At 47.4% G+C, this 115,343-nt stretch carries 111 protein-coding genes, 1 tRNA gene and 1 pseudogene (1 of these 113 only partly in view); 76 read left to right on the top strand and 37 right to left on the bottom strand.

All coding sequences use genetic code 11. From position 1 onward, the window contains the following. The 7 genes from QZZ54_RS03975 to QZZ54_RS04005 all read left to right on the top strand — a co-directional run. Positions 1-451: the 3' portion of an RNA polymerase sigma factor gene (locus QZZ54_RS03975; RefSeq protein ID WP_290699172.1), read on the top strand. It extends 230 nt beyond the left edge of the window; the window shows 451 of its 681 coding nt (coding positions 231-681); its start codon lies beyond the left edge, outside the window; it ends in the stop codon at positions 449-451. A gap of 652 nt (positions 452-1,103) precedes the next feature. Then, positions 1,104-1,418, top strand: coding sequence for a hypothetical protein (locus tag QZZ54_RS03980; protein WP_290699174.1), 315 nt, complete (start codon positions 1,104-1,106; stop codon positions 1,416-1,418). A gap of 94 nt (positions 1,419-1,512) precedes the next feature. Continuing rightward, positions 1,513-1,989 (top strand): hypothetical protein, encoded by a 477-nt coding sequence (locus QZZ54_RS03985; RefSeq protein ID WP_290699176.1) that lies wholly within the window; start codon positions 1,513-1,515, stop codon positions 1,987-1,989. A 433-nt stretch (positions 1,990-2,422) separates the two neighbouring features. Further along, on the top strand, positions 2,423-2,929 hold the full coding sequence (locus QZZ54_RS03990) for a DUF3859 domain-containing protein (protein ID WP_290699178.1): 507 nt from the start codon (positions 2,423-2,425) through the stop codon (positions 2,927-2,929). 94 nt (positions 2,930-3,023) lie between these two features. Further along, entirely contained in the window at positions 3,024-3,737 is a 714-nt protein-coding gene (locus tag QZZ54_RS03995; protein ID WP_290699180.1) for a hypothetical protein, read from the top strand. Positions 3,738-3,819: 82 nt separating this feature from the next. Continuing rightward, a complete protein-coding gene (locus QZZ54_RS04000) occupies positions 3,820-4,215 on the top strand; it encodes a GIY-YIG nuclease family protein (RefSeq protein ID WP_290699182.1) in 396 nt (131 codons plus the stop codon). 115 nt (positions 4,216-4,330) lie between these two features. Continuing rightward, positions 4,331-4,783 carry a PaaI family thioesterase gene (locus QZZ54_RS04005; protein WP_290699184.1) on the top strand — a complete coding sequence of 151 codons (453 nt, stop codon included), beginning with the start codon at positions 4,331-4,333 and terminating at the stop codon, positions 4,781-4,783. 441 nt (positions 4,784-5,224) lie between these two features. On the opposite strand, the gene QZZ54_RS04010 is transcribed toward QZZ54_RS04005, so the two are convergent. Both QZZ54_RS04010 and QZZ54_RS04015 read right to left on the bottom strand, forming a co-directional pair. Further along, entirely contained in the window at positions 5,225-5,833 is a 609-nt protein-coding gene (locus QZZ54_RS04010; RefSeq protein WP_290699186.1) for a response regulator, read from the bottom strand. 12 nt (positions 5,834-5,845) lie between these two features. Then, on the bottom strand, positions 5,846-7,360 hold the full coding sequence (locus tag QZZ54_RS04015; RefSeq protein WP_290699188.1) for an ATP-binding protein: 1,515 nt from the start codon (positions 7,358-7,360) through the stop codon (positions 5,846-5,848). Positions 7,361-7,876: 516 nt separating this feature from the next. Here QZZ54_RS04015 and QZZ54_RS04020 point away from each other — a divergent pair. Further along, positions 7,877-9,505 carry an acyl-CoA synthetase gene (locus QZZ54_RS04020; RefSeq protein WP_290699190.1) on the top strand — a complete coding sequence of 543 codons (1,629 nt, stop codon included), beginning with the start codon at positions 7,877-7,879 and terminating at the stop codon, positions 9,503-9,505. A gap of 203 nt (positions 9,506-9,708) precedes the next feature. Further along, positions 9,709-11,193 carry an alkaline phosphatase D family protein gene (locus QZZ54_RS04025; protein ID WP_290699193.1) on the top strand — a complete coding sequence of 495 codons (1,485 nt, stop codon included), beginning with the start codon at positions 9,709-9,711 and terminating at the stop codon, positions 11,191-11,193. 59 nt (positions 11,194-11,252) lie between these two features. Here QZZ54_RS04025 and QZZ54_RS04030 read toward each other — a convergent pair whose 3' ends face one another. Then, positions 11,253-12,683, bottom strand: a complete 1,431-nt coding sequence (locus QZZ54_RS04030) for a M48 family metalloprotease (RefSeq protein ID WP_290699195.1) — start codon at positions 12,681-12,683, stop codon at positions 11,253-11,255. Between the two features lie 120 nt (positions 12,684-12,803). Here QZZ54_RS04030 and QZZ54_RS04035 point away from each other — a divergent pair, with 120 nt between their 5' ends. Together QZZ54_RS04035 and QZZ54_RS04040 are read left to right on the top strand one after the other, a co-directional pair. Beyond that, on the top strand, positions 12,804-13,040 hold the full coding sequence (locus QZZ54_RS04035) for a sulfurtransferase TusA family protein (RefSeq protein WP_290699197.1): 237 nt from the start codon (positions 12,804-12,806) through the stop codon (positions 13,038-13,040). A gap of 14 nt (positions 13,041-13,054) precedes the next feature. Further along, on the top strand, positions 13,055-14,134 hold the full coding sequence (locus tag QZZ54_RS04040) for an AI-2E family transporter (RefSeq protein WP_290699199.1): 1,080 nt from the start codon (positions 13,055-13,057) through the stop codon (positions 14,132-14,134). Between the two features lie 71 nt (positions 14,135-14,205). On the opposite strand, the gene QZZ54_RS04045 is transcribed toward QZZ54_RS04040, so the two are convergent. Continuing rightward, a complete protein-coding gene (locus tag QZZ54_RS04045) occupies positions 14,206-14,673 on the bottom strand; it encodes a peroxiredoxin (RefSeq protein WP_290699201.1) in 468 nt (155 codons plus the stop codon). A 226-nt stretch (positions 14,674-14,899) separates the two neighbouring features. Here QZZ54_RS04045 and dapA point away from each other — a divergent pair, with 226 nt between their 5' ends. The 3 genes from dapA (at position 14,900) to QZZ54_RS04060 (ending at position 18,356) form a co-directional block, all read left to right on the top strand. Next, a complete protein-coding gene (gene dapA, locus QZZ54_RS04050; RefSeq protein ID WP_290699203.1) occupies positions 14,900-15,775 on the top strand; it encodes a 4-hydroxy-tetrahydrodipicolinate synthase in 876 nt (291 codons plus the stop codon). An 18-nt stretch (positions 15,776-15,793) separates the two neighbouring features. Beyond that, positions 15,794-17,194 (top strand): outer membrane protein assembly factor BamC, encoded by a 1,401-nt coding sequence (gene bamC, locus QZZ54_RS04055; RefSeq protein ID WP_290699205.1) that lies wholly within the window; start codon positions 15,794-15,796, stop codon positions 17,192-17,194. Positions 17,195-17,402: 208 nt separating this feature from the next. Continuing rightward, entirely contained in the window at positions 17,403-18,356 is a 954-nt protein-coding gene (locus tag QZZ54_RS04060) for a 2-hydroxyacid dehydrogenase (RefSeq protein ID WP_290699207.1), read from the top strand. Between the two features lie 33 nt (positions 18,357-18,389). Here QZZ54_RS04060 and QZZ54_RS04065 read toward each other — a convergent pair whose 3' ends face one another. Together QZZ54_RS04065 and rlmD are read right to left on the bottom strand one after the other, a co-directional pair. Further along, positions 18,390-19,028, bottom strand: coding sequence for an RluA family pseudouridine synthase (locus QZZ54_RS04065; RefSeq protein ID WP_290699209.1), 639 nt, complete (start codon positions 19,026-19,028; stop codon positions 18,390-18,392). Position 19,029: 1 nt separating this feature from the next. Further along, complete coding sequence (rlmD, locus tag QZZ54_RS04070; protein ID WP_290699211.1) at positions 19,030-20,424, bottom strand: 23S rRNA (uracil(1939)-C(5))-methyltransferase RlmD; 1,395 nt, start codon at positions 20,422-20,424, stop codon at positions 19,030-19,032. Between the two features lie 230 nt (positions 20,425-20,654). On the opposite strand from rlmD, the gene QZZ54_RS04075 reads away from it, so the two are divergent. Next, positions 20,655-21,638: a glycosyl transferase family protein gene (locus tag QZZ54_RS04075; protein ID WP_290699213.1), complete on the top strand. Its 984-nt coding sequence runs from the start codon at positions 20,655-20,657 to the stop codon at positions 21,636-21,638. Positions 21,639-21,852: 214 nt separating this feature from the next. Here QZZ54_RS04075 and QZZ54_RS04080 read toward each other — a convergent pair whose 3' ends face one another. After that, positions 21,853-23,022, bottom strand: coding sequence for a cation:proton antiporter (locus tag QZZ54_RS04080; RefSeq protein ID WP_290699216.1), 1,170 nt, complete (start codon positions 23,020-23,022; stop codon positions 21,853-21,855). A 384-nt stretch (positions 23,023-23,406) separates the two neighbouring features. Here QZZ54_RS04080 and nfuA point away from each other — a divergent pair, with 384 nt between their 5' ends. The 7 genes from nfuA (at position 23,407) to QZZ54_RS04115 (ending at position 30,682) form a co-directional block, all read left to right on the top strand. Further along, complete coding sequence (gene nfuA / locus QZZ54_RS04085; RefSeq protein ID WP_290699218.1) at positions 23,407-24,000, top strand: Fe-S biogenesis protein NfuA; 594 nt, start codon at positions 23,407-23,409, stop codon at positions 23,998-24,000. Positions 24,001-24,358: 358 nt separating this feature from the next. Beyond that, the gene (gene lon, locus QZZ54_RS04090; protein WP_290699220.1) at positions 24,359-26,788 is read left to right on the top strand and encodes an endopeptidase La; all 2,430 of its coding nucleotides are present in this window, start codon (positions 24,359-24,361) and stop codon (positions 26,786-26,788) included. A 130-nt stretch (positions 26,789-26,918) separates the two neighbouring features. Next, positions 26,919-27,194 (top strand): HU family DNA-binding protein, encoded by a 276-nt coding sequence (locus QZZ54_RS04095; protein WP_290699222.1) that lies wholly within the window; start codon positions 26,919-26,921, stop codon positions 27,192-27,194. A gap of 39 nt (positions 27,195-27,233) precedes the next feature. Continuing rightward, positions 27,234-27,310: transfer RNA gene (locus QZZ54_RS04100), tRNA-Asp, on the top strand. A gap of 153 nt (positions 27,311-27,463) precedes the next feature. Continuing rightward, positions 27,464-29,344, top strand: coding sequence for a SurA N-terminal domain-containing protein (locus QZZ54_RS04105; RefSeq protein ID WP_290699223.1), 1,881 nt, complete (start codon positions 27,464-27,466; stop codon positions 29,342-29,344). Positions 29,345-29,570: 226 nt separating this feature from the next. After that, positions 29,571-30,095: an OsmC family protein gene (locus QZZ54_RS04110; RefSeq protein WP_290699225.1), complete on the top strand. Its 525-nt coding sequence runs from the start codon at positions 29,571-29,573 to the stop codon at positions 30,093-30,095. Positions 30,096-30,304: 209 nt separating this feature from the next. Beyond that, positions 30,305-30,682 (top strand): hypothetical protein, encoded by a 378-nt coding sequence (locus tag QZZ54_RS04115; protein WP_290699227.1) that lies wholly within the window; start codon positions 30,305-30,307, stop codon positions 30,680-30,682. A gap of 142 nt (positions 30,683-30,824) precedes the next feature. Here QZZ54_RS04115 and QZZ54_RS04120 read toward each other — a convergent pair whose 3' ends face one another. From QZZ54_RS04120 to gloB, 7 genes are all read right to left on the bottom strand, one after another. After that, the gene (locus QZZ54_RS04120; RefSeq protein ID WP_290699229.1) at positions 30,825-32,423 is read right to left on the bottom strand and encodes an ABC transporter ATP-binding protein; all 1,599 of its coding nucleotides are present in this window, start codon (positions 32,421-32,423) and stop codon (positions 30,825-30,827) included. Continuing rightward, positions 32,416-33,468, bottom strand: a complete 1,053-nt coding sequence (locus tag QZZ54_RS04125) for an ABC transporter permease (protein ID WP_290699231.1) — start codon at positions 33,466-33,468, stop codon at positions 32,416-32,418. Before QZZ54_RS04125 ends, QZZ54_RS04120 begins: the two co-directional genes overlap by 8 nt. A 5-nt stretch (positions 33,469-33,473) precedes the next feature. Continuing rightward, entirely contained in the window at positions 33,474-34,574 is a 1,101-nt protein-coding gene (locus tag QZZ54_RS04130) for a microcin C ABC transporter permease YejB (protein WP_290699233.1), read from the bottom strand. Positions 34,575-34,579: 5 nt separating this feature from the next. Beyond that, entirely contained in the window at positions 34,580-36,400 is a 1,821-nt protein-coding gene (locus QZZ54_RS04135; RefSeq protein WP_290699235.1) for an extracellular solute-binding protein, read from the bottom strand. 78 nt (positions 36,401-36,478) lie between these two features. After that, complete coding sequence (locus QZZ54_RS04140) at positions 36,479-36,727, bottom strand: hypothetical protein (protein WP_290699237.1); 249 nt, start codon at positions 36,725-36,727, stop codon at positions 36,479-36,481. 25 nt (positions 36,728-36,752) lie between these two features. Beyond that, positions 36,753-38,336 carry a LysM peptidoglycan-binding domain-containing protein gene (locus QZZ54_RS04145; protein ID WP_290699239.1) on the bottom strand — a complete coding sequence of 528 codons (1,584 nt, stop codon included), beginning with the start codon at positions 38,334-38,336 and terminating at the stop codon, positions 36,753-36,755. Between the two features lie 109 nt (positions 38,337-38,445). Further along, positions 38,446-39,219, bottom strand: a complete 774-nt coding sequence (gloB, locus tag QZZ54_RS04150; protein ID WP_290699241.1) for a hydroxyacylglutathione hydrolase — start codon at positions 39,217-39,219, stop codon at positions 38,446-38,448. Between the two features lie 99 nt (positions 39,220-39,318). Between gloB and QZZ54_RS04155 the strand changes: the two genes are divergently transcribed. Genes QZZ54_RS04155 through dnaQ form a run of 3 tightly spaced genes read left to right on the top strand, consistent with a single transcriptional unit; the run spans position 39,319 to position 41,268 of the window. Continuing rightward, the gene (locus tag QZZ54_RS04155) at positions 39,319-40,104 is read left to right on the top strand and encodes a class I SAM-dependent methyltransferase (protein ID WP_290699243.1); all 786 of its coding nucleotides are present in this window, start codon (positions 39,319-39,321) and stop codon (positions 40,102-40,104) included. Then, positions 40,088-40,534, top strand: a complete 447-nt coding sequence (gene rnhA / locus QZZ54_RS04160; protein WP_290699245.1) for a ribonuclease HI — start codon at positions 40,088-40,090, stop codon at positions 40,532-40,534. Before QZZ54_RS04155 ends, rnhA begins: the two co-directional genes overlap by 17 nt. A gap of 14 nt (positions 40,535-40,548) precedes the next feature. Beyond that, positions 40,549-41,268 carry a DNA polymerase III subunit epsilon gene (dnaQ, locus tag QZZ54_RS04165; RefSeq protein ID WP_290699247.1) on the top strand — a complete coding sequence of 240 codons (720 nt, stop codon included), beginning with the start codon at positions 40,549-40,551 and terminating at the stop codon, positions 41,266-41,268. A 74-nt stretch (positions 41,269-41,342) separates the two neighbouring features. On the opposite strand, the gene nhaB is transcribed toward dnaQ, so the two are convergent. Then, entirely contained in the window at positions 41,343-42,842 is a 1,500-nt protein-coding gene (gene nhaB / locus QZZ54_RS04170) for a sodium/proton antiporter NhaB (RefSeq protein ID WP_290699250.1), read from the bottom strand. A gap of 286 nt (positions 42,843-43,128) precedes the next feature. Between nhaB and nudC the strand changes: the two genes are divergently transcribed. Next, positions 43,129-43,899 (top strand): NAD(+) diphosphatase, encoded by a 771-nt coding sequence (nudC, locus tag QZZ54_RS04175; protein ID WP_290699253.1) that lies wholly within the window; start codon positions 43,129-43,131, stop codon positions 43,897-43,899. Here nudC and QZZ54_RS04180 read toward each other — a convergent pair. Further along, a complete protein-coding gene (locus tag QZZ54_RS04180) occupies positions 43,896-44,231 on the bottom strand; it encodes an SCP2 sterol-binding domain-containing protein (protein ID WP_290699256.1) in 336 nt (111 codons plus the stop codon). The two genes, nudC and QZZ54_RS04180, sit on opposite strands and share 4 nt — an antisense overlap. Positions 44,232-44,365: 134 nt before the next feature. Between QZZ54_RS04180 and sohB the strand changes: the two genes are divergently transcribed. The 6 genes from sohB (at position 44,366) to QZZ54_RS04210 (ending at position 49,359) form a co-directional block, all read left to right on the top strand. Continuing rightward, positions 44,366-45,442 carry a protease SohB gene (gene sohB, locus QZZ54_RS04185; RefSeq protein WP_290699259.1) on the top strand — a complete coding sequence of 359 codons (1,077 nt, stop codon included), beginning with the start codon at positions 44,366-44,368 and terminating at the stop codon, positions 45,440-45,442. A 123-nt stretch (positions 45,443-45,565) separates the two neighbouring features. After that, entirely contained in the window at positions 45,566-46,225 is a 660-nt protein-coding gene (locus QZZ54_RS04190) for a TetR/AcrR family transcriptional regulator (protein WP_290699262.1), read from the top strand. Positions 46,226-46,244: 19 nt separating this feature from the next. Continuing rightward, on the top strand, positions 46,245-46,721 hold the full coding sequence (locus tag QZZ54_RS04195) for a L,D-transpeptidase (protein WP_290699265.1): 477 nt from the start codon (positions 46,245-46,247) through the stop codon (positions 46,719-46,721). A gap of 8 nt (positions 46,722-46,729) precedes the next feature. Continuing rightward, on the top strand, positions 46,730-47,749 hold the full coding sequence (gene nagZ / locus QZZ54_RS04200; RefSeq protein WP_290699270.1) for a beta-N-acetylhexosaminidase: 1,020 nt from the start codon (positions 46,730-46,732) through the stop codon (positions 47,747-47,749). 43 nt (positions 47,750-47,792) lie between these two features. Further along, on the top strand, positions 47,793-48,896 hold the full coding sequence (locus QZZ54_RS04205) for a mechanosensitive ion channel family protein (protein ID WP_290699273.1): 1,104 nt from the start codon (positions 47,793-47,795) through the stop codon (positions 48,894-48,896). 58 nt (positions 48,897-48,954) lie between these two features. After that, the gene (locus QZZ54_RS04210; protein ID WP_290699276.1) at positions 48,955-49,359 is read left to right on the top strand and encodes a DUF2750 domain-containing protein; all 405 of its coding nucleotides are present in this window, start codon (positions 48,955-48,957) and stop codon (positions 49,357-49,359) included. Positions 49,360-49,434: 75 nt separating this feature from the next. Here the strand turns inward: QZZ54_RS04210 and QZZ54_RS04215 are convergent, their stop codons facing one another. Together QZZ54_RS04215 and mfd are read right to left on the bottom strand one after the other, a co-directional pair. Then, complete coding sequence (locus QZZ54_RS04215; protein ID WP_290699279.1) at positions 49,435-50,184, bottom strand: CsiV family protein; 750 nt, start codon at positions 50,182-50,184, stop codon at positions 49,435-49,437. After that, positions 50,184-53,633, bottom strand: coding sequence for a transcription-repair coupling factor (mfd, locus tag QZZ54_RS04220; protein ID WP_290699282.1), 3,450 nt, complete (start codon positions 53,631-53,633; stop codon positions 50,184-50,186). Before mfd ends, QZZ54_RS04215 begins: the two co-directional genes overlap by 1 nt. 276 nt (positions 53,634-53,909) lie before the next feature. On the opposite strand from mfd, the gene QZZ54_RS04225 reads away from it, so the two are divergent. The 10 genes from QZZ54_RS04225 to sthA all read left to right on the top strand — a co-directional run bounded on the left by QZZ54_RS04225 (position 53,910) and on the right by sthA (position 64,350). Continuing rightward, positions 53,910-55,346 carry a glyceraldehyde-3-phosphate dehydrogenase gene (locus tag QZZ54_RS04225; RefSeq protein ID WP_290699284.1) on the top strand — a complete coding sequence of 479 codons (1,437 nt, stop codon included), beginning with the start codon at positions 53,910-53,912 and terminating at the stop codon, positions 55,344-55,346. 329 nt (positions 55,347-55,675) lie between these two features. Further along, positions 55,676-57,013: a Na(+)-translocating NADH-quinone reductase subunit A gene (locus tag QZZ54_RS04230; RefSeq protein ID WP_290699287.1), complete on the top strand. Its 1,338-nt coding sequence runs from the start codon at positions 55,676-55,678 to the stop codon at positions 57,011-57,013. Between the two features lie 2 nt (positions 57,014-57,015). After that, positions 57,016-58,227: an NADH:ubiquinone reductase (Na(+)-transporting) subunit B gene (locus QZZ54_RS04235; protein WP_290699290.1), complete on the top strand. Its 1,212-nt coding sequence runs from the start codon at positions 57,016-57,018 to the stop codon at positions 58,225-58,227. Then, positions 58,214-59,002 (top strand): Na(+)-translocating NADH-quinone reductase subunit C, encoded by a 789-nt coding sequence (locus tag QZZ54_RS04240; protein ID WP_290699292.1) that lies wholly within the window; start codon positions 58,214-58,216, stop codon positions 59,000-59,002. Before QZZ54_RS04235 ends, QZZ54_RS04240 begins: the two co-directional genes overlap by 14 nt. Before the next feature lie 3 nt (positions 59,003-59,005). Next, entirely contained in the window at positions 59,006-59,665 is a 660-nt protein-coding gene (locus QZZ54_RS04245; RefSeq protein WP_290699295.1) for an NADH:ubiquinone reductase (Na(+)-transporting) subunit D, read from the top strand. Further along, a complete protein-coding gene (gene nqrE / locus QZZ54_RS04250; RefSeq protein ID WP_290699298.1) occupies positions 59,665-60,273 on the top strand; it encodes an NADH:ubiquinone reductase (Na(+)-transporting) subunit E in 609 nt (202 codons plus the stop codon). The genes QZZ54_RS04245 and nqrE overlap by 1 nt, the downstream gene beginning before the upstream one ends. Positions 60,274-60,311: 38 nt before the next feature. Beyond that, positions 60,312-61,538 carry an NADH:ubiquinone reductase (Na(+)-transporting) subunit F gene (gene nqrF / locus QZZ54_RS04255; RefSeq protein WP_290699301.1) on the top strand — a complete coding sequence of 409 codons (1,227 nt, stop codon included), beginning with the start codon at positions 60,312-60,314 and terminating at the stop codon, positions 61,536-61,538. Between the two features lie 7 nt (positions 61,539-61,545). Next, positions 61,546-62,583 carry an FAD:protein FMN transferase gene (locus QZZ54_RS04260; RefSeq protein WP_290699304.1) on the top strand — a complete coding sequence of 346 codons (1,038 nt, stop codon included), beginning with the start codon at positions 61,546-61,548 and terminating at the stop codon, positions 62,581-62,583. Between the two features lie 10 nt (positions 62,584-62,593). Continuing rightward, complete coding sequence (nqrM, locus tag QZZ54_RS04265) at positions 62,594-62,824, top strand: (Na+)-NQR maturation NqrM (RefSeq protein ID WP_290699307.1); 231 nt, start codon at positions 62,594-62,596, stop codon at positions 62,822-62,824. 125 nt (positions 62,825-62,949) lie between these two features. Next, the gene (sthA, locus tag QZZ54_RS04270; protein ID WP_290699310.1) at positions 62,950-64,350 is read left to right on the top strand and encodes a Si-specific NAD(P)(+) transhydrogenase; all 1,401 of its coding nucleotides are present in this window, start codon (positions 62,950-62,952) and stop codon (positions 64,348-64,350) included. A 56-nt stretch (positions 64,351-64,406) separates the two neighbouring features. Here the strand turns inward: sthA and QZZ54_RS04275 are convergent, their stop codons facing one another. Genes QZZ54_RS04275 through QZZ54_RS04285 form a run of 3 tightly spaced genes read right to left on the bottom strand, consistent with a single transcriptional unit; the run spans position 64,407 to position 66,125 of the window. Continuing rightward, complete coding sequence (locus QZZ54_RS04275; RefSeq protein ID WP_290699312.1) at positions 64,407-64,712, bottom strand: hypothetical protein; 306 nt, start codon at positions 64,710-64,712, stop codon at positions 64,407-64,409. 8 nt (positions 64,713-64,720) lie between these two features. Further along, positions 64,721-65,572, bottom strand: coding sequence for a DNA replication terminus site-binding protein (locus QZZ54_RS04280; RefSeq protein WP_290699315.1), 852 nt, complete (start codon positions 65,570-65,572; stop codon positions 64,721-64,723). Next, a complete protein-coding gene (locus QZZ54_RS04285) occupies positions 65,556-66,125 on the bottom strand; it encodes a PilZ domain-containing protein (RefSeq protein WP_290699318.1) in 570 nt (189 codons plus the stop codon). The genes QZZ54_RS04280 and QZZ54_RS04285 overlap by 17 nt, the downstream gene beginning before the upstream one ends. Before the next feature lie 98 nt (positions 66,126-66,223). On the opposite strand from QZZ54_RS04285, the gene QZZ54_RS04290 reads away from it, so the two are divergent. Both QZZ54_RS04290 and lolD read left to right on the top strand, forming a co-directional pair. Continuing rightward, a complete protein-coding gene (locus QZZ54_RS04290; RefSeq protein ID WP_290699321.1) occupies positions 66,224-67,468 on the top strand; it encodes a lipoprotein-releasing ABC transporter permease subunit in 1,245 nt (414 codons plus the stop codon). After that, positions 67,461-68,147 (top strand): lipoprotein-releasing ABC transporter ATP-binding protein LolD, encoded by a 687-nt coding sequence (gene lolD / locus QZZ54_RS04295; protein ID WP_290699324.1) that lies wholly within the window; start codon positions 67,461-67,463, stop codon positions 68,145-68,147. The genes QZZ54_RS04290 and lolD overlap by 8 nt, the downstream gene beginning before the upstream one ends. A gap of 42 nt (positions 68,148-68,189) precedes the next feature. Here lolD and QZZ54_RS04300 read toward each other — a convergent pair whose 3' ends face one another. Further along, a complete protein-coding gene (locus tag QZZ54_RS04300; protein WP_290699327.1) occupies positions 68,190-68,777 on the bottom strand; it encodes a DUF2062 domain-containing protein in 588 nt (195 codons plus the stop codon). Between the two features lie 77 nt (positions 68,778-68,854). On the opposite strand from QZZ54_RS04300, the gene QZZ54_RS04305 reads away from it, so the two are divergent. The 8 genes from QZZ54_RS04305 (at position 68,855) to QZZ54_RS04340 (ending at position 76,636) form a co-directional block, all read left to right on the top strand. After that, a complete protein-coding gene (locus QZZ54_RS04305) occupies positions 68,855-71,146 on the top strand; it encodes a DNA internalization-related competence protein ComEC/Rec2 (RefSeq protein ID WP_290699330.1) in 2,292 nt (763 codons plus the stop codon). A 60-nt stretch (positions 71,147-71,206) separates the two neighbouring features. Beyond that, positions 71,207-71,827: a MotA/TolQ/ExbB proton channel family protein gene (locus QZZ54_RS04310; protein ID WP_290699334.1), complete on the top strand. Its 621-nt coding sequence runs from the start codon at positions 71,207-71,209 to the stop codon at positions 71,825-71,827. A gap of 12 nt (positions 71,828-71,839) precedes the next feature. Beyond that, positions 71,840-72,259, top strand: a complete 420-nt coding sequence (locus tag QZZ54_RS04315) for a biopolymer transporter ExbD (RefSeq protein WP_290699337.1) — start codon at positions 71,840-71,842, stop codon at positions 72,257-72,259. 2 nt (positions 72,260-72,261) lie between these two features. Then, complete coding sequence (lpxK, locus tag QZZ54_RS04320) at positions 72,262-73,284, top strand: tetraacyldisaccharide 4'-kinase (protein WP_290699340.1); 1,023 nt, start codon at positions 72,262-72,264, stop codon at positions 73,282-73,284. 33 nt (positions 73,285-73,317) lie between these two features. Continuing rightward, a complete protein-coding gene (locus QZZ54_RS04325; RefSeq protein WP_290699343.1) occupies positions 73,318-73,503 on the top strand; it encodes a Trm112 family protein in 186 nt (61 codons plus the stop codon). Between the two features lie 8 nt (positions 73,504-73,511). Continuing rightward, positions 73,512-74,276: a 3-deoxy-manno-octulosonate cytidylyltransferase gene (gene kdsB / locus QZZ54_RS04330; protein WP_290699346.1), complete on the top strand. Its 765-nt coding sequence runs from the start codon at positions 73,512-73,514 to the stop codon at positions 74,274-74,276. Positions 74,277-74,515: 239 nt separating this feature from the next. Further along, positions 74,516-74,890: a VOC family protein gene (locus tag QZZ54_RS04335; protein ID WP_290699349.1), complete on the top strand. Its 375-nt coding sequence runs from the start codon at positions 74,516-74,518 to the stop codon at positions 74,888-74,890. Positions 74,891-75,298: 408 nt separating this feature from the next. Further along, positions 75,299-76,636, top strand: coding sequence for an outer membrane beta-barrel protein (locus QZZ54_RS04340; protein ID WP_290699352.1), 1,338 nt, complete (start codon positions 75,299-75,301; stop codon positions 76,634-76,636). 93 nt (positions 76,637-76,729) lie between these two features. On the opposite strand, the gene QZZ54_RS04345 is transcribed toward QZZ54_RS04340, so the two are convergent. Continuing rightward, a complete protein-coding gene (locus QZZ54_RS04345) occupies positions 76,730-77,512 on the bottom strand; it encodes an IclR family transcriptional regulator (protein ID WP_290699355.1) in 783 nt (260 codons plus the stop codon). A gap of 127 nt (positions 77,513-77,639) precedes the next feature. Here QZZ54_RS04345 and QZZ54_RS04350 point away from each other — a divergent pair, with 127 nt between their 5' ends. The 17 genes and pseudogenes from QZZ54_RS04350 (at position 77,640) to QZZ54_RS04430 (ending at position 92,253) form a co-directional block, all read left to right on the top strand. Beyond that, positions 77,640-78,140, top strand: a complete 501-nt coding sequence (locus tag QZZ54_RS04350; RefSeq protein WP_290699358.1) for a hypothetical protein — start codon at positions 77,640-77,642, stop codon at positions 78,138-78,140. Positions 78,141-78,186: 46 nt separating this feature from the next. Next, a complete protein-coding gene (locus QZZ54_RS04355; protein ID WP_290699361.1) occupies positions 78,187-79,164 on the top strand; it encodes a hypothetical protein in 978 nt (325 codons plus the stop codon). Positions 79,165-79,180: 16 nt separating this feature from the next. Continuing rightward, the gene (locus tag QZZ54_RS04360) at positions 79,181-80,650 is read left to right on the top strand and encodes an aldehyde dehydrogenase family protein (protein ID WP_290699364.1); all 1,470 of its coding nucleotides are present in this window, start codon (positions 79,181-79,183) and stop codon (positions 80,648-80,650) included. Positions 80,651-80,689: 39 nt separating this feature from the next. Next, positions 80,690-81,544: a CoA transferase subunit A gene (locus QZZ54_RS04365; protein ID WP_290699367.1), complete on the top strand. Its 855-nt coding sequence runs from the start codon at positions 80,690-80,692 to the stop codon at positions 81,542-81,544. Continuing rightward, the gene (locus QZZ54_RS04370; protein WP_290699370.1) at positions 81,541-82,317 is read left to right on the top strand and encodes a CoA-transferase subunit beta; all 777 of its coding nucleotides are present in this window, start codon (positions 81,541-81,543) and stop codon (positions 82,315-82,317) included. Before QZZ54_RS04365 ends, QZZ54_RS04370 begins: the two co-directional genes overlap by 4 nt. After that, complete coding sequence (locus tag QZZ54_RS04375) at positions 82,317-83,387, top strand: maleylacetate reductase (protein ID WP_290699373.1); 1,071 nt, start codon at positions 82,317-82,319, stop codon at positions 83,385-83,387. Before QZZ54_RS04370 ends, QZZ54_RS04375 begins: the two co-directional genes overlap by 1 nt. Before the next feature lie 20 nt (positions 83,388-83,407). Next, a complete protein-coding gene (locus tag QZZ54_RS04380) occupies positions 83,408-84,718 on the top strand; it encodes an ABC transporter substrate-binding protein (protein ID WP_290699377.1) in 1,311 nt (436 codons plus the stop codon). A gap of 120 nt (positions 84,719-84,838) precedes the next feature. Continuing rightward, complete coding sequence (locus tag QZZ54_RS04385) at positions 84,839-85,567, top strand: ABC transporter ATP-binding protein (protein WP_290699381.1); 729 nt, start codon at positions 84,839-84,841, stop codon at positions 85,565-85,567. Further along, a complete protein-coding gene (locus QZZ54_RS04390) occupies positions 85,564-86,262 on the top strand; it encodes an ABC transporter ATP-binding protein (RefSeq protein ID WP_290699384.1) in 699 nt (232 codons plus the stop codon). Before QZZ54_RS04385 ends, QZZ54_RS04390 begins: the two co-directional genes overlap by 4 nt. Before the next feature lie 3 nt (positions 86,263-86,265). Continuing rightward, positions 86,266-87,132, top strand: coding sequence for a branched-chain amino acid ABC transporter permease (locus tag QZZ54_RS04395; RefSeq protein ID WP_290699387.1), 867 nt, complete (start codon positions 86,266-86,268; stop codon positions 87,130-87,132). Further along, a complete protein-coding gene (locus QZZ54_RS04400; protein WP_290699389.1) occupies positions 87,132-88,166 on the top strand; it encodes a branched-chain amino acid ABC transporter permease in 1,035 nt (344 codons plus the stop codon). The genes QZZ54_RS04395 and QZZ54_RS04400 overlap by 1 nt, the downstream gene beginning before the upstream one ends. Positions 88,167-88,172: 6 nt before the next feature. Next, positions 88,173-89,381 (top strand): annotated as a pseudogene (gene pcaF / locus QZZ54_RS04405) (3-oxoadipyl-CoA thiolase). Positions 89,382-89,404: 23 nt separating this feature from the next. After that, entirely contained in the window at positions 89,405-90,262 is an 858-nt protein-coding gene (locus QZZ54_RS04410) for an intradiol ring-cleavage dioxygenase (protein ID WP_290699393.1), read from the top strand. Positions 90,263-90,266: 4 nt separating this feature from the next. Further along, positions 90,267-90,563, top strand: a complete 297-nt coding sequence (locus QZZ54_RS04415; protein WP_290699396.1) for a YciI family protein — start codon at positions 90,267-90,269, stop codon at positions 90,561-90,563. A 3-nt stretch (positions 90,564-90,566) separates the two neighbouring features. Continuing rightward, the gene (locus QZZ54_RS04420) at positions 90,567-90,944 is read left to right on the top strand and encodes a Rieske 2Fe-2S domain-containing protein (protein ID WP_290699399.1); all 378 of its coding nucleotides are present in this window, start codon (positions 90,567-90,569) and stop codon (positions 90,942-90,944) included. A 153-nt stretch (positions 90,945-91,097) separates the two neighbouring features. After that, the gene (locus QZZ54_RS04425) at positions 91,098-91,523 is read left to right on the top strand and encodes a PaaI family thioesterase (protein WP_290699403.1); all 426 of its coding nucleotides are present in this window, start codon (positions 91,098-91,100) and stop codon (positions 91,521-91,523) included. Continuing rightward, the gene (locus tag QZZ54_RS04430) at positions 91,516-92,253 is read left to right on the top strand and encodes a sulfite exporter TauE/SafE family protein (protein ID WP_290699406.1); all 738 of its coding nucleotides are present in this window, start codon (positions 91,516-91,518) and stop codon (positions 92,251-92,253) included. Before QZZ54_RS04425 ends, QZZ54_RS04430 begins: the two co-directional genes overlap by 8 nt. 103 nt (positions 92,254-92,356) lie before the next feature. Here QZZ54_RS04430 and wrbA read toward each other — a convergent pair whose 3' ends face one another. The 3 genes from wrbA to QZZ54_RS04445 form a co-directional block, all read right to left on the bottom strand. Next, positions 92,357-92,956 (bottom strand): NAD(P)H:quinone oxidoreductase, encoded by a 600-nt coding sequence (gene wrbA, locus QZZ54_RS04435; RefSeq protein WP_290699409.1) that lies wholly within the window; start codon positions 92,954-92,956, stop codon positions 92,357-92,359. Positions 92,957-93,075: 119 nt separating this feature from the next. Then, positions 93,076-93,762, bottom strand: coding sequence for a pirin family protein (locus QZZ54_RS04440; RefSeq protein ID WP_290699412.1), 687 nt, complete (start codon positions 93,760-93,762; stop codon positions 93,076-93,078). 43 nt (positions 93,763-93,805) lie between these two features. After that, a complete protein-coding gene (locus QZZ54_RS04445; RefSeq protein WP_290699415.1) occupies positions 93,806-94,252 on the bottom strand; it encodes a DoxX family protein in 447 nt (148 codons plus the stop codon). 110 nt (positions 94,253-94,362) lie between these two features. Between QZZ54_RS04445 and QZZ54_RS04450 the strand changes: the two genes are divergently transcribed. Beyond that, positions 94,363-95,280 (top strand): LysR family transcriptional regulator, encoded by a 918-nt coding sequence (locus QZZ54_RS04450; protein ID WP_290699418.1) that lies wholly within the window; start codon positions 94,363-94,365, stop codon positions 95,278-95,280. Between the two features lie 67 nt (positions 95,281-95,347). On the opposite strand, the gene QZZ54_RS04455 is transcribed toward QZZ54_RS04450, so the two are convergent. Further along, positions 95,348-96,184 carry a 3-keto-5-aminohexanoate cleavage protein gene (locus tag QZZ54_RS04455; RefSeq protein WP_290699421.1) on the bottom strand — a complete coding sequence of 279 codons (837 nt, stop codon included), beginning with the start codon at positions 96,182-96,184 and terminating at the stop codon, positions 95,348-95,350. Between the two features lie 518 nt (positions 96,185-96,702). Between QZZ54_RS04455 and QZZ54_RS04460 the strand changes: the two genes are divergently transcribed. The 3 genes from QZZ54_RS04460 (at position 96,703) to QZZ54_RS04470 (ending at position 101,330) form a co-directional block, all read left to right on the top strand. Next, a complete protein-coding gene (locus QZZ54_RS04460; protein ID WP_290699424.1) occupies positions 96,703-97,647 on the top strand; it encodes a LysR family transcriptional regulator in 945 nt (314 codons plus the stop codon). 335 nt (positions 97,648-97,982) lie between these two features. Continuing rightward, positions 97,983-99,830 (top strand): aspartate ammonia-lyase, encoded by a 1,848-nt coding sequence (aspA, locus tag QZZ54_RS04465; RefSeq protein WP_366645059.1) that lies wholly within the window; start codon positions 97,983-97,985, stop codon positions 99,828-99,830. Positions 99,831-99,845: 15 nt separating this feature from the next. Then, positions 99,846-101,330 carry an aldehyde dehydrogenase gene (locus tag QZZ54_RS04470; protein ID WP_290699427.1) on the top strand — a complete coding sequence of 495 codons (1,485 nt, stop codon included), beginning with the start codon at positions 99,846-99,848 and terminating at the stop codon, positions 101,328-101,330. Between the two features lie 51 nt (positions 101,331-101,381). On the opposite strand, the gene QZZ54_RS04475 is transcribed toward QZZ54_RS04470, so the two are convergent. Next, positions 101,382-102,332, bottom strand: a complete 951-nt coding sequence (locus QZZ54_RS04475; protein ID WP_290699429.1) for a DMT family transporter — start codon at positions 102,330-102,332, stop codon at positions 101,382-101,384. 109 nt (positions 102,333-102,441) lie between these two features. On the opposite strand from QZZ54_RS04475, the gene QZZ54_RS04480 reads away from it, so the two are divergent. Both QZZ54_RS04480 and hisD read left to right on the top strand, forming a co-directional pair. Then, a complete protein-coding gene (locus QZZ54_RS04480; RefSeq protein WP_290699432.1) occupies positions 102,442-103,356 on the top strand; it encodes a LysR family transcriptional regulator in 915 nt (304 codons plus the stop codon). A 25-nt stretch (positions 103,357-103,381) separates the two neighbouring features. Continuing rightward, positions 103,382-104,704: a histidinol dehydrogenase gene (gene hisD / locus QZZ54_RS04485; RefSeq protein WP_290699436.1), complete on the top strand. Its 1,323-nt coding sequence runs from the start codon at positions 103,382-103,384 to the stop codon at positions 104,702-104,704. A 71-nt stretch (positions 104,705-104,775) separates the two neighbouring features. On the opposite strand, the gene QZZ54_RS04490 is transcribed toward hisD, so the two are convergent. From QZZ54_RS04490 to QZZ54_RS04520, 7 genes are all read right to left on the bottom strand, one after another. Continuing rightward, positions 104,776-105,453 (bottom strand): TorF family putative porin, encoded by a 678-nt coding sequence (locus QZZ54_RS04490; RefSeq protein WP_290699439.1) that lies wholly within the window; start codon positions 105,451-105,453, stop codon positions 104,776-104,778. Positions 105,454-105,889: 436 nt separating this feature from the next. Further along, a complete protein-coding gene (locus QZZ54_RS04495) occupies positions 105,890-107,284 on the bottom strand; it encodes an aminotransferase (RefSeq protein WP_290699443.1) in 1,395 nt (464 codons plus the stop codon). A gap of 345 nt (positions 107,285-107,629) precedes the next feature. Then, the gene (locus QZZ54_RS04500; RefSeq protein WP_290699446.1) at positions 107,630-109,054 is read right to left on the bottom strand and encodes an APC family permease; all 1,425 of its coding nucleotides are present in this window, start codon (positions 109,052-109,054) and stop codon (positions 107,630-107,632) included. Between the two features lie 110 nt (positions 109,055-109,164). Beyond that, on the bottom strand, positions 109,165-110,322 hold the full coding sequence (argE, locus tag QZZ54_RS04505; protein WP_290699449.1) for an acetylornithine deacetylase: 1,158 nt from the start codon (positions 110,320-110,322) through the stop codon (positions 109,165-109,167). 312 nt (positions 110,323-110,634) lie between these two features. Beyond that, positions 110,635-111,306 carry a DUF1028 domain-containing protein gene (locus QZZ54_RS04510; RefSeq protein ID WP_290699452.1) on the bottom strand — a complete coding sequence of 224 codons (672 nt, stop codon included), beginning with the start codon at positions 111,304-111,306 and terminating at the stop codon, positions 110,635-110,637. 3 nt (positions 111,307-111,309) lie between these two features. Then, a complete protein-coding gene (locus tag QZZ54_RS04515) occupies positions 111,310-111,729 on the bottom strand; it encodes a RidA family protein (RefSeq protein WP_290699455.1) in 420 nt (139 codons plus the stop codon). A gap of 86 nt (positions 111,730-111,815) precedes the next feature. Then, entirely contained in the window at positions 111,816-113,084 is a 1,269-nt protein-coding gene (locus QZZ54_RS04520) for an NAD(P)/FAD-dependent oxidoreductase (protein ID WP_290699458.1), read from the bottom strand. A gap of 658 nt (positions 113,085-113,742) precedes the next feature. Here QZZ54_RS04520 and QZZ54_RS04525 point away from each other — a divergent pair. Beyond that, the gene (locus tag QZZ54_RS04525) at positions 113,743-114,495 is read left to right on the top strand and encodes a DUF2189 domain-containing protein (protein ID WP_290699461.1); all 753 of its coding nucleotides are present in this window, start codon (positions 113,743-113,745) and stop codon (positions 114,493-114,495) included. 198 nt (positions 114,496-114,693) lie between these two features. On the opposite strand, the gene QZZ54_RS04530 is transcribed toward QZZ54_RS04525, so the two are convergent. Both QZZ54_RS04530 and QZZ54_RS04535 read right to left on the bottom strand, forming a co-directional pair. Further along, on the bottom strand, positions 114,694-114,861 hold the full coding sequence (locus QZZ54_RS04530; RefSeq protein WP_290699464.1) for a hypothetical protein: 168 nt from the start codon (positions 114,859-114,861) through the stop codon (positions 114,694-114,696). 50 nt (positions 114,862-114,911) lie between these two features. After that, positions 114,912-115,307, bottom strand: a complete 396-nt coding sequence (locus tag QZZ54_RS04535; protein ID WP_290699467.1) for a hypothetical protein — start codon at positions 115,305-115,307, stop codon at positions 114,912-114,914. Between the last annotated feature and the right edge of the window lie 36 nt (positions 115,308-115,343).

The following is a 115,343-nucleotide window of genomic DNA, read 5'->3' on the forward strand; positions in this document are numbered from 1 at the left end:
AGCGCAGTTTTCCGGACCCGATGGGTTTGTGGGTTGGTTATCTCGTATCGTACGCAACGAGGCGCTTATGCGAATACGTAGAAATAAGCTTGTTGATATTTGTTCCATTGAGGGGCATGAGCCGCTTGAATTATATAAAGAGAATCCGTCTGAGGTGTTGGCACAAGGCCAACTAACGAAAATAATTGAGCAAGCAATTGATCAGTTACCTGAAGGTTATGCCAGTGTGTTTGTGATGCGGGGTGTACAGCAATTAACAACGCAGGAAACCGCAATCTCGCTTGATCTGGAAATTGATGTTGTTAAAAAACGATATTCCAGAGCTAAAATGAAGCTTCGCCAACACTTGGACCAACATATCCAGGCAGCAGGCCTTGATGTGTTTGAATTTGCTGGGGAGCATTGTGATGCGGTTGTCAGCAATGTATTGGCGCGAATCAATCAAAGGTAATTAAAGGGGTAGAGTGGCTTCTTTGATTGTTGGAGCGTTAGCCACTGTTGCTGCACGACTTCCTTGTGGGAGCTGCTTTAGCATGCCCTCTGGGTACTAGCAGCGATGATTTACTTAGGTTGTTTAATCTTTGTCGCAGTACTTCTTTACTTTTGTTTCCGCCTTGCCGGGCGCTTCTTGTATAAAAAAGGCTGACCTTTTAACAGCTAAAGGCCTTAACAATCTAAAGCCGCGCCCACTGTCTATCCTCAGACCGGCGCGGCGCGACTAGTTCGACGTTGCTTCGCAACTTGTTCGTAGCTCGAATGCTGCTGCGCAGCTTGCTCGAAAGAGCCGCAGACCCTTTCCTTGTTAATCTATCAATACGGTTTTATCGGGTGTGAATTTATGTAAGTATTGGGTTTCTAAGGATTTAGTGCCGACCGGTTTAAGGATGATGAATGCAAATGACAATTGTTAAAACTTATTTTGTCGCTTTTCTACAGATATACGACAGACTGTCGTCTTTCTTCAGGTTCACAACCTTCAACTTAAAACATACTCGTTACTTCAGTGGGTTAGATCATCATGTTCAATTATTACTTAAGCGTGATAGTCGACAGGATGTCGTATTTCCCCAAGTGCTTTGTCGTATATTTAGCTGTTATAAGTCATGAAGCTGATGAAGTTTACTTTCGTAATAAGCGTTGTAGTTGTACTTTGTGTAGGTGCTTTTCTTTGGAGTTCTTCAAAAGATGAAGAGCTAGAAGGTGTCTATTGCGGCATGTTTAGTGTTTATACGGAGGGAGTTCTTTATTCACTTAAAAGCTCAGATATCGAATCTGCGCCTGAAACCAAATCTCGCCTTGTTTCGGAACTTCGTACAACAGTTGGTGAACTGGAACGTTGTCACAAAATGGAACTTGAGAATCACCAAATCATTATGAAAAGCAGGAAGCTAGCAAATGAATATCTACAAAACTTATAACAAGGCCATCAAAACTCGCCCTTCGGGCTGGACGTCGCATGCGCTCCGCCCTTTATGGCGGCGTTAGCCGTACAACCTATCTATGGAGTTATGGATGAATCCTCCTGATTACACGAAGTATTCAATTCCAGAGCTATTCCAAGCCTTGGAAGGTATCGACAAAGAGCAGTACAAAGATCGTGTTGTAATAATCGAGAATGAAATTAATTATCGAAAAGAAGCTGGTTATGTCATTTCAGCTGAGACGTCGGCTTTGTTTAACGAGTCTTCAGTATCTTTTGATGCCATTGCTATGCCTGTTTGGTGGAGTGCATTCTGGAGAACAACAGTAGCCGAGTGCTTACTTGCTGTTGTGTTCTGGGTGCTACTTGTAGTGAATAGTTTTATCGGAATACCTTCACTTTTTTTGTTTATTTTGTTTGCTCTGGTTCAGCTGGTCAGTATTCCGTATATCGGAGCTTACTGTATGAGGCAAGCTCTAGTTACCAGGTATAACAATTTCCAAATTTCAATAGTGCCTAATACGGCTAACAAATCATTTCAGCTGACCGCTGAAGCGGCGACTGAATGAGGCGTTAGGTCGCATCATGGAAGAAACTGATATGAAGAAAAAATACTCAGCCTTGCGTGCAAGATTCATTGCTATAAGCGGAGTCCTCTTTGCTCTGATATGTGTTTGGATTTACGTCAGTAGCTCTGGGCAAGCGGGCTTCATGGGTATTCCAACTGGTGCATGGCTGTTATCTTTGGTCTTAGCCCTTGTAGTGTATGGCATTTTCTTTTTCCGTTTTTATCGTTGCCCTGGTTGCCTTACACGCTTGCCAAGAGGTTGGAGAATTAAAAAGTGCCAAAATTGTGGTTGTCATTTAAGTGAGTAGCAGATCTATGCAACCTAACAAAAACATCAAAAATCGCCCTTCGGGCTTGGACCGTCGCTGCGCTCCGGCCCTTTATGTTGGGCGTTAAATGTATGTACCTCGTACAAACAATAGGGATGTTGAATTATGAAATTAGTCTTATCGTTTTTAGTTTTCCTTATTTCGTTTTCCTGCTTTGCTACGTCAAAATCTGCTGTAACCCCACAAGGAAATGTAACTGAATATGGAATCTTCGCTTACACAAGGAATGGTGGTACTTCATGGGTAAATCCTATATCCACAACACCAATTATCCATGAAGGCACAAAGTCTTTTCTTATTAAGAAATCAAATCAAATCCCTGTAATTAAATCTTTATATTTTGCATTCTCTTATAAGCTAAGTGGATTACCTGATGGAGAGGTTCTTTTAGACTGGAGAGTAATACATCCAGAAATGCAGAAGCCTGATGGCACTACATCAACAGGGTATAGCTATAAGCGGCCGGTCACTGTAAAGAATGGTGTTACTTCCGGTACATCTGGTTACACTTTTGATGAACCTTATGAAATGGTAAGTGGCGAGTGGCAGTTCATATACAGCTATAAAGGCCAGCAGCTTGTATCCCAAAAATTTTTTACAGTTGAGTCATGATTGAAACATTTAACAATAACATTAAAAATCGCCTTTCGGGCTTGGACCGTCGCTACGCTCCGGCCCTTTATGTTGGGCGTTAGGCATATGAAATATGATCTCTGATCGAATAGATAAATTAATTTTTATCAATGAGGGAGTAATAAGCGACTACTTTATTGTTGATCAAAATTGGCAAATTCTAGCGCCACTGCTAAAGGATGAAAATATTTACTCAAGATGGGATCATTCATATGGAGTAGATGGCGTAAATGTTATCCGCATAGCTTTATACACCAGAATAATTAGTGAGTTGCATTCCATATTATTTGATAACGATAAAAAATCTGGAAGTATCAAGAATGTAATTGTTGGCCTTCAGGATAAAGGTGTCATCAAAGAGTTGCGGAAAAGGTTCTGTTCTCCAAGTGGAGTGAATGTTGTCGGAGAATACTCTGAAAGTGAAACTCAAAGAATAATTGAGAATATTCAGCTCGAAGATATAAAGAGAAAAGAAGAGGCATTTGATCGAATTCTCCCGGAAGTTATTACTAGCTACGAAAATCTAGAAACATCTGAGTTAGCTGTACGTATCAAGACCGCAAGGGATAAAATCTATGCTCACAAAGAGATACGAACGATTGATGGTGAAAGGAAGTACTATGATGCATCTGATCTTGGGTTACAGTATGACGATGCAGAACAACTAATTGGTGAAGCAAAAAAGCTTATTTTTAACGCAAATATTTTGCTAACAAACTCTTCTTATTCACTAGATAGCTTTTTAAATCATCACAAGAAAGTAGCGAATGAGTACTGGGCGAGATAATGCTTAACAAGGTGCTTCATCGGAAAAACTACTCGCTCGCGCTCGCATTTTTCCGCTGAGCAAGGCGTTATAAGTCATAGCTATGATCACCAAACTCACAGATATTGGATTTAAGAAAGTTGGTCGCTGGTTTCTGGATAACGAAGCGCCAGAATTAGAGCTATTTGCTGAGGCTGAATCGGCAAATATACTCTACTGCTTTGTCGTCGATGGCGTACCTAAATACATTGGAAAGACCACTCAGCGGCTTAAAAAAAGAATGTATGGCTATCGCAAACCGGCAGCAACGCAGAGCACGAACATACGAAACAATAAGTCTTTAAAATTAGCGCTATCCCAGGGATTGAAAGTTGATCTTTATGCTCTACCTGACCATGGTTTGCTTCACTTCGGCACATTTCATCTCAACCTCGCAGCTGGCCTTGAAGACAGCATCGTTTCAAGCCTACAACCAGAATGGAACGCGGTGGGTAAATGACTTATAACAAATCAATTAACTGCCGCCAGCAAGCTGGTTCGGAACTCCAAACTGCTGCGCAGTTTTCCGTCCCGTTATTGCAGCGTTAGACCTCAACCGTCAAAGGTAGTCATAGATGATCGATAAAGGCAGAATTCCCAAAGAGCTTCTAGCGATATTAGAAGAAAACATTAAAGGACGAATCGACGACATTATTTTTCCTCCTCCTGTATTTGATGCGATGAAAGGAGAGGTGATTAGTTATGACGCCGAGAATAAAGTATTGGTCAATAGATTCCCCATATTAAACGAACACTTGAATCCATACGGGGGCATGCAGGGAGGTATCGTCTCTGCGGCCGTCGATAATACAATTGGCCCATTGAGTATGCTGGTTTCACCTCCTAATTTTACGCGCTACATGGAAATGAAATATGCAAAAGTTGTTACTCCGGATCTTGGCTATATCTATGTGACAGCAAGGTTTATTGAGAAAAAGAAACGACAACTGTTTTTTGAAGCGACTGTCGAAGATAAAGATGGCAATAAGCTAGCTTCTGCAAAATCTACACATTGGGTTATTGATTGAATAAATGGGAATAGGTTTATTTACTGTGATAAACGGGAGCAGTGGAACCAAAGAGGGGTAGAGTAAATTTCTCCTACCTTTAATTGTTGGGTTTTACAGGATGGAGTTGTTTCTTTGGATAATTGCAAATAGCTCTATACAAGAGGTTGGCACGGACCATATTCCCCTCTGTGTAGCTGAGCATTGCAGCTTAGAAACGGATTAAGCGAGGACTGTCTGAGTCCGTTTTTTGGACGAGTTCCACAGCGCCGTTTCTAAGCGAAACGCGCAGGGAAGTCGGCGTAGCCGGCCAAACAGCGGGTGCGGTTTTAGATTGTTAAGACTTTTGGGCGCCCAAAAGTCTTAACCCGCCCAGCAAGGCGGAACGTTAAGGTTAAAAGTACTGCATCAAAGATTAATGGATAAAAGGGTCGGTTAGATTTTATCTAGCTCTAACACTACTCAGCTTTCCAGCTGAGCAGCCTGATTTACCAATTCTGGCAGGCTTTCTGCCCGCATTTTGCTCATCACTCTGGAACGATGAACTTCAACGGTTTTTGGACTGATGCCTAGTTCTTCAGCGATCTCACGGTTGGCTTTGCCGGATACAACTAGCGCCATCACTTCACGCTCGCGACGGCTTAAGCTGCCGTAGAGTTTTACGATCTGTTCCTGCTGTTGCTGGTCGGCAAACATGGTGTCCGCTTTTTTCAGAGCGTTCTGCACCAATGGAATCAACACTTCATCGTCAAAGGGTTTTTCCAGGAAGTCGATTGCGCCGTTCTTCATCGCAGTGACGGCCATGGGAATATCGCCGTGGCCGCTAAGTACGATGATGGGCAGGTTAATTTCCCGCTCCAGCATGATCTGTTGCAGCGCGAGACCGTTTATTTCAGGCATCCGTACATCAAGCAACATACAGCCTTTGTCGCCTTTATAGTTGCTTAGGAAATCCCGAGCCGAAGAGAAACTCTCAACGGGCAGGTCATCACTTTCCAGTAGCCATTGCATGGAATCACGAAAATCATCATCGTCATCAACTATAAAAACGGTACCGTTATATCTGCTCATTTCTGTTCGGTCCTATCCTTTCGCAGGAATTTTTATATAAAACTGGGTGCCTGTTTTGCCGTCACTTTCCGCCCATAACTGGCCACCGTGTGCCTCGATAATGGTACGGGAGATTGATAATCCCATTCCAAGGCCGGTAGATTTGGAGGTAAAGAAGGGCTCAAACAGTTTTTCTAATACCTCAGTGCTGATGCCGTTGGCATGGTCAGCCACTGATATATAGACATAATCTTTTGCTTTGCGGGTGCTAATAATAACGGGTCGATGGCTTTTTTCACAGCCGTTATAGGCTTCGATTGCGTTACGGATCAGATTAACCAGTACCTGCTCGATCTGAATCTTATCGGCGACGATAAGCAGTGAGCCACTTTCTAAGCCAAATTCAAAGGTGGTGTTGTGGTCCAGGGCTTCCTGTTTCAGAAACTCTGCAATCTCCTGGCAGCTTTCGTTAAGGGAAAACTCCATCCGCTGATACTCAGTTTTTTTGACGAAACTACGCATCCTTTTGACTATTTCGGCCGCCCGTTTAGCTTGTCGGGTAATCAGCTCCATCGATCTGCCGATCTCTTCGACAGAGGTGATACGGCCCTCTTCAATGCGTCGCATTGAGCCACGGCAGTAGTTGAGAATGGCCGCCAGCGGTTGGTTGATCTCATGGGCCAGGCCAGATGCCATTTCGCCTACAGAGAGCAGTCGTGCGATATGCGCCATCTCTAGCTGGTTTCGCTTCATCTCATCTTCAGCTTTACGCCGCAGGGTAATATCCCGGCCGATAATTGAGTAGTACTCAACCTGCATATCATCGTTCAGGTTACGGTGGGCTATGACTTCTCGTATCTCAGCAGTCCGGTCTCTGCCGGAGGGGAGCTGCATCTTAATGCTGCCATACCAGGTGCCATGGGTGGAGGCATGGCTCAGCGCATCTTGCACCAGAGACGCGAAAATTTTGGGTTCAAACATCTGTTCCAGATAGAACACCACCGGGTTTTCTTTTTCGGTACCCAGGGTGATGTAGGTGGCCTCATTCATATAGGTCAGCTGCATCGTTTTATGATTACAGAACATGATCATATCGGAAGATGATTCGACAACTCTGGCCAAACGACGGGTTGCCTGCTGAGCCAAAGTTTGTTCGGTAACGTCACGGGATACGCAAACCACTTCTATCGGTTTGCCCTCGGCATCCCTTAATGTGCGGCTGGTGGTTTCGAGCCAGATATAGTGGCCGTTTTTGTGCTTGTAGCGGTAAACGTTGGTGTACATCCCTTTACGATAACGAACTGAATCAGAGCGTTTGATCAGGTTATCGGCATCTTCAGGATGAAACAGGTCGTAACCGGCTGTGCCTATCATCTCTTCAACGGTATAGCCGAGCATCCGTTCAACTGCCGGGCTGACATCCAGGAATGTCCACTCGGTTGTGGGGGTATGACGGGAGATCATGTCGGTGGACTGCTCTACGAGAAAGCGGGAGCGCTCTCCCTCGTCCATATCACTGATCGCTTTCAGATCTTGTTCTATACTCATTGAGTCTGGGTAAACCCCTTAATAATCTCTGGCAGGGATGGCCCCCCGAGAGCGTTTGACTTAAGACTTACTTATTTAATCAGGGTAATTACGTATTATAGTTGATGCAATAAGTGTAAACCCTTATCTGGGTGTTAGGTTGAGTTATTTTGTAAGATAGGCTCAAGGAAGGAGCGAATAAGTCTAATGTGTTCTCTGCGGACATTAGAACGATCATATGCGCGAAAGACAGCGCTGCGAATGTCTGGACCTTTTCAAGCAGTCTGACAAAGCATATGATCGTTCTAGTGCTCGCCCTTCGGGGTTTTCAGAGAAGCCGGAGCTCAGTGTTAACAATTTTCGACGTACAACCGGTACGCCTGTAATTGTTGCCTTGATCTCCAGTTTCTCTGAAATCCAGAGGCGCATGGGACTTGTTCGTTCCTTCCCTAATATACGACTAATGAAAACGCTTAATAATAACAATGCTATGGTTTCAGGTTAAACCGGACCTGGCGATTTTCAGGGCAACCAACTATGTCAACACACGCTAATCCCTATCAGTTCGGGCTGGAAAAAAACGCGGCGAACTTCTCTGCACTGAGCCCCCTAACTTTTCTTGAACGTTCCGCGTCTGTTTTCCCGAATCATACGGCGGTCATTCATCAGCAAACGAGTCGTAGTTGGTCGCAAACCTATACCCGTTGTCGCCGGTTAGCCAGTGCCCTGAATGAGAAAGGAATTGGCGAGGGAGATACGGTCGCGGTGATGGCGCCTAATCTGCCGGAACTTTTTGAAGCGCATTTCGGCGTGCCCATGTGTGGCGCTGTGCTGAACGCACTGAATGTGCGTCTGGATGCTGAAGCGATCGCGTTTATATTGCAGCATGCTGAAGCAAAAGTGGTGATCGTTGATCGTGAATTTTCTGAGGTTATCGCTAAAGCGTTAAAAATGATTCCCCACCAGCCACTGGTGATTGATATTGATGACCCTTACTACGAAGGTGGTGAGTTGATTGGCTGTTGTGACTATGAAGAGTTTATTGGCTCGGGTGACCCGCAGTACAGCTGGCAGATGCCGGATGATGAGTGGAAAGCGATCAGCCTGAACTACACCTCAGGCACCACCGGTAATCCTAAAGGGGTGGTTTATCATCACCGTGGGGCTTACCTCAATGCTATGAGTAATATCGTCTCCTGGAATATGGGCCAGCATCCTGTGTATTTATGGACCCTGCCGATGTTCCATTGTAACGGTTGGTGCTTCCCCTGGAGCCTGGCAGCATGTGCCGGCGTCAGCGTGTGTTTGCGCCATGTTCGGGCCGATGATATCTATGCGGCCATTAAGCAGGAGAAGGTAAATCACTTCTGTGGCGCGCCTATTGTTTTGAATATGTTGAATAATGCGCCGGATGAGATGAAAGCCGGTATTAATCATTCCGTGAAAGTCATGACTGCAGGCGCGGCACCACCCGCAGCTGTTATTCAGGGGATGGAAGGAATGGGCTTCAGCGTAACTCATGTATACGGTTTGACTGAGACCTACGGCCCGTCTGTTGTCTGTGAGTGGCATGAGGAGTGGAACGATCGCTCCGATGAAGAAATAGCCCGGCTTAAATCCCGACAGGGTGTGCGTGCGCCTATGCTAGATGGACTGATGGTTGCCGATCCGGTGACGATGGTGCCAGTGCCTCAGGATGGTGTGACCATGGGGGAAATCTTCATGCGCGGTAATCTGGTGATGAAGGGGTATCTGAAAAACCCGACCACCACCGAGGAAAGCTTTGCCGGTGGCTGGTTCCATTCAGGCGACCTGGCGGTATGGCACTCGGATGGTTACATCGATATAAAAGATCGCTCAAAGGATATTATTATCTCCGGCGGTGAGAATATTTCCTCTATTGAAGTGGAAGATGTGCTCTATCGAAACCGGAGTGTTATGGAGGCTGCGGTGGTCGCCTGTGACGATGAAAAGTGGGGCGAAGTTCCCTGTGCTTTCGTCAGTCTGAAAGAGGGTGCCGAAGTCACCGAGCAAGAGATTATCGACTTCTGTAGGGAAAATATGGCTAAATTTAAAGCGCCTAAAAAGGTCGTCTTTGGTGCATTGCCTAAGACCTCTACCGGTAAAATTCAAAAGTTTGTTTTACGGGATAAAGCGAATTCATAAGCACTGAAGCTCGATCTTTGCCTCGGTTGAGTGGAAACCTTGGCTTCTAATTTTAAAAAAGAGACCTTAGGGTCTCTTTTTTTGTCTTTGCTGTTCAGAATAATCTATTCTGAACTCTCTATGCAGAACTTAAACGTAAGTTTGAATAGAGTTAGTGATCAATTATGTTTAGAACGTAAATACCGGGACAGGGAGATCTCACTATGAAAAAACTGAAGCTAGGGCCTGTGTTAGGGGTAGAGTCAGACACCCGTTATACCGTTTGTTTCTCTACTGACCCTGATGTGGACTGGGTTAACGTTGTTTTTGATGGAGAGACTATGGCTTGTCACTTCATTAGCGAAACGCCGTCTTCTAAAGTGTGGCGAGTCAGTGTTGATGTTCCGGTGACAGATAGTGGCAGATCGCTTACTTATAAAATTATGATTGCTGACGAGGCGGTCTGTTGTCGAAACGGTCGTGATAGTTGGCAGCTGTATTCTCCCGGACAGCAGCAAGAGCCGAAAGTTGTTTATACCTCCTGTAACGGTTTTTCTTCCCTTGATCTGATGCATAAAACACAAAAGCCGTTTCGGTTGTGGAAGAAGATGGCTAAAGGTCACCAGTCGGAGCCAGTTTCGTTAATGCTGATGGGCGGTGATCAGTTATATGCCGACAGTATCTGGACTGAGGTCGTCGAACTCAGAAAGTGGAATTGCTTATCCCACAAAAAGAAAATCGCTCGCAAGGTTTCAAAAACGCTTGAGGGGCAGGTCGACCGCTTTTATGACCGGCTCTATCAGGATCGCTGGAGCAGCGAACATATGAGTCTGATGTTAGCGTCTGTTCCGTCGGTGATGATGTGGGATGACCACGATATTTTTGATGGCTGGGGAAGTTTCCCAGATGATCTGCTTACCTGTGATGTTTTTCAGATGATATTCAGAACGGCGAAAAAATACTTTGAGCTATTTCAGGTTCGTTCCAGAGCGAATGCTTCGTTATTAAATCAAGACGCGGATCATTATGCGTCGGCGTTCAAATTCCGTAACTACCATGTTCTGGCATTAGATAATCGCACCGAGCGTTCGCTGAAACAGGTGATGAGTAACGAGAGTCAGTGGCCGTTGTTGAATGAGTATCTAACGAACCTGGATGAAGAAGGGCATCTTTTGGTGCTCTCAGCTGTGCCGGTGGTGTATCGCGATTTCGGCTTTACTGAAGGTGTGCTTGATGCCACTCCATGGGAGGAAGAGCTCACCGATGACCTTAAAGATCACTGGCGATCCAAGGAGCATCAGGGAGAGCGGGCGCGGTTAGTGCACCGGTTGTTGGAAAATGCTAAACGCCGCACCGATGTTAATTCGAAGAGCAAGACCGTTATCTTATCCGGAGATGTGCACCTGGGCTGTATAGGTGTGATTAACGATAAAGCCAAAGATTGTAAAATTCATCAGGTGGTGTCTTCCGGTATTGTCCATCCGGCCCCCAGTAAGCTGCAGTGGATCGGCATTATGGCGGTTACCAATGACCGGGATGAGTATCTGGATGAGAATAGAGACATCCAGATATCGATGCTGACACCCTTCGCGTCGGATAAATATATTCGTTGCCGTAACTACGTCACGCTGGAGGTTGGCACAGATCACAAGCTATGGGTGAACTGGATGAGTGAAGGTAAAGATAATCCCTATTATCCAATTCAGTGAGCCGTTTGTGTATGAAGGTGAGGCAGGCTTGGCCTGCTGTATATACAGGTATTTAGCGTTTAAAAAGCATTCTTAATCTCATCGCGAATACTTTCTGCTTCTCTTCTGCGATCTTCAAGCCTGGCGATATCACTGCTGCTGAGATTTTTTTCGCGCAAGGCAAACTCAATCTGTCTTAGTGCTTTAGCGGTATTGCCGGTGAGGAGAAAATACTCGGTGCGCGCCTCGTGCACACCCAGCGTATCGCCTGCCTGTCCGCGGGTTTCAGACAGCTCGTACCAGATATAACTATTTGCAGGGTACTGCTGACTCAGCTTCGTGAGAATCTGTGCTGATTTCTTAAATTGGTTATCTGCCCTCAAGGCTTTAGCGTAAAGCTGGTCGACAGGGTAGCTGTCCGGGTATAGCTTGCTCAGGCCATCCAGTTGTTGCACCGCTTGTTTAGTCTCTCCAGAGGCCAGTGCTAGTTCAGCTTCCGTCAGGCGAACATAGAGGTGCTGGCGAAGATTTGAGGGCAGGTCGTTCAGCGCGGTGCTGGCTTGCTGATATTTACCCGTTTTAATCAGTGCGATTACCAAACCGTAACCGCTTAGTGGGTCATCTGTGGCACTCTCCTGATAGCCTTTGATTAGCTGTTTAAGGTTGTTGGCATAGAAAACTTCAATGCGCTTTTTTATTAGCTGAAAATCAAATTTCTGAGGTTTGTACACTGGGCTGGGTAATTGGCGGGCACGGTTTTCAGCATCGGCAATGCGAGACTCGCTAACCGGGTGGGTAAGCAAAAATTCAGGGGGCTTCTGGCCGAGAAAACGGCTTGAGCGCTGGATTCTGGAAAACATACGCGGCATAGCAAAAGGGTCGAAGCCAGAGCTGACCAAATTGAGCATGCCGATACGATCGGCTTCCTGCTCATTACGGCGGCTGAAGTTGAGACCTGCTTGCTGTCCTGCAGCCATCGTCGAGCTGATGCCTGCTATGCCGGCTTGTGTATCGACACTGCTCAAGAGAATGCTAGCGAGAATACCCGCAAGTACTAACGGGGTATTGCGACGGCTCTCTTCAAGCTGCTGCGCGTAATGGCGCTGGGACAAGTGAGCAAGCTCGTGGGCGATAACAGAGGCGAGTTCCGGTTCATCTTTTGCACCCAGCAATAGGCCTGAATTGATGCCGACAACACCTCCAGGTACGGCAAAGGCGTTAAGGTTTGGGTTATCTAATACGATAAGATCCAGTCGATGATCCTGAAGTTGGCTACTCGCAGCCAGTTGCCAGAGTAATCCATTTAGATAATTAACAACTAGTGGATCGCCATACTCGGGAGCCTGACCACGTAACATTCTTGCCCATATGCGGCCCAGCTGAAATTCTTGTTCCAGGGAAATGGTCGCAGAACTATTGGCGATAATCGGTAGCTCATTGGCCTCGATGATGGTGATCGGGCTGATTGAGAGTAAACCCGCTAGCAAATAGCGTAAAAGTCCAGTGCGCAAGTTGATGATCCTTATGCTCATTTTCTCTGGTTATAACGGCGGGTTAATATAATTGTGCATTATATTAACCCCGCTTTTGGTATATATTGCTGGCCTCGTATCCATATCAGGAAAAACTTCATGACTGAGACCCATTGGGATGAACAACTCGACACCTGTGGACTGAGCTGCCCGCTGCCGCTTCTAAAGGCAAAGCAGGCGCTGCATAAACTGGCACCGGGTAAAGTCCTTAAAGTGGTTGCCACCGATGCGGGGTCTCAGCGGGATTTCAAGGCTTTTGTCGACCAATCAGACCATAATATGCTGGAATCGTTCAGCAATGATGGTCAGTATACCTATATTATTCAGCGCGGCTAACAAGGGAGCAGAGCGTGAGAAAGATTTTCAGTAAATGGATCGATAATTACTTCTCGAATGAAGAGGTGATGCTGTTACTGGTACTGCTGGCAGCCGCGCTGAGTGTGATTCTTTATCTGGGCCAGACGCTGACACCGGTATTCACCAGTATCATTTTAGCGTTCCTTATGCAGGGTATGATTATCTGGTTGAAAGACCGTAATGTTCCCCATTTCACCTCAGTTTTGATGGTGTTTACCCTGTTTGTTGGCATCTTGCTTTCATTAATGCTGTTTATTATGCCGCTGGTCTGGAAACAATCAGTCAATCTGTTTAATGAACTTCCGCGAATGGTTGCGCAGGCAAAGTCTGTCTTATTACTATTACCCCAGCAATACCCGGATGTTTTTTCTGAACAGCTGATTACGCAGATTATTGACTTGGCTACCGCTGAGTTGAGCCAGCTGGGGCAGTTAGTAGTGACCTATTCGTTGAACTCTATTGCAGGTTTAGTCGCTCTACTAATTTATGTAGTCCTAGTGCCTATTCTGGTGTTTTTCTTCCTGAAAGACGGTAGTAGTCTGGTGAATTGGTGGGTTTCTTTCTTACCCCAGAAAAAAGAGATGTTGAGCCAGGTCTGGGCTGAAATGGATCAGCAGATCGCGAACTATGTACGCGGTAAGGTGATTGAGATTGTCATCGTTGGATCGACAACCTACCTGGCGTTTGTATTACTGGGCATTAACTATGCAGCCTTGCTGGGTATTATTGTGGGGTTGTCTGTATTAATCCCCTATATCGGCGCTGCGCTGGTAACTCTGCCCGTTGCCCTGATCGGTTTCTTTCAGTGGGGCTGGACCAACGAGTTTTGGTATCTGATGCTTGCCTACGGCATTATTCAGGCGCTGGATGGTAACGTGCTGGTGCCACTGTTGTTTTCAGAGGCGGTTAACCTTCACCCGGTTTCGATTATTATCGCAGTGCTGATATTCGGTAGTGTCTGGGGATTCTGGGGCGTGTTCTTTGCCATTCCACTGGCGACGTTGATTAAAGCTATTCTGAACGCCTGGCCGAAAAGTCACTCGATTATTAAAGCCGAGGCTGAAAGTAGTTAACGAAGGTTTTTACCTTCCAATAAAAAAGCCGGCATAAGCCGGCTTTTTTATTTCAGATACAAAAGACTGCTTTAAAGCGCCTGAACCGCTGCTAATACCTCTGCAACATGTTCTTTAACTTTTACTTTGCGCCACTCTTTACGCAGCACGCCTTCTGCATCGATCAGGAAAGTACTGCGCTCAATTCCCATATGTTCTTTTCCATAGAGTTTTTTCAGCTTTATAACATCGAACAGTTTACACAATGTTTCATCCGGATCGCTGATCAGCTCAAAGGGAAATGACTGTTTGGCTTTGAAGTTTTCATGGGCGCGCATGCTATCGCGGGATACTCCAAAAATAACCGTTTTTGCATCCTGGAATTCTTTATACAGATCACGAAAGTCCTGTCCTTCTGTGGTGCAACCAGGCGTACTGTCCTTTGGGTAGAAGTAGATCACAATGTTAGAACCTTTTAGTTCTGACAGGGTCACAGAGGTCTCGCTGGTGGCTGGTGCGGTGAAGTCGGTTACCGCTTGATCAATAATTGGCTGGCTCATGCTATATCCTTAAAAAATCTGTCTTAAATACTACGCTTATCTGACTGAGATCAGTTAGAATGATACGCTTTTTATACGATAACAGATTAAACAGTTTTGGCGGCTCTTTAGCGTACGGTTTTTTTTATATTCCGACCACGCTAACTTATTGAGCTGAAATGGGTTGAGCCAGTAAACGCTGGCAAGTACCATAGGCCATTCTGTACACCTCTTGATGGAGACCAAGATGATTACTGGCAGCATTGTTGCTCTTGTTACCCCGATGAAATCTAACGGCGATGTTGATTGGGACGCGCTGGATAAAGTTGTAGATTTCCATCTGGAAAAGGGCACCGATTCAATCGTCGCCGTCGGCACTACCGGCGAATCTGCAACACTAAACTGTGATGAGCACTGCCAGGTTATCAAACGGGTCGTGGATCGTGTAAGTGGTGCTATCCCTGTGATTGCAGGTACCGGTGCAAATTCCACCCGTGAGGCTATTGAGCTGACGGCCGCTGCTAAAGATGCGGGCGTAGATGCTTGTCTGCTGGTGACTCCATACTACAACAAGCCAACTCAGGAAGGCTTGTATCAGCACTTTAAAGCTATTGCTGAAGCGGTTGATATCCCACAGATTCTTTACAACGTTCCAGGGCGTACTGCGTGCGATATGCTGCCTGAAACTGTGCTGCGGCTGACTAGTGTGCCAAATATTGTTGGCATCAAGGAAGCAACCGGCGATCTGGTTCGTGCTAAAGAGTTGATTGAAGCTGCGCCGAAAGAGTTCGCTATTTATTCGGGCGATGACGGAACGGCTGTAGAACTGATGCTGCTTGGCGGCGACGGTAATATCTCGGTGACGGCGAATGTTGCTCCCGCTCAGATGGGTGAGTTATGTCGTCTGGCAATTGCAGGAGAAGCTGATGCAGCGCGAGCTATTCAGGCCTCTTTGCTAAACCTGCACAACGCTATGTTTGTTGAGGCCAATCCTATTCCGGTGAAGTGGGCGATGGCGGAGATGGGCATGATGGGGCAGGGCATTCGTTTGCCGCTCACAGTTCTGGCAGAAGAGTACCGCTCTCAAGTGCGTGATGCACTGAAAGCCTGCGAAATTATCTGAAACTAACGGACGAGAATAATGAGAATAATCACCTTGCTGCCTTTGGCAGCAGCAGTGTTGAGTGTTGCCGGATGTGGTTCATATTCAAATCCGATTTACGGTGAGAATGGACTTATCAACGATCGTAGTCAGAACTATGAGCGGGCTGAGGCGACTAAACGACTGGAACTTCCGCCTTCAATTCGGGCTCGTTCTAAGCTGATGCAGGATCGCCTGGATGTTCCTAATGCAGGGCAGACTGCTTCTCAGCGTAGTAGTGATTTTATTATTCCTCGCCCTGAGTTTTTCTATACTGATTCTGGCAGTGATTCAGTTAACCTGAAGAGTGAGGGTGGCAATAAGGTTCTGGTTGTTGACGAGCCTATCGCGGATGTCTGGATACAGCTGCAGGATTTCTGGCGTTTCAATGATGTGGGTCTGGCGAAGTCTGCTCCTAAGGAAGGGGTGATGGAGACAACCTGGATCGATACCGAAGGTCAAAATCTTGGCTTTGTCGATAGTTTGATCAAACGCTTAACCTTCCAGGATATTGAGGGTGAGGTTAGCGATAAGCTCAGAGTATCTCTGCGTCCAGTTGCCAATGACTTCAATCGCACTACCATTGCGATGCAACATATTCGTGTAGCTCGTGATGAGAAGGATCAGGCTATTAATTGGTCTGATGACGCTGAAGATGTAGGTTATAAAACCGATATGATGTTTGAGATGCTTCGTTATCTGAGCAAATCAACCTCTGACGAAAGCAGTCATAGCTTATTGGCCATGAAGCGTGCGAATAAGAACAAGCCGCAAATGGGGCGTGATTCTAAGGGCTCTCCTGCGTTGAAGATTACTGTGCCGGTGGATCAGGCCTGGAATGAAATTAATACGGCGATCGACAAGACTACCTTTGATATAGGTACCCGTGATCAGCAGATGGGCGTCATCTATATGACGTACACTACATCGACTCCATATGAAGATACTGAAAAAATGGGTTTCTTCGCTTGGTTGCATTCCGATCGTAAATCGCTAACGTTGAGCTCTGGCTCTCTGGGTAAGGCATTGGGCTTTGGTGACGATAAAGCGGCTGAAGGGCCGGTATACAGTTCTAAAGAGATTGTGGCCGAAGTAGTCGACGGTGATGCTGAAGCTGCTGGTGATACTGAGTTCCAATACAGTATTGATGAGCAGGCTAAAGCAGCTGAGACTGAAGGTTTCAAAATCTGGCTTGCTGGTGAAGTTATCTATGTCTTTGGCGACGGCCAGGATGGCGTCTATAATGAGTCATCTGACAAGTACGAGCATACAGGCCAGTATCAATTGCATATGAATCGAACCTCTAATGGAGTTTTCCTAACGGTGAAAACACCCGAAGGGTTATCTGCTCCGGTTGTGGTTGCTGATGAGCTTCTCTGGGGAATTAAAGAGCAGCTTTGAAGTTGTTTGATTTCTGAGCGGGCTTTTGAGGCGACCTCGTATCTTTAAGAGTTAGTTTCATCAAGTTTAGTGATAAGTACGGGAAAAGAGGCCTTCTGGATAGTCGGCCTCTTTTTTTATGGTTAAATTTTAGTGAGCTGGTTTAATTAGCCGCTTTGTGAGCTTTTTTATAAAGCCCAGTTCATAGCCTTTATAGTGGGAGATAGTTATGAAAGCTGTATTTCTTGATCTTAATAGTCTTGATTGTGATGATCTCAATCTAACAGCCTTTGAAGCTCTGTTTAGTCGCTTTACTGGCTATCCGGCTACTGCACCTTCTGAAGTGTCTGAGAGAATAAATACTGCCGAAGTCGTTATCGTCAATAAGGTAGTGCTCGACCGGGCAGCATTGGCTGGTGCCAGTCAGTTGAAACATATCTGTATCGCAGCAACCGGCACGAACAATGTTGATCTGGCGGCCGCTGCTGAGCTGGGGGTCAGCGTTTCCAACTGCCAGGCATACGGTACTGATTCGGTGGCTCAGCATGTTATGACGCTGATGTTGGCGTTGCATACTAATCTTCTCCAATATAACCAGGCTGCCCGTGATGGCCAGTGGGCTCGTGCAGATCAATTCTGCCTATTGAGCTATCCGATTCAGGAGTTGCGGGGTAAGACTCTGGGAATTGTGGGGTATGGCAACCTGGGGTCGGGTGTCGCGCAACTGGCAGGCGCTTTTGGTATGGATGTTGTGATCGCTCAACGGGCTGGAGGTGAAACCGTGGGAGGGCGATTAGCGATGGCAGAATTGCTACCCCAGGTGGATGTATTGAGTTTGCACTGTCCGTTGACAGAACATACCAAAGATTTGATCGATGCTACAGCTATAGCGCAGATGAAAACCGGTGCCTTTATCATCAATGCGGCTCGGGGTGGTGTGGTAAACGAATCTGATCTGGCTGATGCGTTACGTAGTGGCAAACTGGCAGGGGCTGCCACCGATGTATTGACAGAAGAACCACCGGTCAATGGCAACCCACTACTTGCCGATGATATTCCTAATCTAATTATTACGCCGCACAGTGCCTGGGGGAGTGTTCAGGCTCGCCAGCGAATAGTCGATCAGATCGTTGAAACCATTGAAGGCTTAGCAAAGGGTGAGCAGATAAGGTGGGTCAATTAAGCTGGGGCTAGAATAATCTCGGGCTAGAAAGGCTTAAAAAGGGGTTGCTACCGTAAAGTTCAGCATCTCTTCGCTAACCGGATGGCTGAAGCTCAGGTCTTGTGCATGAAGTAGCATTCGTGAAGACCGGGCTACTTGCTCCGGTGAGGCATAAAAGCGGTCGCCCAATATAGGGTGTCCCAGATATTGCATATGCACCCGCAGTTGATGGGAGCGCCCGGTTATGGGCTTTAGCTCTATTCGCGTGGCATCATCTAACTGTTCAAGAACCTGCCAGTGTGTCTGTGCTGACTTCCCTTGCTGGTGGTCTATCATCTGCCTGGGGCGGTTGTCCCAGTCGCAGCGCAGCGGTTGATCTACCATACCTGATTGAGTTTCCAGCCGACCTGCAACGACTGCCTGATAAACCTTATGTGTCTGCCGTTCCTGGAACTGGATGCTGATATGTCGATGGCTCTCGGCTGTTAGCGCCAGTACCATCACCCCGGATGTAGGGTAGTCGAGACGGTGGACGGTCTTGGCGGTGGGAAAACGTTGCTGAACCCTGCGCCAGATACAATCCTGTTTCTCCTCTCCGATGCCAGGCACTGACAACAGGTCAGCGGCTTTGTTGACAACAACTATCTCGGCGTCGGCGAAGAGAATATCCACGTCGTTGATACTGGGTATCATCTCAGCGACTGATTCCCTTACCGGAAAATAGTTTCTTTTTCTGGGATTTCTTTTTTCCCCTGACAAACAGCGCCATCGATTCTATGTGATGAGTTTGCGGGAACATATCCATAACGAGAAAATCTTGTAGTTTGTAGCCTTCTTCCTTAAGCAGCTTGCTGTCACGGGCCAGTGAACCGGGATTACAAGAGATGTAGAGAACAAGTTCAGGGCGTTTTTTGGTGATCTGTGGGATCAGCGCGGCAGCACCAGAACGAGGTGGATCAAGAAGGACTTTGTTATAGCTACCTTTAAACCACTGCAAGCCGGTCAGTTTCTCTGCCAGGTTGGCGCAATAGAAACGGCAGTTTTCCAGACCGTTATTTCGGGCGTTTAACTCAGCCTGTTGAACCATGGTCAGGTTGCCTTCGATGCCGGTAACGCTGGCGCCGGATTGTGCCAGGGGTAACGAGAAGTTACCTAGTCCACAGAACAGTTCGAGAACGTTGTCTTCTGGTTTTAGCTCTAACAGTTGGCAGGCCTTATCGACCATCTGCTGGTTAATCTCAGCGTTTACCTGAATAAAGTCATCGGGACGAAACTGGAGTTCCTGCTGGTTTAATGTGTAGCTGGCGAGCTGAGCTGGAGTGGCGTAGTGGTCTGTGCCGATTAGCTGCAATTGCAGGCTTAAACCGTAATGCTTAGCAAGGTGGTTAAAGATTTCCAGATGCTCATCGTTGAGTTCTTTTTTTAGCCGTAGCGAGAGGTAACCGCCCTCGTCACCAAGATCAACGTCGAGTTGGGTGATATGTTTAATGTCACCGGTATCTGTTAGCGCGTATCTTACTTTGCTGAAAATATCACTAACCCGCTTGTCCATCACTGCGCAGCTATCGATCTGTGTCAGCAGGTGGCTGCCCCGGCGGCGAAAGCCAATAATAGGTTCGTCATTCGATAACTGATTGATACCGATACGGGCGCTACGGCGGTAGTTCCAGCTGTTTGCTGCCAGAGGCGCGATGATGTTCGCAGGTTTACTTTGACCGAGGCGTTCAAGCTGATCTAGTACCTGAGCCTGCTTTAGTTCTAGCTGGCGTTCATTGTCCAGGTGTTGCAGGTCACAGCCGCCGCACTGCTGGTAATGAGGGCAGGCGGGCTCAATTCGATGACTGTCAGCTGTGAGTATAGTGTCGGTATGACCGCTATAAAATTTAGTTTTCTCTTCTGTCAGCCGGGCGAGAACCTGCTCTCCCGGAAGGGCGTTGGCGATAAATGCTGCTTTACCCTGATAGTGCGCTACACCCTGGCCGTCAAAGCTAAGGGATTCTATGTTTAACTCGACCGGTTCTACAGGCAATGGCTGCTCTGAGATTCGGACTGGGAGCTGAACTCGGTAATGGGAATGCTTCTGTTTCATTGGCTTCTCCTGACGAAGCGCGGATTCTACCAGTGACTTAGTATGAAAGCATCCAAGACTGGGGCTAGCATTAATATATAGTCGATATATTAACGATTGTTGCTCGTGAATCGAGTCAAATAGGGAAGTTGATAGGAAAATTGACCGGTTATCCGGTGAAAAGACTTCATGGGATCCTTGCTCCGGGTATAAAATCCCTTCTACGTAAATTAAATTATCAGAGTAGCTTTATGTCACAGGAACATCCGTTTGCCCCCTTTGTTCGAATTCTAGGTAAAGGAAAGCAGGGCTCCCGCTCCCTGAGTCAGGTTGAGGCCCGTGAGGCGATGGAAATGATTCTTGATGGGCAGGTAGAGCCGGAGCAGCTGGGGGCGTTTCTGATGCTCTTGCGGGTAAAAGAGGAATCTCCAGAGGAACTGGCGGGTTTTATAGAAGCGGTGCGCGGCCGTTGTGGAGCGCCTGAGCAATTGCAGGTTGATCTGGACTGGTCAACCTATGCGGGTAAAAAGCGGCAGCTGCCCTGGTTTATTCTGACCGCGCTGTTGTTGGCTGAAAATGGTATTCGGGTATTTATGCACGGTGCCCGGGGTCATACGCCTGAGCGTATCTACACTGAAGACTGTTTGAGTCTGTTTGGTATCAATGCCTGCGCGAGTTGGGATCAGGTAGCTGAATCGATCGACTCATCGCAGTTTGCTTTTTTGTCAATCGATACGCTAAGTCCCGAGATGAGTCGCATCATTAATCTGCGGCCGGTGTTAGGGCTGCGCTCTCCGGTGCATACCTTGTGCCGCCTGATTAATCCTCTGCATGCAAAACATACTGTGGATGGTGTCTTTCATCCGGCTTACGGGCCGATGCATCAAAAAACTGCACAACTTCTTGGGGTTGAAAACGGTCTGACCATCAAAGGTGATGGCGGTGAAGCAGAAGTTAAACCTGATACCGAATGTGATCTGCAGTGGACTCGGGGAAGTGAATATAGCGTTTCCCAATGGGATCGTTACTACCCCCGTCGACTGGTCAAGCAAGATCTGGATACTGCGGACTTACTATCCCTCTGGCGTGGTCAAATGACCCATGAGTATGGTGAGGGTGCTGTTATCTCAACCTTGGCGTTGATACTAAAGCTGCTCAACAAAGCCGGCGATGATGCGGCGTGTTATGAGCAGGCACTTCAGATGTGGCAGGGAAGGGATAAAGATCGGTATTAATCAGCAGCTCGCAGCTCCAGCGTCACAAAAAGCTATAAGAGCCGTTGTTCGTAGCTCGAACGTCACAGAAAGCGTGACTAGCTCGTTGCTCGCTAAAAGCCTCTTTTATTAGGTATGGAAGTGGTTGTGAGTTAAGCGCTTTGTAAGAAAGTTGTTGAGTTGTGGTTGGGCAGGGGCAGTCCATTCCGAGCAACGAGCAACGAGCCATGCAGCTTTAATCCCTCCTTAGCTTATCCGATACCGCTATCGGGCTTGGATAGTTGAATATCACGATATAGGTTGAGAGGAGGAAGGTGAGGATTGCGGTGGCCTGAATGACGTGTGAGGCTTCTTCACCGATCATCGATGCCCCGGTGGCCATGTAGGCTATCAGAAGGGAGAACTCACTGATCTGTCCCAGTCGAAAGCCTACTTCCCAGGCAAGTGAATTGCTTTCGCTAATGCTTTGCAGCAGGAAGCGGAACACTATCGGCTTGAGAACCAGTACGAGAAAAGCTAATAAAATAGCGGGAATTATTATCTGTCCGAGTAAGCCCAGGTTGAAACTGGCGCCGACTGAGAAGAAGAACAGAATCAGAAAAAAGTCTCTCAGAGGTTTCAGGCTAGTGGCTATGTATTGAGCGATTGGGCTGGTAGCCAGGCTGACGCCAGCAATAAAAGCGCCTATTTCGGCAGAGAGTCCCACTGCATGGGCCAGTTCGGCCAATCCAAGGCACCAACCAATGGCAACCAGAAAAATGTACTCGTGAAAGCGATCAAATTTTTGGATCAGTGGTAGCAATATATACCGGACAAAAAGTAGTGCGCCGCCGATAATGAGGGGTAGAGCAACGGCTGTTTTCAGAAAGGCGGTTACTTGATCGGCGCCATTATCGCCGCTGTTAAGAAACAGTAGAACCAGAATGGCAATCACGTCTTGCAGTAGCAGTAGGCCGACAACCAGTTCGCCGGTATGTTTATGGTGCAGAACGGTTGTGGGCAGCAGTTTGATGCCAATAATGGTGCTGGAAAACATGAGTGCGACGCCGATAATAATCGCTTCTGTGCGGGTGTAGCCGAAGGCGATGCCGACGATATAGCCAATCGCCATAAATATTATGGCGCTGAAAATGGCGACTAAGGTTGCTTTTTTAAGCATATGCACCAAGTGGCTGGGTTGCATATCCAGGCCTAGCAGGAACAATAGAAATATGATGCCAACATGGGAGATATCAGAAAGTAGGGCGGTATCTTGAATCATACTGTAGCCATAAGGGCCTAAAGCGGCCCCCAGTACTACATAAGCAACCAGAAGTGGTTGACGGGTATAGAGCGCCACAGTGGCTAGAACGGCGGCCCCGGTGAAGATTAGAAAAAAAGAGAAAACCAGGCTTTGTTGTAACATAAATGTTTGAAAGTCCTGTAAATTCAGCTTGGTCCTTCAGTCTACAGAATCTATATGCGGATATGAACCCGGGATATAAAGAGAATAAATAATCGACAGGTTATAGTCTTTGGGATATGGGTAATAGTAGCTAACTATAAATTTCTAACCGGTTGGTTGAATGTGTCTAGAGAAACTATTTATTTTTATTCTCTACCAAATTCAATATTTTATAGGTTTTTATTAAAGTGTATTATTGATAATTATTTGCCTGGCAGCGTAGCTTTCTTACTTGCTGGGCCTTCAGTAGATTGAAGGGTTAAATAATAACTGAGCAATTTACTAGGGATTGGAATAAGTGTATCCTGAACTGCATAATGAGATAGTGATTTAACAGGAATTTTGATGAATATTACCATTACCGAAACAGCAGACAGCTACCTGGCCGAGTTGCTTGAAAAGCAAGATGTAGAGGGTATCGCTGTTCGGATGTTCGTAACCCAGCCGGGAACAGCTTACGCTGAGACCTGCCTGGCTTACTGTCGACCTGACGAAGTGGTTGAAGACGATGCTGTGATGCAGAAAGAAAAGGTGAAATTCTATTTTGAAAAAAATAGCTTACCTTATCTGGAAGAAGCGACGGTTGATTATGCAACTGATCGCATGGGTGGACAGCTGACCATTAAAGCGCCTAATGCAAAGGTGCCAAAGGTGTCAGATGACAGCCCGATGGACGAGCAAATCAATTACATTCTCTATTCTGATATTAACCCGGGATTGTCTTCTCATGGTGGTGAGGTCAAGTTGATTGAGCTGCTTGAAGAGGAGATAGGTCATATTGCTATATTACAGTTTGGCGGTGGTTGCCAGGGGTGTAGTGCTGTAGATATGACACTCAAAGACGGCGTTGAGAAAACGCTGGTAGAACGTGTCCAGGGCTTGGTGGGTGTTCGTGATGTCACCGACCATTCAGTGACGGATAACGCATACTACAAATAGTAGTTTTACTTGGGAAGGCGTGAATAATTCCCATCATAAGCCCGGCTCTGTCCGGGCTTTTCTGACTCTAAATATTGGTTTGTTTACATAATATTAACTGCAACCCTAAATCCACCATTTTAGTACGTTGTTCCATGGCGGATGAACTGATATAAGGTTAATAACGTAGTGCTACCAAGTATGACTATGTCAGCTGATTCCTGAGCTGAGTGTTTTTGTTACTTTTTTATGTAACTTTTATGCTGATGTGGTTGTTTTTTTTAAGTGCCAGCCCCATCTATCAGTAAAAGCGACATACCGCACAAGTCTGTAACTGCTGTATTCTGCAGTTTCTTCCGAATAAGGAGTTAGGTCCGTTATGGCACCACTCGAGAATGAAAAAGAGATCACTACCAGCACATTGCCGGTTCTACCACTGCGTGATGTGGTTATATATCCACATATGGTGATCCCGCTTTTCGTCGGCCGCGAAAAGTCTATTCAGGCCCTGGAAGCAGCAATGCTTCAGGATAAAGAGATTCTACTCATCGCTCAGAAAAACGCCTCCGATGATGAGCCGGTAGGCAGTGATCTGTTTTCTATCGGTACCGTTGCAAGTATTTTGCAGATGCTGAAATTACCTGACGGTACGGTAAAAGTACTGGTTGAGGGTGATTATCGTGCGCATATCGATACGCTTCATGAGACTGAAGAGTTCTTTACTGCAGATATCTCTGTTTTAGCCATTGATGAGGTGAGTGAGGGTGAAGCAGAAATCTACAAGCGCACTGCACTGGACCAGTTTGAGCGCTTTGTACAGGTAAACAAAAAGATTCCTGCTGAGGTACTGACCTCGCTGGGTTCTATCGATGAGATTGGCCGGCTGGCTGATACTATCGCTGCGCATATGTCTCTTAAGCTTGACGAGAAACAGAAAATTCTGGAAATGCTGGATGATAAGCAGCGTCTGGAACATCTGATGGCGTTGATGGAATCTGAAATAGACCTGGTTGAAGTTGAAAAACGGATTCGCGGCCGGGTTAAGAAGCAGATGGAGAAAAGCCAGCGCGAGTATTATCTGAATGAGCAGATGAAAGCGATTCAGAAAGAGCTGGGTGATCTGGATGAAAACGGCACGACTGATATCGAAGAGCTGAAAAAGCGCATTGATGAAGCCGGAATGCCGCAGGAAGCATTAGATAAAACGCTGAGCGAATATAACAAGCTGAAGATGATGTCACCGATGTCTGCAGAGGCTGCTGTTGTGCGGGGTTATATCGATTGGATGCTGCAGGTTCCATGGTCTAAACGTTCTAAATTACGCCATGATATGAATCGTGCTGAAGAGATTCTCAACGAAGATCACTACGGTCTGGAAGAGGTTAAGGATCGCATTCTTGAGTATTTAGCTGTACAGAAACGGGTACGCAAGCTGAAAGGTCCTATTCTCTGTCTGGTTGGCCCGCCGGGTGTGGGTAAAACCTCACTGGGTCAGTCCATCGCACGGGCGACTAACCGTAAGTACGTACGTATGGCGCTTGGTGGTGTCAGAGATGAGGCGGAGATCCGTGGTCATCGTCGTACCTATATCGGTTCTATGCCGGGCAAACTGATTCAGAAGATGTCTAAGGTCGGGGTTAAAAACCCACTGTTCCTGTTGGATGAGATCGACAAAATGGGTATGGATCAGCGCGGTGATCCGGCGTCTGCTCTTTTGGAAGTACTTGATCCCGAGCAAAACGGAACCTTCAATGATCACTACCTGGAGGTCGATTTCGATCTGTCAGATGTGATGTTTGTTTGTACCTCTAACTCTATGGATATCCCCGGGCCGTTACTGGACCGGATGGAGATCATTCGCATCCCGGGTTATACCGAAGATGAAAAACTTAACATCGCTCGTAAATATTTGATTCCTAAGCAGCTTAAGACCAACGGTCTGAAAAAGAATGAGCTGACGATTGACGATGAAGCGGTAACGGATCTGATTCGCTATTACACTCGTGAAGCGGGCGTGCGTGGACTGGAACGTGAGATTGCAAAAATCTGTCGTAAAGTGATTAAAGAAGTTGCTTTGAGTGGCGATAAAAACGCGTCTATTATTGCCAACAGTGAGAACCTTGAGCACTATTCCGGAGTACATAAGTGTAGCTTTGGTATGGCTGAAGAGCAGGATCGTATTGGTCATGTTACTGGCCTGGCCTGGACCTCGGTTGGCGGAGATATTCTGACGATAGAATCAGCTGTTGTTCCAGGTAAAGGACGACAGATTCGCACCGGTTGTCTGGGTGATGTGATGCAGGAATCGATTCAGGCTGCGTTGACTGTTGTACGAAGCCGTTCTGAATCTCTGGGTATCAATCCTGACTTTCATGAAGAAAACGACATTCATATCCATGTACCAGAAGGCGCTACGCCGAAAGATGGCCCAAGTGCTGGTATTGGTATGTGTACTGCATTAGTATCTGTGCTGACCAATATTCCAGTCCGTTCTGAAGTGGCAATGACCGGTGAAATTACCCTACGGGGACAAGTTCTACCGATCGGAGGGCTAAAAGAGAAGCTTCTGGCAGCTCATCGGGGTGGGATCAAAACGGTCATTATTCCAGATGAAAATAAGCGTGATCTGAAAGAAATCCCAGACAATATCAAAGCAGATCTGGATATTCGTCCGGTTAAATGGATTGATGAGGTCTTGCAAATCGCGCTGAAATATAGTCCGGAACCGCTAACCGAAGAGCAAAAAGCTAGCTTTTCTGAGAAGAAAAAGCTTGCAAAAGGTGAGCGGGGGCAAATAAAACCGCATTAACACAGAATAGTGACAAATCAGGCTGAAAGCCGCTTGACAGCTGATTTGCAGGCTTGGTATAAATTGTCCCGAGAACTTGCTGGGCATGGGCACAGAATATATAAAAAATGATTCATATAAGGGGAACAATGTGAATAAATCTGAACTGATCGACGCAATCGCAGCTTCTGCGGACATTCCAAAGGCTGCTGCAGGCCGCGCACTTGACGCTACGCTGGAGTCAATTTCTGGCGCTCTGCAAGGTGGTGATTCTGTTGCACTGGTAGGTTTTGGTACTTTTGGTGTTAAAGAACGTGCTGCGCGTACTGGTCGTAACCCTCAGACAGGTCAGCCAATCCAGATCGCTGCGGCGACTCTGCCTACTTTCAAGCCTGGTAAGGCTCTGAAAGACTCTGTAAATAAGTAAGACACGCTAGCGCCTGATCCGTAAGGATCGCTGGTACCTGGAGCGGTAGTTCAGTTGGTTAGAATACCTGCCTGTCACGCAGGGGGTCGCGGGTTCGAGTCCCGTCCGTTCCGCCAAATGTGAGATCAGCTAAAGATTGGTTAGCTGACACTCAGGGAAACGATTAGTGCTTATGCCGCGTCGTATTGCCAAACATATAAAAGGCGCATCCTGACTGGGGTGCGCTTTTTTTTTCTATTTGCACAATAGCTTAGAGGCCCAGAGGCAATATGCTTCAGAATATCCGAGATAACTCCAAAGGGATTGTTGCGAAGGTCATTGTAGGCCTGATCGCAGTTACCTTTGCCCTGTTCGGGGTTGAATCCCTGGTCAGCCTGACTGCAGGTTCCAACGCACCGGCGATCGTAAATGGCGTCGAAATAAGTGAACGAGATCTGCTTCAGGGTGCTGACCTGCAACGTAGACAGCTATTAGCTCAGATGGGTGAAAATGCTGATCCAACTTTGCTCGATGATAATCTGATTCGTAAAGCGACTCTGGATAACCTAATTCAGCAGGAAGTTTTGGTGCAGTCTGCGATCAGTCAGGATATGGCGATTGCTGATCAGGCACTGGATCAGATGATTATTAATACTCAGGACTTTCAGGCAGAGGGTGTGTTTAATCGCGATCAGTATACTGCTGTTTTGCGAAATGCCGGTCTATCACCTTTGATGTATAAAGAATTGCTGCGCAAAGAAAGCCTGATAGGTTACGAGCGTTCCGGTTACCTGCTGTCTGGCTTCTCGCTGGAGCAAGAGGCCGAACGTATTATCGCCCTTGATCGTGAAACACGCGATGTCGCCTATCTTCAAGTGGCACTGGATGATTACAAACAGGGAGTATCCCTGACCGCTGAAGATAAGCGTGCTTATTATGATGCTCATCTGCAAGAGTTTATGACCGAAGAGCAGGTAGCAATCGAGTACCTGCTGATCAATAAAATAGACCTATTGAATCAAGTTGTAGTGGATGACGTAGAACTACAGTCACAGTTCGAACAGATGCAGGCTGTATTTGACTCTGAGGAACAGCGTACCGTCTCTCATATCATGATTGAGGTTTCTGATCAGGTTGATGATGCTGCGGCACTGGCGAAGGCTCAGGAGCTTGCTGGGCGTCTGGTAGCGGGTGAAGAATTTGCTACGCTGGCAGAAACTGAATCCGATGATCCTGGCTCAGCGCCTATGGGTGGTGATCTGGGTGTTTATCAGCAAGGCTTGCTGGATGGGCCCTTTGAGTCAGCGGTCTACGCGCTTAATGTTGGTGAAGTGTCAGAGCCTGTTCGTACCTCGTTCGGTTATCACCTGATTAAACTGACAGAGCTATCTGCATCTGAAGCGCCTGTATTTGAAGAGGTGAAGGACCAGCTGATTGCTGAGCAGATGGAGAATAAAGTTGAACAGCTTTATGTTGAGAAAGTGGGTCAATTGACTGATCTGGCATTCTCTGCTGGTGATCTGATTGAGCCTGCTGACGAGTTAAAGCTGAATATCATTGAGGCTGAACCGTTCAGCGCGGCCGGTGGCAATGAAGAAGTGACTTCTAATGTCCGTGTAATCCGCGCAGCATTTAATGCAGAGTTGATTCGTGACGGTTTGAATAGTGACCCGATTGAACTGGATTCAGGTCGTACACTGGTACTGCGGGTAAAAGAGCACATCCTTCCACGTCAACTCAGTGAAGAAGAAGTTAGCGATCAGATTACTGAAGTGCTGATCGTAGAGAAGGCTGGTGAAGCGCTACAGGCATCGCTGGAAACTGAGCTTGATAAGCTGCAACAGGGCGGTGAGCGCGTTTCTATAAACGGTGCTGAGTGGACTGTTGCTGAGGCGGTATCCCGTGCTGACCGTAGTCAGTCATTTGAAGTAATGACCACAGCATTTAAAATACCTAAGCCAGAGAGTGGAGCGTCTTATGCGCTGATCACTTTGCAGAATGGTGCAAAAGCGATTGTAGCGGTTACTGCGGTTAACACTCCTGACCTTAGTGCTGTGACAGCAGATGAGCGCAAAGGCATGCGTGCAGTGCTGGGACAGCGCGCAGGCCAGTTCGATTATCAGGCGATGACAGAAGCGCGTAAAAGTGCTGCCGTGATTGAGAAACTCTGATTGTGAACCGGTAAATGATTATAAAAAGGCTGCTTATGCAGCCTTTTTTATTGTCTGGATTTATGCCCATAGTGAGTTTTCTGACTACACTAATAAATCAGTGTGAGCCTGTACTTAACAGTGGTTAATCCAAGATTACCGAATTACCCAGTCAAAGCTTTAACATAATCATGAAGCGGTAAAGCTCTGTTCGCTTTGTTAGGTCGTACATCAAAGGAGGTGGGCTATGTTACCAAGTGTATGCGAAGCACAGAAACCCCTTAAAGAGCAGTATAAACAAAAACCAGATCTGGCTATGGTTATCGACCATGCTAAGACATCAGGCGAATCTGCCTCGGATCCTTTTCATTCCAGGGTCGAGCCGATGGAAGGCTGTGGTGTCTTAGTACCAGTCGGTGTTCATGCCGCCGTTGGGGGGAAGCATGATGCCCCAACGCCAGGCGACCTATTATGCGCCGCGCTTGCCGCTTGCCAGGATTCAGCTATCCGTATGGTTGCAAATTTGATGGACATAGAGCTTCTTGAGTTAGAGGTTCGAGTCACGGCGACAGCAGATGTCAGGGGCGCGTTGGCGATGGATCGTGCGGTCCCCGTTGGATTCCAGGCCATGAGCTGCGATGTGAAGATGAAAGTGAGTGATGATACGACGCGAGAAAAATTAGAGCGGCTTCAGGTTGCTGCCAAGGCGTGCTGTGTTGTGCAGCAAACGTTAAAATCACCACCGCCAGTTAAGACCCGCTTCATATCCTAAGATGGTGATGTGTGTAACCTGCTCGTGCCGTTAGGCCATTTAATCGAACAGTTGGGACTTCTAAATTCCGTCTGGAAACTTCAAACTGCCGTTTTAATACTATACTCATATAAATCTATATAGTGCGCTGGCTCATAGAGACAGCGCTCTATCGCTTAATTTGACCAATGATTGAGAACGCAAATCACCTATTACCCTAGGAGGTCATCATGAAAACCAGGTCAGTATCTTTAGCCTTACTCTTACCTGCGGCTATTTTTGTAAGCGGTTGCCAGCATCATCAAACTCGAACGAGCGGGAATAGCTTCGTCATCATAGGTGAGTCGATGGCTACGGGGGCTGAAGCGGCTCAGGAGCTGCAGTTGGCAATTAACCGTACACAAACCGTTGGTTGCACTGCGGTGTCTGTTGGTGGCTATGGAGCGGCGGGTGAGGGTATGATTCTGGGCCTTGCTGCACTGATTAAGTGTCCCGGTGGTATACATATCATACCGACAGGTTTTCCCTACGACGCGAATACGGGTGTGAAGATACCGGTTGATCCCGCAGCGGTGCTTCCACCGCCACTATCACCACCTGTTCCATAAAGTCTGAGGGCATAGCTGTAAGAGATCTTAAGAGGTTTTTAAAGTGGCCATTACAAATGGGAGCTGAGTAAAGTATCAACTTAAGTTTTGCTCAGCTCTCGTCTTGAGTTACCTGTCTCTTTAAGAGGTGATCCCTCTCTGGTCAATTATCGGCAAAGGCCGCCCGTAGTAATCGTTGAGTATATTCCTGAGCGGGGTTGCTGAATATCTGAGCGGCATCACCCTGTTCGATTATATCGCCATGCTGCATCACCACCAGGTCGTGGCTCAGGGCTTTGACTACAGCAAGATCATGGCTGATAAAGATATAGGTTAGCTTGTAGCGCTGCTGTAACTCTCGTAACAGATCGATAATTTGCGCCTGTACGGTCCGGTCTAATGCTGAGGTGGGTTCATCAAGGATGATTAGTTCCGGTTTTAAGATGACGGCCCGGGCGATAGCGATACGCTGGCGCTGCCCACCGGAGAATTCATGGGGGTAACGGTGTCTGTCGTCGGGGTCCAGTCCGACTTCCTTGAGAACGTCGATGATCATCTGTTCCCGTTCGACCGGTTGGCCTATGTTATGAATATCCAGCCCTTCGCTTATACATTCAGCCACCGACATTCGGGGGCTGAGACTGCCGTATGGATCTTGAAAAACGATCTGCATTTTGCGTCGCAAGGGTTTGATCTCTTGCTGATTCAGCTGATCTATATTCTTTCCAGAAAATTTGATACCGCCTTCTGAATTGATCAGACGCAGAATGGCCAGTCCCAGGGTGGTTTTTCCGGAGCCACTTTCGCCCACCACGCCCAGTGTTCGTCCTGGGTTGAGGCGAATATTAGCGGGATTAACTGCTTTGATATGGTCAACGGTACGTTTTAGAAAGCCTTTTTTAATCGGAAACCAGACTTTTAACTCGCGAGTTTCAAGTAGTGGTGCATGACTCAATGGAACTGGCTGAGGCTGGCCTGAGGGCTCAGCGTTCAGTAGCTTGAGGGTGTAGGGGTGTTGTGGGTCGGCAAACAACTGAGCGGTGTTGTTCCGTTCTACGATAGCGCCCTGATACATGACACAGACATCGTCGCTGTAGCGACGCACAATATTCAGATCGTGGGTGATCAATAGCACGGCCATGCCCATTTTCTGCTGCAGTGACTGGAGCAACTCAAGAATCTGTTCCTGAATGGTTACATCCAGTGCGGTAGTCGGTTCATCTGCAATCAGTAGCTCTGGATCATTCGCCAGCGCCATGGCGATCATTACCCGCTGACGTTGCCCGCCTGAAAGTTCGTGAGGGTGGCTCTTAAGGCGTTTCTCGGGATCTTTGATGCCAACAAGATCGAGCAGTTCAATGGTTCTCTTAAGGGCCTGCTGACCGGTCAGGCCTTTATGGAGCAGCAGCGTCTCGCCAATCTGTTTAGCGATATTATGTAATGGATTCAGAGAGGTCATTGGCTCCTGAAAAATAACGCTTATTCGATCACCACGCAGTGAGCGCATCTGCGCTTCAGTGTTCTGTAGCAGGTCTTTACCCTTATAGAGTATTGAGCCTTCGGGGTGGCTGGCCTTAGGGTAGGGGAGTAGTTTAAGAATGGACATCGCCGTCACAGACTTACCGGAGCCGGACTCGCCGACCAGAGCCATAATTTTACCTCGGTGTATATCAAAGCTGACCTGCTTTACTGCATCCACAGCCTGGCTGTTCTGGCCAAAGCGTACCGAGAGATTACGAACAGAAAGAAGGGCTTCAGTCATTCATTACTTTCCTTGGATCAAATGCATCCCGAACCGCTTCGCCAATGAATATCAGCAGCGTCAGCATAATCGAAAGAGCGGCAAAAGCGGTCAGGCCCAGCCAGGGGGCGTGCAGGTTCGCTTTGCCTTGAGCCACCAGTTCTCCCAGTGATGCAGAGCCGGGTGGCAGGCCGAAACCGAGAAAATCCAGGGCGGTAAGAGTAACCAGTGAGCCGTTAAAGATGAAGGGCATAAAAGTCAGGGTGGCGACCATCGCATTGGGTAGGATATGACGGGACATGATCAGCCGGTTGCTCAGGCCTAAGGCTCTTGCTGCACGGACATACTCAAGGTTACGTCCCCGCAGAAACTCTGCACGTACTACATCAACCAACTGCATCCAGGAGAACAGCAGCATGATGCCTAATAACCACCAGAAGTTAGGCTGGACGATACTGGCGAGAATAATCAGCAGGAAGAGCACCGGCATACCGGACCAAATCTCTATGAAGCGCTGAAAAATTAGATCGACTTTACCGCCGTAATACCCCTGCACTGCACCTGCCGCGACGCCGATCACCGAGCTTATCAGGGTCAATGTGATGGCAAACAGCACTGAAACCCTGAAACCATAAATCACCCGCGCCAGTACATCCCGGCCCTGATCGTCGGTGCCTAGCAAATTGTCACTGCTGGGCGGAGAGGGAGCGGGTACTGGTAAGTCCTGATTGATGGTGCGATAGCTGAAACGGATAGGGGTCCAGAGTATCCAGCCCTGTTTGTCGGTTATCAGCTCTTGAATATAGGGGTCTTTATAGTCAGCAAACGTATCAAACTCGCCACCGAAGGCGAGCTCTGAATAATCGACGACAACCGGATAGTAGAAGCTATTTTCGTAGCGAACTAACAGCGGTTTGTCATTGGCGATAAACTCAGCGAACAGACTGAACAGAAAGAGCGCGAGAAATAGCCATAGTGCCCAATAACCACGGCGGTTGTTGCGAAAATTCTGCAACCTACGCTGGTTGATAGGGCTCATCTTTTTTGGGTTGAACTGCTTTAACATACTGCTCAGTTCTCCCTACTTTCAAAATCAATTCGGGGGTCAACGGCGACATAGGTCAAGTCGCTTATCAGTTTCAGTAGCAGACCGATCAGGGTGAATATATAGAGGGTGCCGAAGATCACCGGGTAGTCTCGTTTAATCACCGCTTCGTAACCCAATAGGCCAAGACCATCCAAAGAAAAGATAACTTCGATTAGCATTGAGCCGGTAAAGAAAATACCGATTAGGGCGGCAGGCATGCCCGCAATAATCAGCAACATAGCATTACGGAATACGTGGCCATAGAGCACCTGACTTTCGGTCAGTCCTTTAGCGCGGGCGGTTACTACGTACTGTTTGTTAATCTCATCGAGAAAGGAGTTTTTGGTCAGCATGGAGAGCGTCGCAAAGCTACCGATCACAGATACTAGTACCGGTAGGGTGATATGCCAGAAATAGTCTTTGATCTGGCCCCAGGTGCTAAGCTCATCGAAATTTGGCGAGGTAAGCCCCCGCAACGGGAACCAATCGAAGTAGGTGCCGCCGGCGAATACAACTATTAGGAGTATGGCAAACAGGAAATTGGGTATGGCATAACCGATGATGATAATTGTACTGGTCCAGACATCGAAAGGGGTGCCATCCCGGACTGCTTTCTTTATGCCAAGGGGTACGGCAATCAGGTAAGTAATCAGGGTTGTCCAAAGTCCAAGGGAGATTGACACCGGTATCTTTTCGATAATCAGATCGGTGACTTTCTTACCGCTGAAAAGGCTTTCGCCAAAATCGAAGACCAGATAATTTTTTAACATCTGGATGAAGCGTTCGTGGGCTGGCTTATCAAAACCGTATTGTTTTTCAATCTGCTTTACCAGCTGCGGGTCAAGCCCGCGACCGCCACGATAGCCGCTGCTATTGCTGTTACTGCTCTCAGCGGCGCTGCTCAGATCTGACTGCGATGAGCCGTCAAACCGGGCAGTGGCGCTGGTATTCAGTCCCTGCAGGTTTGCAATGGTCTGTTCTACCGGGCCACCGGGGGCGGCCTGAATAATCAGGAAGTTGATTGTCAGTATACCCAGCAGAGTAGGAATGATCAGCAGCAGTCGCCGCAGGATATAAGCTGCCATTTAGGTCACTGCCCCGGCTGTTCTGATTTAACCCACCAGGTATCGAAACCCAGAGAGTGGGTAGGCCGGATTTTCGGAAAGTCTAACTTATTCCAGTAGGCTACCCGGTAACTGCTAGTATGAAATTGTGGAATAACATAGTGATTCCACTGCAATACGCGGTCAAGTGCACGGGTACGCAGGACCAGTTGTTCTCGGTCTGGCGCTTGAATAATCTGCTCTATCAGGTAGTCGATAGCAGGGTTTTTGATTCCAATCATATTGCGACTGCCGGGCTGTTCAGCGGTGGATGAGTGCCAGTATTCCCGTTGCTCATTACCCGGTGAGCTGGACTGGCCAAACCCGCTGACAATGATGTCAAAATCGAAACTTCGGATGCGGTTGATGTACTGAGAGGCGTCGATAACCCGCATGGAGGGCTTGATGCCCATGCGCTCAAGGTTGCGGCTGAAAGGCGCAACTACCCGCTCAAATGCAGGTGAAACTAGAAGGATTTCAAAGGTCATTTGATTGCCATCTTTATCCAGTAACAGGCCATTTTTTAGTTCCCAGCCTGCGCTTTTCAGCAGCCGCAGAGCGGTACGAAGCTGGCTACGGGTTTTGCCGTCTCCATTGGTGGTAGGCGCTCTGTAGACTTTGGTGAATACCTCCGGTGGAATCTGGTCTTTAATCGGCTCAAGAATGGCAAGCTCAGCTTCAGTCGGCAACTGGCTAGCTGCCATCTCTGAGTTGGAAAAAAAACTGTGGGTGCGGGTGTAAGCGCCAAAGAAAATATTCTTGTTGGTCCATTCAAAATCAAAGGCGTAGGCCAAAGCAGCGCGCACACGGCTGTCAGAGAAGTAGGACTTACGGGTGTTGAGAATGAAAGCCTGCATCCCGGTGGGATTCTCATGGGCTAAATTTTTGGTGAGAATTTTCCCATCATCGAATACGGCACCGGTATAGCCCGTCGCCCAGCGCTTGGATGAATTCTCTTCGCGGAAGTCATATTCCCCCCCCTTAAAAGCTTCGAGCGCTACCGTGCCATCTTTGTAGTAGTCATAGCTGATGGTGTCGAAATTATAGCGTCCTTTGGTGACTGGAAGCTCTGCGGCCCAGTAGTCAGGGTTGCGGCGATAGCTGATGGTGCGCCCTGCATCGAAACTATCGATCAAATAGGGGCCTGAGCCTATTGGGACCTCTAAACCGGGTTTAGTGAAATCATGATTTTCCCAATAGTGTTTAGGCAGAATACTAACTTCGCCAACGATCAGGGCCAACTCACGGTTTTCAGTCGAACCGAAGCTGAATTTAACTTTAGTCGCTGATAGCGCTTCTATCTTTTTGATCTCGCGATAATAAGCCTTATAGAAAGGTGAGCCTTGTTCGCGCAGAAGCTTAAAGCTGTATACCACGTCTTCAGCGGTTACCGGCTGATTATCACTGAAACGGGCTTCAGGGTTGAGATTGAATATTATCCAGCTACGATCGTCGGCTACTTCCAGTGATTCAGCGAGCAGTCCATAGAGCGAAAAAGCTTCATCCTGGGCACGGGTCAATAAAGAGTCATAGATCAGGCCTATTCCATCTGCCGCAGCGCCTTTAATGATAAAAGGGTTAAAGCTATCGAATGTACCTATGGCCGCCTGAGTCACAGTGCCGCCTTTAGGGGCTTCAGGGTTTACATATTCGAAATGCTCAAATCCAGACGGATACTTAAGGTCGCCATGCATAGAGATACCGTGTAGCGGTGAAGCGGCGTGTGCAAGGGAAGTGAATGTGCAGATCAGAGTTGCAGATAACAGGCAGAGCGTTGATGCCTGCTTAGATAACTGTTTGAAATTCATCCGTAATTATCCAGCCAGATTAATAACTGTTAATTTATAACAGGGGGATTCGCTTATAGCTAGTTATATGAGTACGTATTAGCGTTTTTGTTCAAACTCTGTTGCCAGTTCAGTCAGCTGTTGATGTTGTAGTTTGCGTTGCACTTTATCCGCTTTCATTTGAGTCAGTTGCTCGCTCAAATAATGATGCTTCTCCTGGTTCCCCTCTGCCAGCCCTTTGATCAGGTCCTGGTCCATCCAATTGGTTATTTTTCGATACAAAATGAACTTGAATAGTAGGGCGGTGACGGTTGCGAATGCGATGATTCCAATGCTGAGTGCGTCCATGAAAGTGCTCCGGTATAAAACTGACTTAATCTGCCTGGGTTATATCAACATAGAGGGTGAGTTTCTGTCCAGGCTGCAGGTATTTACTATTTTCAAGTTTGTTCCAGCGCTTAATATCTTTTACCGATACGCTGAAGCGCCCTGCGATGGTGTAGAGTGAGTCGCCATTGCGCACCGAGTAGCCGATTCGGCGAATTAGCTGTTCATCGCTGCGATTCAAACCCTGATTGGTCTGGGACTTCCAGATAGTGAGAGTGTGGCCTGCGCGAAGAGGGTCACCGGGGGCCATCTGATTCCATGAAGCCAGTTGTCGAACGCTGATGTCGTATTGCTTAGCAATCTTCCAAAAGCTGTCTCCTGATTTTACTTTATAGCTGGTTTTATTTCGGTTGCTTTGGGCCAGTTGATTCTGTTTTCGGTTAAAGCGCTGGCTCTGACTCAATACATAATCACTGGATTGATGTTTGGCGCTGGGTATTAGCAGATAACGACCGGCGCGAATATTATTACCTTTTAGCTTATTGGCGTTACGAATCACTGCACTGGTGGTTTTGTATTGTCTGGCAATAGTACTGACAGTGTCGCCGCTACGGATTTTGTAGCGTGTCCAGTTAACCCGTTGCTCAGCAGGCAGTTCTGCCAGACGTGCGCGGAATTGATCTGCACTTGCCACTGGGATTAACAGATGGTGAGGGCCATCAGGGTCGGTTGCCCAACGGTTAAATCCCGGGTTGAACTGATAGAGTTCCTGGGTGGTGATGTTTCCCAATTCAGCCGCTTGAGCAAGGTCGATCTGGCTATCTAATTTAACCAGTTCAAATGCTGGGGTGTTAGCGATAGGCGCAAGGGGGATGCTGAGCTGGTCTGCATCCCGAATCAGGCGAGAAACGGCCAGTAGTTTGGGTACATAAGCGCGAGTCTCTTTCGGTAAGTCCAGCGACCAGAAGTCTGTTGGTAGACCTTTCTTTTTGTTTTTTCGGATCGCTTTAGATACATTGCCGCCGCCGCAATTATAAGCGGCTAAGGCCAGTTCCCAATCACCAAAACGTTTGTGAAGCTGTTGTAAGTAAGTCAGGGCTGCGTCGGTGGAGGCAACGATGTCTCGACGGCCATCGTACCACCAGCTGGATTTAAGACCGAAGTGCTTTGCCGTACCCGGAATAAACTGCCATGCACCCGCAGCACGTCCATGGGAGTATGCAAAGGGGTCGTAGGCGCTCTCTACTATAGGTAACAGCGCAATTTCAGCGGGCATGTCACGCTTTATAACCTCACTGAGAATATAGTAGTAGTAACGACTAGCCCGAGTGGTAACTCGTTGTATATGTTCAGGGTGCTTGGTATACCATTTGAATTGTGACTGCAGGCGTGGTTTTTCATTGTCCAGATTTAGCTGCATATGCTCGCGGGTGAGCTGCCACAAGTCAGTAGAAACAGGTTTGAGATCGGAGCTCTTTGAGCTTTCGTTAGCCACCGAAATATTCTTAGCAGTATCGATTGACTGGCTGGCTGGGCCCAGGGTCTGCTGGCTGATTAGCGGATTGTTCTGACAGCCGGCGAGGATCAGACCGGCAGTGGTGAGTACAACTATTTTTCTGACCAACTGCATTTAATGAGACGCCCGATAGAATATTTAAAAGTCAGCATTCTATGGGGCGGTTCAGAGGGGGTCAACTGTATATAAACTTTAATCGCTTTGAGGCTGATCTAGCTTAAAATTAGAATGAATTTTTCCACTCTCGAATGGCGCCGAAAACAGACACTTCGGATGGCAGGCCGGTGTTAGCAAATTGTTCTGCTGACTGTTTTACTGAGGTTTCACCGTAGCGAAGAAATGGATTGATCTTTTTCTCAGTGGCAATATCTGTTGGCAGGGTAGGTTTGCCCGATTCCCTTAGCTGATTGCACTGGATGATCGCTTCTTTAACTGCCGGGTTTGCAGGTTCTACCGCGGCGGCAAAGGCCAGGTTGGCCAGCGAGTACTCATGGGTACAGTAAATCTCAGTTGCGTCAGGGAGGCTGCGAAAGTATTCCATCGCCTGGTGCATCTGCTCGGCGCTGCCTTCAAATAGCCGTCCACAACCTGCGAGAAACAGAGTGTCACCGCAAAACAGCTGTGGCTGATCGCCGTCGAGATAATAGCTGATGTGATCCAGGGTATGGCCTGGGACTTCACGAACCTGCAGGTTTTGGCCGAATAGTTCGACTTGATCACCCTCTTTCAGCTTGTTTTCAATTTTATCGAAGGGGGAGTTTTGCGGGCCATAGACGGTTGCAGAGTGTTCTGCGCTGAGCTGTTCAACACCGCCGGTGTGGTCATTATGGTGGTGAGTGATCAGAATAGCGCTTAGCTGTAATCCTTTTTCTTTAAGGTATCGGTTTACCTTGTCCGCATCGCCAGGATCGATCACAGCAATCTCATTGCTTTCCGGTGTAGTCAGTGCCCATATGTAGTTGTCATTAAAAGCAGAAATCGGCGTGATATTGAACATTTTAAGCCTCGGCTGAATCGGATTTGTCAGATACTGTAGTACACTATGTTTCTACCAAGGTTAACTTATTCATGGCATAGCGTTAAGAGCTTATACAGTATGGTATTTCAGCAACAGCCTCAACTCGGCGATTGGTTGCCCGAACTTCGGGACTGGTTTGATACGGAGTTGGGACAGCAGTTACTTTTATCAGAGCGACAACTGATGGATCGTCTGCTGCCGACTATGTTTGGCTATCATCTGGTGCAGATTAGTTTTGATAATCGGCTGGATTTAGCACGGGAAAGTTCGGTCAGGCATCAGATACAGGTTAATCCAATGGCTGAACTGGGGCTACCAGATACGGCGGTAATTGCGCGTAATGAAGAGCTGCCTTTTGAACATAATAGTATCGATGTCGTAGTGCTTCACCATGCGCTTGATTTTGCTCAAAGCCCCCATCAGGTATTGCGGGAAGCAGCACGCGTGCTGCGCCCCGGTGGTTATTTGTTAAATGTAGGCTTTAACCCGATGAGTTGGTGGGGCGTTTATCGCAAACTAAAATTTAATAAAGACACCGTGCCCTGGCAGGGGCATTTTATAAGCCCTCAGCGGATGCATGACTGGTTGGCCTTGCTGGAGCTGACGGAAGTAAAAGTTTTATCCGATTATTATCGTTTACCCTTTGAGAAAGAGTCGTGGCGTCAGCGTGGTCGTTTGGTTGAATCGATGACCCGTCGCTGCTCTAACCACTGTGGTGCGTTTATGTTACAGGTGGCGCGTAAAGATGTAGGCAGCATTACGCCGATTCATCCTATTCGCAGAAGCCGAAAATTGATTAATCTGCCATTAGTTGAGCCTACAACCCGTGGTGTTCGAGGAAGAGTGAGTGAAGAAAAGAATTAATATCTATACCGACGGTGCATGTAAAGGTAACCCGGGGCCTGGTGGCTGGGGGGCGGTGCTTGAATATGGTGAGCACGCTAAAGAATTATTCGGTGGCGAAATGGAAACGACGAATAACCGAATGGAGTTGATGGCGGCGATTGAAGCGCTGACAATTTTAAAAGAAACTTGCGATATTGTTCTGACCACCGATTCTCAGTATGTGCGCAAAGGTATTACTGAGTGGCTGGCCGGTTGGAAGCGTAATGGCTGGAAAACCTCGGCTAAAAAACCGGTAAAGAATGCTGATCTATGGAAACGGCTCGATGAGCAAAATGCCCGCCATTCGATAGAGTGGAAATGGGTTAAAGGCCACAGCGGTCATCCAGGAAACGAGTTAGCTGATCAGCTGGCGAATAAGGGGGTCGAGCTGGCCCTTCAACAGGCATAAGTGATTATTACGCGATGAGACAGATTGTACTGGATACCGAAACCACCGGTCTAGACCCTAAGCAGGGGCATAGAATTATCGAGATTGGCTGCGTTGAGATGGTAAACCGACGCCTCACGGGGCGTACTTATCATCAATATATAAACCCTGATCGTATTGTTGAAGAGGAAGCTATTCAGGTACACGGTATAACCAATGAATACCTGGAAGATAAGCCTCGCTTTGCCGAGATTCAGCATGAGTTTCTGGACTTTATCCGTGGTGCAGATCTTGTTATTCATAACGCGCCGTTTGATGTTGGCTTTATGGATCATGAGTTTAAACTCTCCGGGCATCCAGAGCGCACCCATAAAATCTGTCAGGTGACCGATACCCTGGCTCTTTCCAGAAAGAAGCATCCGGGCCAGAAAAATAACCTTGATGCTCTTTGTCGCCGATACGGCATAGATAACAGTCATCGTGACCTTCACGGAGCTCTGCTGGACTCAGAGATCCTTGCTGATGTTTATCTGATGCTGACGGGTGGCCAGAAAAATTTGCTGCTGGCGGGCGAAGAGGAAGGGCATGATGGCGTAGATCAGATTCATCGTCTTGATACCAGCGAGCTGAATCTAAATGTCCGACGGGCTAAAGCAACAGAGCTGGAAGAGCATGATGCTTATATTGCCAGGCTTGATGGAAAAGCAGGTAGTATCTGGAGTCAGATAGATGCTGAGGCGAAAGAAGTGCAGTAACAGCGATTTTTGAATACAAAAAAAGCAGGCTCAGGGCCTGCTTTTTTTATGTCTGTAAGTTACCCAGAGAGGTATTACAGGAACAGTGTTACCGCGGTGTAGCCGGTAACGCTCATAACGATTGTATAAGGCAGTGCCATCCAGACCATCTTGCCGTAAGACAGGCGGATAAGCGGAGCCAGTGCAGAGGTTAATAGGAACAGGAATGCTGCCTGACCATTAGGGGTCGCCACGCTGGGAATGTTGGTTCCGGTGTTAATGGCAATGGCCAGCAGGTCGAACTGTTCACGTGAAATGGTTCCGGCTTCCAGAGCTGCGACTACTTCATTGATATAAACGGTTGCTACGAATACATTATCTGAAATGGCAGACAAGAAGCCGTTGGCGATAAAGAATATACCGGGCTGGACGGCAGCATCCATCTCCAATACCGCTGCGATAATCGGCTGAAACAGATGCTGTTCATGAATAACCGATACCACAGCAAAGAATACTACCAATAGCGCAGTGAAGGGCAGTGCCTCTTCAAAAGCTTTACCGATTTGATGTTCCTCAACGATTCCATTGAACGCAGTCAATAGAATAATGATAGTAAGTCCAATAAGACCGACTGACGCCAAATGGAATGCCAGTGCAAGGATCAGGAATATTGCGACTAGAACCTGTACAAGCAGTTTCATTTTGTCGGTGTGAGTCAGTTTTTTATCCTGCTCGATATCAAAGTCTTCTAGAATCGTACGTACTGAGTCAGGGATCTCTGCACCGTAATCAAACCATTTTAGTTTTTCCAGCAGCATACAGGTTGCCAGTCCCGCTACCAGTACGGGCATAGTTACCGGGGCCATGAGTACGAAGAACTGGACAAAATCCCAACCGGCTTTCTGTGCGATCAGTAGGTTCTGAGGTTCACCCACCAGAGTACATACACCACCCAATGCGGTACCAACAGCACCATGCATTAACAGACTGCGAAGGAATGCACGGAATTGTGCCAGGGTTTCGTGATGATCTTCATGGACACCGTCATCATCACCGTGGTCGTGACCTGCGTGATGGGATTGCTTACCCGAAGCGACTTTGTGATATACCGCGTAGAAACCAACACCGACACTAATCAGTACTGCGGTGACTGTAAGGGCATCCAAAAAGGCAGAAAGTACTGCTGAGAAGAGTGAAAATAATAAAGACAGCATGACCTTGGAGCGCACTTTAAGCAGTAGCTTTGTGAACACCATGAGCAGCATATCTTTCATAAAGTAGATGCCGGCAACCATAAACATCAGTAGCAGTATTACTTCTAAGTTAGCTTCAACTTCATGGTAGACGGTATGCGGGCTGGCTAAACCGATAATTATTGCTTCTATCGCTAGTAGTCCACCGGGCTGTAGCGGGTAGCATTTTAGTGCAAGGGCCAGGGTAAAGATAAATTCAAAAATCAGAATCCAGCCGGTAACGACAGGGCCTACGGTATAAAGAAGGATTGGATTGAGTACCAAAAACAGAATAATGGCCTGTTTGTACCAGATAGGGGAGTTGCCAAGAAAGTTCTTGATAAGAGCCTGCGTAGTGGTCATCGATGCATGGTCCTGTGCCAATTCGGGGCTTGCAGAAAGTCAATATCAACCCTCTAAAGAGTGATGATAAGCTTCCACGGAATAAGTAAATTCGTTAAAGTTATTATGCTTACGTCTAGGTTAGCAGGACTGTATGTAAATCAAAAGCCTGCGTAACCTGTTTTGAGACACCTCCCGAGTTTACCTTGCTGGTACGAATACAGAAAGGCTCGGAGGAGGTAATTGCCTGTTTTTTATAGTAATGAATGGAAAATCTATTTGTCCTTGTTTTAAGTCAGGAAATATTATGGATATAGAATATATTTATGCGGCAGGGGATAGAATCTGTTCAGATGTAAAGGGGCAATGGTTGTTTTCTGCTCCTTGTTGCGATCATGGTGCCGTGTTGGAAGAGTATGACCTGACGTTGGTGCCCGATCATCAGGTGAGGCTGGTTATTTTGCCAGAGAGTCAATCCGGTGGCTTATCTTCAGGAAGAGGTTTGAGGCAGTTGCTTTCTGAGTCTGAAGAGCAGCAGTTCCCTTTATTGTCCAGAGCCGCACAGGTAGTGACCTGGAGTCGTGACCACAGTTATTGCCCGCGCTGTGGAGGCGGGTTAGTGCATCATCAGCAGGATCTGGCAAAAGAGTGTGAAGCTTGTGGCTTGATTCAGTATCCACGGATTTCCCCCTGTATTATCACCTTGGTCATCCGGGGGGAGTACTGTTTGCTTGCGCAGGGAATACGTTTTACCGAACCTCGCTTTAGTACCTTGGCGGGCTTTATCGAAGCCGGGGAGAGTGCGGAGGATGCTTTGGCTCGTGAGGTGCGAGAAGAGGTGGGTGTAGAGGTAACCAATATTCGCTACCACTGCAGTCAGTCCTGGCCTTTCCCTCATTCGTTTATGCTGGGGTTCTTTGCCGACTATCTGTCGGGTGAAATTGTGCCTGAGCCTGGTGAGATAGTAGATGCTCGCTGGTTTCATTATAGCGAGCTCAAGGATACTCCGATTCCGCCGGGCTTCACCATCTCCCGGCATCTTATTGATACTTTTTTGGAGGCGTGTGAGGCGGATTAACTTTGCTTTTCCTTACTGAAAAACTTGCTCAGTTTAGTGGCCAGCATAACATTGCCTTCGGCTCTGAGCTGGCCTTTCAGAAAGGCGCTCATGCCGTCCTGCTCGCCTGTTACTACTCTAACAAAGGTATCACTATCAAGAATTAGGGTGATGTCCGGATCTGGGTGGTTGCCGGTTTCCACGGCGAGAGACTGGTCCGCGATAGTGAAGTAGAAGTCTTCTGCATCGTGGAGGATAAATTGATAGGTCGAGTTAATATCGACGCTGTTTTTCGCTATAAACCGGCTGGAAAGTTTCTCGATTACCCGGTTAACGGTGATTGCTTCGGACATGATTAATATAGCTTCTCAAATTTACATATCAGTGATATTGCCTTAGGGGGTTCTATGTTACATTACCGAGCTATAAATCAATATCTTGAATTCGTTTAAATGCCGATTAGAGGCATAGTTATCTGGAGTGTGTAGTGGTCGATTTTCTGGCAAGTTACGGGTTGTTTCTAGCTAAATCACTGACGGTAGTTGGTGCGATTATTATGGTTATCGTTGTTGTTGGGGTTGTTGCATCCCGCAATAAGAAAGATAACAGAGAAGGTTACCTTAGTATTGATAGCCTGAATGAGACACTTGAAGACATGGAGCACGCGCTGAAAGAGGTTGTGCTGGATGCCGATGTCTATAAGCAGCAGCTGAAAGATGAAGCAAAGCAGGAAAAGGCTGAGGCTAAGGCGCGTAAAAAAGCGCTGAAAAAAGGTAAGGTAATTCAGCCTGATGAGCCTGAACGGAAGCGGATTTTTGTACTCGATTTTGATGGTGATATAAAAGCTTCTGAACTTGAGCCGATGCGTGAAGAGATTACCGCGGTGCTGACGATGGCAACAGAAAAAGATGAGGTAGTGATTCGACTTGAGAGCCCAGGAGGTATGGTGCACAGCTATGGTTTAGCTTCGTCGCAGCTAGAGCGAATTAAGCGTCATGGCGTACCATTGACTGTTTGTGTTGATAAAGTAGCTGCCAGTGGCGGTTATATGATGGCCTGTCTGGCAGATAAAATTATTGCAGCGCCTTTTTCGGTTCTTGGTTCTATCGGTGTTGTAGCGCAGTTGCCTAATTTTCATCGGCTGCTGAAAAAATATGATATTGACTATGAAATACTGACTGCGGGCGAGTATAAGCGAACTATGACGGTTCTCGGTGAAAATACTGAGAAGGGTCGCGAGAAATTTATTGAGGATCTTGAAGATACCCATAGCTTGTTTAAAGAGTTTGTTACTGAGTTCCGTCCCCAGGTGGATATGGAGACAGTTGCTACCGGTGAAGTATGGTTTGGTCGTCGGGCGTTGGCGGTTAATCTGGTAGATGAAATTTCTACCAGCGATGAATACCTGATAGCTGCCTGTGAAACTGCTGATGTTTACTCAGTGCGCTATGAGTATAAGAAAACACTTCAGGATCGTATTTCTGAAATGTCGATTAAAACGACTGACTCGTTATTTACAAAGTGGGCCGGGCGCATTATGAATGCCCGGTTATTGGCTAAGTAACCATATTGGTAAGGGAAAAGGCTGCATTTCTTGCATTGTCGCTTATAATTTGATTGTTTATGTTTAAAACGTAAACAGTCAAATTTTAAGACCTGATTCATCTGGTCCGACATAGGAGCGTCGATGCGACAGTCTGCAACCGCGAAGAAAATCATGTTAGCTGCCGAAGCCTTGTTTGCTGAACAGGGCTTTGCAGAGACAACGATGCGGGAAATTACTAGTGCTGCCAAGGTGAATTTGGCGGCGGTAAATTATCATTTTGGTTCGAAAAAAGGGCTTATCTCTGCTGTAGCTGAGAAATACCTTAACCCTCTAGTTACTACGCTTCATGATGCTGTTAGTGAGCGAAAACAAGTTCAGCCTCATGGAACGATATCTGCTGAAGAACTGTTGGAGATACTGATGCGTTCGCTGTTGCAAGTGGGCAAGTCGAAGCAGTTTGCGCTGCCAGTCTTCATGCGTTTGCTGGAATTGATCTATATGAAGAACCAGGAAGAGCTTCGCACTGCGATGGTTGCTCGATACGGTGGTTCTTTTTCTGAGTATGTAGCGTTGTTGCGGATTGATTCTGCGGTGATGAGCGATGAAGAGTTTTTTTGGCGATTGCACTTCCTGTTGGGATCTATCGTTTTCACGTTGTCTAACTTTCAGACGCTGGTGGCTATCGAAATGCGTGAGTATGAACGTGCCGCCGAAGTCGAGCGGACTTTGCATCGTATGATTCCTGTTTTGGTGGCAGGTCTTCAGGCCCGAGCAGAGCATACCCCCTTTACCCGTATCTGACGGGCTGTCTGGCTGGCTTATGCAAATTCGGATATCAATAAGTCGTCAACGTCTAGAGCTTTGGCGCAATGCGGTCTGTGTTTCCTCTTTCTCCGTTTCAACCGCGCTAAATGGGCCGGGAGAAGCAAAAAACAGTGGTTGTACCCCGTGTGGTGAGCATCTTGTGCGAGCGAAAATCGGAGCAGGTATGCCACTGTGTACCGTTTTTATCGCCCGACGAGCCACTGGTGAGATCTATTCTTCTGATCTGGCATGCCAATACCCTGGTCGTGACTGGATTCTATCCAGGATTCTCTGGCTATCCGGTTGTGAAATAGGTCGCAATCGTCTGGGGAGCGTTGATACAATGCAACGCTATATATATATTCACGGTACGCCGGACGCAGAGCCGATGGGGCAGCCCTTGTCCCATGGTTGTATCAGGATGCGCAACACAGATGTTGCGGATCTGTTTGAGCGCGTGGATGTTGGAACCCGGGTCATTATAGAAGAGTAAAAAGCCAAATGTCTGGAGCATTAATGCTGGACGTAGCCGGCCTGAGTCTGACAGCAGAGGATAAAACTCTGCTGCAGAATCCTCAGGTAGGTGGTCTCATCCTGTTTAGTCGTAATTATGAATCACCGCAGCAGCTTAGCGATCTCATTCGTGAAATTCGTGTTTGCTCGCCTGATATTCTGATCGCTGTTGATCAGGAAGGAGGGAGGGTTCAGCGTTTTCGTGAAGGTTTTACACGGTTGCCGCCTATGGCTGCGCTTCGCGAACTGCACCAAAGAAACTCTGTTAATGGATGTGCTGTTGCTACTGAGCTGGGTTGGCTAATGGCCGCTGAGCTGATCTGTTGCGGCGTGGATATAAGTTTTGCGCCCGTGCTTGATCTAGATTTTGGCGTCAGTGAGGTCATCGGAGACCGGGCTTTTTCCTCTTCGCCTAAAGATGTGACAGAGCTTGCGGGTGCTTTTATTGCAGGAATGCGCGAAGCGGGTATGGCTTCGACCGGCAAGCACTTTCCTGGTCATGGCTGGGTTGTTGCTGACTCCCATCACGAGATACCGGTGGATGATCGTAGTCTGGAAGATATTGAATCCCAGGACTTGATTCCCTTTATCCGTTTGATGGCACAGGGTTTGGATGCGGTTATGCCTGCTCACGTTATCTACCAGCAAGTGGATGATCGGCCTGCTGGCTTTTCTCCTTATTGGATTCAACAGCGGTTGCGGTCTGAGATCGGCTTCGATGGTGTTGTTTTTAGCGATGACCTGACCATGGAAGGTGCCAGCGTTGCCGGTGGTTTTGAGTCCCGGTCAGAGCAAGCGCTAGAGGCGGGTTGTGATATGTTGCTGGTGTGTAATAACCGTGCTGCGGCGCTTCAGGTGCTTAGCTATCTAGAGCGGGTCGGTCATCAGGGCTCTGCGCGTATTGGCAGAATGAGTGCTAAGGATTCCTATAATATTGCTGATATTCAGAGTTCGCTTCGTTGGCAGCAGGCCGTTGAGCTGGCGAAGCAATTAATACCCTTAAAATAGAGCTTTTCATTGAGCTTGTAACTGAAAGTACGGAGCAATAAAAATGCGGGAGCAGCTGACAGAGATCTTTACCCAGCTGGGGCTAACTGGCTATGAGGATGCCTGGATCTTTCAGGTATTTCTGGTCGTATTTGTGACGATGCTGGTTAACTTCTTTTCAAACCGGGTGTTTCGTCGTCTTGAGATGCAGTTAGCTAAAACCCGCAATGTTTGGGATGATATATTACTGCATGCGGCTCGGCGCCCAGTGGCATTGCTTATCTGGGTGTTAGGGCTTAGCTTGTCGCTGGAGTTGATGAAACTCGAATCGGATTCTTTGTTGTTAACCGCAGTGAGCCCTGTTCGTAAAGTGTTGGTGATTGTGATGATCGCCTGGTTCCTGATTCGCTTTATCCGCCAGGCGGAAGGTGCGCTGGTTTCTAAAGATAAAGTTAAGAAACCGATGGATCAAACTACCGTAGGGGCGATCGGTAAGCTGTTACGGTTATCTATCATCATTACCTCAACGCTGGTGGTGCTGCAGAGTCTGGGTTATAGCATCTCCGGCGTGTTGGCGTTCGGTGGTATCGGTGGGATTGCGGTAGGTTTTGCGGCTAAGGATCTGTTAGCAAACTTCTTCGGTGGTTTGATGATCTATCTGGATCGTCCTTTTAAAGTAGGGGACTGGATTCGTTCTCCTGATCAGGAGATAGAAGGCACAGTGGAGGCAATTGGCTGGCGTCAGAGCTGTATACGTACCTTTGATAAGCGGCCTTTGTATGTACCCAATGCAACCTTTGCTAATATCTCAGTAGAAAATCCATCGCGTATGACTAATCGACGGATTTACGAAACGATTGGTCTGCGTTATGAAGATTCGGCTCGTATTGACGGTGTGGTGAATGCTGTCAGAGAGATGCTGGAAAGTCATCCTGATATCGATACGAAACAGACTCTGATTGTTAACCTGAATAGTTTTGGTCCTTCGTCACTGGATTTCTTTATCTATACCTTTACTAAAACTACCAACTGGGTTGCGTTTCATGGGATTAAGCAGGATGTCATGGGGCGAATTATTAATATCGTACATGAGCATGAAGCTGACTTTGCCTTCCCGACTCAGACAATACACCTGGAAACAGATAAACCGCAGCCTGAGCCTGCATAACTATTTATAGGAAGTGCTGTAGGCGCTTCTTTCTGATTTGACTAACTGGAGATGTATAGTGTCGCTTGAGCAAAACGAGCTGGATCTGATAGCCGGGTATGATGCTGAAAAGCGTTTCGATTACCTGATAAGTCGTGTTGTTGAAACGGGCGAGTTATGGATTCTGACGGATCAGCAGGGCAGTGTCATGCTCAATACTGATGATGAAGACTGTGTGCCGGTATGGCCGGAGCTTGAGTTTGCTGAGCAGTGGGCAACGGGGGAGTGGTCTGATTGCGAGGCTATGCCAATTACGTTGAAGCAGTGGAATCACCGCTGGACGCCCGGTCTGGAAGAGGATGGCTTTGCTGTTATTGTCTTTCCGTTGCCAGGAGAGGGCGATGACGAGAACGGTCTTGTGGTTTGGCCCGAGGAGCTGGATATGATGCTAACTAAGGAAGTTAAACGCTCGCGCAAAAAATAATATTGAATCGATACTTCTGAAGTTAGATTTTGATTCTACAGAAAACGGAGCCTTTCAGGCTCCGTTTTTTTTTGATTACTTAATTGGCGTTATTCGAACTAGCGCGCCAAAAAGTGGATGGTCGAGGTAATGTAGCTCCGCTCTGCGCATCCGGCGGGCTGACTTCATCTCTACAGTCAGAAAGTCAGGGATAGCGGTCTGGTTCAGATAACGGTTGCCGTTAGTGCTTTCGCTTGCTTGTTCTGAGGTAGCAGGGGCTGTTTCTTCCGTTATTTCAGGTTGTTGGTTCAGTTCTGCATTGATAGCTTGCTCTACCGATGTTTTCAGTAGTGTAGTGTTTTCTACCGAGCTTAGGCTGCGGCTGTGAAACAGGTCGCTGCGAAAGTGAAGGTACCGGGCTTTGTCGACTGAGATGTGCCCATCAAGCTCATACAGACCGTTGTCTAGAACGTCTCCGCCGTTTATGCGGATTACATACTTGTCTTTTTGGCTGCCGATAGGTTGAATCCAAGCCTCGTGAAAAAGTACACGGTACAGCGAGCTGCGTTTAATGCTGGCCTGCTTAGCGCTCAGGCTCAGTGAGGATTTAGGTAAGCGGGTAAAATAGCCGTTTTGCTGTCCCTTCTGATAATACTTAAGAGCGCGGCTGCGACGTGACGGGAGTGTGTCGATCGTTGGCCAGATCTCATCGTCCAGAGAATCGGATGACAGGTGGCTGAATACAAGTAGCTCTACTTTGTAGTCTGATGTTGCTGCTTGTACCGAAGCGCTGTTAAACAGTGCCAGAGACAGAGCCAGTAAAAACCCTGAATAGAGTTTGATCATTATTTATTCCCAGTCAATTGGAGCAACAGTTGTTCTACTGCGTTGAAACGTTGCTCTATTTTAGCCATATTCAATGTGAACTTCAGCTGACTGGCGCCGCCAAACTGAAATTTTAGTGGTTGTTGTTGAACCAGTTGAACCAATTTAAATGGATCAACTGTTGTATCGGCCTCAAAGTCGATTCGGCCACTATTTTCGCCGGCATCTATTTTGCTGATGCCAAGCGGTTCTGCCTGAAGTTTCAGCAGGGTTTGTCGGAACAGGTTTTTTGTCTGTTCTGGCAGGATGCCGAAGCGATCGATCATCTCAATTTGTAGTTCTTTTAATTCGATATCATTTTTCGCGTTGGCGATTCGCTTATACATGATGAGACGGTTGTGAACATCGGGCAGGTAATCATCCGGTATCAGCGCGGGTATGCGCAGGTTGATCTCTACGCCGTGTCTCAGCGGGGTATCTAAGTTGGGGGTTTTGCCTTCGCGGATAGACTCAACCGCTTGCTCCAGCATCTCCATGTAGAGTGAAAAGCCGATATTCTGGATCTGACCGCTCTGGTCATCGCCTAGCAGTTCACCGGTACCGCGAATCTCCATGTCATGGGTTGCCAGTGTGAAGCCGGCACCAAGCTCATCGGCACTGGCGATCGCTTCGAGTCGCTTGATTGCATCTTTAGACATCGCTTTCTCATGGGGCGTCATAAGGTAGGCGTATGCCTGATGGTGGGAACGACCGACTCGGCCTCGCAGCTGGTGAAGTTGGGCCAGACCAAACTTGTCAGCCCGGTCGATGATGATGGTGTTGGCGTTAGGTACATCAATACCGGTTTCTATAATGGTGGTGCAGACCAGAACATTGAAGCGTTTGTGATAAAAATCTGTCATCACCTGCTCAAGCTCTCGCTCCCGCATCTGGCCATGGCCAATGGCGACCCGGGCTTCAGGTATCAACTCGCTGATTTCAGCGGCGGTTTGTTCAATAGTTTTAACTTCATTATGCAGGTAATACACCTGTCCACCCCGTAGCAGCTCCCGCAGAATGGCTTCTTTTTTAAGCGGAGTGTCAGTCTGGCGTACAAAGGTTTTGACCGATAATCGGCGAGCGGGCGGTGTGGCAATAATTGACAGATCCCGGATACCTGACATCGCCATATTTAATGTCCGCGGAATCGGGGTGGCAGTCAGTGTGAGAATGTCCACTTCGGAACGAAGCGATTTTAACTGCTCTTTCTGCTGCACGCCGAAGCGGTGCTCTTCGTCGATAATAAGGAGGCCCAGATCACTGAATTTAATATCGCCCTTAATTAGTTTGTGAGTGCCGATTACGATATCGGTTTTACCTTGTTTTAAGGAGTCGATTACAGCGTCAGTCTGTTTGCCGGAGCGAAAACGGGAAATCAATTCAACATTAACCGGCCAGTCGGCAAAGCGGTCTTTAAAGTTATCGTAATGCTGCTGTGCTAGTAGGGTGGTAGGTACCAATATGGCGACCTGCTTACTACTTTGTACAGCAATAAAACAAGCCCGCATCGCCACTTCGGTTTTGCCGAAGCCGACATCACCACAGACCAGTCGGTCCATCGGTTGTTCCGATTGCATGTCTTTGACCACCGCCTGTATTGCATTAGCCTGATCGACGGTTTCTTCAAACGGGAAGGCGGCACTAAAGCTAGCGTAGTGTTCGTCTGGCTTATCAAATTGGTGGCCCCGACGAGCGGCGCGGCGGGCGTATATATCCAGTAGTTCTGCTGCGGTGTCGCGGACTTTCTCTGCGGCTTTGCGGCGGGCCTTGCTCCACTGTTCGGTGCCTAAGCGGTGCAGTGGTGCATGTTCGTCACCCGCGCCGGAATAGCGACTGATAAGGTGGAGTGAAGAGACTGGTACATAAAGATTGGCATCGTTGGCGTATTCAAGCTTAAGAAACTCAGAGGTTTGAGAGTCTAGTTCCAGTGTTACAAGTCCCAGGTAGCGTCCGACACCGTGATCGATGTGAACAACCGGGGCGCCGATGTGGAGTTCGGTGAGGTTTTTAATTACCTGCTCGGATTGCTCCTGCTCCTTGGAGCGGCGTCGGCGCTGAAATACCTGATGGCCGAATAGTTGTGTTTCAGTTATCAGGTGATATTTACCTGATACGCTTAGCCCTTGTTCCAGTGGAAAGATGCAGATATTAATCGGGAAACCGTCATCAAAAAACTGCGGCAGGTTGTCGACCTGATGCGGTTTGATGTCGATCCGCCCCAGTAGCTCCATCAAGGCTTCGCGTCGGCCGGCAGATTCGGCACAAAAGAGGACCTTGTCCTGCGTTTTACTGAGGAACTTGTCTATAGCTGCCAGTGGTTTTGCGGCCTGCGCATTGATTGTCAGCTCAGGAGGTTCAGACAGTGAAAGGTTGTAGCGGCCCGCTTCGGCTTTTGCCCGTGTCTTGCCTTGCTGCAACTGAACCCGTTGCATCGGCTTCAGTGTTTTGAATAGCTCATCGGCGGGAATAAAGAGTTTTTCCGGGGCCAGCAGGGGGCGCTCAATATCATGACGACGATCTTCGTAGCGTTCCTGAACATCATGCCAAAACTGCTTACAGTGATCTTCAAGGTCGGTTTCGGTGAGGATTAAAGCGTTGCCAGGCAGGTAATCGAACAGTGTTGCGCTGGTATCAAAGAAAAGTGGTTGGTAGTACTCAATTCCTGGAGGGCTTAATCCGTTGGATACGTCCTGATAGGTCGGGCAGCGTTTGTAGTCGACATCGAAGGTTTCACGCCAGCGCTGTTTGAAGTGCTTAATTGCGGGCTCATCGAAGGGGAATTCTTTAGCTGGCAGAACACGGATGTTATCTACCTGATCGATTGATCGCTGACTTTCCGGATCGAAGGTGCGCAGAGTATCTACTTCATCATCAAATAGCTCGATGCGAAACGGTGTGTTGCTGCCCATTGGGAAGATATCGATGATCGATCCGCGGATGGCAAACTCACCATGTTCATAAACGGTTTCTGTGAGGTGGTAACCCGCATCGATGAGTTTGCTACGGGTGTTGTCCAGATCGAGTTGTTGTCCCTGATCTAAAATAAGCGTGTTGCCATCCAGAAATTGTGGCGGAACCACTCTGTGCATCAGAGTGCTGGCGGGAATAATTAATATTCCACGTTGTAGTTGGGGTAATCTGAACAGGGTGTTGAGGCGTTCAGAGATTATATCCTGATGCGGTGAAAAGCTGTCGTAGGGTAGTGTTTCCCAATCCGAGAACAGTAGGTACTCTATGCTGTTGTTACTAAAAAAACTAATTTCAGATTTAAGACGGGTAGCGCTATCGCTGTCGTTAGTGATGCAGAGTATCAATCCCGGGTGTTGGTTGGCTATGTCGGTAGTCAGCATGCCGCGGCCAGAACCAGGCAGATTGCCTATGCGTCTGATATCACCGTCTGATTTGGGTAGTTGATACTCTTCTTTAAACACTTAAGGCTAGCTCCGCGTACATGCAGGTCAGTTTTTTGACCTGTAATATTAATTCGGCCGCTTATGTTACGGCGCGTGAGAGAAAAGTACAGTTTAATATACCTATGTCCGCTACCAGCATCGAATTGTCCTTATCGGTCATATTTTGGTAATAAAGGTGAAAATTAACCCTAAAGTGTAGTATTTCACATTTGCTCGCAGGTGCGGAAAAGGGGATAATGCCGGCCAGCAAAAAATTAGATTGTAATTTTGATTACTACCATTTTGGAGTGTGCCGTGAGCCAAGAGAAAGTGTTAGCTGACTGGAAAGGTCGCGAAGCTTTAGCTGAAGAATTGATCCCAGTTGTGGGTCGTCTTTATCGTGATAAAAACGTCGAGACTTCTGTATATGGTCGTCTCATTATCAAACGTTCCGTTGTTGATGTGCTGAAAGCTCACCGCTTTGTTCGTCAGGTTGAAGAGCAGGAGTTGTCTGTTAGAGATACTTTTCCTGTTTTAACGGCATTGGATAAAATTGACGTTAAGAATGCTCATGTCGACGTGGGTAAGTTGGCGGTTAAATTCCGTGATGAGGCAAATGGTGCTTCATTGGAAGAGTTCCTCCAGGCTGAGCTTGCACCTGCTATAGGTGGTGAAGCTGCTGAACCTACAGACGTTGTTCTGTATGGTTTTGGTCGTATCGGTCGCTTGTTGGCGCGTCTGCTTATCGAGCGGACTGGTGGTGGCCAGGCGCTGCGTCTGCGTGCAATCGTTGTGCGCAAAGGTAACGCGGCTAATGATCTTGAGAAGCGTGCCAGTCTACTGCGTCGCGATTCAGTGCATGGTTCTTTCAAGGGTACGATTCAGGTTGATGAAGAGAATCAGGCGATTATCGCTAATGGTAATCTGATCAACGTGATCTATTCTGATGGGCCTGATCAGGTGGATTACACCGCTTACGACATCAATAATGCGCTGGTTCTGGATAATACAGGTATCTGGCGTGATGAAGCAGGCCTCTCTCTGCACCTGAAATCAAAAGGTGTTGCGAAAGTTGCTCTGACAGCTCCAGGTAAAGGCATTAAGAATATCGTAATGGGCGTTAACCATGCCGATATTTCTGATGACGATAAGATTCTGTCAGCCGCGTCTTGTACAACTAATGCTATCTCTCCTGTATTAAAAGCGCTGGATACTAAGTACGGCGTAACCAATGGTCACGTTGAAACGGTTCATGCTTACACTAACGATCAGAACCTGATTGATAACTATCATAAAGGTGATCGTCGCGGCCGTGCTGCGGGTCTGAATATGGTAATCACGGAAACAGGTGCTGCTAAAGCGGTATCTAAAGCACTGCCGCAGCTGGAAGGTAAGCTGACTGGTAATGCGATCCGTGTACCTACGCCAAACGTGTCTATGGCTATTCTGAATCTGAATTTGGATAACCCTACCGATAAAGAAGAGATGAATGCGTACCTGCGTGATCAGTCGCTTCACTCGCCGCTGCAAAAGCAGATCGCCTTCAGTAATTCTCCTGAAGCTGTGTCGTCTGACTTTGTTGGGTCACGTGCTGCCGGTGTTGTTGATGCGCTTGCGACTATTGCTGAAGGCAATCGTTGTGTGCTGTATGTTTGGTACGATAATGAGTTCGGTTATAGCTGCCAGGTAATCCGTTTGGCTCAGCGTATGGCTCAATGTACTCTGCCTGCATTCCCTAAAGCTGTTCGTTAATTCGACTTTAGGTTAAGGCTAAGCCGCCCTAAGGGGCGGTTTTTTATTGGTTTTTTTGTTATATTACTAATAGATCTAAGCTTAGATCTCAAAGTTCTTAATAAGGTTGGTTAATAACGGCCTAAAAGTTACCTTTGCTGTCCACTCTGGTGGAAAAATTAGCTCCCGATCTTTATACTTAACCGGTTTTTGGGTTGGGGTAGTCCTGTCCGTTTGTAGGGTATTTTGCTTTGATTTGTGACATCAGGGGACAATGTTGCAGAGTCTGGAGCATCGCGCTTTGCGGGGTAGGGCCCTAAAAAAATTATAATAGTGATTGGGTGAGGCGGATGATCAAGATCAAACAGGGTCTGGATCTACCTATAACGGGCGTACCAGAGCAGACTGTATCGGCAGCTGTTGAGGTTAAGTCTGTTGCCGTGATCGGCTTCGATTATGCAGGCATGAAGCCAACGATGCGGGTCAAGGTGGGAGATCGAGTAAAACTCGGTCAAGTGATCTTTTCCGATAAGAAAACTGAAGGTGTGGATTTTACAGCACCTGCTGCGGGGGTAATCAAAGAGATTAACCGTGGCGAACGTCGCGTTCTGCAATCTGTTGTTATCGAGATTGATGGTGATGAAGCGGAACAATTTACGAAGTACGAAGCATCTAAGTTGTCTTCGCTGACAGCTGAACAAGTTCAGGAAAATCTGGTTAAATCCGGTGCCTGGGCTGCTCTGCGTACTCGTCCTTTCAGCGCAATTCCACAGCCGGGCAGCACGCCTGCGTCAATCTTTGTGACAGCGATAGATACTAATCCTCTGGCAGCGAATCCTGAAGTGGTGGTTGCTGAACAGAGTGAAGCATTCGTTAATGGTCTGGCACTTTTGACTCGTCTGACTGAAGGCAAGGTCTTCCTGTGTAAAGCTGAAGGTGCAACTATTCCGTCAACTGATGGAGTGACCGTCGAAGAGTTTGCTGGTAAACACCCAGCAGGTAACGCTGGTACGCACATCCACTTCCTGGATGCAGTATCTGCTACTAAGACAGTCTGGACTATTGGTTATCAGGATGTGATCGCATTCGGTCAATTGTTTACTACAGGTGAGCTATATACTGATCGCGTAGTTGCGGTTGGCGGACCTATGGTGACTAAACCTACTTTATTACGTACACGTCTGGGCGCTAATCTGACTGAATTGCTTGCTGGTCAGACTACCGGTTCAAATAACCGTGTAATTAGTGGTTCTGTATGGAATGGTCGTAACGCTGAGGGCCCTATGGGTTACCTGGGGCGTTACGCTAACCAGGTATCTGTATTGGAAGAAGGTAATCAGCGAGAACTGATGGGCTGGCTTGTGCCGGGTACCAACAAGTTTTCTGTTCTGAATGTCTTCGCTTCTTTTCTGAATTCGTCTAAAAAGTTTGACTTTACTACGACGACCAACGGTTCTGAACGGGCTATGGTTCCGGTGGGTCAGTTTGAAGAACTGATGCCAATGGATATTCTTCCTACGCAACTGCTGCGTGCTCTGGTAACTGGCGATATCGTTCATGCGATGGAGCTGGGTTGTCTTGAGCTGGACGAAGAAGACCTCGCGCTGTGCACATTTGCCTGTCCGGGCAAGTATGAGTACGGCCCAATCCTTCGCGACAATCTGGCGCGTATCGAGAAAGAGGCCTGATCATGAGCTTAAGAAATATTCTTGATAAAATGGAGCCGCATTTCCATAAAGGCGGCAGGTATGAAAACTGGTATGCGCTGTATGAAGCAGCCGATACTATTTTCTACACTCCGGGTCATGTGACTAAGACAGCTGCACACGTACGTGACGCAGTTGACCTTAAGCGAATGATGATCCTGGTTTGGGCCTGTACTTTCCCGGCTGTTTTCTTTGGTTTGTACAACGTAGGTCTGCAGGCAAACACTGCAATGGCAACGTTGGGCTTAACTGAACCAACAACCTGGCAGGGTGGTCTTGCCGCAGTATTTACCGGTTTTAATCCGGATAGTCTGTGGGATAACATCATTCATGGTGCGATGTACTGGCTTCCTATCTACATGACTACCTTTATAGTCGGTGGTTTCTGGGAAGTGCTGTTCGCGATGAAGCGTGGCCACGAAATTAACGAAGGTTTCTTCGTTACTTCTATACTGTTTGCTCTGATCTTGCCGCCATCAATTCCATTGTGGCAGGTTGCTCTGGGCATCAGCTTCGGTATTGTTATCGGTAAAGAAGTTTTCGGTGGAACGGGTAAAAACTTCCTTAACCCAGCGCTGACCGGACGTGCATTCTTGTTCTTCGCATATCCTGCGCAGATGTCAGGTGATGCAATCTGGACTGCGGTTGACGGTTTCTCTGGAGCTACGCCATTAAGTCTGGCTGCTGCAGGCGGTGTTGATGCTATTCTTGCTCAGAATATAACCTGGTTTGATGCCTTTATCGGTACCATTCAGGGTTCTGTTGGTGAGGTCTCTACCTTTGCAATTGCATTGGGTGGTGCGGTACTACTGATCGCTAAAGTGGCTGCCTGGCGGATTGTTGCCGGTGTGTTCCTGGGTATGACTGTCATGGCTACCCTGTTTAACATCATGGGATCTGATACCAACGCAATGTTTGCTTTGCCTTTCTACTGGCATATGGTGTTGGGTGGTTTCGCCTTCGGTATGTTCTTTATGGCAACCGATCCGATTTCAGCTTCAATGACAAATACTGGTAAGTGGGTCTTCGGAGCGCTGATCGGTGTGATGGTAGTTCTTATTCGGGTAGTTAACCCTGCATTCCCTGAGGGAATGATGTTGGCGATTCTATTCGGTAACCTGTTTGCGCCACTGATCGATAACTTTGTCGTTCAGGCGAACATCAAGCGGAGGGCTCTACGCAATGTCAGCAAGTAAAGATTCCATCGGGAGAACAATTACCGTTGCTGTTTTGCTTTGTGTGGTCTGCTCCGTTGTTGTATCAGCGTCAGCAGTACTGCTTAGACCATTACAGATAGCTAACAAGAACCTTGACCGTCAGACCAACATTCTTGCTGCAGCTGGCATCGCCACTGCAGGTCAGGATGTTCCGGCTCTATTCGCTCAGGTTATCGAAAAGCGTTTTGTTGATCTACGCTCCGGTAAGTACACTGAAGTGGCTGACCCGGCGCGTTACGATGCCAAAAAAGCAGCTAAAGAGAGCGACACTGGTGTGGCTCTTGAGCGCGGTTTAGACATCGCTTCAATCAAGTATCAGGCGAAAGTGATGCCGGTATACCTGGTTAAGAAGCAGAGCGGCGAAGGCTTTGAAAAAATGATCCTTCCTGTGCATGGTTATGGCCTTTGGTCAACTTTGTACGGATTCCTGGCGTTAGAAGCTGACCTCAATACTGTTGTAGGTTTTGGTTTCTATTCTCATGCCGAGACTCCGGGACTGGGTGGTGAAGTTGATAATCCAAACTGGAAAGCTCAGTGGCCTGGTAAGCAGGTATATCCTGCGGGTTCTATGGAACCAGCATTGGGTCTGATCAAGGGTAGTGTTAACCCTGGGTCAGCCAATGCTAAGCATCAGATCGATGGTTTATCCGGTGCAACTTTGACCAGTGTTGGCGTTTCTAACCTGGTTAAGTTCTGGATGGGTGAGAATGGTTATGCGCCATTCCTGTCTAATCTGAAAGCAGGGGGGGCGTAATTTATGTCTCAAGTTAAAGAAGTCCTACTAGGACCTATTTTTACTAATAACCCGATCGGTTTGCAGATCCTTGGTATCTGTTCCGCGTTGGCGGTAACTTCAAACCTGGGTACGGCATTTGTAATGTCACTAGCGGTTATTGTGGTAACAGCGTTTTCTAACCTGTTTATCTCAATTATCCGTAATCAGATTCCGGGTAATATCCGGATCATCTGTCAGATGGCGATCATTGCATCTTTGGTAATCGTGGTTGACCAGATTCTTAAAGCTTACGCTTATGATATTTCTAAGCAGCTTTCTGTATTCGTAGGTCTGATCATTACCAACTGTATCGTAATGGGACGTGCTGAAGCCTTCGCGATGAAGAACCCTCCTGGGATCTCTTTCCTCGATGGTATCGGTAACGGTCTTGGTTACGGTGTGGTACTGATATTCGTTGGCTTCCTGAGAGAGCTGTTTGGTGCTGGTAAGCTGTTCGGTATCGAAGTGCTGCCACTGGTAACTGATGGTGGCTGGTATATGGCTAACGGTATGATGCTGTTACCGCCGAGCGCGTTCTTTATCATCGGCATGTTCATCTGGCTGGTTCGTACCTTTAAGACAGATCAGGTCGAAGCTCCAGAATTTGAACTGGCGAAGAACTCTAAGAAGGAGGCTGTGTGATGGAACAGTACATCAGCCTTGCTGTTAAGGCGATTTTCGTTGAAAACATGGCGCTGGCCTTCTTCCTGGGGATGTGTACATTCCTGGCGATCTCTAAGAAGGTTCAAACTGCGCTGGGTCTGGGTATTGCTGTTATCGTAGTACTAGCTATTACGACACCTATCAATAACCTGATCTTTAATCTGCTGCTTCGTGAAGGTGCGCTGGCTTGGGCCGGTTATCCTGAAGTTGATCTTAGCTTCCTGGGCTATATCTCTTATATCGGTGTAATCGCTGCGATTGTACAGATTCTGGAGATGTTCCTGGATAAGTACGTACCTGTACTCTACAACGCGCTGGGTGTGTTCCTGCCGCTGATTACAGTGAACTGTGCCATCATGGGTGCGGCGCTGTTTATGGTAGAGCGTGACTACACTTTCGGTGAGTCCGTTGTATATGGTACTGGTGCTGGTGTCGGCTGGGCGTTGGCGATCACCGCTCTGGCAGGTATCCGAGAAAAACTGAAATACAGCGACGTACCGGAAGGTCTGCGTGGCTTGGGTATCACCTTCATTACTGTTGGTCTGATGTCCCTTGGTTTCATGTCTTTTTCTGGCGTGCAGCTTTAATTGCTGTCACATGATCAACTAAAGGAAGGATTAAGCTAATGAATGCAGAAATCGTCCTCGGCGTTGTCATGTTTACCGCGGTAGTGCTTGCACTAGTCGCGGTAATTCTGGCAGCCCGTTCAAAACTAGTTAGCTCCGGTGATGTGACTATTCGCATCAACGAAGATGACAAAAAAACTATTACAGTACCTGCTGGCGGTAAACTGCTGCAGACCCTGGCTGAGAAGGGGATCTTTATCCCGTCTGCCTGTGGTGGCGGTGGTACCTGTGCTCAGTGTAAGTGTCAGGTTCTTGATGGCGGTGGTTCAATGCTACCAACTGAAGAATCTCACTTCACTATGCGTGAAGCTAAAGAGGGATGGCGTCTTTCTTGTCAGGTTGCTGTTAAACAGGATATGGAGCTGGAACTCGAAGAAGAAATCTTCGGCGTTCAGAAGTGGGAATGTACTGTTGAATCCAACCCTAACGTTGCCACCTTTATCAAGGAATTGACTTTGCGTCTGCCTGAAGGTGAAAACGTTGACTTCCGCGCCGGTGGTTACGTTCAGCTTGAATGTCCGCCACACGAAGTGCACTACAAAGACTTCGATATTGAGGAAGAGTATCGCGGAGACTGGGATAAGTTTGACCAGTGGCGTTATGTATCGAAAGTGACTGAAAACACTATTCGTGCATACTCTATGGCAAACTATCCGGAAGAACGTGGTGTGGTTAAGTTCAACATCCGTATCGCTTCTCCGCCACCGGGTACTGATGTTGCCCCTGGTATCATGTCTTCTTACGTATTCAGCCTGAAGCCGGGTGATAAGATTACCGTTTACGGACCATTTGGTGAGTTCTTCGCTAAAGATACCGAAAACGAGATGGTCTTCATCGGTGGTGGTGCTGGTATGGCGCCTATGCGTTCCCATATCTTCGATCAGCTGAAGCGTCTGAACTCTAAGCGTAAGATCTCTTTCTGGTATGGTGCACGTTCACTACGTGAGTGCTTCTATAATGAAGAGTACGACATGTTGGCCGCTGAGAATGATAACTTCAAGTGGCATCTTGCTCTGTCTGATCCGCAAGCGGAAGACAACTGGGATGGCATGACTGGTTTCATTCACAATGTATTGTTTGATAACTATCTGAAGGAGCATGAAGCGCCTGAAGATTGTGAATACTACATGTGTGGACCACCAATGATGAACTCCGCTGTTATCCAGATGCTGGTTGATCTGGGAGTTGAACGGGAAAATATCTTCCTCGACGACTTTGGTGGCTGATCATCTTATGTCTGTAATAACCAGACATACTCTAAAACGGCCGGCAGCTTTGCTGCTGGCCGCTTCGTTTCTGTTTCTTGCGGCTTTGACTGGCTGTAGTAAACAACCTCAAATTGTCAGCCATCAAGGGCCGACGATGGGTACTAGCTTCTCTGTGAAGTGGGTATCAGTCGATAGCGAAACTGACAAAGCGTTACCCGCTGAGATCAACCGGTTACTGGTTGAAATAAATAACAGCATGTCTACCTATCAGAAAGATTCAGAGCTCAGCCGCATCAATCAGATGCCGGTGGGAGAAGCTGTAATCCTGTCTGAAGGATTGAATGAAGTATTACATCAGGCTTTAGAGATTAGCCATTCATCAGCAGGTGCATTTGATGTCACTGTTGGTCCTCTGGTTAATCTGTGGGGCTTTGGTCCGGATGGGCGAGTAATTCGGGCACCCGAAGAGAAAGAAATACAACAACTGAAGGAGCGGGTAGGTTATCGGTACCTTCAGTTAGACGGTAATCAATTGATCCGCCAGCGTGATCTCTATATCGATCTATCTGCAATTGCGAAAGGTTATGCTGTAGATCAGGTAGCCAAGCTACTTGAAGCTGCGGGCATCAGTGTTTATCTGGCTGAGATAGGCGGTGAGTTGCGAGCACGTGGTAATAAGCCCGATGGCAATCACTGGAAAGTGGCTATTGAAGCACCAGTTGTGGGTGATCGTAAAATTCAGCGTATAATCGCTGTTAAAGATATAGGTATTGCCACTTCCGGTGATTATCGAAATTATTTTGAGGAAGACGGTATTCGTTTTTCTCATACGATTGACCCATCGACGGGGCAGCCAATCAAACATAAGTTGGCATCCGTTACGGTTCTTGCCGATGATTGCGCTACCGCTGACGCGCTGGCCACGGCGATGATGGTGCTAGGGCCTGATAAGGCTGAAGCCTATGCTGAACAGCAGGGTGTAGAAGCATTAATGATTGTAAAGTCTGACACAGGCTTTACTGAAAAGATGACGCCGGGTTTTAACAACTACCTGGTGGAGTGAGGAATAAACAATGAGTACTATGATTCTGTCGTTTTTCGTATTGGGCCTGGTTATTTTAGGTATGTCTGTCGGCGTGATTATGGGGCGTAAACCTATCGCAGGTTCTTGTGGTGGTCTTGCTAATGTGGGTATTGAGGGCGAGTGCTCTATCTGTGGTGGTAATCCGGCTAAATGTGATGAAGAGCAAGAGAACCAGAAGACTGATAAAGCAGCGGACCTGAGCTACGAAGTTAAGTCCTGATAGTCTGACCTAAAGGTTAATTTTAGTCGGTATCGGTTAGGGTTATGCTCATTTAGATGAATAATTATGCTGGGCTTCTAATAGTATTTAAGTTGATAAAAATTCACAGTTAATAGGGGAAAGAGATGGCTGTATATGACTATGATGTCATTGTACTAGGGTCCGGTCCTGCCGGTGAAGGTGCGGCAATGAACGCGGCGAAGAAAGGGCGTCGCGTTGCCGTGATTGAGTCGCAGGACTCTGTAGGTGGTAACTGTACTCACAAAGGGACTATTCCATCTAAGGCTCTGCGTCACTCGGTAAAACAGATCATCGAGTTCAACACTAACCCTATGTTCCGGGACATCGGTGAGCCACGCTGGTTCTCTTTTCCTAAAGTTTTAAAGCGTGCGGAAAAGGTTATTTCCAATCAGGTTATGATGCGGACAAACTTCTACGCCCGTAACCGTATCGATCTGTTTTTTGGTCTGGCTGAGTTCGTAGACAAGAATACGGTGCTGGTTAAAGGGACCATTAACGGCGATGAAACACTGCGCGCCAAGAATGTCATTATCGCAACGGGCTCTCGTCCTTACACGCCTGAAGATATAGATTTTTCTCATCCCCGTATTTACAACAGTGATACGATTCTTAAGCTGAGTCATACACCGCGCACGCTGATTATTTATGGTGCCGGTGTTATCGGTTCCGAGTACGCGTCTATCTTTAGTGGTCTGGGTGTTAAAGTTGACCTGATCGATTCTATGGGGCGCCTGCTCTCCTTCCTAGATGCAGAAATCTCTGATTCCCTGAGTTATCACTTTAGAAATAACGCGGTTAAGATTCGTCACAACGAGTTTTACGAAAAAGTTGTGGCCGATGAGCGGGGCGTTACGCTAACCCTGAAGTCCGGCAAAATGATCCGTGCGGATGCTTTCTTGTGGTGTAATGGGCGTACCGGTAATACCGATATGCTTAAACTCGAGAATGTTGGCCTTGAAGCCAATGGTCGTGGCCAGATAGAAGTTGATGATCACTATCGTACCAAGATTGATGGTATGTATGCCTGTGGTGATGTTATTGGCTGGCCTGCTCTGGCATCAGCGGCATTGGACCAAGGGCGTGCAGCCTCTTCTGACATGCTAAATGCAGACGACTTCCGCTATATCAATGATGTCCCAACTGGTATCTATACGATTCCTGAGATCAGTTCAATCGGTAAGACTGAAGAGCAGTTGACCGAAGAGTGTGTGCCTTACGAAGTAGGTCAGGCGTTCTTTAAAGATACTGCACGGGCACAGATCTCTGGTCAGCCTATCGGTATGTTGAAGATTCTTTTCAATCGGGAAACACTGGCCATACTGGGTATTCATTGCTTTGGTGATCAGGCTTCTGAGATCGTTCACATCGGTCAGGCAATCATGAATCAGGAAGGTGAAGCTAATACGATTAACTATTTCGTTAATACGACCTTCAACTACCCAACGATGGCCGAAGCTTATCGGGTAGCAGCCATTGCGGGTCTGAACCGAATCGCTAATCTATAACCTGTAAAGCAGACAAAAAAACCGCCTATGGGCGGTTTTTTTACACTTGAAACTGCTTAGTCAGGTTTCTTGTCTTTTGGCTTCTCAGGGTCTTTGTAAAACCCATCTTCGTAATAGGTGCCGGTCACACCAAGCTTTTTCTCGACCCAACGATTGTAATGTTTCCAGATGAAGAAGCCTGGCGTCATGGCGATCATAATACCCAGCATCAGTCCTGATCCTGAATACTCCGCTGGTAGCTGAGCGGTAACCCAATCGTAGAAGCCACTCTTGTCCATCACCAGGTAGTATCCCGCCAGAAAGAGTAAGCCAAACGCTGTGGCGATATGGTGTAGTAGTTTATTGTGTGAACTTTCAGACATGCAGTGGATTATCCCAGATAACGGTGAGCTCTCAAGCTTGGCAGAAAAGGTTGAGGATCTATTTTAAGATCACTGCGTTCCAGCCTGCTCCTTGCCTCCGGAGGTATAAGAGGAGGCTCATTATACTCAGGTAGGCTAGGGTTTTCATCGTCCAGAGCCACAATAATAGGTAAAGATGTGTTGCGGGCTTTACGGAGCATCTGTTCTTCCTGCTTCCAAAGCATATTAGCGCGTATGACCGGGACCTGGGTTTGAATCTGAGCCAGCATATCGCCTGGACGCAGGTTTCCGACCGCCTGAAGCTGTAGTTGGATATGCGACTGGCTGGTATCCATCTTCAGTAGTCTTTCTTCAGCTTGTTGGGGGGTTAGCTTGCGTATGCTGCGGCCACTGGTATACCAACTGAAGCCAATCTTTATTGGCCGAGTTTCAATGACTGGAATCTGGCGATAACATTGCTTCAAGTGGAGTCGCGATGCGCCTTGTCGGTGCAGGAGCTCTGCCAGTTTTTCTGTTCTATGGTGCAGGCTTTGCTGTAGTTCAGAAGATTGGCTAAGACGGTATTCGATGGCAAGCTTTTGAAACAGGGCTTTGGCTGTATTCAGTTCAATCGCACAACTGACAAGTTCTGCGTTTGCGCCTATCAGGCCGTGCTGGCTACGAGTTGTTCTGCCATCCTGATCATCCTGATACCAGATATCAGCATAAAGTGAGGCGGCCTGCTCGAGATTTGTAGCGGTTTTGCCAGGTAACCAAAAGGGCATCTGGCTTGCGCGTAAGCTATCGGTAAATTTTAGCAGTACCTGATTCAATTGAACCAGGCTGTCTACCAGGTCAATACTGTTAGTATTGCTCTTCATTTATCAACTGTCTTTCACGGGCCTGAGTAGAGAGTATATAACGGGCGACGATCATTCGGCTGCTTTCTGGCAGGTCGGTGAATTCAACGCCGATTTTATATACTCCATCCTCTTCTCCTGAGTAAAGAACTTGTCCATACAGCAGGAGACCCGAGAAGGTTTCCTCAAAGACAACCTTCAGCGCAAGGTAGGTATTAAGAGGGATCGCTTCATTGCAGTCGAAGCTTAAACCGCCTTCACTCAGGCTGATCTCCTGAGCTGATAAATTTTCAAATTCAACATCGCTTTTAGCAACGGCCTGGGCTATCGCATCAATTTTATCGTTCATACTTTCAAGGTATGCAGCGATCGAGGGGTCTTTCTGAGCGATTTTCCGTAGGTGATAGTCATTATCGCTCCCCAAATTCTGGAGCTGAGTGAGTAGAAGAAAGAAAGGCGAAACCTCGAACTGAGTCGGTATTCGGCTGTGTTCCATCTCATCTTCCGTGATGATTTTATAATCTACCGCTACTTTGCCATGTATGCGGAAATACTGGCGTCGTTCCTGATTCAAAGTTAAGCCCTCAAAGTAATCTCACATTACTCGAGTATAACGAATATTATTCTGATTTTGTTAGAGAAATTTACTCGTCTGTGATTTAATCCTGCCCCATGTTTAGACCATTCTCCTTGTACGTTGGGCTGCGTTATACCGCTGCCAAGCGGAGCAATAATTTTATCTCGTTCATCTCGTTAGTCTCAATGCTGGGGCTGATGCTGGGTGTGGCTGCGCTGATTGTCGTGCTTTCGGTGATGAACGGTTTCGATCGCGAACTTAAAGATCGTATTCTTGGAATGGTGCCCCATGGCACTATATCGGATTACGGTAAACCACTGGAAAACTGGCAAACAGTGGCTGAAGCGGTAAACCTGCAACCCGGAGTAGTAGGCACAGCGCCCTATATACAGGCTCAGGGAATGCTCACCAATCGGGGTGTTGTACGTGGCGTCCTGATCAATGGTATTGAACCGGAACTGGAACAAAAAATCTCGATTCTGGGCAACCATATGAAAGCCGGCAGCCTGGATCAGCTGACGTCTAAAAGCTATGGAATTGTGCTGGGTTCGCTGTTGGCTCGTTCTATGGGAGCGGCCGTTGGCGATAAGATCACGCTGGTGTTACCCGAAGCTTCTATCAGTGTGGCGGGTGTTATTCCACGGTTGAAACGTTTTACCGTTGTTGGACTGTTTGAGGTCGGGGCGGAGCTAGATGCAAACCTCGCCTATATCCATATAGATGATGCCGCCCGTATTAAGCGGATGAGCAGCGGAGTTGATGGTATTCGTTTGCAGTTTGATAATCTGTTTGAAGCGCCCTATAGAATTCGTCAGATTATTACCGATCTGGGCGAGTTTTATCGGGCCAGTGACTGGACTCGAACCCACGGTAATCTGTTTCAGGCCATTCAGTTGGAAAAGAAGATGATCGGGTTACTGCTGTTTCTCATCGTTTTTGTGGCCGCGTTTAATATTGTCTCAACCTTGGTGATGGTGGTTACCGATAAGAAAGGTGATATCGCTATATTGAGAACCCTGGGTGCCACGCCGGGCCGAATTATGCGCATTTTTATGGTGCAGGGCACGGTCATTGGCGTTATGGGAACCCTGTTAGGTTCTGCGCTGGGTATCGCCCTAGCCTTAACTATTACCGATCTAATCGCTTGGGTTGAACAGGTTTTTGGTATTCAGTTCCTCAGTGCTGAGGTCTATTTCATCAGCTATCTGCCTTCTCAGCTAAGGCTGGGTGATGTTGTTACTATTATCAGTGTAGCGCTGAGTATTAGTTTCCTGGCAACGCTTTATCCTGCCTGGCGTGCTTCTCGTACTCAACCTGCGGAGGCATTGCGCTATGAGTGATTTAGTTCTGCAATGTATTGAGCTTAAAAAACATTACGGAGAGGGTGATATCACCGTTGAAGTGTTACGCGGTGTTGAACTTGAGGTAAAGCGAGGAGAGACCCTGGCAATTGTTGGTAGCTCCGGTTCTGGCAAGAGTACTCTGTTGAATATGCTCGGTGGGCTGGATCTTCCTAGCTCAGGTGATGTACGTATCGACAACTGTTCGTTTTTTGATATCAGTGAAAAAGCCCGTGCTCAACTTCGAAATCGGTCACTGGGATTCGTCTATCAGTTCCATCATCTCTTAGCGGAGTTTAGTGCGCTGGAGAATGTCGCTATGCCACTGCTGATCAGAGGCGAGCCGATTAAAACCGTACGAGAAAAGTCAGCTGAGCTACTCAGTTCCGTAGGGTTGGGACATCGCTTGGAGCATAAGCCGTCAATGCTCAGTGGCGGAGAACGTCAACGGGTTGCTATCGCACGTGCGTTGGTGACCAATCCGGCGTGCGTACTGATGGATGAGCCCACGGGTAATCTTGATCGGCATACCGCAGAAGACGTTCAGGCACTGATGGATAATCTGAACGCTGAGTTTGGTATCTCTTTTGTGGTAGTAACCCATGACTTGCAGTTGGCACAAAAGCAGGGAAGGGTGATGGAGCTCAAGGATGGTTTACTGCAAGAGATAAAAGTATAAGCTCTGCTGAGTTCGTACATAGGAACAATAAAAAGCCGGAAATTATTCCGGCTTTTTGCTTTCTGCTTCATCGAGGTTATTATCCTGAAGCGCAGCTTTATCAGTGCTCTTCTTTTTGATTTTGCGGAATTTACGCTTGCGCCAGCTTTTGTTTACCTGCCATACCCAGAAGCCCTGCATCAGAAAATAACCCAGAGCCCCGCTGACTATACCGCAGACTAAAGACCCTACTAGCAGTGGTAACCAAATGTGGGATAGCTCTTCTGTGAGCCACTCTATACTCATCACAAATTCTACCTGTTGAACATCAGCGCCAACAATCAGCGTGCCGATCCAATAGGAAAAATAGAACATGGGAGGGATAGTAAGCGGGTTGGTTATCCAAACAAGGCTGACGGATATTGGCAGGTTGCTGCGAATGAAAAGTGCAACAACAGCGGCAATCACCATCTGCGATGGCAGTGGTATAAAGGCGCAAAAGAGACCAACAAAAAATGCTTTACTGACGGACTTACGGGTCAGATGCCATAAATTTGGGTCATGTATGTAGCTCCCGAGCCAGCTGAGATAACGGTTGGATTTGAGCTTCTGCTCATCCGGCATATATTTTTTGATAAGTTTGCGCGGCATCAGGGACGCATTTATAGTAGATGTATGGGGCCTCAATTATGCCCACAATAGATCGTTAAGCCAACCGGTAATCAAGGATGATAGGTATAGCTTTTGGTGTAATGTTGGTAGCGCTGCTGCCACAGCTTCTTTCGTTTTGGATTCTAGCCCTCCTTTCGCTTTTATTGGCATTTTTTCTTGCCTCGCTTTACCGGCCATGGTGCAGTGAATTTGTTAGAAAACAGATAGCTGGGTTACTTCTGGGAGTGCTTTGCGCATCAGTTTGGGGGCATATTAACCTAAGCCATCGTATGCCACTGGATATGCCGACTCAGGTGTTAACGGTTGAAGGGGTTGTTAGTCAGCTTCCTGAATCCCGTCCCGGTTTGGTGCGTTTTCGATTCAACATTGATCGGCCTTATCTAAGCAGTACTGCAGAAGCCTCTGGAACAGATTTCAAACATCTACTGTTGAGCTGGTATCGTCCTGATCAGGAGGTTGTGCCTGGTCAGCGCTGGCGTTTAAAAGTGCGTTTGAAACCTCCTCGGGGGTTTATGAACCCCGGTGGGCGGGATTATGAAACTTACCTGTTTGCTGAGCAGATAGACGCCAAGGGTTATCTGCTTGATGCCCAACTGTTAAATGGGGCCGAAAATAGTTATAGATTTAAAGCCGAATATATTCGTTATCAGATCCGCCGTTGGTTGAATGACTTGCCTGTAAATTCTCAAACGCAGGCAACAATCCGGGCCTTGGTGTTGGGTGATAAACAGGGGTTGGATGATGAGCAGTGGAGCGTGTTGCGCCACACCGGCACTGTTCATCTTGCCGTTATTAGTGGTTTACACATAGGTATTGCCTGTTTATTGGGGTATCTGTTGGGTGCCGTGGGCCAGCGGCTAGCTGGACGGTTTTTTCGGGGTGCAGTAGATATAAGAGGGTACAGAATCCTTCCCGCCTTAGCTTTTGCTTCAACCTATGCGCTGCTGGCAGGCTTTAGTGTGCCTACTCAGAGAGCATTAATTATGGCGCTGGCGATGCTATTACCCGTGCTTATTAATCGAAGTATGAGTGTCTGGCAGCGCTATCTGCTGGCGCTGGTTCTGGTGTTATTGATACAGCCTTTGAGCTTATATCAGCCAGGCTTCTGGTTGTCTTTTAGTGCGGTTGGTGCACTTTTATTAATAGTGGCTAACGGGGATGGTAAAAAGCGAATCAAGCCGTTGATCAAAACTCAGTTCGCGGTGTTTCTTGGTTTGTTCCCTTTGTTGCTGCTTTGGATGGGGCAGGTCGCACTGATTGCTCCTCTGGTAAACCTTATTGCGATACCAGCCCTTACGTTTATTATGCTGCCCGGTGTGTTGATTGGCTTGATGCTTTGTCTGATAGATCCGCCCAGTGGGGCCGCATTGCTGAATTTTCTGGGTGATGGGTTTTGGACTTTATTGCAGCGCTGTGTGTTACCCGAAGGGCAGGGACTGTTGGTAGGTCATCCCTCATTGGCGGCATCGATTTTAGCGGTGCTGGCAGCGGCTTTGTTTATTTTGCCCGGTTGGATAGGGGGCCGGGGTTTCGCTTTCTTTATGATAATTGCTATGTTTTTTCCCGCCAGAGATCGGGTTCAATCGGGCGAGTTTAGGGCGACGGTTCTGGATGTTGGACAGGGTCTGTCGGTGTTAATTGAAACCGAACAAAAAACACTGCTATATGATACCGGTGCTGCTTACCCTGTTGGCAGTATTGCTCGCTATACAGTGATTCCACTACTTGAAAATCGCGGAATCGATCGACTGGATCGGCTGGTTGTTAGTCATAAAGATAACGATCATTCTGGCGGTTATCGGGATCTGAATGCCGAAGTCGAAATCGCCGAGTTTCATACTGGCAGCCCGGACCTGCGTAATCGCTTTAATGCTAAACCCTGCCGTTCAGGTGTTGCCTGGGAGTGGGGTGCTGTCCGGTTCAAATATATTCAGCCACCTAGCCCCTTGCCGCTGACTGAAAATAACCGTTCCTGTGTGTTACTGGTGCAGTCAGCGGGTTGTAGCTTGATTATTCCTGGTGACATTGAGAGTAGTGTTGAAGAGCAGATTATCAGGGAATATCCCAACCTAAAGGTTAACTGGCTGATCGCAGCTCATCACGGCAGTCGATTTTCTAGTTCTGACATGTGGTTAACGAGCCTAAAACCTGAAAATGTAATATTCAGCGCGGGTTTTAATAACTCTTATGGGCATCCTGCGGGGGATGTTGTCCGGCGTGTAGGAGACTTAAAGATTCCAATGGCGAGTACTGTTAAGGGAGGTGCATTGATTTTATCAAGCGGATCAGATGGTTGTTTTACGAAGCGTTATCGGGATCAGAAAAAGCGTTATTGGACAGCAGGTTAATCACTATTATGGTACTTGACTCTATGCTAGAGTATGGGCCGGTTTCTAGGAGGATTTCTGGTGTTCGAATTGATTCAATCCGGTGGTTGGCTAATGGTGCCAATTATCGCCTGTTCTGTGTTTTCTCTGGCTATCTGTCTGGAGCGCTTCTGGGTTTTACAAAAGAAGCGCGTAGCCCCCACTAATTTGCTATCTGAAGTCTGGGTATTGGTGCGCAGTGGCGAAATGACGCCTGAACGTATGCATCTGATACGTAATGAGAGCTTTCTGGGCCAGATCATGGTCGCGGGCTTGAATAACTCCAAGCATGGTCGTGAGATCATGAAGGAAAGCATTCAGGAAGCGGCGCAGCATGTAATGCACCAGATGGAGCGGTTTCTTAACTCTCTGGGTACTATTGCTGCCATCTCTCCGTTGTTGGGGCTGTTGGGTACAGTTATCGGCATGATTAAAGTCTTTGCTGAAATCATGCTGCAAGGCACCGGTAATGCGAATGTGCTTGCCGGGGGCATATCTGAAGCGCTTATTACCACCGCGGCGGGTTTGACCGTTGCGATCCCAACACTGGTTTTTCACCGTTATCTGCAGCGTCGGGTCGAAACCCTGCTTATTGAGATGGAACAGGAATCTCAGAAGCTGGTCGAAGTGGTACACGGTGAACGTGAAGTTGATTTTGAATAACCGGTGAATCGATTGAAATTCCGACGTAAAAAGCCTGAAGAAGTTTCTGTAAACCTGACATCACTCATCGATGTGGTCTTCCTGCTGCTGATCTTTTTTATGGTATCGACTACCTTTACCAAAGAAACTCATATTGAGATCAACCTGCCAGAAGCGGAAGGTGAAGTGGTTGAGTCTCAGACTGATTCAATTGAAGTGACCGTGAGTATAGAAGGTGCTTTCAGTGTCAATGGTCAAGCGCTTCTGAACAGTCAGCCCGATACTTTGCGCAGGGCCATCATGGATCAGGCCGGCGATAATCGTAAACTACCTTTTGTTATCTCGGCAGACGCTAATACTCCCCATCAGTCAGTTGTGACGGTGATGGATGTGGCGGGCAAACTGGGTTTTGCCGGTCTGAGTATTACGACTCAACAAGCGGCTGAGCAGTAACCGTGGGGCTGGAGCAAGCCTGGTATCGTGGCAGTCGCTGGCTAAAGTTATTGCGGCCACTGGAATCGCTGTTTTGTATTCTTGCCCGCCGCCGCCGTCAAGAATATCAGCAGGGTAAGCGTCCAAGTTGGACCGCGCCGGTTCCAGTTGTTGTCGTGGGTAATATCTCCGTGGGTGGGACCGGTAAATCTCCTCTGGTCATCTGGTTAGTCGAACAGCTGCGACAACAGGGTTATAAGCCTGGTGTTATTAGTCGCGGGTATCGGGCCACACCACCAACTACTCCTTATTTTGTTACCGCCGCGTCTTCTTCTGCTGAAGCTGGTGATGAGCCCTTAATGATTGTCAGACGTACCGGTGTTCCACTGGTTATCTCTGCTGACCGTGTTGCTGCAGCGAAATTGCTGTTAGAGCAGACTAGCTGTGATCTGATTATCAGCGATGACGGAATGCAGCATTATGCGTTAAATCGCTCCATAGAGATTGCAGTGATCGATGGCGCCAGAGGCTTTGGTAATGGCCGTTGTCTGCCAGAAGGGCCTTTAAGAGAGCCGGTTGAACGCTTAGAAGAAGTTGATCTGATCGTCGTCAATGGCGGCTCTCCTGGCAACCTTCTGAAGAATAGTCTTCTGCATAAAGCCTTTCCTATGATGTTACAGCCCGGAGATTTGGTTCGTTTGACTGATGATCAGCGGGTTGCTGTCGATCAGTGGTCTCTCTCCCGTCAGGTCAATGCTGTAGCTGCTATTGGCAACCCGAAGCGCTTTACAGAAACGCTGAGTGCGCTAGGATTTACCTCTAAGCTCTATAGTTTTCCTGATCATCATACTTATACCGAGAGAGATTTTAGTTTTCACCAGGAACGTCCGCTGATTATGACTGAAAAAGATGCGGTAAAATGCGATCATATAGCCTTAACTGATGCTTGGTATTTGCAGGTTAACGCAGATCTGGACAACGACTTTATTACACAGCTGGGCAGTCTTCTTGATGGGCTGCCTTCAGCAATGAATGAAACCGAATAATTTACATTTAGCACTCCAATAGAGGCATTAGAGATGGATAAGAAATTACTGGATATCCTGGTTTGCCCGGTATCTAAAGCGCCGGTCGAGTGGAACAAAGAGACTAATGAGCTAATTTGTCGCAGCTCAGGTCTGGCTTATCCGATTCGTGATGATATTCCCGTTATGTTGGAAACTGAAGCACGAACCCTGACCTCTGACGAACGACTGAGTAAGTAGGCATCACTATGGCTTTTTCTGTCGTTATTCCAGCCCGATTTGGTTCATCCCGTTTTCCTGGAAAGCCGCTGGCAGATATTGCCGGTAAACCGATGGTTCAGCATGTCTATGAGCGTGCCATTCAGAGTGAAGCACAACGCGTTATTATCGCCACTGATGATATGCGTATTGCTGACGCGGCTAAAGCCTTTGGCGCTGAAGTTTGTCTGACATCTGCAGACCATCCATCCGGTACTGATAGGTTACAGGAAGTGGTTCACTCGCTGGGTTTCTATGCGGATGACATCGTGGTGAACGTTCAGGGTGATGAACCTCTGATTCCACCACGGGTTATTAATCAGGTGGCCCATAACCTGAGTGCGGTGCCTGAGGCTAGTATCGCTACGCTGAGTGAGCCAATCACTGATATCGAGTCACTGCTGAATCCTAATGTCGTCAAGGTTGTGTCTGATCAGACGGGCCGGGCGCTTTATTTCAGCCGTGCGCCTATTCCCTGGCCGAGAGATGCTTTTGCTACTCCGACAGGGCAAGAAACACTACCGGAAGGGGTTAACTTTCAACGTCACATAGGGATCTATGCCTATCGGGTTAAGCTCCTTAATGATTTTGTAAAGTGGGCGCCTGCACCGCTTGAAGAAACTGAGTGTCTTGAGCAGTTACGGGCAATGTGGAACGGTGCGGTGATTCATGTTGATGAAGCTGATGAGCTACCACCAGCCGGTGTTGACACCCCAGAGGATCTGGAGCGTATTCGTCACCTTTTTGATGCTTAAAAACGAAATCAGATACGATAAAACGGATTGCTTTTGTATGTCGAGCTGACATGTAAAGTTGTTTTTAACTATCTGATTTTAAAATGTTTAATGATTTTTATTTAAAGCGTCATTAATGCTTTCTGAAAACTATATAGCTCGATCTACTATTAACAATAGCCCATTCTATAACTGAGTTGTTTTCTTAGACTCTGGCACAAGGCCGGACATTATTTCAATTATTCTCGGATGAAAACAAAATGCTTGTAGGTGTTAGTTTTGGTACCAATGATCTTTCACGCGCCGTAGAATTTTATGATCGTCTTCTGGGCGAGCTAGGTATGGTGCGGACTATGAAGGTCGATAATGAAGTAGGCTATGGCCCCGTTGGTGGTCAGAGTTGTTTCTGGATATTGGAACCCTTTAATCAACAACCGGCAACTCGCGGAAACGGTACTCAGGTGACTTTTAAAGCATCGAGTACCGACGTCGTCGAAAAGTTTCACCGGACAGCGCTGGAACTCGGAGGGTCTGATGATGGTGCCCCCGGTTACCGGTATCGTCCACATTACTATGGGGCCTACTGTCTTGATTTAGATGGCAATAAGCTACATGTCATGCACGAAGCTGATTAAGAAGAACCTATAGTCAGACAATGACTGTTACAAGCCTCAAATTCTACTGCAAATTACTGCGTAATCTTTGCGTTCTAGCTTGATCCTTTTCATCGCTATTATCAGTTAGGGCAGGGCTTTCACTTCTCTACGTAACTTGCTTCTAAACTTACGACTAGCAACGAACTATCATTGCTAAATCATCGTTTAAATCCTGGTTATTGCACGTGCCTGCGTATCTGTTAAGTAAGCTTTCTTAGCTCCATTACAAACAAATACTTTACAAGTTATCGTATCGATCCCCTTCGTTGAAGCTTCATTGTGACCCCATTTTCTGTTTGACAGAATCATCACTAAATAATATAGTCCGTATAACGCACTTAAGTGCGTCATACGAACATTATAACAAATCTAAGAAAGGTTGCAGTCATGATGAAGAAAAAGTTACTAGCCGCTTGTGTCGGGTTAGGCATGATGAGTGGGTCATATCAGGCTTTAGCTGAGGACTCTAACCCCCATGGTTTTTTGGCGCGTTCATTGATCGGTGACTCGCTTGAGAAACATGGTATTCAGGTGCACGGTTGGATGCAGGCAGGCCTGATAGCAAACAACAATGATACTGATGATGTATCTAAACAGGCATTCTTTAACAGTGATGAAGGATTCAACCTGAATCAGTTTGCTCTGGTCATAGAGAAACCAGTGAAAAGTAATATTGTGTCCCGGGCAACGCCCACGCCGGCACCAATGCCCGAAGAGATGGATTGGGGCTTTAACATCACTACTCTTTACGGTAACGATGCTCAGTTCTTTAAAACCTATGGCCTAGATGAAGATTTTGAGATCAATGATCCGGCTGATGGTAATGAAGAAGCATTCAATATCGCTCAGGCATACCTTGAATTTTATATGCCGGTATTGGGTGGCTCTAATCTAATGTTGGGGTTGTTCCATACACCCCTTGAAAATGAGATTGGTTTCGCATTACCGGCACCTGCGCCTACAGAGTTTTATACTCATCCTTACTCTTTTATGCATGGTCCGGCTAAACACTTCGGTGCGTTGTGGTCTGCTAAGCTGCCGTCAGCACCGGGGGAAAATATCCTTGGTTTTGAACTGGGTGTCGTGCAGGGCTGGAACAACTTGCAGGATGATAATGGCGATCTGGATGTGATTGCTAACCTGCGTTGGCGCTCTCCTGATATGGCCACCTGGGTAGACTGGGAGAATATCTACGGTAACGGAGCAGCAGATAGCTATGCTGCCTGCGGCTGTGGTTCGCCTTTCCCAACAACGGCGACAGAAAAAGAGGACGCGACTCGATATGCAACTTATCTGACAGTATCCCAGGTGCTCGATCAGAATAACCGAATTGCTGTTGAGATGACTTACGGTAAGCAAGAGAAAGCCGCACTGAACACTGTCCTTAATGGCGTAACTGATGCTGAGTGGTATGGTGCAAATGTGAACTGGTATCACCAACTATCGCCTGGAGCCAGTTGGAATAGCCGGTTGGAATGGTTTAACGCGGAAGATGCTGCGCATGTGGTTATGACCGGTGCGGCTGCCGGCAAGGCTCCCTCAGAGTGGAGTACCGGTAGCTTCTATGCTTTGACGACCGGGGTTTCCTGGTTCCCACATCCAGCGGTGCGTATCCGACCTGAATTGCGTTATGACATGCAAGATAGTGATGGACCGGCTGCCTTTGCTAATGGAACCGAAGACACCCAGCTAACAGCGTCTCTGGATCTGACTCTGTATTTTTAAGTTTATAGCGAAGCCGACCCCCTTCCGGTTTCCTGCTTACTGATACAGAAAACCCGCCAATTGGCGGGTTTTTTTATTTGATCCGTTCTGAGATTAAGAAGGCAGGATGTCCTGAATGTCTCGGGCCGCTTTCTGCAGGCTCGGAAGAATCCTCTCAATGAGCTCTTCTTCACTGATTCTGGCGGCCTGAGTACCGACGTTAATCGCTGCGACAATCTGTCCTCTGGAGTTGCGTATAGGTACTGCAACAGACCTCAGACCTAGCTCCAGCTCCTGGCAAACGATGGAATATCCGTCGGTATGGACCTGTTTTAGGCTGTCTTTTATTTGATCCCGATCAATCAAGGTGAATTCTGTGTATTTCTTCAGTTGGGTGTTTTTCAGGATCTCATCGATCTCCTGATCACTCTTGCTGGCTAGCAGAACTCTACCCATTGAGGTCACGAATGCAGGTAGTCGGGTACCGACATTCAGAGTCACTGACATGATGTGATGGGTCAGGAAACGGGCGATATAAACCACGTCAAAACCATCCATTACAGATACTGAGCAAGACTCTCCTGTCTCATGGCTAACCCGCTCGATAAATGGCTGAACCGTATCAACAATGGGCTGTGAGGCCAGATAGGAATACCCCAGCTCAAGAATTTTTGGTGATAACCAGAATAGCTTGCTGTCACTTTCTACATACCCTAACGCGTGCAGAGTAAATAGAAACCGACGGGCGGTCGCCCGGCTCAGGCTAGTACGCTTGGCTACGTCTGTCAGGGTTAACCGGCCGTTCTCCTTATCGAAGGCCTGGATCACGGTTAAGCCTCTTGCAAGGGACGTAACAAAATCTTTCATCTCAGAAAGGCTTGACAAATCTTCGGTCATTGCTCAATATCCATACTAGTTGTTCGCATAGTGATATCTTAGTTCGCCAAGCGAACAAAATAAAGCTCAAAATATTACATATAACAAGAAATGGGCCCCTACAGCCCAAATCCGCAAGGAGAAGAACATGTCTGCTGAATATAAAACAGTCTTCGCATCCATTGATGACTACCGTAAAGGTGGTGTTCATTGCCTGAATGAAGATCCTAAGCGTTACGTATTTTCAAACTTGTACGAGGTAGCAGCTACCAACGCGCCCTATGATCGCATAGTCGTTGCTAAAAATCTGGATTATACCATCGAAGCGGCTCGTGCGGAGGGGACGTCTGACTGGATGGTGTGTGCCCATGATGAGTTTGTAGTGGCGATGGATTATGACGTAGAAGTGCACTTCGTAAAACTAGCAGACGACAGTATCGTTGATGAGGACAAAGATGGCTTCGTGACTCTGCAGGGCAATCCTGATGGTCAGAAAATGGGCCGTATTCTTATGACGCGTGGTCACCAGGCACTGTTGCCGGAAAAGACCGCTTATCGCTTTCACTCCAATAAGCCGGCAACCCTGATGCTGCAATCGATTCTCGGTGAAGAGACTATAGAGAAGTGGGCTGATATCTGCCTCAAGTGAATCCTGACTATAGCCAATCCAGTATAAGAATAAAGAGAGTTTAATCATGAATACCAATCTGAAACCGACAATTGATAATACCCAGACAGGTTATGAGTCTTTTAAAATCGGTAACTTTACATTCGATCGTGACGAGTACTTTGCTTACATAAGCTGCCCTAATGGCGAGCATATGATGTCGATCGACGCTTTTCTCCGTGCAATGATGCGTGATGTTGCCTGGGGCTTTTTCTATGGCACTGTTGCCTTTGATGATGTCTTCGGTACGACTAACCATTACGGCAATGTCGATGTGTTTATCGGATCTCAACATGCTGAGTGGACTAAAGCTGAGCGTGATTACCTGGAAAACTTTAAGTCTGATGAGCTGATGGATGTTTTCAAAGCTTTGTTGTCCGATTGGACCAATGAAGGCTTTGATCCATTCGCTGCGCCTCAGGAAACGGGTAATGCATGGGGTCGTAATAATGGTAATGAAGATAAACTGATCTCACGTCAGCGTGAGGTTGCCAAGCGGATGGTCGGTATCCCGGGTGATGCACCGCTGCGTAGTGATGAAAATGGCTATCCGGTTAATCGTGCTTTTGCCGATGTTGATCAGAGCCAACCGGTTATTGAAGCAGAGCCAGGCTTCGAAGGTGAACTACACGCTTATAACTTCTTCGCTTTTCTGTCGCGTTCTGATGTTACCTGGAACCCATCCATTGTTTCTGTCGTGCGTCAGAGTTTGTTTTGTCCTACCACTGAAGAATATATTCTGCCAATTGATCACGGAAATGACCGGGTTGAGTGGTTTATTCAGATTTCAGACGAGATTGTCTGGGACATTAAAGATGGTAAGACTAGTGCGCCGTTAGCCACCGTTACAATGCGTGCGGGTGATGTATCTGCACAACCTGCTGATATTCGCCACCAAGGTCAATCTCCAAAGCGTTCTATGTTGCTGGTTTGGGAAAATGGTTCGCCTGAAATCATGGATATGATTAAAGACGGTACCGTCCCAATCGTACCGGTAACTTTTTAATATAGGTAGCAACGCTATGCATATCCAAAACAAAATGCTGATTAATGGTGAGTGGGTTGATGCCCTCGATGGTGCAACTATTGATGTGGTTAATCCCCATGATGGTTCATTGATCACTAAGCTTGCAGAAGCTAAAGAAGCTGATGTGGATCGTGCAGTTGCAGCAGCAAAGGCAGCGTACCCTTCCTGGGGTGCGTTGCAAGCCTCTGAACGGGGTCATCTGCTGCTGAAACTAGCCGATAAAATTGAAGAGTGTGCTGAGGAATTGGCACAGCTGGAGTCTCTTGATACGGGGCATCCTATTCGTGATACCCGAAATCTTGATGTAAAACGAACCGCCTTTTGCTTTCGTTATTTTGGTGGTATGGCTGACAAACTGGAAGGTACAACTATTCCGGTTGAAGAGGGCTTCCTGAACTATACCAGCCGAGAGCCAATTGGTGTTGTGGGTCAGATAGTTCCCTGGAATTTCCCATTAATGTTTACCAGCTGGAAGATGGCGCCGGCATTGGCAGCGGGTAACACAGTCGTGATTAAACCGTCTGAAATTACGCCACTGTCTACTCTGCGTATCGCTGAACTGATGCTGGAAGTGGGTTTCCCACCAGGTGTAGTCAATGTGATTGTGGGCTATGGCCATACGGCGGGTGCGTGTCTTTCAGAGCATGAAGATGTGGGCAAAATCGCCTTCACGGGTTCCACCGCAACAGGTCAGCGTATCGTGCAGGCTTCGGCAGGAAACCTGAAGAAAGTTCAGCTGGAACTCGGTGGTAAAGGCGCCAATATCATCTTCGAAGATGCTGATATCCAGAAAGCTGTAGGCGGTAGCGCATGGGCGATCTTCCATAATCAGGGACAGGCTTGTATTGCCGGTTCCCGCATTATTATTCATGAAAGTATTGCCGATGAGTTTCTGGATAAGTTTGTCGCTCTTGCAAGCTCTATTCGTCTTGGAGATCCAAGTAACCCTGAAACTGAGATGGGTCCGCTGACGTCAAAATTGCACCAGGAACGTGTACTGGAATATTGCGAGATTGCACGTCAGGAAGGTGGTGAAATTCTGCTGGGTGGTAAGAAACCTTCCGACCCAGCGCTAGCAAATGGTTGTTATGTAGAGCCAACAATTGTTCGGGGCAAAGCGACTGATCGAATTGCTCAAGAAGAAGTATTTGGCCCCTTTGTAACTGTCATTACCTTTAAGGATGACGAAGAAGCCTTAGCGATTGCTAACGGTACTGAATATGGCCTTGGGTCAGGACTGTGGACTAAAGATATCAGCCGTGCACATAAATTTGCCCGTGAAATTCATGCCGGAATGGTATGGATCAACTGTTATAAGCGTGTTCATCCTGCCAGCCCGTTTGGTGGTATGGGCAAGTCTGGTTATGGCCGTGAAATGGGCTTCGAGGTGATGCGCGAGTACACCCAGGTTAAGTCTGTGTGGGTCAATATCGACGCTAAGATTCCACCTTTCTACCAGCGCTAAGCCAGTTTGAAGCAAAGTAACTTTAGAACGGAAAATGTTATGGCCAAGATAACAACATTAAAAGCCGCCGTTTCCGAGCTGATCGATAATGGTGATTCGGTAGCTCTGGAGGGATTCACTCATTTGATTCCTTATGCCGCTGGTCACGAAATAATCCGTCAGAAAAAGCAGGATCTGACCATTATCCGGATGACCCCGGATGTGATCTACGATCAGCTGATCGGCATGGGTTGTGTTCGAAAAATGATCTTTTCATGGGGAGGGAATCCGGGGGTCGGCTCGCTGTACCGGTTCCGCGATGCGGTAGAGAAAGGCTGGCCGCAGCCTCTGGAGATAGAAGAGCATTCCCACGCGGATATGGCAAATGCCTATGAAGCAGGGGCCGCCAATCTACCTTTTGCGACTCTGCGCGCCTACATTGGCTGCGATCTGCCGAAGTACAATCGTACGATTAAGCAGATTGAGTGTCCGTTTACCGGAGAGAAACTGGCGGCGGTACCTGCGATTCGACCGGATGTTACGGTGATCCATGCTCAGCAAGCTGACCGTAAGGGCAACGTGTTGTTGTGGGGCATTGTTGGGGTGCAGAAGCAAGCGGTTCTGGCCGCAAAAAAGGTGATCGTCACCGTGGAAGAGGTGGTTGATAAGCTAGAGCCTCATGCCAATCAGACGGTTATTCCCGGGTGGGTAATCGATGCGGTATGCGAGATTCCTGGTGGTGCGTTTCCTTCATATGCACAGGGCTATTCAACTAGGAATAACGCTTTTTACCAGCAATGGGATGTTATTGCCCGGGACAGGGAAACATTTTCTCTGTGGATGGAACGCCATGTACTTGATACTGAAAATTTTGCCCAGTTTAAGGACAGCATCGGTGTAAGGAGTGTGGCATGAATGCGCAGTATTCCTCTTCGGAGATGATGACAATTGCTGCATCCCGACTGCTGCAAAACGGACAGGTCTGTTTTGTCGGTATTGGTCAGCCAAGTGCCGCCGCAAATCTGGCCCGTCTTACCAGTACCCCAGATATCGTGCTTATTTATGAATCCGGCACCATCGGCACCAAGCCTGATGTTCTGCCTTTGTCTATAGGCGATGGAGAGCTTTCTGAAACGGCGGATCTGGTGGTCTCGGTACCTGAAATGTTTCGATACTGGTTACAAGGTGGTCATGTTGATATTGGTTTTTTGGGTGCTGCTCAAATTGACCGTTTTGCCAATATTAATACCACTGTTATTGGTGATTACAACAACCCAAAAGTGAGACTGCCCGGTGCTGGTGGAGCACCTGAGATAAGTACAAATTGTAAAGAAATACTGATTATTCTGAAGCAGAGTTCTCGGGCGTTTGTAGAGCAGTTAAGTTTCATCACATCACCGGGTTTTATGGAAGGCGGTGACTCTCGGGAAGAGGCTGGCCTAACCAATAAAGGGCCTGTAGCTGTCATTACGGACTTAGGTGTTCTCGAACCAGATCCAGTAACTAAAGAGCTGGTGATGACGCATCTCCATGATGGGGTCACGGTAGATCAGGCTCGGGAAAGTACCGGCTGGGATCTGAAGTTTGCTGATCACTTACAAACAACGGAGTTGCCGACTGATGAAGAGCTTAAGGTCTTGCGGGACCTCAATGAAAGAACAGCAAAAGCCCATGCGGGAGCTGAATAATGTTAGATTTTAATTATAACGCACTATCGGGTCGGGTCATTTTTGGTCCGGGCAAATTGTCACAAACAAGAGCCGAAGCCGAAGCGCTTGGTATGACTAAAGTGCTGGTTCTTAGTACGCCGCATCAGCGAGATCTGGCTGAAAATGTTGCCGACCTGTTGGGTGATCTGGTAACTGGGATCTACGATCAGGCGGTGATGCATGTTCCGGTTGAAACTATTGCCGATGTAATGGACGTCGTGAGTCAGTTGGAAATCGACGGCTGCGTATCTATCGGTGGAGGTTCTACTGTTGGTCTGGCTAAGGCAATTGCGCTGGAAAGCGGCCTGCCTATTCTGGCAATTCCTACTACCTATGCTGGTTCAGAAATGACCCCGGTCTGGGGTATGACCAAAGATGGTATTAAGACTACCGGCAGAGATCCCAGAGTTTTGCCTAAGACCGTGATCTACGATCCTGAGTTAACAGTGGGATTACCTGATTTTATCTCCGGGCCAAGTGGCCTGAATGCTATCGCACATTGTGTTGAAGCGCTTTATTCCGAAACCCAGAATCCGGTGACTTCACTGATGGCGGAAGAGGGGATTAGGGCGCTGGGAGAGAGTCTGCCGGTTATCGTAAAGCAGCCAGATAATATGGAAGCCCGGGCGAAAGCACTATATGGAGCTTGGTTGTCAGGCACTGTTCTGGGTGCTGTCGGTATGGCGATTCACCACAAGCTTTGCCATACCCTGGGCGGCAGCTTCAATCTGCCCCATGCAGAAGTGCATACGGTCGTTATTCCACATGCCACCTATTTCAATCGTGATCATGCACCGCAGGCAATGTCAGCTATTGGCAGGGCGTTGAATGTTGAAGCGGATGAAGCGGCAGGTGCCTTGTATGACCTTGCGGTAAGCATCGGTGCACCGGTGTCGCTGAAAGATATTGGAATGTTAGAAGGTGATCTGGAAAAGGCTGCAGATATTGCAACAACCAATCCATATTACAACCCGCGCGCGATAGAACGTGCCGGGGTGCGTGAATTACTAGAAAACGCTTATCGGGGTACTCGCCCTGGTAGCGAATAAATATGTAAACGGAGAAAGCTATGAAAGATAACAATAACAAGCGTCGCTTAGCTAATGGCCTTTCCCGCCGGAATTTTCTTAAAACATCCGGTGGATTAGTTGCAGGAGCTGCCCTCGTTGGCGGACTCGGATCAGCCCCTGCGTTTGCCAAACAACGTGTAATTAAGTTCGGCTATGTTACCCCACAAACCGGACCACTGGCCCCATTTGCAGAAGCTGACAACTTCATTCTGAACGGTGTTCGGGAAAAACTCAAGAACGGGATTCAGATTGGTAGCCGGACCTATCCGGTTGAGATTATCGTCAAAGATAGCCAGTCGAATCCCAATCGTGCGGCAGAAGTAGCTAATGAGCTTATTCTGTCGGATGAAGTTGATCTGATGCTGGTGTCTTCAACCCCTGAAACCACTAACCCTGTTTCAGACCAGTGCGAGATTAATGAAGTACCTTGTATATCGACAGTTGCGCCTTGGCAACCGTGGTTCTTTACCCGTGGTGGTAAGCCGGAGACTGGATTTGAGTGGACCTACCATTTCTTCTGGGGATTGGAAGATGTGGTTGAGAACTACACCAATATGTGGGACAGCCTGAACACGAATAAAGTCGTTGCGGGTCTGTTCCCTAATGATGGTGATGGTAATGCCTGGGGTCATAAAGAACTTGGCTTCCCACCTGTGCTGGCGAAGAAAGGCTTTACCCTGGTGGATCCGGGTCGTTTCCAGAGTCTGACTGATGATTTCTCAGCCCAGATATCTGCTTACAAGAATGCAGATGCTGAAATTGTTACTGGAGTGGTTATCCCACCGGATATGACAACTTTCTGGTCTCAAGCTAAGCAGCAGGGATTTAATCCGAAAGTTGCGTCGATCGGTAAGGGTATCTTGTTCCCATCGTCTGTTGAGTCGCTTGGCCAGGCTGCTCATAACCTTTCAACAGAAGTGTGGTGGAGTCCGAATCATCCATTTAACTCTTCTCTCACAGGGCAAAGCGCTCGTGAAATTGCAACCGGTTACACACAGTCAACGGGTAAACAGTGGACTCCGCCACTCGGTTTTACCCATGCGTTATTTGAATTGGCTGTGGATATTATGCAACGAGTTGACTCTCTGGGTGAAGCTGAAGCGATACGTGATGCTCTGCTGGCAACCGAACTGGATACAGTTGTTGGTCCTATTAGCTGGAAGAATGGTCCGGTGAAAAATGTGGCCAAAACTCCTCTGGTTGGTGGTCAGTGGCGACAGGGAGGAGACTTTATGTATGACCTGGTGATAACCAACAACCAGACGGCTCCGATGATTCCTGTAGCCAGTGATATGCAGCCGCTTTCTTAACACTGTAATCGTTGCTCCGTAGCCCGTCCGGGTAACGGAGAAGCAACACTATTCCCTCTGTTCTGACAGTGCCCCAGGTACCGTCAGCGGGAAAGTGTTGCCTGATGACGAGGTAATAACATGCAACAAACACTGCTTGAATTAAATGATGTGCACAAGAGCTTTGGCTCTTTTAAGGTGACGGATGGTATGAATCTGGCGCTGGATGAAGGTCAGGCTCTGGGCATTATCGGACCCAATGGTGCCGGTAAGAGTACCCTTTTTAATCTGATCGCCGGTGGTTTGAAACCGGATCAGGGGACGGTTGCTTTTGATGGTAAGGATGTCACTCAGCAACCGGTACATCAACGTTGCCATGCGGGTATTGGCCGTTCTTATCAGATCCCTCATCCGTTCGCTAATATGTCGGTTTTTGAAAATCTACTGGTAGGTGCTGCGTTTGGTACTCGCCGGAGTGAAGTTGATTGCTACGACGGCTGTATCGAAATACTACGTCGTACCGGGCTGCTGAAGAAAGCTAATAAGCCGGCGGGGTCTTTGACCTTGCTTGAACGGAAGAGGCTCGAAATGGCCCGGGCGCTGGCGACTGAGCCAAAATTACTATTGCTGGATGAAATTGCAGGCGGTCTGACCGAGCAAGAATGTCTGGCGCTGGTTGGCACGATTCAGGATATCCATGCAGCAGGCACCACGATTATTTGGATCGAACATATCGTTCACGCATTGCTCTCTGTAGTCGGTCGTCTGATGGTGATCGATTTCGGTAAAAAACTGGATGATGGTGACCCACAAGAGGTGATGGATAACCCTAAAGTTCAGGAAATTTACATGGGGATCAGTGCCGAATGAGTAGATTAAAAATACAAAACCTTACCGCAGGGTACGGTGACTTTCAGGCTCTTTTCGGAATCGATCTCGAGCTGAATGCAAAAGAGACCGTTGCCATCATAGGTTCAAATGGTGCGGGTAAATCAACATTTATGCGCTCTATCGCCGGCTTACTAAAAAACGCACCGGATGCGGTGCAGTTCAAAGGCGAGAACATAGGTGACCTACCCGCTAATAAAGTAGTTGAAAAAGGCATCGCTCTGGTACCTGAAGGTCGACGCCTTTTTCCATCGCTTTCGGTGGAAGAAAATCTACTAATGGGTGCCTATAGCAAACGTAAAGGCCCCTGGAATCTGAATCGTATTTACGAGCTGTTTCCGATTCTGAAAGAGAAAAGAAATAATCCGGGTACCGCGCTCTCCGGCGGTCAACAGCAGATGGTCGCGATTGGTAGAGCGCTGATGTCGAACCCTGAATTGCTTCTGTGTGATGAGATTAGCCTAGGTCTGGCACCAACCACTGTTAAGGATATCTATAAGGCGTTTCCTGCAATTCAGGAAGATGGCACCACGGTATTAGTGGTCGAACAGGATATCAATCAGGCGATGGCAGTATCAGACCGCATTTATTGTTTTCAGGAAGGACGGGTATCCCTCGAAGGTAAGCCCGGTGAAGTGAGTAAGGATGACATTAAAGCTGCATATTTCGGGATGTGATTTATGGATTGGGTAAATACGATAGTACAAGGGGTCCTATTGGGCGGCCTGTACGCAATGTTTGCAACCGGACTGTCGTTAATGTTCGGTATTATGCGCCTGGTTAATATCGCCCATGGCGATTTTATTGTCCTGGCGTCCTATCTGGCGTTAGTGGTGGTTACCAGTCTTGGTTTGTCGCCGTTAATCAGCTTGGTAATCGTGGTGCCGCTAATGTTTGTGATTGGTTATGTGCTGCAGCGCTACCTACTTAACAAAACTCTGGGTGATGACATTCTGCCTCCTCTGCTAGTGACTTTTGGTATGTCAATTATTTTGCAGAACGTGTTGTTGGAAGTCTTCAGTGCAGATAGTCAGAAGCTCTCAGCCGGTGCTCTGGATATCGCCAGTATTACTGTCAGTGATCAGCTGAGTGTTGGCGTAATGCCGCTGATAGTCTTTATTAGTGGCGTGGCGATTGTGGGTGGTTTGCAGTTTCTGTTTTACAAAACTGAGCTGGGTCGCGCATTTCGCGCAACATCAGATGACCAGGATACAGCGCGCCTGATGGGAGTGAATAATTCTCATATCTTTGCTCTGGCAATGGCAATTGCCATGGCGGTTGTTGCTATAGCCGGTGTATTCCTGGCGATGCGTACTAACTTTGACCCAACCGTGGGTCCTGCTCGTCTGCTGTATGGCTTTGAAGCGGTAATTATCGGTGGTCTGGGTAGTCTCTGGGGGACGCTTGCTGGTGGAATTATCCTTGGTGTTGCGCAGGCAGTGGGTGCTCAGATAGATCCGGGCTGGCAGATTATGACCGGTCATATTGTGTTCCTGGTGATCTTGATTTTTCGTCCCCGAGGACTGTTTCCTAGGAGTGTGGACTAATGAATACGCAAATGAAGACAGAGCAATTTTCAGTGGTACGAAATACCACTACTAGCAGGGGTGCGGCTGTTGTAACAGCGATGATACTGATCGCTCTGATCTCTGTTCCATTCTGGGCAGGGCGTGCAGATCTGCGGATGATCATTGAATTCGCCTATTACCTGTCGTTGGCACAGATGTGGAACCTGCTGGCAGGTTATGCCGGTCTGGTTTCTATCGGCCAGCAGGCCTTCGTTGGACTGGGCGGTTATATGCTGTTTGTGCTGGCGATCTATTTTAATGTACCGCCGATAATGGCTGTTTTTCTATCGGGCCTTATTGTCGCACTGTTTGCCATTCCCACCGCTCTGACCGTATTTCGGTTACGTGGAGCCTATTTTGCAATTGGCACATGGGTTGTAGCTGAAGTGTATCGGTTGGGCTTTGCTCAGGTGACAACGCTGGGTGGTGGTTCGGGTCAGAGTTTACCGGCAAGCATCGTGCGCGAGATTGGTAGTGGTCGTTCTGAACGGGAGATGATTATCTACTTTACGGCACTGTTTATTGCGGTGGCATCGATTGGACTGGTGTATTGGTTACTACGTTCTAAGCACGGTTTATCACTCACAGCCATTCGTGATTCAGAAGCGGCTTCGGATAGTCTTGGAGTAGATATCTTTAAGACTAAGCTGGCTGTTTATGTGATTTCTGCTGGTATTACAGGTGTTGTTGGCGCACTTATCTTCCTACAAAAATTACGTATCTCCCCTGATGCTGCGTTTAACTTGCAGGACTGGACCGCGGCGGTAATCTTTATCGTGGTGATCGGCGGTATTGGCACTATTGAAGGTCCGATTATCGGCACGTTAATCTACTTCATTCTGCGGGGTGTATTGGCCGATTATGGTTCTGTTTATATGATAGTTCTGGGTGTTGTTGCTGTCGTTATGATGCTTAAAGCGCCACAGGGTGTTTGGGGATTTCTATCGAAAAAGTACGATTTGCATCTATTTCCTGTTCATCGTCGTCTTAAAGCTAAAGATGAACTGGAGTAAATAAGTATGCGTGAAGTCTATATCTGTGATGCTGTTCGAACACCGATAGGTCGATATGGTGGCGCGCTAGCTGGTATTAGAACTGATGATCTTGGTGCTATACCTATTAGAGCGCTGATGCACCGTAATCCTGGAATAGATTGGGACGACGTAGATGAATTGATTTATGGCTGTGCGAATCAAGCAGGTGAGGATAATCGTAACGTTGGTCGTATGGCACTGCTATTGGCGGGCCTTCCTGTCAGTGTACCAGCAACGACAGTTAATCGTTTGTGTGGCTCTGGCATGGATGCAGTGGGCATTGGAGCAAGGGCGATTAAATCAGACGAAGCTGATTTAGTTATTGCTGGAGGAGTGGAGTCGATGTCGCGGGCTCCATTCGTTATGGGAAAATCTGAACAAGCCTATAGTCGCGAACCTAAGGGTCTTTATGACACTACGATTGGGTGGCGTTTTATCAATAAAAAAATGGCATCTGAATACGGTGTGGATTCAATGCCGGAAACGGCTGAAAATGTAGCAGAGCAATTCAGTATCAGCCGGCAAGATCAGGATAGATTTGCGTTAATGAGTCAGCAGAAAAACGCTGCCGCTCAAGCGCGTGGGTTTTATAAGAATGAAATTGTACCGGTACATATTGCGCAGCGTAAAGCTGATCCTATTACGTTTGATAGGGATGAGCATCCGCGGCCAGATGCTACCTTGGAACAACTGACCCGCCTTCGCGCCCCATTTCGTGAAGGGGGATAGGTAACGGCGGGAAATGCCTCAGGTGTTAACGATGGAGCTTGTGCGCTGATTCTGGCTTCTAAAGAGGCGGTTAATAAATACAACTTAAATCCGAAGGCCAAGGTTATCTCTATGGCTACTATCGGCGTAGAACCAAGAATCATGGGGTTTGGCCCTGCGCCGGCAATAAAAAAATTGCTAAAACGTACTCAGATGACTTTGGAGCAAATTGATCTGATTGAATTGAATGAAGCTTTTGCTTCTCAATCATTAGCAACTTTGAGGGATTTGGGAATTGCCGATGATGATCCCCGGGTTAATCCCAATGGTGGCGCGATCGCTCTTGGCCATCCGTTGGGCATGAGTGGCGCCAGGCTTATAACAACAGCCATTAATCAGCTGGAATCTTCCGGTGGAAAATTTGCAATCTGCGCTATGTGTATTGGTGTGGGCCAAGGCATTGCCACTTTAATTGAGAGAGTATAAAACAACTTTCAGGAGTAAGACTGATGAGTATTACTGAGCAAAACTTAACAGATATTGTTGTATCCACTTTGAACTCCGATGACCCGCGACTCAATCAGGTGATGGAGAGTCTGATTCGTCACTTACATGGCTTTATTCGTGAGGTTGAGCCCAGTGATGAGGAGTGGATGGCAGGTATTCAGTACCTCACAGAAGTTGGGCAGATGTGTAACGATGTCCGTCAGGAATATATTCTGCTATCAGACACTCTCGGCGTTACCGTACTGAAAGACAGCCTTAATAATAAAAAGCCTGAAGGTGCAACCGAGGTCTCAGTGCTGGGCCCATTTTATCGCGAAGGGGCTGAGGTGATGCCATTGGGCGCTAGTATCTCTCGCGGAGAGAATGATGGTCAGCCTTGTGTTGTTCGTGGTCGAGTAACAACCCCGGATGGGACGCCTATTGCAGGAGCTGTCATGGATGCCTGGCAGGCGGCCAGTACAGGGTTCTACGAACAGCAGGATGAAAACCAACCAGAGATGAATTTGCGTGGTCGGTTTAAGACTGATGAAAACGGTTACTACCATTTTAAAACAGTTAAACCTAAAAACTACCCGATACCAGGTGATGGGCCTGTTGGAAAAATGCTGGACGCGGTTGGTCGACATAACTACAGACCTGCTCATATCCATTTCATCGTCTCAGCAGAAGGTTATGAGCTAGTGATTACTCAGTTCTTTGATGCTACGGATGAATATGTAACCAGCGATGCCGTGTTTGGTGTAAAAGAATCGCTGCTGGTGGACTTCCAGGAAGTCACCGATCCTGCGCAGGCTGCTGAACTTAATCTGCCTGTTGGTGGTTGGTTAGTGGAATTTAACTTTGGCCTTAATCCGGAATAAAGCGATGTATTTTGTAGTTTTTGCAACGGATAAACCGGGTATGGCACAAGCCAGAGCCGAAGCCCGGCCAACACACCGGGAATATCTTCGCCAGCATGACCATCCGGTTCGTGTACGGGTGGGTGGGCCAACATTCAATGCCAGTGCCGAGCAGATGAACGGCACTATGCTGGTTATTGAAGCGGATGAGATCAAGCAGGTTCATGAGTATCTTAAAGACGATCCTTATCAAGCAGCTGGTATATTTGAATCGATAGAGGTGCGTCCCTGGTCATGGGGCTTAGGATTGCCGGAGGAGTGATTTATGAAAACATGGCATCTTGAGCGTAATGCACCTGAGACTGGAACCCGGCTTTGTCGTGTCGATGAGGTGTCGGAAGATGAGGTCGTTGAATTTAAGTTCGGTGACAATATCAAGACCTTGTTTCGAATGTTTGTTTATAACGATCAGGGCCAGTTACGGGCGTATATGAATGTTTGCCCGCATTTCAATGTGCCTCTTAATGTCAGTCCCGGTGAAATGTTCACCTCTGATCGTGCCCAGTTCATGTGCTCGATACACTATGCCAAGTTTAACCTGGACGATGGTCACTGTACTGATGGCCCCTGCGAGGGGCTCGGATTGGAGGTAATACCACTGGATATTATCAACAATGAAGTGTTTGTCGGGAATGTGGCATAAGTAGGTTTTTAACCCGTTTCTGGTTTGGTCTGAACCAGTGATAGTCAGCTGCTGAAAATATCAGATCTTTACCCAAACCGAGCCAGATACCCAGGCTTTAGGTTTTTAGCCGGCTCATCCCGAATGATTTGCCGGCATTTTTTTGAGGTGGTTATGATCAATGTCCAACAGCTTAGCCAATTGAACACAGGATGCCTGCCGGGACTGATTGGTTTAGACATACTTTCGGCCACGCCTGATCAGTTAATTAGCGAGCTTGTTATAAGAGAAGAACTGCTTGCGCCTAATGGTTATCTACATGCGGCGACAGTCATCGCCTTGGCAGATACAACTTGCGGTTATGGCACTCGGCTACACTTGCAATCAGGGCAGGGCTTTACCACGCTGGAGCTAAAGTCCAATTTTTTGGGGACTGCCAGAGAAGGCGTTATCCGTTGTATCGCAACGCCGCGTCACCTAGGGCGAAGTAGCCAAGTTTGGGAGGCGGAAGTAGAGGATATTCAAGGCAAAACACTGGCGTTGTTCCGTTGCACTCAGATGATCCTTAATGTTTCAAAAAAGGTAAGAGCCGATGACTGAAGGATGGGAGTTCTGGAGTATTGCGGTGATCGGGGTTCTGATAACGGGTATTTCAAAATCAGGCTTTGCCGGGGGGATAGGTGTTATCACGGTACCACTGATGGCTCTGCAGATTGGGCCACTCCGTGCTGCGGCATTAATGCTGCCGCTACTGATTATTATGGATATTCTCAGTGTTCGAGCCTGGTGGGGTAAGCAGGTTAAAGCTTTGTTATGGTTGTTGCTGCCACCGGCGGCAGTAGGTATTGGCATTGGATATCTGCTGTTCGATTATTTGAATGATCAAATCTTGCGCATGATACTGGGCTGGATGTCGATCTTATTCGGCCTGTGGGGATTATTGAAGGGGATGAAACTGGGACGATTCACTTCTCCATGGGTTGGCCGGGTTTGTGGTGGTGTCGCTGGATTCACTAGCTTTTTAGCTCATGCTGGAGGGCCTCCACTTAACTTCTATCTGATCCCACAGCAGCTACCTAGGGAGAAGTTTCTCGCCACTGCGGTTCTGTTTTTGGCATCGATTAACCTGATGAAATTAGTGCCCTATATAGCACTGGGGCAAATTAATAGTGATAACCTGGTGATTGGAATAGTACTAGCTCCAATTGCCTGGCTGGGGGTAAAGCTGGGGCTAAAGATCCAACATCTGCTTAGCGATGTACTGTTTTATCGCATTATCCTGGTTCTGCTTATGTTGGTCGGTATAAAACTGATCACCGATGCCATCTAAACAATACCTCTAAAGGGCAAGAAAGAAAAAACACCCAGCCTGCGGGGGGAAATGAGCAAGCCGGATACATAAAGTATGAAAGTAAGTTTAATCAGTTAGCTGCTTAGGCACTTAGTTTTTGTGCCAGAGTTGCTACGTGATTTCCTTGGAAACGGGCCATTTCGAGTTCTTTCTCTGATGGACTACGAGAACCATCGGCCCCCGCAATGGTTCCAGCTCCTAAGGGGGAGCCTCCTTTTACTTCGGAAATATCAGTCAGTTCTCCGCAGCTGTATGGCAGGCCAACAACCACCATTCCATGGTGGAACAGGGTGGTATGGAATGACTGAATTGTTGTCTCATTACCCCCGCCGGTACCTGTACTGGTAAAGACGCTGCCAACCTTGCCAATCAACGCGCCGTTCATCCACAGTCCACCGGTTTGATCGAGGAAGTTACGCATCTGGCTGGCCATGTTGCCAAAGTGGGTTGGTGTTCCAAAGATAATGGCGTCGTAATCTGCTAGTTCATTAGGGGTAGCAATAGGAGCGGTCTGCTCTAGTTTTATACCAGCATTTTTAGCTGCATCTTCAGGCATTAATTCCGGCACGCGTTTGATAGTGACTTCAACACCTTCGACGGATGCTGCGCCTTGTGCGATGCTCGCTGCGAGCGTTTCAATGTGGCCATAAGATGAATAATACAGAACTAGAACCTTGCTCATTGCAGGTCTCCTTTTATCTTTGTTAAAAAGTGCGTTGATAAATCGAGTAAACATTAGGTTTATCTCTTGTTGAATGCTTTAACTTTGCTTCAGCGGTTTGTTTTGAGTGTGCTGCTTTATCAGGGGAGCTCAAACAACAGAGCCTCAACCTTGTTAGGTTCAGTAAAACTCAGTATTTCTTCCTTTTTTATGGTCGCCCCATCACCTGACTGCACAGTGGTGCCGTTAACCTTAATCGACCCCCTGGCAATATGTAGATAGTAAGTTCGCCCCTTAACCGTGGTAAAACTACTGTCTTTATCAGACTGACTGAGTTTATAAATTCGTGTGCTTTGACGAATTGACAGAGAACCTTTTTGGCCATCAGGCGATACAATCAACGTGATTCCCTGACTATCACCGAAATTATTTTGCTGGTAGCTGGGCTTAGCACCCAGCTGATTTGGTTGAATCCAGATCTGTAAAAAGTTCAGGTGTTGGCTTTTTGACGGGTTGTATTCACTGTGCCTGATGCCGGTTCCTGCGCTCATCACCTGAACGTCACCCGCCTTGAGGATGGAATGAAAACCCATAGTATCTTTGTGTTCGATACTACCTTCCAGGATATAACTGATAATTTCCATGTCCCGGTGAGGGTGGGTGCCAAAACCGGTGCCCGGGCTGACCCAGTCATCGTTAATCACCAGAAGTTCTGAAACTCCCATATAACGGGGGTCATAATAGTTAGCGAAGGAGAAACTATGTTTAGTTTCAAGCCAGTTGTATTTGGCGTATCCGCGTTCTTTACCCGGGCGTAATGTGATCATGTGGTTTCTCTTAACGGCAGTGGAAGGCCTGATGAAATCAAGCTTATTCCGATAAGGTGCTCATGCGACGGTCGATCGATATTGCACCGGCACCATTGAAGGCTAGGGCAACAGAGATACTGAAGAGTGCCAGGCCAAACTCGTAGCCGTTGTTGCTCATAAACAGGCCGTTGCTTATATGTACGCTAAAAATCGCTACCAACATTGTGAAGGCCAGTACTACGGCAGCAGGTCGGGTCAGCAGACCAAGTAACAGGGCGATACCGCCGAAGAATTCAGCACTGCCTGCGCCAAGTGCCAATAGGTAACCAGGCTCAAGGCCGATAGAAGCCATCCACTGACCTGTGCCTTCCAGGCCGTAGCCTCCGAAAGCACCGAATAGTTTCTGAGCGCCGTGGGCCGCAAAAATAATGCCGGTAGGGATTCTAAGAGCCAGCCCGGTCAGGCTGCTGTTGGTAGAAAGAAGACGATTTAAAAGGTTACTGTTCATGGGTTATTTCCTATATATTCAGTATTATTGATTTATGCAATTACTATAAATTAATAGAATTTATAAAAATAACGGGGAATTTTGATTTAATTGATCAAAATATTTGAACTATGTACTCACCGATCACTATAGATGCGCTCCGGACACTGGATGCGATTGACCGACGCCGTAGTTTTGCCGCTGCTGCCGAAGAGTTATACCGGGTTCCTTCCGCTATCTCTTATACCATCAGTAAGCTGGAAGAAGACTTGGGGGTAGAGCTGTTTGATCGTTCCAGGCGTAAGGCTGAACTGACAGCAGTAGGCCGACTGATACTGGAACAAGGGCGACAGATTTTGGTGGCGACCGAGGAGTTGACCGCGCTTGCAAAACAGACCGATGAAGGGTGGGAAACCGAGTTGCGGATCTGTATTGATAGTCTTATTAACTGTGAGCCTGTATATGATTTGATTGAACAGTTTCAGAAGCTTCAACCTCGTACAGAATTGCGTTTGACGGAGGAGGTGTTGGGCGGCAGTTGGGACGCTCTTAATTCCGAGCAGTGTGATCTGGTGATTGGCGCGGAAGGCGATCCACCGTCGCAGGGGTTTGGTATTCATCTGCTTGGGCAGGTGGAGTTTGTGTTTGCTGTTTCGGCTAGTCATCCATTAACCGATATGCAGCAACCGATCTCGTTACAAGCGATTCAGGATTATCCGACAGTGGTGGTAACAGATAGCTCCCGTTATCTTCCGGTCCGCTCTACTGGACTACTTGATGGTCGAAGTCGTATTGCGGTCTCTTCGATAGAACACAAAATTGCTGCTCAAATACGAGGCCTGGGGGTTGGCTACCTTCCTAAATTCAGGATTAAAAAAGAGTTAGAAGAGGGCAAGTTGAAGCAACTAATGTTGGCGGAAACTCGTTCCCCCAGATCGATATCCATTGCCTGGCGAAATACGAGTAAAGGCAAGGGAGTGCAATGGTTTGTCAGTCAGCTTCGGCAGATGGTATTTGATCAGGATTCTGGATTACAGCGACCTAAATAAAAAGAACGGGCCATAGGCCCGTATAAAAAGCTGAGGAGATCAGCAAGACAGTGATAAGACAATTGAATTAGTGACTGGCAGGGAGTGAAAGAATTTCCCGGGCTTGAGCGGGCGTTGCAACGGTACGACCATATTCAGTGGTCAGTTCTGCAACTCTGGTAACTAACTCTGCGTTGCTGCTAGCCAGACGGTCTTTATCAAATCGCAGATTATCCTCCAGACCTGTGCGGCAATGTCCGCCTAGTTCCAGCGCCCAGTTATTCAACGTTAGCTGGTGGCGACCGATACCGGCAGCAGTCCAGGTAGCATCGGGTAACACCTTGTTAAGCTGCTCAATTTGGAATTTAAGTACTTCTTTATTGGCGGGTAAAATTCCTGGCATGCCCATAATGAACTGAACATGCACAGGGCTTTTCAGCAGCCCCTGTTTGACCATTTTTTCTACGTTATAAAGCATTGACAGATCGAAAGCTTCAATCTCTGGTTTGATGTCATACTCCAGCATCTTTTTTGCAAGCTCATCGATAAGCAAAGGATGGTTTTCATAGATCATCCCAGGAAAGTTAACCGATCCTGTCGAGAGTGACGCCATTTCAGGCCGGTGATGTAGCATGCCACCGCGTAGTTCGCTTTCACGTCCCCGTCCTCCGGTAGAAAACTGAACAATCATGCCTGGGCAATGTTTATTAATACCATTCTTGAAAGCAAGGAATCGTTCGGGGTCTGATGAAGACTGGCCCTGATCTCCACGCACGTGTACATGGACAATTGTCGCACCTGCTTCAAAAGCTTCCTGGGTTGACTCTATTTGCTCAGAGACTGAAATAGGGACAGCCGGGTTGTCTTTTTTCTGTGGTAAAGATCCGGTAATGGCAACGGAAATGATACAGGGCTTGGACATCATGATTTCACTCTTTGATTAACGGCTTACAAAAATGGGTTCGCCATACGAATTAAAGTTCGTTATACGGATATTAGTTCGTTATACGAACTAGGTCAATAGGTGTTGCTCTCTTTTTTAAGTCTGGATGGGAGAAGGGTGAGGCCTGAATGAGTAATAAATTGAGGCTGTAGGAATAGCCGTTCATGATTCTGCAGGATCAAAAAAGGAGTTTGCTGAGACTACTTTATCGGGTTAGCGGGGCGCTTATTTAGGCAAGGATTCGTGTGGAGATCTTGTTCTCAATATGCTGCTGCGGAGGGATTCAGCCAATGTCCTCATACTTACAACTGAAAGTAAGTATGTGACGTCAACCCCGTGGTATTTCATTATTGGCCGAGTGGTTTGTAAGGAAAATTTCTCCCACATGAAGCAAATCTAGTATTTGTTTTTGCTATTTATATTTAGTTTTGATGTTATTTTTCCTATACTAACTTGGCTAAGGCAGAGTATGTCTATCAATAAATCACAGGTCATCGAAAATGAATTTTACCTTAAAACAGCTGCGCTACTTTGCTAAGGCCGGTGAATTTGGCAGTGTTACCAAGGCAGCTGAAGCGTTACATGTCTCGCAACCTTCGATATCTTCTGCGGTGCTGCATTTAGAGGAGGTGAGTGGGCTGCAGTTATTTATACGTCATCATGCCCAGGGATTGACCCTGACTCCTGCTGGGCGGCAATTTATTATTAAAACTAAACAATTGCTTAATGATGCAGAGGGATTAGGGCGTTATGCGGACATGCTGGGAGAAGATATTGCCGGTACACTGCGCATTGTAGGGTTCCCCACTTTCACACCGATGATGCTGCCGTCGTTGATGAAAAAGTTTATTGAAACCTATCCCAAAGCCAGCATTCAGTGTGATGAGAGTCATCAGCAGGATATTATTCAGAGTCTGGTTGCTGGTCGGCATGAGCTGGCACTGACATATGACTTACAGATACCTGCGGAGATTGATTTTGAGCCGATAATGGAATTTCCTGTGTATGCGGTATTGGCCCATGATCATCCGCTGGCTCAGCGGAAGGAACTTGACTTAAAGGAGTTGGCAGAATATCCGATGATCCTGTTGGACTGGCCGGTGACTCGTGAGTATTTCATCTCTCTGTTTATGAGTCAGGATGTTGAACCTAATTTTGCCTACCGAGCTCAATCTCAAGGTATGGTGCGTGGGTTGGTTAGCAACGGTTTAGGTTATTCCTTGTTTAATGCGCCACTGGTCAATAATAAAGCGTTGGACGGCTCTGAACTGCAAGCGATCCCATTGACTGGTAATCTGCGCCCGCTGCGCCTTGGCGTGGCTAAAATTTCTCAGTTGCGGCTCACTCCTGTGGCTGAGGCTTTTATAAAACTATTGAAAGAGCGTGCGGCAGAGCTGGCAGCTTCTGTCTCTACAGACGAACGTTTTTATCGACACCTGGACTAATCTATAGCTTTCTCTGAGATTAGCAGTGAGTAAAACCGGGTGGATGGTGCTTAGGTACCATAAAAAATTAGTTATGCAGTAATGCTTTTACAACTGTTGTGTTTTTTGCCAGGCAATTTGTCTGGCTTTTTTATGCCTGCTTGTCAGGTACTTTCCTTAGTTATTAAATCGTTTTAAAACTCTCTGCATAGAAAAATATAATCCAATAGTAATTATTTTAATATTTTACATATGCAGTGGCTCTTTCTAGTCTGGATAGGTAAAAGTTCGTGAATTTTGTGCGAGCAGATCTAAACAAATTTATCCCGTAGCTAAAGTAGTACGCAGAGTAAAAAATGAACACAAATAATAAAAAGCTTATTAAAACAGTTTTACAGTGCGATAGTTTGGAGGCTCCAGAATTCAGTGCGTTACTGAAACTATGCGTTGTCAGTGAAATTAAAAAGGGTGAGCCAGTCAAGGCAGAAGGTAGCGCTGAACGGTTATTGATCTTATTGGCGGGAACCTGCCAGAAAACTGAATTGGGCTATCAGGTTGAGTTAACCGGCCCGGTGCTCTGTAACTCTCTGATTCTGTCTGCGCGCAGGGTAGTACAGGACAGTTTTTGGGCTGTAACCGATGCCACTATACTGGATATCGATCGTAATCAGCTGCTTCAGTGGTGTGAAGTTTCGACGGCAACTGCCGCAATAGGCACGGTGCTATTGAAACTGGAAAGGCAGCGTCAGAAATTTACCGATCTGGGAATGAACGTTAAGTTGGTGCGCCGGGAAAAAGACTTGCTGGGTGAGCGGGATGTTCCTCAGTCAGCGTTATTTGGTGTGCAGACCTTACGTGCGCAAGAGAACTTCGAAGTTACCGGCATTAAACTGAAGCATTTTCCTAAGTTAGTTACTGCTTTGGCGATGGTGAAAAAGGCCGCCGCTAAGGCAAATAATAAACTGGGTCTGTTGAATGATATTCATAGCGGTGCTATCTGCCAGGCTTGCGATGAAATTATTGCCGGTCAGTGGCATGAACACTTTGTTGTTGATGTTATCCAGGGCGGCGCTGGTACTTCAACGAACATGAATGCCAATGAAGTTATTGCTAACCGTGGTCTTGAGATTCTGGGGCATGCACGGGGGGATTATCAGTATCTTCACCCTAATAATCACGTCAATCTGTCTCAATCTACAAATGACGCTTATCCGACCGCTATCAGGTTGAGTATTCTACTTAGTCATCAGGAATATGTATCTGCGTTGTCAGGACTTTGTTATCAGCTTAAGCAGAAATCCGTTGAGTTTTCTGACGTAGTGAAAATGGGTCGTACACAGCTACAGGATGCCGTTCCTATCACTCTGGGGCAGGAGTTTGGTGCCTGGTATTCCACTATGAAAGAGGATATCGAAGAAGCTAAGAGCGTGGTCGAATTCTTCCGTGAGATTAACCTGGGAGCTACCGCTATTGGTACCGGTATCAATACCGATCCTGAGTATTCTAGTCTGGTAATTGAAGAGCTTTGCCACATCTCAGGTAAAGAGATGATCCAGGCTGGGAATCTGATTGAAGCGACCTCCGATATGGGCGCTTTTATTACTTTCTCGAGTGTTGTGAAGCGTAATGCGGTTAAGCTATCTAAAATATGTAATGACTTACGTCTGCTTTCCAGTGGCCCCCGGGCCGGCCTTCAGGAGATCAATCTGCCGCCGATGCAGCCGGGCAGTTCGATTATGCCGGGTAAAGTTAATCCAGTGATTCCTGAGATGGTCAACCAGGTAGCTTTTCAGATCATCGGCAATGATATTGCGGTGACCATGGCCGCAGAAGCCGGTCAGCTACAGCTAAACGTAATGGAACCTGTTATTGCATTTAACGTGCTTCAGTCGCTGCGATTACAGATTCGGGCAGTGAATACATTGGCCGATAAATGTATTAAAGGCATAACGGCGAATCGGGATCATTGTCTTGATGTTGTGAATAACAGTATTGGTATTATCACGGCACTCAACCCTTACATCGGCTATGAGAATGCCACCCGGGTTGCCCAGCAGGCAATTGAGAATAACAACAGCGTACGTGAACTGGTATTAAAAGAGGGATTGTTAACTAGTGATGAACTGGATGACATTCTCAGTGTTGAAAATATGACCGCCCCGCGCCGAGTACGTCAGAGTGCGGTGAATAATAATGCTGTCTGAGCAGGAGTAATGCAGATGACTATACAGAACAAAGATTACTGGCTGAGAAAACAGCAGGGCATGAAACTTATTTCGCAGGCATTTATCGATGGTGAGTATAGCAATGCCAGCGATGGTGGCACTTACGATACGATCAACCCGGCAACCGGGGAGCTATTAGTCGCGACGGCCGCATGTACCGAACAGGATGTTGACAGGGCAGTAGCTGCAGCACGTAGAGCATTTGATTCAGGTGTATGGGCAGATCAAGCACCAGGAGAGCGTAAGGCGGTGATGAAAAAGCTGGCTGCCTTGATTATGGAAAATCATGAAGAACTGGCGTTGATGGAGAGCCTTAACGTTGGTAAGCCAGTACAGGATGCCATGAATATCGATATACCGGGCTCTGCCGGTTGCTTTGAGTGGTATGCGGAAACAATCGATAAATTGTATGGTGAGGTTGCACCAACCGATGGTAATAATATTGCCACGATTACCCGTGAACCGATTGGTGTCGTGGCGGCGGTGGTTCCCTGGAATTTTCCGTTGGATATTGCTGCCTGGAAATTGGCACCGGCTCTGATAAGTGGTAACTCAGTGGTCTTGAAACCAGCAGAGCAATCACCGCTGACAGTACTAAAACTGGCAGAGCTGGCAAAGCAGGCAGGTATTCCGGATGGAGTACTCAATGTTGTAACCGGTCACGGGCATATTGTTGGTAAAGCACTGGGCCTGCATAACGATGTTGATTGTTTAGCATTCACCGGCTCGACTCAGGTCGGTAAATTGTTTATGGGGTATTCGGCAGAATCAAACATGAAAGCCGTATGGCCGGAAACCGGGGGTAAGAGCCCTAACCTGATCTTTGCTGATTGTGATATTGATGCTGCTGTTGAACACGCAGCGATGGGTATCTTTTTCAATCAGGGTGAGGTCTGCTCTGCAAATTCTCGGATACTGATTGAAAGCAGTATTAAAGAACAGTTTATCGAGAAATTCCTGGCTAAGGCACAGTCAATGAAAGTGGGTGATCCTTTGGATGCTGACACTCAGGTTGGTGCTCTGATCGATATAAACCATGCCAGTAATGTGCGCAGTTGTATTAATCAGGCCAATGCTGAGGGAGCAAAAATGCTCACCGGTGGTATCGGTGATGAGTCGACCGCAACGGTTGCACCGACAATATTTGACCAGGTGACGCCAGATATGAGTATCGCTCGGGATGAAGTGTTCGGACCGGTAGCTGCGTTGATTAGTTTTGACACTGAAGCCGAAGCACTCGCGATTGCTAATGATTCAATTTACGGTTTGGCTGCCTCTTTATGGACCTCTAATCTGAACCGCGCACACCGGGTTGCGAAGAAGCTGAAAGCGGGTACTGTTTCGGTTAATACCATGGATGCGTTGGATTTCAGTACACCATTTGGTGGCTTTAAGCAGTCCGGTTTTGGCCGCGATTTATCTTTACATGCTTTTGATAAATTCACTCAGCTTAAGACAACCTGGATCAAACTAGGCTGATGCCAGAGCGCCATTAGCAATCGCTAGTGGCGCTTTTTTATTAGCTACAGATTAGCAAATATTGTTACTGCAAACTGAATCAGCGCGCTGTATCCGGGGTAATACATTATTGGCCACCAGCGCGACTATAACGAGCATCAAACCGTAGACCTCCATCGGGTGAATCGCCTTGCCTTGTAAGGCTGCGATGATGAAGGCAGATACCGGAATCATGTTCATAAACAGTAACGAATTAAGCGCGCCCATTTTGGCAACGCCGCTCGACCAGCAGGATACGGCGAGTACTCCGGCGGCCAGGATTAGATAGCTGACCTCGAATAGTACCGGGGTGATTTTCTCAGGTGTTGGCAGGGTGGATGCACCAACAATACTAGCAACAGTATTTGCCATCAGAATGGTGATCAGTCCGGCGCAGCATGACAGTGCGGTGTAACGGCTGGAACTCCAGCCCTGCATCTGACTCAGTCCCATGGAAAAGATAACCCAGCAGGTGACGCCCAGAATGATCATCAGATCGCCTTTGACTGAATCTAACTGTAGCAGGTTGGCAATTTCTCCACGGGATATGACAAGTACAACGCCGATGATGGCTATCAGGGTACAAAGTAAGGTTGTTTTATCGGGTCGCTTGTTATGAGTAAGCCAGCTGATCAGAGCGCTGATCAAAGGCATCAGGGATGCTATTACAGCGCCATGTTCCGCCGGTGCGTGTTTAAGTCCGTGAAATAGCAGAATGCTGAAGCCACAAAAACCACAGGAACCGTAGAGCCAGATGCGAACAAACTGGCCATCGAACCGGAAGGACTGAGGGCCTTCTTTTAGCAGAAGCAGCAGACAAAAAATCAGTGCGCCACAGCCATAACGGATGGTGGTCATTGAATAGGGGTCAAGATACTGAAGCGCCGTTTTAGATACGCCATACATGCCACCCCAGGCGAGTGCAGCGATAAGTAAATGGCTACTGCCAATCAGAGAATTATCAGAGCCTTTGGTGGTATTCATTATGGTTACTCATTGTCTGATGCATATTTAATAATTGAACAAATTGTATGCATCAGGGGCGGGGTAGATAACCCGATGAGTTGATACAACTTCTACAGGTTTTTAAAACATGTCTTTGAAAGCGGAATACCTTAGAGCACTGATTACAACCGAACATAAGGGGAGTCTTTCCGCTGCTGCGGCAGAACTGGGTATCACGGTCTCCAGTGTTAGCTATGCGATTCGCCAGTTAGAAGATGAGCTGGGTGAATGTTTACTCAACCGTGATAAATACCGGGTTAGCCTGACTGGAGCGGGTCAGGCTGCAGCAAAATATGGCACTGAGATTCTGCGTTTACATAGCAGTCTCATTGCAGAGGTAAATCATATAGCGCATGGCTGGGAGCAGGAGTTTCGTATTGTCTTTACTAACATGCTGCGCAGTGAAGTGTTATTTAGCTGGATCGGTGAGTTTTATCGACTCAATACGGGTACCCGCATCCGGGTCATTCGTGAAGTCTATAGCGGTACCTGGGATGCTTTATATGATCAGCGAGCTGACCTGGTCATTGGCGCAGTGGGGCGTCCTCCCCATGAGGTGGATACCCATTCGTTGCCGATAGGCCGACGTGAGCTGAGTCTGGCAATGTCGGTGGATCATCCGCTAGCCAATCAGTCCGCCCCCCTGACAATGGAACAGCTGAACCAATATCGGTTGGTGGATGCGGGCGATAGTAGTCGCTTGATTGATGTGGAGTGTAACAGCAGTACTTATTTGAGCAGTATACATCGTCAGGAACAACTCATAGTCCCCGATCTGTTTGCTCAGAAAGAAGCGATTTTGAGCGGCCTCGGTATTGGTTTTCTACCGCGTTATATGATCGAGAACGAGATCGCTTCCGGGCAAATTTTGGTGCGTGAAGTTTTAAATAGAGATAACAGTGTCGAGCTGTTTACCTGCTGGCGTCAGTCCAGTCGGGGTAAAACGCTGGAATGGTTTACCCAGCGCCTGTTGCAACAGGAATACCGTCAGCAATTTCTCTGAATCAATCTAAGTAGTGGTATTTTAAATGAGTAAAAAAATTAGTGTCTGGCAGCTGGATAAGCTTTCACCTGAACAACAGGAGAAGCTGTTACAGCGCACGGAGTCTGACCTGAGTAACTATATTGCACAGGTTCAGCCGATCATAGAACAGGTTATTGAGCAGGGGGATGCTGCATTAGTTGAGTTTGCCCGACGTTTTGATAGGGCTGAGATCTCCATAGATCAGTTGGGGGTTACTGAATCAGAGTTTGACGCTGCCAGTACACAGACCGATGACGAAACGCTAACCGCGATTCGCTTCGCCGCAGATAATATTCGCCGTTATCATGAAACTCAAAAACCTGGTGAAATGACGATGCAGGAAGTGCGTAGCGGCAGTTTTGTGGGAGAGCGTTTCTTGCCTATTCCATCGGTTGCCTGTTATGTGCCGCGGGGCAAGGGGTCCTTTCCCTCGGTATTACTGATGAATGCGATTCCTGCTCTGGTGGCCGGGGTAAAGCGAACCATTGTTATTACGCCTCCGGGTGAAGATGGAAGCGTGGATGCGGCAACACTAACCGCCTGTCGTGAGATCGGTATTACCGAGGTGTACAAGTGTGGAGGTGCGCAGGCAGTGGCAGCGGTTGCTTATGGCACTGAAACCTTGCCCCGTTGCAGCAAAATAGTCGGCCCGGGGAGCCCCTGGATGGTTGCGGCTAAACAACTGCTGTCGAACCGGATAGATCCGGGCATACCGGCAGGCCCTTCGGAATCGATAGTGTTTGCCGATGACAGTGTTGACGGAGCGCTAGCTGCATTAGATCTTTTGATTGAAGCAGAGCACGGCCCGGACTCTTCCGCCTATCTGGTGACGACCTCTGCTGAAGTGGCTGACGCCGCCATAGCTGCTTTTCCTGAACACTGGGCCAATATGAGCCCACAGCGTGTGGAGTATTCATCGACAGTGCTTTCGGGGCAGATGGGAGGGGTCGTACTGGCTAACAGCATTGAGCAGGCGTTTGATTTTATTAATGCATACGGGCCTGAGCACCTACAGTTACTTAGCCGTGACCCATGGCAGTATCTGGGTCGGATAGAGAATGCCGGAGAAGTTCTATTAGGAACGCATTCACCGAGTACGCTAGGGAATTATGTGTTGGGCTGTAATGCAGTTCTGCCTACTTCTGGCGCGGCAGCGACTGTATCGCCACTGGGGGTAATGGACTTTATGAAGTTTATGTCGGTGGCGTATGTAACTGAGAGTGGTTATCCGGAAATGGCGCAGCATGCAAAGGTGCTGGCAACCTATGAAGGCTTTGATGCACATGCTAATGCGGTGTCTGAATTGCGGCAGAAGTATCTTAATTGAAGTAACTTGTAGGCATAAAAAAGCCGGTCATATGACCGGCTTTTTTATCTGTCCCGAAGGGGAGTAAGGGATCAGAAGGTACGTGAAACAGTGAACACTACAGTGTTATCATCCAGGTCATCAGTGGTCGCACCTTCAACATCGTTGGCCAGGTACGCTAGCGACAGGTCGAGACCAGCAGCGCTGCCGGACACACCAACCGAGTAATCGCTATACTCAGCATCTTTATAGGCGTCGCCTGAGGTATAACCCGCGTGCAGGTCAAGATTAACCTGTTCTGTGATCGCTGTACTGTAATCCAGCGCAATATAGCTGTAGTCATCACCGCTATTTACATAGTCAGGAGCATAGGCTACCAACAGGGTAAGGTCTTTGTATGACGCACGCAGGTCCAGTTCAGCAAAGTCGATATCTGTACCGTCGTTATAACCATGGTATTGGAAGTAATACAGGGTGGCATCGTAGCTCAGGTCTTCAGTAATATCGCCATAGCGGCCGATATAATAATCTATCTCCAGATTGGCATTATCTGTATCGCCAAAGTTTACGTTACTACCCCAGATTCCGGCATAAATACCGTTATCAAAACCAACGTCAAGACTACCTTGCAGAGCCGGATCACCTGAAGTCTGAGAGACTCCACGGAAACGGTAATCATTAGTGAAAGTTACGGTGCCAGACACTTCAGCTGCCTGAGCGGAGAAGGTAGCAGCAAGTAAAGCAGCTGGAGCTAACCAGGTTAGTTTCATCGTTTATTTCCTTATTATTTTATAGAGAAATTATGTTTTTAAAATCACATCAGCATAGAACTGATTTTATAAATATAATGGAGTTTTATGATCGAATAAAATATTATAATCTGATGATTTGTATTATTAAATTCGATGCAGTTTTTTGCTTTTATATTGTTAATCTTTTTAATTTATATTATTTTTTGCATTAATAATAATTAATTTTATTATGATTCCGATCTGTTTTTTTCGGGTAATGGTAAAAAATCGAAAGTTAAAATTCTCGTATAAATACAGAAAAAGGCAGGTCAGAATGATGATGCGCTACTATGTTTGCTCTGGGAGGGCGTTGCATCAAAAGAGCAGCTCATTGATGAAAACCACCGACGGGGTCGGTGGTTATTCGGGTAAAGCAAAGCTAATAAGTTCAGCTCAGAAAGCTAAGCTCCGGCTTTCAGAGAAAACCTTCCTGCTGCAGGTCTGCAGTGGTTGCTTCGATACTTTCACGCAGCGTAGCCACTAAGAAGTCAATATTCTCCTTGGTCAGCGTCAATGGAGGAGAAAGTACGTTCATATGTGCCAATGGACGAACAATCAGACCCCGTGCCTGACAGTGATCAGCGATACGGTTACCTACTTTAGCATCCGGGTCGATCAGTTCTTTGGTTTCTTTGTTGGCTACATTTTCGAGACACATCATAAATTTCCGGCCGCGAACATCACCGACTATCGGCAAATCGATAAGGCCTTTAACCTGTTCTTCGAAGTATGCACCCATATCTTTAACATGACCGCAGATGTTTTCCCGCTCCATGATCTCGATATTCTTAATGCCGGCAGCACAACTCACCGGGTGGCCTGAGTAAGTATAACCGTGGGTAAACAGAGCGCCATCAGCCTGAGGTTTGCTGATCACGTCGTAGATTTCATCCGAGATGATGGTAGCACCCAGAGGCAGGTACCCAGAGGTAAGGCCTTTAGCGCAGGTGATCATATCTGGCACTATGCCGAATTCATCTTCTGAGGCGAACATATGGCCCAGGCGGCCAAATGCGGTGACTACCTCGTCTGATACATAGAGCACTCCGTACTTATGGCATACATCCAGAGTGCGCTTGTGGTAGCCCTTTGGTGGTACGATAACGCCGCCAGCGCCCATAATTGGCTCGGCAAAAAACATGGCTACATTGTCTGGGCCCAGCTCCAGAATTTTATCTTCCAGTTCCTGCACTTTCTCGTCACAGAAAGCTTCGATACTTTGCTCTGCAGGACGACGATACGGATTAGGACAAGAGATATGGTGTACCAATTCCTCTTCGATATCGAAGCCGATATGGTCAAATTTAACACCAGTAATCGACATCGCCATGTAGGTACTGCCGTGATAGCCATCGATGCGTGAGATGATCTTCTTCTTACTTTTCTTACCCAGCTGATTGAAGTAAAAGTGGATCATCCGTACTGCAGTATCATTGGCGACAGAGCCACCGCAACCATAGAAGACATGATTCAGATTACCCGGTGCAAGTTCGGCCAGCTTTGCTGCCAGTTGGGCTGCAGGTATTGTCGTGTGGTGACCAAAGCTTGAATAGTAAGGGATTTTCATGATCTGGTCGGCAATGGCTTCGGCCATCTCTTTGCGTGCATAACCAATATTTACGCACCATAGACCACCAATACCATCGAGGTATTCCCGTCCCTCACCATCTTTTACATGTACATTATCGCTGTCGGCGAGGATCATTGATCCGGTTTCTTTAAAGGTTGAAAAGTCAGTCCATGGGTGAATGTAGTGGTCTTTGTCCTGTTGCCAAACTGTTTTCATATCGATGTTTTTGTTATTGGACATTTTCGAGAACGCTCCTCAAATTATATTTTTGACTATGCCGAATCGCTTAGTTAATACGTTAGAGACTTTACGGATATAAATAAAATATTAAATTATTCTCTAGTGGATTAAAAAAACAAATGCAGTATTGAATAATCTATCAATCACCAGCTTGTTGGTATTCAGTATAGGTGTGGATAGTGTCTGTTTCAGATAGTAGTGTTTTAGTCGTTGTATTTGCTGCTGTTCATTCGCTAGATTCACGGCAGTGAAAACAAAAGGGGTAGCAGGCTAAACCTGCTACCCCGCTTCGTACCGGAGTCAGACATAACCCGACCCCGGAGGATAACTGGTTGAGCCGTTTTGCTACTTAGCTTCCAGGGCTTTTTCAATAGGCTCTGGTTTGAACAGATCCTTCTTCATAACAACTTTTACCCAGAATACAGCTATCACAGACACAACCCCCAGTACGATGCCGGTTGCTGCGAATATCTGATTACTGAGTTCAGGTGCCGGAGAGGCATAGACCACCGCGTAGATCATCCCTGCGATACCGATGATCTGTGGTAAAGGGTAGAACGGTGTTTTATATGGACGCTTAATATCCGGGTAACGACGGCGCAGCGCGATAACATTTATGTGCGTGATGATATAGGCCAGCAACCAAGCGATAGCGGCAGAGATCAGCAGCAAGCCAATGGCATCAGGATTGTCACGCATAATCAGCATAGGCAGACCAGTGATCGCAGCAACAAAGAGTACCGCAACCCAAGGTGTTTTGTTTTTGGTCAGTTTTTTCAGCTGTGGAAAAGCTTGGCCATTCTGTGCCATGCCGTAAAGCATACGAGGGATCGCTGCCAGTGAAGTATTCACCGTACTGCAGGTTGCAGTAACTGCAGCAACCGCCAGGAAGGTTAGACCAATATCACCAAATACCGCCTTAGCAAAATCGTAGTGTGGCAGGGCAGAACCAGCCAAGTCGTCAGCAGGGATATATAGCAGCGCGCCTAAGCAATAAATCGCAATAGTTACGAAAATTACAGTGACACCAATGAACATAGAGCGGGGAATGTTGCGGTTTGGATCTTTGGATTCTTCAACCAGAGGGCAAACGAATTCAGCACCCACATAACCCCAGATTGCCAGAGCTACCAGCGTAATGACTTCTGCGCCCATTGGATTCCAGGTGCTGGTCAGGTCGATACCTTCAGGATGAGGGTTTGCTACTCCGCCAACAGCACTCAGACCCAGCACTAGTAGGACTACGACCATAATGAAAGCCAGTACCGACTGTAGTTTGGCAAACAGGTCTATACCCATCAGGTTTAGTACCGTGAAGATACCTAGCAGTCCAAAGCCGACTGTGTACTGTGGGAACGCCCCCGGGTAGATCTTTTCAATAATAAAATCGACCAGCAGTAGCTCTGCGGATAGTGCAAACATAGCGACTGCAACGTAGCCAGAGAAGACTGCCAGAATAGCAGGGAAGTGGCCCAGGGCAACCTCCGTATAACTACTAAGACTACCAGCACGGGGAATCATCAGAGATAGTTCAGAAAAAGAGTAGATATAGGTTAGTGCTAGAACATAACCGATTACCAGCGGGATAATGAATCCCAAACCAGCAATACCGGCACCTTGCAGCATGAGAACCATAACACCCTGTGAAACGACCAGACCAACGGCGACAGCTAAGAGTGAGCCGAGGCCCAGTACTCTGCGGAAGCCCGATTTCTGGCTGTTATCAGCGCTGACGTCAGCGCTGGTTGCATATGTGGAGTTGTCAGACATTTTTCGCTCCTGAAATAGAGTTTTTATATTTTTGTTATCAGGTTAGTGTTAATTATGGGCCATTATAGATAGCCCGGGTAAATAGTTGCTGGTTATCCTCCTTGGGATTTTTAAGCGCTTAGCTCATCAATCAAGCGCGCCATAAAGGCTTCGCACTGCTGTAGTTGAGAAATGTGGATGAATTCGTCTGGTTTATGTCCCTGATCCATACTGCCAGGACCACATACAACGGTTGGGATGCCCAGTACATTACTGAACAGGCCTCCCTCGGTACCGAAGTTGATGTTGGCGTTTGCAGTGGATTGGGCTAGTTTCTTTACGAAAGCAACGACCTCAGCATCCTCTGCGGTGCTGAGGCCAGGGTATTCAGCGGTAATCTCGATTGAGATATCACAGTCAGCGTCTGTCAGGCGCATTTGGTTAACCAGTTCTTCTGCATAGGCTTCGAACTGTACTAACAGGTCGCGGGGATTTTCTTGAGCGATATTGCGGATTTCAAACAGGAATTCGCAATGATTAGGCACAATATTTAGGGCTGTGCCACCTTTCACCGTACCGGTATGTACGGTGCTGTAAGGGATATCGTAGCCCGCTTCAAAAGGGCCTGAGTTAGCTTTGTTTTGTGCGAGTTGTTCTAACCATACAATCAGGCGGGCAGCATAATTCACGGCATTGATACCCTGCGGGGCCATACCTGAGTGACACTCTTTGCCGGTTACTGTGACTTTTGCCGCCAGCTTACCTTTATGCGCAGTAACAACCTGCATCGAGGTTGGCTCGCCGATAATGCAGACCGCAGGTTGTAAAGGGTGGTTTTGCATCGTGTGAATCAGGCGACGGACACCTACACAGCCGATCTCTTCATCATATGAGAACGCCAGATGGATAGGGGTATGCAGTGGCTGTTTAATCATCTGCGGTACTGCTGCCAATACGACCGCTATGAAGCCCTTCATATCGGTAGTCCCACGGCCGTAGTAGAAGCCATCCTGTTCGGTTAACTGATATGGTTGACGGGTCCAGCGTTGTCCGGTTACAGGCACCGTGTCAGTGTGGCCGGACAGCATAACGCCGGCTTTATTCTCAGAACCGATCGTGGCGAATAGGTTGGCTTTCTTCTCTTTAGTGTCGTGGATCAGCTGGCTGGCGACTCCCAGATTCTCCAGATACCCTTGCACATATGCCATCAGCTGCAGATTGGAGTTACAGCTTGTGGTGTCAAATCCGATCAGCTGATCAAGGATTTCAAGGGTAAGTGGCTGGGCCATTGGTAACTCCGTATTAGTGTTCAGTTAATCTCGCCTGAGCGAAGCAGCCTTCCATGGCCGGTAGTCAGAATCTTCCTGTACAGATGTTTACTATGAACAACTGACTGGGGTTGAGCCGTGAGTAACACCAGTCCAATGAAGGGGAGTAAGGTTGATATAAATCAACATTTCATCTGTTAACTGAGCATAAGGCGATTTTAACTATCATTAAAATATTATTAATCTAACAACTGGATAAGAAAAAGCTATGCAGTTGATGAGGCAAAAAAAACGCAGTCGGATGACTGCGTTTTATGCTGAAAACACTCTCAGTTATTCATCCCCGGGGACACCATAAGAATCAGCATTAGCAGGGGCTTTAGCGCGGGTAATGTAAGCATCCATCTGGGGTTGATAGTTTCCCCAGATCATACGCAGCTCATTAATTGGCTCAATATGCCAGTCGACTCTAAGATTCACTATTGGCCAATTAGGTTCTGCAGCCACTAGTAGCCCGGCCGATTGAATGGGCCCCAGTTCTCCGCCTGCGGCAAGACCTGCTTCCAATGCTTGAAGTAGGCGTTCAGCAAGATGACCACTGCTGTTCTCAAAGCTGTTTATCATCGCTTGAGGCACAGCGGTGTTTTCAAGCAGGTTACCCATGGCAATACAGTTCTTTCCTGCTGCGGTTGCATATAGCCCCAGCGCTTCTGAGCCACTGAAAGTGGCGCTATCTCCAGCAAGATTGAGCAGACCTAACTGACGCCACTGAATATTATCGTCTAATGTCTCCAGTGCCTGCATCACCTCGGCGGTAGGGAGTTTATCGCTCATTAGGTCAAGCGCCAGCGGGCCAAGGTCTGGGTTAGTAACGTTCTGTGTCAGCGCTACGCCTATGCCACTGCGCACGAAGGTGCAGCGGCTGGCAACGCAGATGCTGGAAGAGGTGATTGCACAGCCTACCATGCCGGTATCGGGGCAGACCCCTGCAACGGAAAATGTCATGGTTTATGCCTCATCGTCTGGTATGACAGCAATAATATCGATTTCCATCAGCCATTCTGGCTGGGCTAGCGCCTGAACAACCAAGCCAGTGGATATAGGGAATGTTCCTTTAAACCATTTCCCGGTTTCTTTATAAACGGCTTCGCGAAAGCGGGGGTCGGTAATATAGGTGGTCGTCTTAACGACATGGCTTATATCTGAACCAGCTTCTTCAAGTAACTGTTTAACATTTTTCATCGCTTGTTCGGTTTGCGCACCCGGGTCGCCCAAGCCTATAAGGTTACCATCGAAATCAGTGCCGACCTGGCCCCGGACATAGACGGTGTTACCAGCGCGTACCGCCTGACAAAGATCGTTATCCAGAGTTTGATTTGGATAGGTCTCTTTGGTGTTAAACATACGAATTCGAGTATGAGTTGGCATCTGCTTACTCCAAATAAACTAAAAGTGTAAAAGTAAAAAAGGGTAGAGCCAGTCGGCCTACCCTTAGGTTTAGTTGGCGTTACTGCTTAGCGTTGTGACGGATCACGGTACGCACTGTACTTAAGCTGCGTGGCGATATGGTCTGCAATATGTTTTGCATCATGCCATACACCCCAGATGAAGGTTGATCCACGACGTGACAGCCATGGCAGACCGACAAAATACACACCCGGTTCAGTTGACACACCGCGCTGATGCGCCGGTTTGCCCGCTTCATCGAAGGCATTAACCTTCAACCAGTTGTAATCAACCGCGAAGCCGGTAGCCCAAATGATGGAGGTTATACCCGCTTCAGTCAGATTTAATTCCAGTACAGGGTTGGTCATACACTCAGGATCGGGAAGCATTTTGCGAGCTTCTGGTTCTTCCGGTAGGTCGAGATTATTACGTTCAATATAGGCGTCAGCTGCATCCAGAAGGTCTAGGTAGTTCTTATCACCACGGCCGACGTTTTCAACCAGATTTGGTTTAAATTTAACGCTACCTTGATTGAATGATTCAGTCAGGCCAACCAGGGTGATGCCCTGATGTGCAAGCGCTCGGAAATCAACTGTGCCATTGCCACCATGCGCGCCGGTTACTGCAATAGTAACGTGTTCGGTACCAGGCTTCATCGCCTCGGCATCCCACTCTCCTAATACACCTAACCACCATACAAAGTCACGATTACGATAGGAGCGTGGCGGACGGTCATGGGCGCCTACAGATAGATGTACCTGTCTGCCAGCACGCTGTAGTTCATCAGCAATCTGAACTCCAGAAGAGCCTGCGCCTACCACTAATACACCACCTTCCGGCAGTTGCGCTGGGTTGCGGTACGCGTCAGAGTGAATCTGAGTGATGCCTTCATATACAGGGGCAATCGGTGGGATGACCGGACGCTGGAAAGGTCCTGTTGCTGCAACAACACGGTTAGCTTCGATAATGCCTTCAGAGGTTTCTATCGTGAAACCCGGGCGATCGGTATTTCGTTCTACTTTCTTTACTTCGACGCCAGTGCGAATTGGAGCGTTAAACTTCTCGGAATAAGCTACGAAATAATCAGCCACCTGTTCTTTCGCTACAAATGCGTCCGGGTCGTGATCTTCAAACTCCAGGCCAGGAAAGCGGTCATGCCATGCTGGTCCATTGGCAACCAATGAATCCCATCGGCCAGTGCGCCATTGTTCAGCTATACGATTACGCTCCAAGACCAGATGCGGTACCTTGAGGTTGCTCAGGTGTTCGCTCATGGCTATGCCGGCCTGACCGGCGCCAATAATAAGCGTATCTATTTCTATTTTATCAACGGTCATTTATGTGTCCTGTTTTTGTTATGTCAGTCTTTCAAGGAGTGATGGTCCATAGAAACCTGCCTTGGTGTATCTGCTCTATCGTCTGTCCAGTGGTAGTAATCATTGGATTCTGATCTGGAAAATATTTCTTAGACTCTATGTGTTTAGTCTGATTTCTTGTCAGCTATATCAGGCTGTATGAAGGTGCTCACACAGACTCCTTTGAACGCCTATTTAGGTTATGAGGAAAACCTGCATTGTTAAAATATTATTAACTTTTCAATTGCATTGGAAAAACTGATGCATATCTGACTTCTATCCATTTGTATGAACAAAGGTAGTTTCTGAAGGGAAATGGGGGGCTAATCTGAGGACAGGAAAAATAGCTTTAGTAACTGATAGAATGTGAAATATTAATCTTGCGTATCGGGGAATAGTTATTTCGTTAGAGGTAAGAGCGAGGTTTGTAATAATTACTATGAATTAGCCTGCTGTCTGTAGTAACCCGAATACACAAATCACCTAACTTAAAATGCGCTAGTTAGTTTTTGAGTGCAGAGAAGTTTGTTAAATTTGAAATTATTTAAACGGTCGCCAATGTTTATCTCATCGTCATATCGGCTATCATTGTTACGCTTTAATGTGGATAGAGACATCGAGAGAGTGACGGACCATGACAGTGCAGTCTAATCAAGAAATAACCCCTAGCGTGAAAGGCTGGTTGAGTCGTGGCTGGCAGGACTTCAGGCGTACCTGGGTGATTAGCATGATGTTCAGCTCAATATTCCTACTGATCTCTTTGGTGGCGTACTGGCAGCTGTTAAAGCTCGATTTAGGCTTAGTGCTATATCCGTTTATTGCCGGCTTTATGGTGGTAGCACCATTGTTGGTAACCGGCTTTCAGCGGGTAGGGCGAATGCTGCATGAAGGGAAACAACCAGGCTTTATCGACCTGTTAAAAGGGGTTAGAGAGACGACTCCCGGAATATTCTTTTTAACTTTTGTGCTCTGTATTTGCTATTTGATCTGGGTGACCGATGCGGTGGTTATCTATGGGATGTATTTTGGTGTCAAAGCGGTTCCCATTAATGCGGAATTGCTGTCTGACCCAGTGCTACGGGAAAGCCTATTTTCCTATCTGATGTTTACTGGCCTGATGGGCTTTGTTATTGCGCAGATGGGCTTTATGGTTGGCGCGTTTTCAATTCCTTTGATTATGCATCAGAAAATGAATTTTGTTGACGCGGTGTTTTCCAGCGTGGCGACCGTATGGCGGCATAAACTGCTAATGTTTCGCTGGGCACTGTCATTAGCACTGCTCATGCTCACCACGCTCATTGTGGCTCTGCCTTTGTTGGTGGTTGTCTTACCTGTAACAGCGTACGCCAGTTATGAAGCCTATGTGGATTTGTTGAAACCTGCTAAGAGCTGAGGGCCTTGGTCAGTGGGTATTAAACAAGAAATTTTTCTTACGTGTCTGGTGATTACTTTTTCTTTGCTTAAAGTCCGAAAAATCTAACTAGAATTCCATAGTTATGACTCACCAATGGTCATGTTTTAGCTATGTATACATTAGTGACTTATTCGCATGTTCCTTTATAAATTGTCTATGAAAACAGGATCGAAGGATTCATTCAGCGATAATTTGTGCTGTTTTATATGAGAAGCTACTTAGTTCGGGTGTCGGAAATTGCTGGCTAGAGCATGACTTACTGTCAGGGAATTGTTTGCCACTACATGCACAGCCTGAAGCCAGCACGATAGAAAAGAGAAGACTAACCAGGGAGAGTTTTTTCATGAGTAATATCCTTACTTATGAAGTCCTTAGTCAAAAATTTTTATAATTAATTATTCAATAATGGCTTCTACTTTTTCTACATACGTATCTTCATCAAGGTTGTATTTGTTACCAAAGTAGAGCGTTGTACTACCTTTTTCGTGGGCGACTAAATTGCAGATTATTCCTCCGAAAATGATACCTGGTTCACGAAAAGGAATAAGAGTTCTAGATTTATTGCAGTCAACACTTGCTATTTCTGGTGAGGAAGAGGCTGCCCAAGGGTAATACCCCCATCGCCCAGGAAAACCATTTCCAATGGCTAAAAGCTCCGTGATGTCTCCTTTCTTTACATGTAACACCGAGATGTCATTGTTTTTTTCTACGAGACTTAAGTAACTATGCCTAGTGCCAGCGCAACCTTGAAGAAGAATTGATATTACAAATAGATAAGTGATGTGTCTCATATGCTGTCCTGATTATGTCACCCCATATCTGGCACG

The organism is Amphritea sp., assembly GCF_016744155.1.
Lineage (GTDB): Bacteria > Pseudomonadota > Gammaproteobacteria > Pseudomonadales > Balneatricaceae > Amphritea.

Bases quoted from the DNA above. Each gene is read 5' to 3' on its own strand.
- QZZ54_RS03980 (WP_290699174.1), top strand. From the start codon at position 1,104: ATGAAGCTGATGAAGTTTACTTTCGTAATAAGCGTTGTAGTTGTACTT.
- QZZ54_RS03985 (WP_290699176.1), top strand. From the start codon at position 1,513: ATGAATCCTCCTGATTACACGAAGTATTCAATTCCAGAGCTATTCCAA.
- QZZ54_RS03990 (WP_290699178.1), top strand. From the start codon at position 2,423: ATGAAATTAGTCTTATCGTTTTTAGTTTTCCTTATTTCGTTTTCCTGC.
- QZZ54_RS03995 (WP_290699180.1), top strand. From the start codon at position 3,024: ATGATCTCTGATCGAATAGATAAATTAATTTTTATCAATGAGGGAGTA.
- QZZ54_RS04000 (WP_290699182.1), top strand. From the start codon at position 3,820: ATGATCACCAAACTCACAGATATTGGATTTAAGAAAGTTGGTCGCTGG.
- QZZ54_RS04005 (WP_290699184.1), top strand. From the start codon at position 4,331: ATGATCGATAAAGGCAGAATTCCCAAAGAGCTTCTAGCGATATTAGAA.
- QZZ54_RS04010 (WP_290699186.1), bottom strand. From the start codon at position 5,833: ATGAGCAGATATAACGGTACCGTTTTTATAGTTGATGACGATGATGAT.
- QZZ54_RS04015 (WP_290699188.1), bottom strand. From the start codon at position 7,360: ATGAGTATAGAACAAGATCTGAAAGCGATCAGTGATATGGACGAGGGA.
- QZZ54_RS04020 (WP_290699190.1), top strand. From the start codon at position 7,877: ATGTCAACACACGCTAATCCCTATCAGTTCGGGCTGGAAAAAAACGCG.
- QZZ54_RS04025 (WP_290699193.1), top strand. From the start codon at position 9,709: ATGAAAAAACTGAAGCTAGGGCCTGTGTTAGGGGTAGAGTCAGACACC.
- QZZ54_RS04035 (WP_290699197.1), top strand. From the start codon at position 12,804: ATGACTGAGACCCATTGGGATGAACAACTCGACACCTGTGGACTGAGC.
- QZZ54_RS04045 (WP_290699201.1), bottom strand. From the start codon at position 14,673: ATGAGCCAGCCAATTATTGATCAAGCGGTAACCGACTTCACCGCACCA.
- dapA (WP_290699203.1), top strand. From the start codon at position 14,900: ATGATTACTGGCAGCATTGTTGCTCTTGTTACCCCGATGAAATCTAAC.
- bamC (WP_290699205.1), top strand. From the start codon at position 15,794: ATGAGAATAATCACCTTGCTGCCTTTGGCAGCAGCAGTGTTGAGTGTT.
- QZZ54_RS04060 (WP_290699207.1), top strand. From the start codon at position 17,403: ATGAAAGCTGTATTTCTTGATCTTAATAGTCTTGATTGTGATGATCTC.
- QZZ54_RS04065 (WP_290699209.1), bottom strand. From the start codon at position 19,028: ATGATACCCAGTATCAACGACGTGGATATTCTCTTCGCCGACGCCGAG.
- rlmD (WP_290699211.1), bottom strand. From the start codon at position 20,424: ATGAAACAGAAGCATTCCCATTACCGAGTTCAGCTCCCAGTCCGAATC.
- QZZ54_RS04075 (WP_290699213.1), top strand. From the start codon at position 20,655: ATGTCACAGGAACATCCGTTTGCCCCCTTTGTTCGAATTCTAGGTAAA.
- QZZ54_RS04080 (WP_290699216.1), bottom strand. From the start codon at position 23,022: ATGTTACAACAAAGCCTGGTTTTCTCTTTTTTTCTAATCTTCACCGGG.
- nfuA (WP_290699218.1), top strand. From the start codon at position 23,407: ATGAATATTACCATTACCGAAACAGCAGACAGCTACCTGGCCGAGTTG.
- lon (WP_290699220.1), top strand. From the start codon at position 24,359: ATGGCACCACTCGAGAATGAAAAAGAGATCACTACCAGCACATTGCCG.
- QZZ54_RS04105 (WP_290699223.1), top strand. From the start codon at position 27,464: ATGCTTCAGAATATCCGAGATAACTCCAAAGGGATTGTTGCGAAGGTC.
- QZZ54_RS04110 (WP_290699225.1), top strand. From the start codon at position 29,571: ATGTTACCAAGTGTATGCGAAGCACAGAAACCCCTTAAAGAGCAGTAT.
- QZZ54_RS04115 (WP_290699227.1), top strand. From the start codon at position 30,305: ATGAAAACCAGGTCAGTATCTTTAGCCTTACTCTTACCTGCGGCTATT.
- QZZ54_RS04120 (WP_290699229.1), bottom strand. From the start codon at position 32,423: ATGACTGAAGCCCTTCTTTCTGTTCGTAATCTCTCGGTACGCTTTGGC.
- QZZ54_RS04125 (WP_290699231.1), bottom strand. From the start codon at position 33,468: ATGTTAAAGCAGTTCAACCCAAAAAAGATGAGCCCTATCAACCAGCGT.
- QZZ54_RS04130 (WP_290699233.1), bottom strand. From the start codon at position 34,574: ATGGCAGCTTATATCCTGCGGCGACTGCTGCTGATCATTCCTACTCTG.
- QZZ54_RS04135 (WP_290699235.1), bottom strand. From the start codon at position 36,400: ATGAATTTCAAACAGTTATCTAAGCAGGCATCAACGCTCTGCCTGTTA.
- QZZ54_RS04140 (WP_290699237.1), bottom strand. From the start codon at position 36,727: ATGGACGCACTCAGCATTGGAATCATCGCATTCGCAACCGTCACCGCC.
- QZZ54_RS04145 (WP_290699239.1), bottom strand. From the start codon at position 38,336: ATGCAGTTGGTCAGAAAAATAGTTGTACTCACCACTGCCGGTCTGATC.
- gloB (WP_290699241.1), bottom strand. From the start codon at position 39,219: ATGTTCAATATCACGCCGATTTCTGCTTTTAATGACAACTACATATGG.
- QZZ54_RS04155 (WP_290699243.1), top strand. From the start codon at position 39,319: ATGGTATTTCAGCAACAGCCTCAACTCGGCGATTGGTTGCCCGAACTT.
- dnaQ (WP_290699247.1), top strand. From the start codon at position 40,549: ATGAGACAGATTGTACTGGATACCGAAACCACCGGTCTAGACCCTAAG.
- nhaB (WP_290699250.1), bottom strand. From the start codon at position 42,842: ATGACCACTACGCAGGCTCTTATCAAGAACTTTCTTGGCAACTCCCCT.
- nudC (WP_290699253.1), top strand. From the start codon at position 43,129: ATGGATATAGAATATATTTATGCGGCAGGGGATAGAATCTGTTCAGAT.
- QZZ54_RS04180 (WP_290699256.1), bottom strand. From the start codon at position 44,231: ATGTCCGAAGCAATCACCGTTAACCGGGTAATCGAGAAACTTTCCAGC.
- QZZ54_RS04190 (WP_290699262.1), top strand. From the start codon at position 45,566: ATGCGACAGTCTGCAACCGCGAAGAAAATCATGTTAGCTGCCGAAGCC.
- QZZ54_RS04195 (WP_290699265.1), top strand. From the start codon at position 46,245: ATGCAAATTCGGATATCAATAAGTCGTCAACGTCTAGAGCTTTGGCGC.
- nagZ (WP_290699270.1), top strand. From the start codon at position 46,730: ATGTCTGGAGCATTAATGCTGGACGTAGCCGGCCTGAGTCTGACAGCA.
- QZZ54_RS04205 (WP_290699273.1), top strand. From the start codon at position 47,793: ATGCGGGAGCAGCTGACAGAGATCTTTACCCAGCTGGGGCTAACTGGC.
- QZZ54_RS04215 (WP_290699279.1), bottom strand. From the start codon at position 50,184: ATGATCAAACTCTATTCAGGGTTTTTACTGGCTCTGTCTCTGGCACTG.
- QZZ54_RS04230 (WP_290699287.1), top strand. From the start codon at position 55,676: ATGATCAAGATCAAACAGGGTCTGGATCTACCTATAACGGGCGTACCA.
- QZZ54_RS04235 (WP_290699290.1), top strand. From the start codon at position 57,016: ATGAGCTTAAGAAATATTCTTGATAAAATGGAGCCGCATTTCCATAAA.
- QZZ54_RS04240 (WP_290699292.1), top strand. From the start codon at position 58,214: ATGTCAGCAAGTAAAGATTCCATCGGGAGAACAATTACCGTTGCTGTT.
- QZZ54_RS04245 (WP_290699295.1), top strand. From the start codon at position 59,006: ATGTCTCAAGTTAAAGAAGTCCTACTAGGACCTATTTTTACTAATAAC.
- nqrE (WP_290699298.1), top strand. From the start codon at position 59,665: ATGGAACAGTACATCAGCCTTGCTGTTAAGGCGATTTTCGTTGAAAAC.
- nqrF (WP_290699301.1), top strand. From the start codon at position 60,312: ATGAATGCAGAAATCGTCCTCGGCGTTGTCATGTTTACCGCGGTAGTG.
- QZZ54_RS04260 (WP_290699304.1), top strand. From the start codon at position 61,546: ATGTCTGTAATAACCAGACATACTCTAAAACGGCCGGCAGCTTTGCTG.
- nqrM (WP_290699307.1), top strand. From the start codon at position 62,594: ATGAGTACTATGATTCTGTCGTTTTTCGTATTGGGCCTGGTTATTTTA.
- sthA (WP_290699310.1), top strand. From the start codon at position 62,950: ATGGCTGTATATGACTATGATGTCATTGTACTAGGGTCCGGTCCTGCC.
- QZZ54_RS04275 (WP_290699312.1), bottom strand. From the start codon at position 64,712: ATGTCTGAAAGTTCACACAATAAACTACTACACCATATCGCCACAGCG.
- QZZ54_RS04280 (WP_290699315.1), bottom strand. From the start codon at position 65,572: ATGAAGAGCAATACTAACAGTATTGACCTGGTAGACAGCCTGGTTCAA.
- QZZ54_RS04290 (WP_290699321.1), top strand. From the start codon at position 66,224: ATGTTTAGACCATTCTCCTTGTACGTTGGGCTGCGTTATACCGCTGCC.
- lolD (WP_290699324.1), top strand. From the start codon at position 67,461: ATGAGTGATTTAGTTCTGCAATGTATTGAGCTTAAAAAACATTACGGA.
- QZZ54_RS04300 (WP_290699327.1), bottom strand. From the start codon at position 68,777: ATGCCGCGCAAACTTATCAAAAAATATATGCCGGATGAGCAGAAGCTC.
- QZZ54_RS04305 (WP_290699330.1), top strand. From the start codon at position 68,855: ATGATAGGTATAGCTTTTGGTGTAATGTTGGTAGCGCTGCTGCCACAG.
- QZZ54_RS04325 (WP_290699343.1), top strand. From the start codon at position 73,318: ATGGATAAGAAATTACTGGATATCCTGGTTTGCCCGGTATCTAAAGCG.
- kdsB (WP_290699346.1), top strand. From the start codon at position 73,512: ATGGCTTTTTCTGTCGTTATTCCAGCCCGATTTGGTTCATCCCGTTTT.
- QZZ54_RS04335 (WP_290699349.1), top strand. From the start codon at position 74,516: ATGCTTGTAGGTGTTAGTTTTGGTACCAATGATCTTTCACGCGCCGTA.
- QZZ54_RS04340 (WP_290699352.1), top strand. From the start codon at position 75,299: ATGATGAAGAAAAAGTTACTAGCCGCTTGTGTCGGGTTAGGCATGATG.
- QZZ54_RS04345 (WP_290699355.1), bottom strand. From the start codon at position 77,512: ATGACCGAAGATTTGTCAAGCCTTTCTGAGATGAAAGATTTTGTTACG.
- QZZ54_RS04350 (WP_290699358.1), top strand. From the start codon at position 77,640: ATGTCTGCTGAATATAAAACAGTCTTCGCATCCATTGATGACTACCGT.
- QZZ54_RS04355 (WP_290699361.1), top strand. From the start codon at position 78,187: ATGAATACCAATCTGAAACCGACAATTGATAATACCCAGACAGGTTAT.
- QZZ54_RS04360 (WP_290699364.1), top strand. From the start codon at position 79,181: ATGCATATCCAAAACAAAATGCTGATTAATGGTGAGTGGGTTGATGCC.
- QZZ54_RS04365 (WP_290699367.1), top strand. From the start codon at position 80,690: ATGGCCAAGATAACAACATTAAAAGCCGCCGTTTCCGAGCTGATCGAT.
- QZZ54_RS04370 (WP_290699370.1), top strand. From the start codon at position 81,541: ATGAATGCGCAGTATTCCTCTTCGGAGATGATGACAATTGCTGCATCC.
- QZZ54_RS04375 (WP_290699373.1), top strand. From the start codon at position 82,317: ATGTTAGATTTTAATTATAACGCACTATCGGGTCGGGTCATTTTTGGT.
- QZZ54_RS04380 (WP_290699377.1), top strand. From the start codon at position 83,408: ATGAAAGATAACAATAACAAGCGTCGCTTAGCTAATGGCCTTTCCCGC.
- QZZ54_RS04385 (WP_290699381.1), top strand. From the start codon at position 84,839: ATGCAACAAACACTGCTTGAATTAAATGATGTGCACAAGAGCTTTGGC.
- QZZ54_RS04390 (WP_290699384.1), top strand. From the start codon at position 85,564: ATGAGTAGATTAAAAATACAAAACCTTACCGCAGGGTACGGTGACTTT.
- QZZ54_RS04395 (WP_290699387.1), top strand. From the start codon at position 86,266: ATGGATTGGGTAAATACGATAGTACAAGGGGTCCTATTGGGCGGCCTG.
- QZZ54_RS04400 (WP_290699389.1), top strand. From the start codon at position 87,132: ATGAATACGCAAATGAAGACAGAGCAATTTTCAGTGGTACGAAATACC.
- QZZ54_RS04410 (WP_290699393.1), top strand. From the start codon at position 89,405: ATGAGTATTACTGAGCAAAACTTAACAGATATTGTTGTATCCACTTTG.
- QZZ54_RS04415 (WP_290699396.1), top strand. From the start codon at position 90,267: ATGTATTTTGTAGTTTTTGCAACGGATAAACCGGGTATGGCACAAGCC.
- QZZ54_RS04420 (WP_290699399.1), top strand. From the start codon at position 90,567: ATGAAAACATGGCATCTTGAGCGTAATGCACCTGAGACTGGAACCCGG.
- QZZ54_RS04425 (WP_290699403.1), top strand. From the start codon at position 91,098: ATGATCAATGTCCAACAGCTTAGCCAATTGAACACAGGATGCCTGCCG.
- QZZ54_RS04430 (WP_290699406.1), top strand. From the start codon at position 91,516: ATGACTGAAGGATGGGAGTTCTGGAGTATTGCGGTGATCGGGGTTCTG.
- wrbA (WP_290699409.1), bottom strand. From the start codon at position 92,956: ATGAGCAAGGTTCTAGTTCTGTATTATTCATCTTATGGCCACATTGAA.
- QZZ54_RS04440 (WP_290699412.1), bottom strand. From the start codon at position 93,762: ATGATCACATTACGCCCGGGTAAAGAACGCGGATACGCCAAATACAAC.
- QZZ54_RS04445 (WP_290699415.1), bottom strand. From the start codon at position 94,252: ATGAACAGTAACCTTTTAAATCGTCTTCTTTCTACCAACAGCAGCCTG.
- QZZ54_RS04450 (WP_290699418.1), top strand. From the start codon at position 94,363: ATGTACTCACCGATCACTATAGATGCGCTCCGGACACTGGATGCGATT.
- QZZ54_RS04455 (WP_290699421.1), bottom strand. From the start codon at position 96,184: ATGATGTCCAAGCCCTGTATCATTTCCGTTGCCATTACCGGATCTTTA.
- QZZ54_RS04460 (WP_290699424.1), top strand. From the start codon at position 96,703: ATGAATTTTACCTTAAAACAGCTGCGCTACTTTGCTAAGGCCGGTGAA.
- aspA (WP_366645059.1), top strand. From the start codon at position 97,983: ATGAACACAAATAATAAAAAGCTTATTAAAACAGTTTTACAGTGCGAT.
- QZZ54_RS04470 (WP_290699427.1), top strand. From the start codon at position 99,846: ATGACTATACAGAACAAAGATTACTGGCTGAGAAAACAGCAGGGCATG.
- QZZ54_RS04475 (WP_290699429.1), bottom strand. From the start codon at position 102,332: ATGAATACCACCAAAGGCTCTGATAATTCTCTGATTGGCAGTAGCCAT.
- QZZ54_RS04480 (WP_290699432.1), top strand. From the start codon at position 102,442: ATGTCTTTGAAAGCGGAATACCTTAGAGCACTGATTACAACCGAACAT.
- hisD (WP_290699436.1), top strand. From the start codon at position 103,382: ATGAGTAAAAAAATTAGTGTCTGGCAGCTGGATAAGCTTTCACCTGAA.
- QZZ54_RS04490 (WP_290699439.1), bottom strand. From the start codon at position 105,453: ATGAAACTAACCTGGTTAGCTCCAGCTGCTTTACTTGCTGCTACCTTC.
- QZZ54_RS04495 (WP_290699443.1), bottom strand. From the start codon at position 107,284: ATGTCCAATAACAAAAACATCGATATGAAAACAGTTTGGCAACAGGAC.
- QZZ54_RS04500 (WP_290699446.1), bottom strand. From the start codon at position 109,054: ATGTCTGACAACTCCACATATGCAACCAGCGCTGACGTCAGCGCTGAT.
- argE (WP_290699449.1), bottom strand. From the start codon at position 110,322: ATGGCCCAGCCACTTACCCTTGAAATCCTTGATCAGCTGATCGGATTT.
- QZZ54_RS04510 (WP_290699452.1), bottom strand. From the start codon at position 111,306: ATGACATTTTCCGTTGCAGGGGTCTGCCCCGATACCGGCATGGTAGGC.
- QZZ54_RS04515 (WP_290699455.1), bottom strand. From the start codon at position 111,729: ATGCCAACTCATACTCGAATTCGTATGTTTAACACCAAAGAGACCTAT.
- QZZ54_RS04520 (WP_290699458.1), bottom strand. From the start codon at position 113,084: ATGACCGTTGATAAAATAGAAATAGATACGCTTATTATTGGCGCCGGT.
- QZZ54_RS04530 (WP_290699464.1), bottom strand. From the start codon at position 114,861: ATGAAAAAACTCTCCCTGGTTAGTCTTCTCTTTTCTATCGTGCTGGCT.
- QZZ54_RS04535 (WP_290699467.1), bottom strand. From the start codon at position 115,307: ATGAGACACATCACTTATCTATTTGTAATATCAATTCTTCTTCAAGGT.